The sequence below is a fragment of the Actinomadura hibisca NBRC 15177 genome, assembly GCF_001552635.1.
GTDB lineage: Bacteria > Actinomycetota > Actinomycetes > Streptosporangiales > Streptosporangiaceae > Spirillospora > Spirillospora hibisca.
Window position 1 is genome coordinate 1 of the sequence record NZ_BCRO01000022.1, and the last position, 112,385, is coordinate 112,385.

Here is a 112,385-nt window from a genome sequence, read left to right on the forward strand (position 1 = left end):
GCGACGGCGCGGCCGAGCCCGCAGCCGGGCCGGACGCGACGCCCGCGGCCCGTCCGGCGCGCCGCACCCGGGCCGCCAAGAACGAGCGCCGCCGCCTCGGCAAGCGCGGCGGCGGCACCCGGTGAACGGCGTCAGATGAGCTGTGTCAGATGAGCTGTGTCAGTTCTCCAGCGGCAGCGGCGGCAGCTCGCCGGTGTGCTCGTAGCCGCTGAGCATCTTGATCCGGCGGGTGTGCCGCGGCTCCTTGGAGTAGGCGGTCTCCAGGAACAGCTCGACGAAGCGCGTCGCGGTGTCCTGGTCGTACTGCCGGGCGCCGAGGCTGATGACGTTGGCGTCGTTGTGCTCGCGGGCCAGGCGGGCGGTGTCCTCGCTGAACACCAGCGCGGCGCGCACCCCCTTGACCTTGTTGGCGGCGATGGCCTCGCCGTTGCCCGAGCCGCCGATCACGATGCCCAGCGAGCCCGGGTCGGCGGCGACCTTCTCGGCCGCCCGCAGCACGAACGGCGGGTAGTCGTCCACCGCGTCGTAGACGAAGGCCCCGCAGTCCACGGGCTCGTGGCCGTGGGCCTTCAGCCAGCCGACCAGGTGCTCTTTGAGCTCGTAACCGGCATGGTCGCATCCAAGAAACACGCGCATGGGCTGATTCTCGCAGGTCCGTGCGGCGGGCCGGGCGGCCGGGTCAGCGGGGAGGCGCCAGGCCCTCGTCACGGCCCTCGCGGCCGGGGTCGGCGGGCTCGCCGTCCGCCGGGCGGTCGGGGGCGTCCGCGGTCGTCGCGTCGGCGTCGTCGTCGGCCTTGCGGGGCTCGTCCGTCTTGCGGGGCTCGTCCGCCTTGCGGAGTTCGACGGCCGCCGGGGCGTCCTGGGGCGCGTCGTCCTCGGGCTCGTCGCGCGGCGGCTCCGCCTGGGCGGGCTTCGGCGGGACGTACGGCATCGCGGCGGGGTGGTCAGGCGGCAGCACGTTCCCCTGCTGGGCAGGCGGCCCGAACGGCTGCTGCGGCTGGACGGGCTGCTGCCCGGACTGCTGGACCGGTCGCCCGGCGTGCGGCTGCGGCATGGGCGGCGGCAACGACGGCCCGCCCTGCCGCGCCCCCTGCGGCAGCGGCGGGACGGCCCGGTTCCCCCGCGTGAGCAGGAACGCCACCACCGCGCCGAGCCCCGCCAGCCAGCCGTAGGCCAGCCCGAACCCCAATCCCTGGAGGATGGTGTTCCACATCAGCTGCTCGCGCAGGCCGCCCGACAGGTCCAGCGTCGCTCCCATCAGGTAGACGCGCGGCACCGCCGCCAGGCCGGCCGCCACCATCACCGCCCACCAGCCCGCCACCAGCGCGCCGACCGCGCCGCGCACCGGGTCCAGGGCGCGCGCGGCCACGAACACCAGCGCCCCCACGACCGCGAAGAACAGCAGCAGGACGAAGTCCGTCCCCAGGACGTAGCCGAACGAGTCCCGGTACCCCCGCGGCGTGACCAGCCAGCTCGGGTACTGGAGCCAGCGCAGCAGCGTGCCCACCGCCCCCTGGCGGTCGATGTCGCTCTTGATGAGCGCCTCGGCGACCCACTGGTTGCCGAACAGGAGGGCGAGCAGGACCACCGGCCCCAGCGCGCCCAGGACCGTGCCGAAGATCCGCCGCGTCGTCATGGCGCGCAGCGTAATGACCCTCGCGGCGGGGCGGTAGCCCCCGTCTCACCCCGCGTAGGCGACCGGGAAGCGGAAGTCGGGGTCCACCTGGGCCGCCAGGTCCTCGCCGGTGGCGCGGTTGGCCCAGCTGCGGGCGTTCTTGAGGTGGAACTCCACGGCCTGGCGGCGGAACTTCTCCCAGTCCTTGGCGCGGGCGTCCACGGCGGCCAGCATGGTGTCCAGCGCGGCGGTGTTGGCGTCCTCCAGCGCGACGCCCTCGCGGCCCTGCTCGACGGCGCGCACGGCGGCGGACTGGCCGAGCCAGGTCAGCAGGTCGTCGCCGACGTGCTCGCGCAGGTAGGCCAGGTCGGCGTCGCCCTGCACCTTGTTGCCGACGACGGCGATCGCCACGTCGTAGTCGCGGGCGTACTCGGTGTACTGGCGGTAGACGCCGACGCCCTTGCGGGTGGGCTCGGCCACCAGGAACATCAGGTCGAAGCGGGTGAACAGCCCCGAGGCGAAGGTGTCGGCCCCGGCGGTCATGTCCACGACCACGTACTCGCCGGGCCCGTCCACCAGGTGGTTCAGGTACAGCTCCACCGCGCCGGTCTTGGAGTGGTAGCAGGCCACGCCGAGGTCGTCGTCGTTGAACGGGCCGGTGGCCAGCAGCGTCGCGCCGCCGACGTCCTGGCCGAGGGCGTGCACGGGGTCGTCGCCGCCGACGCGCAGCAGCCGCGAGCCCGCGCCGGGCGGGGTCGTCTTGACCATGGCCGAGGTCGAGGAGACGCGGGGGTTGTCGCCGCGCAGCCAGTCCTTGATCTCGGGGAGGCGCTCGCCCATGGCCGGGACCTTGGCGGCGCGGTCCTCGTCCAGGCCGAGCGCCACGCCCATGTGCTGGTTGATGTCGGCGTCGATGGCCACCACCGGCAGCCCGCGCGCGGCCAGGTGCCGGGTGAACAGCGAGGACAGGGTGGTCTTGCCGCTGCCGCCCTTGCCGACGAACGCAACCTTCATGACGAAAGCCCCATTTCGAATATGAAAACCGTTGCCACTTTCAGGGCGCGAGTCTGGCCGAGCCGGGGCGGGGACGCAAGCAGAATCCCCGGATCGTCCTGGGGATTCGCAGAGAGGGAGGGTCAGCGGCGGCGGGCGGCGGCGGCCGGGTCGAACCCGAAGGGCAACTCCAGCCGGTGCGCGCGCAGCAGGTCGTCGTCGGCCAGCAGCTCCAGCGTGGGCGCGTCGGCGGCGATCACCCCGCCCGACAACACCACCGAGCGCGGGCACAGCTCGGCCGCGTACGGCAGGTCGTGGGTGACCATCAGCACGGTCACCTCCAGGCCGCGCAGGATCTCGGCCAGCTCGCGCCGCCCGGCCGGGTCGAGGTTGGACGACGGCTCGTCCAGCACCAGGATCTCCGGCTCCATCGCCAGCACGGTCGCGACCGCGACGCGGCGGCGCTGCCCGAAGCTGAGGTGTTGCGGCGGCCGGCCGGCGACCTCCAGCATCCCGACGCGGGCGAGCGCGCCGGTCACCCGCGCCTCCAGCTCCGCGCCGCGCAGGCCGAGGTTGGCCGGGCCGAACGCCACGTCCTCGCGGACGGTCGGCATGAACAGCTGGTCGTCGGGGTCCTGGAAGACCACGCCGACGCGGCGGCGGATCTCGCGCAGGGCCTTCTTGTCGGCCGGGTCCACGCGCAGGCCGCCGACCCGCACCTCGCCCGCGCCGCCCTGCAGGATGCCGTTCAGGTGCAGGATCAGGGTGGTCTTGCCCGCGCCGTTGGGTCCGAGCAGCGCGACGCGCTGGCCGCGCTCGACGGTCAGGTCCACGCCGAACAGCGCCTGCGTGCCGTCGGGGTAGGCGTAGGCGAGGCCGCGCACTTCCAGCGAAGGGGTCACGGTGCCATCCAAGCAGCCGCCGCGACCAGCGCCGCCGTCAGTGGCAGCGCCGCCGCCGACGCCCACTGCGCGCCGGTCGCGCCGACGTCGTGGAGCAGGGGCATCCGGCCGTCGTAGCCGCGGCTGAGCATGGCGAGGTGCACGCGCTCGCCGCGTTCGTAGGAGCGCAGGAACAGCGCGCCGACCGACCGGGCGAGCACGACGGTGGCGCGCAGGTCGCGGGCCTCGAAGCCGCGCGCGGCGCGGGCGACCTTCATGCGGCCCAGTTCGGCGGCGACCACGTCGCCGTAGCGCAGCATGAACGTGGCGATCTGCGTGATGAGCTGCGGCATCCGCAGCCGCTCGATGCCGAGCAGCAGCGCGCGGGGCTCGGTGGTGGCGGCGAGCAGGATCGAGGCGACCACGCCGAGGGTGCCCTTGGCGAGGATGTTCCACGCGCCCCACAGGCCGTCCTCGCTGAGGCGCAGGCCCAGCACGGCGACCTTCTCGCCGGTCGCGAAGAACGGCATCAGGAACGCGAACGCCACGAACGGCACCTCGATGACCACGCGCCGCGCCACCGTCGCCAGCGGCACGCGCGCGACGAGCGCGACGGCGGCCAGCAGCAGCGCGAACCCGGCGAACGCCCACACGCGCTCGCGCGGGGTCGCCACCACCAGCAGCACGAACCCCAGCACCGCCACCAGCTTGCACTGCGGCGGCAGCCGGTGCACCGGCGAGGAGCCGGGCAGGTACAGCGCGTGCGCGTGGCCCGCGCCCACCGTCAGGCGTCCTGGGACGCGGTGGACGGAGCGGGCGCAGCGGGGGCGGACGAGCCGCGCCGCCGCACCACCCAGAACAGGCCGCCGCCCGCCAGCAGCACCACGCCGACGCCGATCACGCCGGACAGCCCGCCCGACAGCCGCGCGTCGCCGACGCCCTTGACGCCGTAGTCGGCCAGCGGCGAGTCCTTCATCGAATGGTCGCGCTCCTTGGCGTTGAAGCCCTTGTCCTCGGCGACCTTCTCCAGGCCGTCGGGGTGCGCGCTGGCGTAGAAGCTGACGATCCCGGCCAGCACCAGGGAGACCAGCAGGAAGGCGGCGAAGAAACGTTTGGTGGTCATCGTCGTTCTCCTCAGGCGCTCGCGCCGGAGGCGCTGGCGGACTCGGTCGGGGGCGTGGTGCGCAACTCCAGCTGCCGGACCAGGCCGCGCGCGCCGTAGACCAGGTCGGGACGGACCGCCAGCACGCTGGACACCGTGACGGCGGTGATCAGCGCCTCGCCGACGCCGATCAGCACGTGCACGCCGACCATCGCGGCGGCGACCTTGCCCAGCGGCACCTCGGTGGTGCCGCCGACCGCGTAGATCGCGGTGAACACCAGCGCCGAGCCGGGCACCGACACCACCGCCGCCGCGAACGACGCCCCGGCCACCGACGCGCGGGTGCGGGGCAACACGCGCAGCAGGCCGCGGAACACCCCGTACCCGACCAGGACCGTCACCAGGCCCATCACCGTGATGTTGACGCCGAGCGCGGTCAGGCCGCCGTCGGCGAACAGCAGCGCCTGCACCAGCAGCACCACCGCCACGCACAACACGCCCGTGTAGGGCCCGACGAGGATGGCCGCGAGCGCGCCGCCGAGCAGGTGCCCGCTGGTCCCGGAGGCGACCGGGAAGTTCAGCATCTGCGCGGCGAACACGAAGGCGGCCACCAGCCCGGCGAGCGGCGCGGTGCGGTCGTCCAGCTCGCGCCGGGCGCCGCGCAGCGCCACCGCGACGCCCGCCACGGCCACGGCCCCGGCCGCCAGGGAGACCGGGGCGTTGATGAATCCGTCCGGCACGTGCACGTCGGTCACCGTCCTGACTCAAGGAAATGTCAGGTTCAGTGTGATAGCAGCCCTGTTGCAGGTGCAAGAGGGTCGCAACTAGGCCGGTAGACGGACAGGCTCAGTCGAAGATCGGGTCGCGGGTCCGGGTGCGCTTGAGCTCGAAGAACCCGTCGGTCTCGGCGACCGCGCGGACGCCGTCCCACAACTTGGCCGCGGCCTCGCCGCGCGGGATCGGGGTGACGACCGGGCCGAAGAACGCGCTGCCGGCGACCTCGATCACCGGGGTGCCCACCTCCTCGCCGACGCGGTCGATGCCGTCCTTGTGCGAGGCGCGCAGGGCCTCGTCGAAGTCGGTGGAGTCGGCGGCGGCCGCAAGCGCGGGGTCGAGCCCTGCGGCGGTCAGAGCGGCCTCGAACAGCTCCTTGCCGAAGTCCTGGCGCTCGTTGTGGCGGCGCGTGCCCAGCTCGGTGTAGAGCCGTCCGAGCGCGTCGGGGCCGTACTTCTGCTCGGCGGCGATGCAGATGCGCACCGGGCCCCAGCCCTCGTCCATCATCTGCTTGTACTTCTCCGGGACGTCCTTGCCCTCGTTCAGGACCGACAGGCTCATCACGTGCCAGCGCACCTCGATCGGGCGCGACTTCTCGACCTCCAGGATCCACCGCGAGGTGATCCACGCCCACGGGCACAGGGGGTCGAACCAGAAGTCCACCGGCGTACGGACGTCATCGGCCACGGTAAGTCTCCTTCAGGCTGATCAGCACTTAGCAGCGGCAACCCCCGGGATCACGCGCCCATTCCCCCATCGCGACCCGAAGTCGCGCCGCGGCGACCTGACGGGGCCTCCGGTTGGTAGACATGAGGGAACACAGCACTGATCGACCTAGGAGTACATGTGGCAGGCAACCTCACGCGCGACGAGGCGCGGGAACGGGCCCGGCTGCTCACCGTCGAGTCCTACACGGTGGAGCTGGACCTCACCACGGGCCCGGAGCGGTTCGGCTCGACGACGGTGGTGAGGTTCGGCTGCGCCGAGCCCGGCGTCGGCACCTTCGTCGACCTGCACGGCGGCGTCGTGCACGAGGTGACGCTGAACGGGACCGCGCTGAACCCGGCCTCCTACGACGCCGACAAGGGCCGCATTCCGCTGCCGTCGCTGGCCGCCGACAACGAGCTGCGGGTGGTGGCCGAGGCGACCTACTCCCGCTCCGGCGAGGGCCTGCACCGGTTCGTGGACCCGGTCGACCAGAGCGTCTACCTGTACTCGCAGTTCGAGACGGCCGACGCGCACCGGATGTACACCTGCTTCGACCAGCCGGACCTGAAGGCGACCTTCGAGCTGTCGGTCAAGGCCCCCGAGGACTGGCAGGTCGTCACCAACGAGGCGGCCGTCCAGGAGGGCGGCGGGGCCTGGCGGTTCGCGCCCACCCCGAGGATCTCCACCTACATCACCGCGCTGGTCGCGGGCCCCTACCACGTGGTGCGCGACGAGTACCGGCGCCCGGACGGGTCGGTCATCCCCCTGGGGGTGTTCTGCCGCGCGTCGCTGGCCGAGCACCTGGACGCCGACGCGATCGTGGACGTGACCCGGCAGGGCTTCGCGTTCTTCGAGCGGGTCTTCGACCAGCCCTACCCGTTCGCCAAGTACGACCAGCTGTTCGTGCCGGAGTTCAACGCGGGCGCGATGGAGAACGCGGGCTGCGTGACGTTCCTGGAGGACTACGTCTTCCGGTCGCGCGTCACCGACGCGGCCTACGAGCGCCGCGCCGAGACGATCCTGCACGAGATGGCGCACATGTGGTTCGGCGACCTGGTCACCATGCGCTGGTGGGACGACCTGTGGCTGAACGAGTCGTTCGCCACCTACATGAGCGTGTTGTGCCAGGCCGAGGCCACCAAGTGGAAGAGCGCCTGGACGACCTTCGCCAACCTGGAGAAGGCGTGGGCCTACCGGCAGGACCAGCTGCCGTCCACGCACCCGATCGCCGCCGACATCCCCGACATCCGCGCGGTGGAGGTGAACTTCGACGGCATCACCTACGCCAAGGGCGCCAGCGTCCTGAAGCAGCTGGTCGCCTACGTCGGGCTGGAGAACTTCCTGGAGGGCGTGCGGCGCTACTTCCAGCGGCACGCGTGGGGCAACACCGTCCTCGCCGACCTGCTGGACGCGCTGGAGGAGACCTCCGGGCGCGGCGACCTGGCCAACTGGTCCAAGGAGTGGCTGGAGACGGCCGAGGTCAACACGCTGCGCCCCGTCTACGAGGTGGACGGCGAGGGCAACTTCACGTCGTTCGTCGTGCAGCAGGAGGCCAAGCCGGACTACCCGACGCTGCGTTCGCACCGCGTCGCGATCGGCCTGTACGACCGCACCGGCGAGGGCATCGTGCGGCGCAAGCGCGTCGAGCTGGATGTGGTCGGCGCCCGCACCGAGGTGCCCGAACTGGTCGGCGAGAAGCGCCCGGACCTGGTGCTGGTCAACGACGACGACCTCACCTACGCCAAGGTGCGCCTGGACGACCACTCGCTGAAGACGCTGGTCGAGGGCATCGGCGACATCCGGGAGAGCCTGCCGCGCGCCCTGTGCTGGTCGGCGGCGTGGGACATGACCCGCGACGCCGAGATGGCCACCCGCGACTACGTGAAGCTGGTGGTCAGCGGCATCCGGGGCGTGACCGACATCGCGGTGACCCAGACGCTGCTGCGCCAGGCGCGCACCGCCGTCCAGCAGTACGCCGACCCGGCGTGGCGCTCGACCGGCCTGACGCTGATGGCCGACGCGCTGTACGACCTGGCGCGCGAGGCGGAGGCGGGCTCGGACTTCCAGCTGGCCTACGTGCAGGCGTTCACGGCGTCGGCGGCCTCCGACGAGCACCTGGGCTTCGTGCGGGGCCTGCTGGACGGCTCGCAGACCCTTGCGGGCCTGACGGTGGACACCGACCTGCGCTGGGCGCTGCTGCGCCGCCTGGTGGTGACCGGCAAGGCGGACCTGGCCGAGATCGAGGCCGAGCTGAAGCGCGATCCGACCGCCGCCGGCGAGCGGCACGCGGCGGCCTGCCGCGCGGCGATCCCGACCGCACAGGCCAAGGCCGCGGCGTGGGCGGGCGTGATCAGCGGCGAGCTGCCGAACGCGGTGTTCCGCGCGACGCTGGGCGGCTTCGTGGAGCCCGACCAGGCCGAGCTGCTGGTCCCGTACGTGGACAAGTACTTCGGCGAGGTGGGCCGGATCTGGAAGGAGTGGTCCAGCGACATGTCCCAGACGTTCGCCGAGGTGGCCTACCCCTTCCTGGTGATCGAGCAGTCCACGATCGACCGGACCGAGTCCTACATCGCCGAGGAGAACCCGCCGTCGGCGCTGCTGCGCCTGCTGTCGGAGGGCCGCGACGGCGTGGCCCGCGCCCTGCGCGCCCGCGCCAAGGACGCCACCGCGTCCTGATGTAGCGCACGACCACCGTGGCCGTCCCGCTCTCCAGCGGGGCGGCCACGCCGCTTTGGTCCGCCCCTCGCGGGTATCGCACACGTAAGGCACACTGACAGTAGTCGAGTTTCGCAAACGCAAAGCACTCGGACGGTCACGCTGCGACACTAACGGGCATGTCGACCGAAGGCGGTGAGGGGCGGTGCAAACCGCAGTGGCGCAGACCCTGGTCCTTTCCAACCGGCCCTACACGATCCACGACCTGCTCGAACTCAACGTGGAACGCTGGCCGCGCTTCGAGGTGCTGGGCGGAACGCTCATGATGAGCCCCGCCCCGGCGCCCAAGCACCAGCTCATCTGCGACAACCTGCAGTCCCTGCTGGCCTTCACCTCGCCGCACGGGAGCGTGTTCTCGGGTTCCCACCTGCGCCTCGGCGAGGACGAGACGGGCATGGTGCCGGACATCATGGTCCTGCACCCCGATGTGGACATCGAGCGCACGTACTTCGAGGCAGAGGACGTGCTCGCGGTCGTTGAGGTCGTCTCGCCGGGCAACCGAAAGAACGACCGGATCGTCAAAACGGTCGCCTATGCCGAGGCGGGCATCCCGTTCTACTGGCGCGTCGAACTTCTCCCCTTCCGAGGGCAGGGCGAGGCGCAACTCCCCGTGGTCCTGGTGCAGGAGAACGCGGGAGACGGTTACCGCGAGGTCGAGCGCCTGGCGGCGGGCGAGGTCGGCACCGTCACCCGGCCGTTCCCGGTGACGTTCGACCCCGCCGACCTGCTCGACCTGCGCTGGCACCAGAAACGCTTCCGAGAAGACTGACGACGTGGCAGCCCTCTCACCTGCGAACCTGCCCGGCAGGCCCTACACGATCCACGACATCATCGAGCTCAACCAGGATCGCTGGCCCCGGTACGAGGTGCTGGGCGGAACCCTCGTCGTGAGCCCCGCCCCCATGTCCGACCACCAGATCTTCGGCGACAACCTCCAGACCCTGCTGGTGCTGAACGCCCCCGACCGTGAGATCACGCTCTCCGGGCCGAACCTCCGCCTGGGCAGGGACGAGAACGGCGTGATCCCCGATCTGGTGGTGTTCCACCCGGAGACCGACACCGCCAGGCGCACCTGGTTCGAGGCCGACGAGGCGCTGGCGGTCGTCGAGATCGTGTCCCCCGGCAACCGCCTCAACGACCGGGTCACCAAGCCCGTCGTGTACGCCGAGTCGGGCATCCCCTTCTACGTGCGGGTCGAGCTCGCGCCCTTCCCCGGGCAGGGCGAGGGGCGGCTGCCAATCGTTCTGGTGCACGAACTCCGCCTGGGCGCCTACCAGGAAATCGAGCGGCTGACCGCCGGTGCGCCCGGCACGCTGGAGCATCCCTTCCCCATGAGCTTCGATCCTGCGGACTTGCTGGACCCGCACCTTCAGCAGTCCCTCTTCCGTCCCCGGTAGGCCGCCGGAACGCGGGCCCGTGCCGAATCGTTGCCGGAACGATCGGACGATCACGGGGTCGCGGGTGGGAAGGTTCAGGGGTGGAGACCGCACGGGATGTTCTGACGGCGCTCGCGCGGCGGCGCGCGTTCGGGGACCTGGAGGCGCTGGTCGCCGACGGCACGCTGCTGGGCGGGCGCACCGCCCGGGTCGCGGGGCTGTGCGCGTTCGGGCAGCGTGTCCTGGACCTGGACGCCGAGGACTTCGGCATGCCCGAGGAGTCCGGCGAGGTGCCCAAGGACCTGCTGGACCGGGCCCGCGCCAGCCGGATGCCGCAGGCTCCGCGCGAGCGGCCGCGCGGCGCGCTGGCCAGCCTGCGCCCCGCGTACGCGCTGCTGCTGGAGGCCATCGCGATCCGCTGGGAGCGGCGCGAGATGGCCGCGCTGGTCGCGGCGGTGCACATCGCCAGCGAGTACCTGGCGCTGCTGGCCTGGGAGCCGGTGCTCGGCCACGCCGGTGATCCGGCGCTGATCGGGCGGTCGGTGACGGGGCCGGGCAGCCGGTTCGGCGTGCCGGTCGAGCCGGGCGCCGAGCGCCTGTGCGACCACACCCGGCCCGAGCGCTCGGCGTGCGAGCGCACGCTGCGCGTCGCGAAGGAGCCGCCGCCGGGCTGGCGCGCCTACCTGGACCGGCAGCACAGCCAGGTCGCCCAGGCGCTGGGCGACTGCGCGGCGCGCTGCCGCACGCCCTGCACGGTGATGTCGCGGCTGGACGAGGACGTGCGCGCCGACCTGGTCGAGCGCTGCAAGCTGGCGGTGGACTTCAGCGACACCGCGCTGGTGCGGCTGCGGCACGCCGCGCCGGTCGGGCACGGCTTCGGGGTGCCCTCGCCCGAGGAGGTGCAGACGGCGTGGGCGCGGGCGCGCGCCTCGCTGCGGCACCAGCCGCTGGGCCGGGCGGCGCTGGAAGGGGCCGAGAACGACCCCTATCCGCTGCCGGGCTTCCCGGCGCTGGTCTCCGCGATCGCCACCACCGAGATCAAGCCGGACAACCTGCTGAACGAGGTCTCCGTTCGTCTGGTCGACGTGCTGGGTTAGTGGCGTGTCGGGTCCGCTACGGGGGCCAGGGCGGCTCGTACGCGTGGGTCGGTGTACAGGTCGTCCAGCGGTACCGAGCGGCCGTCCGGGCCTCCCAGTGGGATCCGCCAGTTCGGGTACTCGTCCACGGTGCCCGGCTGGTTCTGGGTACGGCGCTCCCCCACTGCGTCGGCCAGCGAGATCCCGATGAGCTGCGCCGGGGTGCGCAGCAGGAACGCGTGCAGGGCTGCGGTCACCTCGGCGTCGTGGTCGTCCTGGCCGCGCTTCAGGGCCGCCAGGATCGTGGCGGGTGGGGTGTTCAGCAAGCCTTCGGCCGACAGTAGTTCCAGCCAGTCGCCCAGCCGCCGGTGGTGGTCGGCCAGTTCCTCGGCGGGCGGGCGCGTGAACAGGCCCAGGCGGTCGCGCAGTTCGATGTGGTCGCCGTGCAGGAACCCGGCGATCGGCGGCATGTCGTGGGTGCCGACGGTGGCCAGCGACAGTTCGCGCCACTTTTGCGGTGGTTTGGGGTGGTCCTGACCGTCGCGCTCGAACCACAGCAGCGACGTGCCGAGCACACCGCGCTCGGCCAGGCCGTCGCGCACCTCGGCCTCGACGGTGCCGAGGTCCTCGCCCACCACGACCCCGCCCGACCGCGCCGCCTCCCACGTCAGGCAGGCCAGCAGCACGTCGCGGTCGTAGCGCACGTAGGTGCCCTCGGCCGGGGAGCCGCCGTCCGGCACCCACCACAGGCGCGACACCTGCATGGCGTGGTCCAGCCGCAGCCCGCCGCCGTGCCGCAGCGCCGACTCCAGCATCCCCCGGTACGGCAGGTAGGCGGCCTCGGCGAGGCGGCCGGGGTGCCAGGGCGGCTGGCCCCAGTCCTGGCCGCGCTGGTTGAACTCGTCGGGCGGCGCGCCCACGCTCATGCCGGGCGCGAACATCGCCCGGTAGATCCAGGCGTCGGCGCTGCCGTGCGCCACGCCCACCGCGAGGTCGTGCACGATGCCCAGTGGCATCCCGGCGTCGCGGGCGGCGCGCTGGGCGGCGGTCAACTGCTCGTCCAGCAGCCACTGGAGCCAGGCGTGGAAGTCCACGCGCTCGGCCAGGCGCTTGGCGGCCAGCGCGACGGCGGGGCCGTCGGCGTCCTGGAGTTCGGCGGGCCAGGTGCGCCAGTCGGGGCCCTGCTCCTCGGTGAGCGCGCACCAGGTCGCGAACGCGCTGAGCGCCGCGCCCTCGCGTTCGCGGAACGCGGCGTAGGCGGGATGCCCAGCGCTGCCGCCCGACCAGCGGTACAGCAGTTCCAGGGCGTGCCGCTTGGCGGTCCAGACGGCGTCGCGGTCCAGGACGTCCATGCTGTCGGCGCGGCCCCGTAGGGGCGCGGCCAGCAGGTCCACGCGCTCGCGCTCCTCGGGCGGCAGCGTGGCGTACTCGGGGACGTCCTCGACCCGCAGGTACAGCGGGCTGCCGAAGCGGCGGCTCATCGGCGAGTAGGGCGACGGCCCGACCGGCGGCGTCGGCTCGGCGGCGTGCAGCGGGTTGACCAGCACGAACCCCGCGCCGAGGTCGCCGCCGCTCCAGGCCGCGAGATCGGCGAGGTCACGAAGGTCGCCGGTGCCCCAGGACGCGCGCGACCGCACCGAGTAGAGCTGCGCCGTGAGGCCCCAGGTGCGCGGTACGGGCGCCAGTCTGGCCGGGGCCACCAGCAGGGGCGCGCTCTGCTCGGCGGCGCCCTGACGGACGCGCAGGCGGTGCCAGCCGAGCGGCGTCTCCTCGGGGAGGGCGAGCAGCCAGTGATCATCGCCGCGGACGTAGACGGGTTCGGGCGACGGCGCGTTCATCGTGCGGCCGTCGGCCAGCTCGACGACGGCCTCGACGTCGCCCCCGCGCATGGGGACGCGGATCGTGTCGGGCCGCAGCGCGGGCTCCCCGGACGGCCTGCGGCGCCGGTCGGCGCGCACGCCCCCGGCCCGGTAGGACACCACGTCCGGCAGCAGCCGGGCGCGTTCGGCCTCGGCGAGCCGCTCCACCTCCGCCCGCACGGCCGCCGGGGTCGACACGTCCGCCCCCAGGGACGTCAGCACCGCCCTGAGGGTGTCCGGGGAGACCTCGGCCTCCCGCCCCAGCCAGTCGGTGTAGCGCGTCGCGACGCGATGCGCGCGGGCCAGCCTGCTCAGCTCGTCGTCCACCACGCCTGCGTCATGCCCCCGGAAAGCCCGCCCAAAATCGTGGCGGCCGGATGTTCCGCCGGCCGCCACGACCGATCACCTGATCAGGCGTCCCAGATGTCCGGCTTGCGGGCGATCCACGGACGGGCCTGCTCCAGCTGCGCCGACAGCGAGATCAGCGTGCCCTCGCCGCCGAGCCGCCCGGCCAGCATGACGCCGATCGGCAGGCCCTCGTCGGTCCAGTGCAGGGGGACGCTCACGGCGGGCTGGCCGGAGATGTTGTAGGCGGAGGTGAAGGGGGTGAACATCTTCTGCCGCCGGAAGTTCTCCTCCGGCTCCTGGTCGTGGAAGTGACCGACGGGGACCGGGGGCTGCGCCAGCGTGGGGTGCAGGATCGCGTCGTACTCGTTCATCACCGGGAACGCGGCGCGCAGCGCGCCCTGAAGCGCGGCGTGCGCCTGGAACAGCTGCGGGGCGGACGTGGCGTTGCCGCGCTCGCGCAACCAGCGGGTCAACGGCTGGAGCATGTCCTCGCGCGCGGGGTCCACCGGCGTCAGCGTGGCCATCACGCCCCACAGCAGCTCGAAGTGCGGCACCATCTCCGGCCCCATCACCGGCGGCAGGTCCACCACCTCGTGGCCCAACTCTTCCAGCAGCCTGCTGGCGTCCTCGTAGGCGGCCAGGACGTCGGGGTGCACCTCGGCCCCAGGCACGATCGGGTCGGCGCTGCGCGCGATGCGCAGCCTGCCGGGCGGGCGCTCGGCGTAGCCGAGGAAGGTCCGCTCGACGGGCGGGGCCGCGTACAGGTCGCCGGGCATGCTCCCCGACATCACGTCCAGCAGCAGCGCGGCGTCGCGGACGGTGCGGGCGATCGGGCCGTTGGTGGACAGGCCGAACAGGTCGGGGATGACCGGGCCCTGCGAGACCCGGCCCCGGGTCGGCTTGATCCCGAACAGGCCGCAGGCGCTGGCGGGGATGCGGATGGAGCCGCCGCCGTCGCTGCCCTGCGCGACCGGGGCGAGGCCCGCCGCGACCGCCGCCGCCGCGCCGCCGCTGGAGCCGCCCGCCGACCGGGTCAGGTCCCAGGGGGTGCGGGCGGGCGGCGCCACGCCGCCCTCGGTGTAGCAGGGCAGCCCGAACTCGGGGGTGGTGGTCTTGCCGGTGAGGACAGAACCCGCTTCCCGCAGCAGCACCACGACGTTGTCGTCGGCGAAGCCGGTCAGGTCGTGGAAGGTGCGCGAGCCGAAGGTCATCGGCACCCCGGCGACCATGTTCAGGTCCTTGATCGGGATCGGGACGCCCAGCAGCGGCGGCAGTTCGGCCGGATCGGCGGTGCCGGTCACGAGTTTCTCGGCGGCCCGCGCCTGCTCGCGCGCCAGCTCGGCGGTCACGGTGACGAACGCGCCGACCTGCGGATTTACTCGCTCGATGCGATCCAGGTAGTGATCGACGATCTCAACGGGGGAAAGCTCGCGGGTACGGACGGCCGCCGCGAGCCGCATAGCGGTCAGGTCATGGGTAGGTGCCATAGGGCCGAACGGTAGACGCCGGGTGGCCGAGCATCAAAGATGGCAACGGCGGTCGTCCCCGGGGAAAGAGGGATGAATACCGACCTACCCGTTCACCCGCCGGTGAACCACGCAGGGAGGGCGACAAAACTATTAACCCGGCATGGCTAGTCGTCGAACGCGGAAAATGATTACTCTGCGCACGGAGGATCATGCTTCCGAACCGAAAGGAACACGGAGCGTCACTCATGGCCATCATGGAGCGGGGCAACGCACACCAGAAGGCACGGGGGCAGCCGGAGCAGGACACGCAGCAGGACCCGCCGCAGGATCCTGACCAGGGGCTCGACGCCGGGCCGCCGGAGCAGGAGGAGGTGGCGGCCGAGCCCGGAACCTACGGGCAGCTGCTCGGTGATCCGCAGATCCAGCGGTGGATCCGGCGGGTGGCCGTGGCGATCGTGGTCGGAGTCGTGGTCGCGATCGTCCTCGGTGTCCGCCTGGGCGTCACCGCCGCGATCGTCGCGGTCATCGTGGACGTGGTCCGCCAGTCCCGCCGCAGCTCCAGCGTGGCGGCCTGGCAGAAGTCCTCGGCGGCCGAGCGCCGCACCGAGAAGCAGCTGAAGTCCCTGGAGCGCAAGGGCTACCGCGTGCTGCACGCGCGCGCGGTCCCGCGCGACGACGAGGGCGTCAGCGACGGCCGGATCGACCACCTGGTCATCGGCCCGAGCGGCGTCTACGCGATCGACTCCGAGAAGTGGGACAAGCGGCTGCCGGTGCGCACGCTGTCGCACCGCAAGCTCTTCCACGGCCCCTTCAACAAGAAGGACCGGCTGGACGAGGCGCGCTGGGAGGCCGAGCAGGCCAGCCGGATCATCGGCGGGCAGGTCGGCTTCGAGGTGCCGGTGCAGCCGTCGGTGGCGATCTACGGGCCGTCCATCCCGTGGAAGGTCATGCGGGTCCGCGACGTGGACGTCTACTCGGGCAACCAGGCGCGGGGCTACCTGCGCCGCCGCCCGAAGATCCTCACCGACACCGACGTCCAGCGGATCTACCAGGCCGCCGAGCAGTCCCTGCCGCCGAAGTACAGCGAGTAGCAGGTCCGGGCGGTCCGCTCCGGGCCGCCCACCCCAGGCTCAACGACGAGCCCCCTGTGACCGGCCCCCGCGGGGCCGGTGCCGGAGGGGCACCTCGTCCGCCACGGCGGCGACGGGGTGCCGCTCCCTTTCCCGGGTCACTGACGCTCAGCCGTTCGGCGGGTAACCCGCCAGCTGCTCGCTGAGGAATCTGTCGAGACGGGCGCCGTCGGTGTACCGGTGCGCCCTCATGCCGAGCGTGGCGGCGGTCTGGACATTGCTGTCGCCGTCGTCGATGAACAGGCATTGTCCGGCGGTCGCGCCGAGCCCTTCCAGGACGGTGCGGAAAAGGCCCGGTGACGATTTCGTGGCGCCCAGGTCGCAACTGAAATACAGGTCCTCGAAGGCCGCCAGGGCCGGTGAGCGGCGCAGGATCGCGGCGAGGTCGGGCGGGCAGTCCGAGAACAGGACCGTCCGCAGGCCGAGGCGCGCCACGCGGCGGGCCGCGCGCAGCACCGGCACGTTGGCCAGCAGATTGGACCGCATGTCCAGGGCCCACAGCTCGTGGTGCTGCTCGGGGGTCCAGCGGGCGCCGGTGGCGCGCTGGACGCCGGTCCAGAACGTCGGGGCGTCGCCGGTGGTGTTGTAGCGCGGGCGCTCGGCCCAGAAGGCGTCCCAGAACGCCTCCGGCTCGACGCCCGCGACGTGTTCGAGGCGGCGCTTCTCCTCCTCGGGCGGGGGCAGCGCCAGCGTGCCGGCGTAGTCGAAGATCACGGTGGTGATCGGTGCGGGAGCCGGTGTCATCGGGGCCTCCTGGGACTGCCGGATGGTCACGGGGCGGGGCGGACGGCGGTCAGCTCGCGGACGCGCCGCAGGGCGTCGGGGGCGGCGACGGCGCGGTCCAGGCCCGCGTCCTCCCACTCCACCGAGATGGGCCCGTCGTAGGAGATGTGGTTGAGGGCGCGCATGATGGCCTGGAAGTCGACGTCCCCGTGCCCGACGGACACGAAGTCCCAGCCGCGCCGCTCGTCGCCCCAGGGCAGGTGCGAGCCGAGCCGGCCGTTGCGGCCGTCCAACCGCGTGCGAGTGTCCTTGAAGTCGACGTGGTAGATGCGGTCGGCGAAGTCGCGGACGAAGCCGGCGGGGTCGACGTCCTGCCACAGCAGGTGGCTGGGGTCGAGGTTGAAGCCGAAGGCCGCGCGGCGGCCGATCGCCCGGAGGGCGCGGTCGGCGGTCCAGTAGTCGTAGGCGATCTCGGTGGGGTGCACCTCCAGGGCGAACCGCACCCCGCGCTGGTCGAAGACGTCCAGGATGGGGTGCCAGGCGTCGGCGAAGTCGGCGTAGCCGCGCTCGACCTCCTCGGGCTCGATGGGCGGGAACAGGGTGAACGCCTGCCAGATCGGCGAGCCGGTGAACCCGACGACGGTGCCGGCGCCCAGCTCGGCGGCGACGCGGGCGACGTGCCCCATCTCGGCGGCGGCGCGCCGGCGCACGCCCGCGGCGTCGCCGTCGCCCCACAGGCGGTCGGGGAGCAGGCGGCGGTGCCGGGGGCCGATGGGGTCGCAGACCGCCTGGCCGACCATGTGCGCGGCGACGGCGTGCACGGCGAGGCCGTGGTCCTCCAGCGTGCGGCGCACCTCGGGCACGTAGTGCGGTTCGGTGACGGCCCGGTGCACGTCCAGGTGCCGCTCGACGCAGGCGAGCTCCAGGCCGTCGTAGCCCCAGTCGGCCGCCATGCGGCACAGGTCGGGGAGCGGGACGTCGCCCCACTGCAGGGTGAGGAGCGTGACGGGATGCGGCATTGCCTTCCCTTCTGCTAGTGGCCCGCAGAATTCAGCAATTCTCGGGCAGGGTTGATTCTGGCAATGATTAATGGATGCCAGAACCGATGCGATCGGCTTGTTAGAGATTCCTCGCGGCTATCCCTTCATCGCTTTCCGGCCATTTTGTGCGACGCATTTCCGGGTATTTCGTCGGCCAGGTCCGAATGAAGGGAAGAACAATGGTGAAACCTCCCTCCGTCGCGCTCGCGGAGGACTGCCTGCGCCGCGTCCGGGACGAGGTCCACGCGAGCCTCCGGCGCGCCGACCCGGAGGCGGCCGCGCGGCTGGTCGACGAGATCCGGGCCGCCCGCACGGTGTTCGTCGCCGGCGCGGGCCGGTCGGGGATGATGGCCTCCGCGCTGGCGATGCGGCTGGTGCATCTCGGGTTCGACGCCCACGTGGTGGGCGAGAGCACGACGCCCGCCCTGGCGCGCGGCGACCTGCTCGTCGCGTGCAGCGGTTCGGGGGACACGGCGACCGTGTTGTCGATCGCCGACGTCGCCCGCGCGACCGGCGGGCGGGTCGCCGCGGTGACGGCCGCCGCCGGAGCCCCCCTCACGGACCGGGCCGACCTGGTGCTGCTCCTGCCCGAGGGAGAGCGCGGGTACGACGCCGAGGAGACCGCGCAGTTCATGGGGACGCTGTTCGAGCAGTCGTCGCTGCTGTACTTCGACGCCATCGTGCTGGCGCTGGAGCAGGGCTCGCCGGTCACGCAGGCGCAGATGCGCGACCGGCACACCAACCTGGAATGACGCCCGGTGGCGGGCGCGCGGGAAACGCGCCAGGGCCACCGTGGGCCATCTCTCGACGCAGACCGCGCGCAAGAGGCGCGCCCGGACCACCTTGGGCCGCCCCTCGGCGCGGACCGCGCGCGGGGAGCGCGCCCGGACCGCCGCGTCCGCCCCTCGGCGCGGAACGCGCGCGAGGCGCGGCGGCTGAGGGAACACGGGGGCGGAAGGGCGGTCCGGACGCGTCGTGACGGCATGGCGGCGGCGGGCTCGGCGGTCAGGCCGCCGCGCGGGAACCGAGGTGGGCCTGGCGGCCCGCCCGCACCGCCGCCGCCAGCGCGGCGGCCGCGGCGGGCCGGTCGGCCGCCTCGAAGACCACCTTGGCCGAGGCCACGGCGGCGCAGCCCAGCTCCATGGCCTCGAAGGCGTCGGCGTGCCGGCCGATCCCCGCGCCGATCACGACGGGGATGCCGAGCCGCTCCACCATCAGCCGGAACTTCAGCGGCGCGATCAGCCCCTGCCCCGAGCCCACCGGCGATCCTTGGGGGAAGACGCCCGCGCAGCCCGCCCGTTCCAGGTCGGCGGCGTACCCCGGGTCGTCGGAGGCGTTGGGGAAGACCTGGAACCCGCGGTCCACCAGCTCGCGCGCGGCGCGGTACATCTCCACGGGCTCGGGGATCTGGTGGTCGCCGTCGTTGGTGAGGATGAGCTTGACCCAGCGGATGCCGGACAGTTCCGCGCCGTGCTCGGCGGCGCGGACGGCCTCGTCCGCGTTGGCGCAGCCGGCGGTGTTGGGCAACATCAGCACGTCGTGCCGGCGGAGGGTCTCGGCGATGAGGTCGTGCCGTCCCGGCTCCACCGGGGCGGTCCGGAGGGTGGCCACGCCCGCGCCGGACGCCTCCAGCACCGCGTCCAGGTCGCCGGTGTCGGCTTCCTCGGGGATGGCCAGGACGAGCCGGGAGGACAGTTCTTTGTCGCCGAGCCGCCAGGTGTCGTGCCCGGTCGTCGGAGCGGTCATCTCAACCTCCCTGGGTGAGGGTGACGATCTCGATGCGGTCGCCGTCCGCGGGGCGGCGGTGGTCCCAATCGTCCTCGGGCACGACGGCCCCGCCGACCGAGACCGAGACGTCGCCTGCGGGCAGGTCGAGCCGCCGCACCAGGTCGCGCAGCGTGTCGGAGGCGGCGACGCGGACGGGGTCGTCGTTGACGTTGACGGTGATGCTGTCGGTCATTCCTTGCTCCCTTCCACCAGGTCGCTGGGCAGGCCGGCCGCCTCGAACGCCGCCTGGAGGCCGGTGCTGCCGGTGAGTTGCAGGTGCAGGCCGTGCACCTGCCATTCGGCGACGCCGTGCCGGACCAGCGGGTCGCCGCGCAGCAACTTCTGCACGTCGTCCAGGTCGGTGTGCGGGGTGACGACGAAGCCCCCGGTGCGCGGTTCGCGGCGGCCGCCGAACAGCAGGTCGCCGCGCTCGAAGGCGGCCTCGACCCAGGCGCGGTGCTCGGGCAGCAGCTCGTCGATCCGTTCCAGGGGCGCGGTGTAGGTGTTCACCAGGAAGAACATGGGTCTCCTTGAACGGGGTGCGGCGGGCCCGTGCGGTCCGCCGCCGGGGGGCGGGCTCAGCTGGGGGTGTGCACGAGGACCTCGTCGGCGATGCGGGCGCGCTGGTCGGCGTCCAGGGCGGCATGGCCGAGCGCGACGCCGTCCAGCGGCGCGTGCGGCACCATCGCCCGGTAGGTGCCGGGCTCGACGGCACCTCCGTAGAGCAGCCGGGCGGGGCCGCTCCGCTCGTCGCAGAGCCGCCGGAGGGCGCCGGTGACGGTCGCGACGTGGGCGGCGTCGGCGGGGGCGTCGGCGCCGATGGTCCAGGCGGGTTCGTAGAGCACGATGAGGGGGGCGTCGTCGGGCATGCGGTCCAGCGCCGGCGCGAGCTGGCCCACGGCGGTGGTGGCGGCCCTCGGGGGCGTGATCTGTTCGGTCTCGCCGACGCAGACGACGGGGATCAGCGCCGCCTCGGCGGCCGCCGCCGCCTTGGCCGCGACCGTGGCGTCGTCCTCGCCGAAGACCCGCCGCCTCTCGGCGTGGCCGACCATGACGTGGGTGCAGCCGAAGTCGGCGAGCGTCCGCGGCGCGACCTCGCCGGTGCAGTCCCGGCCGTCGTGCCAGAGGTTCTGGGCCCCGTAGGCGACGCCGGTTCCGGCGAGGGCGCGTCCGGCCCCCTCCAGGGCGGTGTAGGGCAGCAGGGCGACGAATCCCGCGGCGCTCAGGCGTCCGGCGTCCCGGCGCACGCCTGCGAGCCAGGCGTCCAGGTCGCGTCGGCCGAGCTGCTGCTTGGTGTTGGTCAGGGTCAGCGGGCGGGGCGGGACGGGGAAGCTCATGGGACCTCTTCGGAAGAAGCTGCGGGGGCCGCCGGGCGGAGGTCCCAGGTGTGGTCGCGGCCGGGTTCCAGCAGGTGGCGGCGGCCTCGCACCACGACGGGCACGGGGCCCTCCGTCCGGGAGACCCGGATCAGCAGGCGCTCTCCGGACACGGCGACGGTGACGGCGGCACCGGCGGCGTCGCGCACGGTGACCTCGCAGCACGGCAGGCCGGGCAGCGGAGCGGGGTCGACGGCGAGGACGTCGCCGCGGCGGGTGACACCGAGCAGGCGACGCTGGACGAAGTCGGCGGTCCCGGCCAGCACGCCGAGGTGCACGCCCTCCTCGGTCGCGTTGCCCGGCCGCCCGGCGATGTCGGTCCGCAGCGCCTCCAGCAGGCGGTCGCGGACGCCCGGCATCCGCCACCGGTGCAGCACCCAGGCCATGACGATGGCGCTCAGCGACGAGCCGTCGGTGCAGCGCTCCTGGTAGTGGCGGACGGTGGCGCGCCAGACGTCCTCGTCCATGGCGTAGCCCAGCCGGTGGAACTGGGCGTCGAGAGCACGCGGGGAGTACAGGTAGCCGAGCATCAGGGTGTCGGGCTGCTTGCAGACCCGGTAGCGGTTGGTGGAGTCCCCCCGCTCTTCCAGGATCTCGTCCAGGCGGCCCAGCGACCCGTACCGGTCCCGGTACTCCTCCCAGGGGAGCTCCGGCAGGTCGGCCCAGCCGTCGAACTGGCTGACCACGCCGTCGTGGAAGGGCACGGCCAGCCGGTGGGCGACGTCGCGCCACCGGTCGAGCTCGGCCGGTTCGAGGGCGAGCGCGTCCTGGAGGGCCCGCCGGTCGCGGTCCGGCAGGGCGTTGAGGGCGCGTGCGGCGGTGTGCAGCGCCCAGGACGCGGTGACGTTGGTGTAGGCGTTGTCGTTCACCCCGGCGGTGGTCGAGCCGGGGTAGGCGTCGTGGAACTCGTCAGGGCCCATCAGCCCGTAGAGGTGGTAGCGGTCGTCGGCGGGGTCGTGGACGGCGGCGCTGTTCCACATGCGGGCGATCTCGACGAGCATCTCCGCGCCCTGGTCGCGCAGGAACCCGGCGTCGCCGGTGGTCCGGTAGTGCCGCCAGACGGTGTGGGCGACCGCGGAGCCGATGTGGCGCTGCAACCGCGTGTGGTCGGGGGTGAAGCGGCCGGAGCGGGGATTGAACCAGACCTCGTCGGCGACCTCGGTGCCGTCGGAGGCGCTCCGCCAGGGGTACAGGGCGCCGCGCAGGCCGGCGCGCTCGGCGTTGCGGCGGGCGGCGTCCAGCCGGGCGTGGCGGTAGTCCAGGTGGACGCGGGAGAGTTCGGGCAGGCGCAGGTCCAGGTAGGGCAGCACGGTCAGCCCGTCCCAGAAGATGTGCCCGTGGTAGCCCTCGCCGTGCAGCCCCCGGGCCGGGATGCCGGAGCCGGTCTCCGATGAGGGCGGCAGCGACTGGAGCACGTGGAACAGGTTCAGGCGCAGGGCGCGCCCCATGTCGTCCTCGGCCCGCAGGTCGGCGCGCGCCCACAACTTCCGCCATGCCTCGGCGTGTTCGGCGATGAGCGCCCGGGGGCCGGGCACGGCGGCCATGCGCTCCTCGCATTCGCGGACGGCGTCGGCCGGGTCCTCCTCGCACCTGGTCCGCAGCAGCACCGTCTTCTCCACGCGCACCGTCTGTCCCGCCGACAGCGGAACGGTCAGCAGATGGCCCACGCGCAGTCGGTCCCGCACCGGACGCTCAGCCGCGTGCCTTGGACGGGCGTCCGGTCCCGTGACGAGGCGGGTCCGCGCGGCCAACGCCGTGCCGAGCCCCGTTCCCGTGCAGCGGCAGGTGAGCCAGGACAGCCCGCCGGAGCCGGTGCCGAGGCGCACGTCTTGCAGATGGCATCCGTGCAGCGGCTCGTACTCCGCCGTGCCCTCGTTCGCGACGTCGGCGTCCAGGGCCGATTCCACGTGCAGCACGCCCGACCAGCCCTCGGGGCGGAACTCGGTCACCAGCAGGGCCAGGTCGCGACGTGCCATCGACACCAGGCGGGTCTGGGCGACGGTGAGCGTGCGCTGCCGGTCGTCGTGGGCTTCGAGCGTGCGCAGGAGCAGTCCACGGCGCAGGTCGAGCGTCTGCCGGTAGGTTCCGAGGCCGTTCGCGTCGGGAGACCACCAGGTGCCGCCGCGCGTCTCCCCCGCGCAGAGCCCGCAGGCGTCCTCGCCGTCGTGGGCGTGGAAGGCGAACCGCGTCGCGAGCCAGTTGGGCTGGTTGACCAACTCCTCGTGCTTCATCGGCCGTCCGTGCACGTGCGTGGTCAGCGAGCCGTAGTGTCCGGCGACCAGGGTCGTGGGGTAGTGGTACCGGCTCGCGGCGCATTCGGGGACGCTGCCGCGCGTGGCGAACACGCCGTTGCCCAGGGTGCAGAGGGTCTCGCGGTGCCGTTCGGCGGCCGGGTCGTATCCCTCGAAGCGCCAGGTCCAGTCGGCGGCGGCCTCGGCCGCGAGTTCCTGGCCCATCGTCTTCTGGTCGTGCCTCTCCAGTTCGTGCGTCACGTGGCCGTGCCCTCGTCGTGGGCGGCCAGCAGCAGATCGCTCAGGTCGGCGACGACGAGGTGGGCGCCCGCTCTGCGCATCCGGGCGCGCGACTCGGGCTCGTCACGCCGGTCCACGCCGATGACCAGCCCGAACCCGGCCCGGACCCCGGCCTCGATCCCCGCCTCGGCGTCCTCGACCATCACCGCGTGGCGGGGCGGGACCGCCAGCCGCCGGGCGGCCTCGGCGAACAGGTCGGGCTCCGGTTTGCCCGCGAGGTCCAGGCGCGCGGCCTCCTGCCCGTCGACCACGTGGGCGAAGCAGCCGAGCAACCCGGCCGACTCCAGCACCTCGCGGGCGTGGCGGGACGAGGAGACGACCGCCAGGGCGACGCCGGCGCGTTGCAGGGCGCCGACGAGCCGCACGCTGCCGGTCCACGACGACGCGCCCTGCTCGCGCAGCCGTTCGGTGAAGGCGCGGTCCTTGGCGGCGGCCACCGCCCAGACGCTGTCGGTGCCGGGCTCGTCGTCGGGCGTCCCGTCGGGGAGATCGACGCCGCGTGCGCGCAGGAAGGCGGCCGCGCCGTCGTGGCGTTCCCTGCCGTCGACGTGGCGGCGGTAGTCGTCGTGGCCGAAGGGCTCGTCGTCGCCGTGTTCCCGCAGGCAGGCGTCGAACGCCCGCCGCCACGCCGCCTCCTGCAGGTCAGCGGTGTCGACGAGCACGCCGTCGTTGTCGAAGACGACGGCCCGGCAGGTGCGCAGGACCGGAGCGAGATCCTCGGGCCGGAGAACCTCGGTGATCAGTGGCACGGTTTCTTCCCTCTCCTTACGCGGCGCGCTGTTCGACTGGCGGGTGATATCGGTTTTCGACGGACTGACGGGCGGGACGCCATTCCGATAAATGGTCGGAGCCGCATCGTGGCCCGAGCCGGCCGACGGAGCCGGTCAGCACATCAAGATCCATAAACCCGTGGCCAGCACCTCGCTGTCACCACCGACCCCGGGTGGCCGGTTCATAACCTACGGTAATGTCCGACTTTTGAGCGACAAGGTCCATCGGGGTAAGTTCGCCGTCACTTTTGCGGAAACGACTTTACAACCAGTAAGCGTTGTTGTTGAAAATGCCGCCGAGGGAAGGATGGAGCGCAAGGAACGGTCGGATCCGCGAAACGGCAGAGGGAGCGAATCGAATGGCCAACCGCAATACCGGGCGCCTGGCCGAGCGCGGGGTCTCGCTCTACCTGGACGACCTGGGCCGGGACCGGCTGGAGTCGGGACGGCTGGCCGAGCTGATCGCGGACTACCACGTCACCGGCGTCACGACCAATCCGTCGATCTTCAACGCGGCGCTGACCTCGGGCGACGACTACCAGGACCGGTTGCGGCTGCTGGCCGGCGTCGGGGCGACCACCGCCGACGCCGTGCGGATGCTGACCGCCATCGACGTGCGCGAGGCGGCCGACCTGCTGGAACCGGTCCACCGCCGCACCGGCGGCCGCGACGGCTGGGTCTCGCTGGAGGTCGACCCCCGCTACGCCCGCGACACCGCCCGCACCGTCGCCGAGGCCCGGCTGCTGCACTGGCTGGTCGGCCGGCCCAACGTGATGTTGAAGGTCCCCGCGACCGCCGAGGGCCTGCCAGCCATCACCGAACTCGTCGCCCGCGGCATCAGCGTCAACGCCACCGTGATCATCTCGCTGGACCGGTACGAGCAGGTCGTGGACGCCTACCTGGGCGGCCTGGAGCGCGCCGTCGCCGCCGGGATCGACGCCTCCCAGGTCGCCTCGGTCGCTTCTTTCTACATCTCGCGCCTGGACGGCCTGGTCGACGACTTCCTCGACGGCGCGGACGAGCGCAAGGCCGAACGGCTGCGCGGCCAGGCCGCCATCGCCAACGCCCGCCTCGGCCACCAGATCCACCGGCGGTCCCTGGACGCCCCGCGCTGGCGGGCCCTCGCCGACCGTGGCGCGCGCCCCCAGCGTCTGCTGTGGGCCTCCACCGCCACCAAGGACGACCGCTACCCCGACACCCGCTACGTCACCGACCTGGCGATCCCCGGCACCATCAACACCATGCCCGCCGCCACGCTGGAGGCGGTCGCCGACCACTGCGGCCCGCTCAGCGGGCCGGTGGACGAGGAGTACGCCGCCGCGCACGACCTCTTCCGGGAGCTGGCCGAACTCGGCTTCTCCTATGACAAGGCCGTGCGCGACCTCCAGGACCAGGGCATCGAAGGCTTCGTCGACGACTGGCAGGAACTGCACCGAACGGTGGGCGAAACGCTGTAGCGCCCACGACCCTGCGCACGGGAGGGCCCGCATTGCACGTACTGGGCGTCGTGTTCGACTGCGACGGAACCCTCGTGGACACCGAGCCCATCTGGGCGAGGGCCCGCCGGAAGCTCTACCAGGACCTGACGAGCCGACACCGCCCGGAGACGCCGATCGACGAGGGCCTCCTGAAGGAGATGACCGGCCTCAACCACCGCGACTCCGCCGCGAAGCTGACCGGACATCTCGGCCTGCCCGAACTCGCCGACCAGTCCGCCGCCCGGCTCAAGGACTCGGTGCTCGGACGGCTCGACGCGCTGGACCCCATGCCCGGCGTCACGGACGTCCTGGACCGGCTGCGCGGCAAGGTGCCGCTGGCGGTGGCCACCTCGGCTCCGCGCGAGGTCACCGAACGTTCGCTGGATCTGGCCGGACTGGCGGCGTCCTTCGGCGCCGTGGTCTGCGCGGGCGATCCGCTCGACCGCCTGGGCCGCTCCCGCAACGGCGACGTCCGGACCATCCGTTCCAAGCCCTGCCCCGACACCTACCTGGCGGCGTGCGCGCGCATCGGCGTCCGCCCCGAACGGTGCCTGGCGGTGGAGGACTCCGACAGCGGCCTGCGCTCGGCCCAGGCCGCCGGACTCACCGTCCTGCACGTCCACGCGGAAGCGCTCCGGCAGAAACGGTGCGACCACAGGGCCACGTCGATGGACGCCCCGGCGGCGCGCCGGTTCTTCGACCGCGCCCTGAGCTGAGACCGGCCGCCCCAACGAAACCGACGCCCCAGGAGGTGCGATGAAGCCAGGTACGATCCCGGCCGAGGACGTGGAGGCGGTACTGCGCTGGACGGGCGCGCGCATGCCCCTCGTCCAGGCCATCGCGGCGCGCTGGGCCCGGGAACGGCCCCTGGAGGGATGGCGCGTGTCGGCCTGCGTCCACCTCATCGCCACCACCGCGTCCACGCTGGTGGCGTTGCGCGAGGCCGGAGCCGACCTGGTCGTCTGCGGCACCCGCCCCGCCGCCACCGACCCCGCCGTCGCCGGGTGGCTCAGCCGCCAGGGGATCCGTGTGCTCGCCGAGGGCGCTCCCGGCGCGACGGACCCGGCGGAGGCGCGGCACGCGGCGCTGGAGCACGGCCCGCACCTGATCATCGACGAGGCCGACGGCCTGCTGGGCCCGCTGCACAGCGACCACCGCGACAGGCTGCCCGGCGTCCGGGCGGCGTCCGTGCACACCCTCACCGGCGTGCGGCGCATGCGCAGCTTCGCGGCCCGGGGCCGGTTGCGGTTCCCCGTCATGGCCGACGACGGCACGCCGCTCAAGCAGATCTTCGACAACCGCTTCGGCACCGGCCAGAGCACCCTGGACGCCGTCATGCGCACCGCGAACGTGGCGCTGCCCGGGGCCTGCGTGGTGGTCGTCGGCTACGGGCACTGCGGCCGCGGGGTGGCCGAACGGGCCCGCGCCCTCGGCGCGGACGTGGTGGTGACCGAGGTCGATCCCCTGCGCGCGCTGGAGGCGGCCCTGTCGGGGTACCGCGTCATGCCGATGGCCGACGCGGCGGGCGTCGGCGACGTCTTCGTCACCGCCACGGGCACGGTACGCGCCGTCACCCGGGAGCACCTGGCGCGGATGAAGGACGGCGTCTACCTCGCCAACGCCGGGCACTCCGACCAGGAGTTCGACGTCGCCGAACTCGCCGCGACGGCGTCGGGCCCGCACCGGCTCGCCCCGATGATCGAGGAGTACCGCGACCCGGCGGCGGGCCGCCGCTACCTCATGGCGGGCGGCGGCGCGGTCAACACCTCGGCCGCCGCGGGCCATCCGCCGGAGCTGATGGACCTCAGCTTCGCCCTCCAGCTCACCGGCGTGCAGTACCTGGTCCGGCACGCCGCGAGCCTCGGCCCCGGCGTCCACACGCTGCCCGCCGAGCTGGAGCGGCGCATCACCGCGGACAAGCTGGCGGCCATGGGGATCGGCATCGATCATGCCACCGCCGAGCAGGAACGCTACGTCAGGCAGGTGAGCGGCGAATCCGACGAGGAGTACGACCGCACCGCCCGGCGGGCCGGGAACCCCTGAGAACCGCGCCCCACCGGCCCCTTTCCCGCCCCGCCGGGCGTCGCGCCCGGCGGTCCTTTGCGCCCGTTGGTAGCATCGGAGCACGCCGCCGGCCCCCGGCACGACCTCTGCGAGCCGGCCGCAGCGCCGCGCGACCCGCCGCTGCACATGATCAACAAGTGCGATCGCCTGACCGCCCCGACCGGTGCGGCCGCGGTCATACGATCGACGACACAGCACGTCACAGGTTGGAGAGGTCACAATGCCCCCGCTCAGGTCACGGACGGTCACCCACGGCAGGAACATGGCCGGCGCCCGCGCGCTCATGCGCGCCAGCGGCGTCGCGCGGGAGGACTTCGGCAAGCCGATCGTGGCGGTGGCCAACAGCTTCACCCAGTTCGTGCCCGGCCACGTGCACCTGCGCGAGGTCGGCGACGTCGTCGCGGCCGCGGTGAAGGAGGCCGGCGGCGTCCCCCGCGAGTTCAACACGATCGCGGTGGACGACGGCATCGCCATGGGCCACGAGGGCATGCTCTACTCGCTGCCCTCCCGCGAGCTGATCGCCGACGCCGTCGAGTACATGGTCAACGCCCACCAGGCCGACGCCCTGGTCTGCGTCTCCAACTGCGACAAGATCACGCCGGGCATGTTGCTGGCCGCGCTGCGCCTCAACATCCCCACCGTCTTCGTCTCCGGCGGCCCGATGGAGGCGGGCAAGCCCGTCGAGGGCGTCATGAACGGCCACAAGCTCGACCTGATCGACCCGATGATCGCCTCGGCCGACGACTCGGTCAGCGACGCCAAGCTGCTGGAGATGGAGGAGAGCGCCTGCCCGACCTGCGGGTCGTGCTCGGGCATGTTCACCGCCAACTCCATGAACTGCCTCACCGAGGCGATCGGCCTGGCCCTGCCCGGCAACGGCACCGTGCTCGCCACCCACACCGCGCGCCGCAAGCTGTACGAGGACGCGGGCCGCACCGTCCTGGACATCGCGCGCCGCTACTACGAGCAGGACGACGACTCGGTCCTGCCGCTCAACATCGCCACCAAGGACGCGTTCGAGAACGCCATGGTCCTGGACATCGCGATGGGCGGCTCCACCAACACGATCCTGCACCTGCTGGCGGCGGCCGTGGAGGGCGGCGTCGACTTCGGCCTGGACGAGATCGACGCCCTGTCGCGGCGCGTCCCGTGCGTCTGCAAGCTGGCCCCGGCCACCGCCAAGTACCACGTCGAGGACTGCCACCGCGCGGGCGGCATCCCGGCCCTGCTGGGCGAGCTGAACCGCGCCGGGCTGCTGCACTCGGCGGCGCACTCGATCCACTCGGCCTCGCTGGACGAGCTGGTCGACCGCTGGGACCCGACCTCCCCCAACGTGCTGCCCGAGGCCCTGGAGATGTGGCACGCCGCGCCCGGCGGCGTCCGCTCCACCTCGGCGTTCAGCCAGTCGGCCCGCTGGGAGGAGCTGGACCTCGACCGCGAGAACGGCTGCATCCGCTCGGCCGAGCACGCCTACACCGCCGACGGCGGCCTGGCGGTGCTGCGCGGCAACATCGCCCCCGACGGCGCGATCGTGAAGACCGCGGGCGTCGAGGAGGAGCTGTGGACCTTCTCCGGCCCCGCCGTGGTCTTCGAGAGCCAGGACGACGCGGTCGAGGGCATCCTGGGCGGCAAGGTCAAGGCCGGTGACGTGGTCGTCATCCGCTACGAGGGCCCCCGGGGCGGCCCCGGCATGCAGGAGATGCTCTACCCGACCAGCTTCCTGAAGGGCCGCGGCCTCGGCAAGGCGTGCGCCCTGATCACCGACGGCCGCTTCTCCGGCGGCACCTCGGGCCTGTCGATCGGCCACGCCTCCCCCGAGGCGGCCGGCGGCGGCGTCATCGCGCTGGTCGAGAACGGCGACCCGATCGTGATCGACATCCCGAACCGCGTGCTGGAGCTGGACGTCCCGGCCGACGAGCTGGAGATCCGCCGCGAGAAGCTGCTGGCCGACCTCGGCGGCTACCGCCCGCGCGACCGGCACCGCCCGGTGAGCGCGGCGCTGCGCGCCTACGCGGCGATGGCGACCTCGGCCTCCACCGGCGCCGCCCGCGACGTCGGCCAGATCGACGGGCTGTGAGGTGGGGGCGGGCGGTTACCCCTCGGGTAATGGCCCGCCTTCCCCGCCGGGTCATAGCTTCTTACCTGTCGGACGGAAAACCCCGTCTCAACCAGGAGGAACCGATGACCGCCTACGCCATGGCCCACCTTCGTCCCACCGCGCTGCCCAACGACGAGGTCCTGGACTACATCGAGCGCATCCAGGCCACCATGGATCCCTTCGGCGGCCGGTTCCTGGTGCACGGCAGCGAGGTCGAGGACGTGGAGGGCGAGTTCGAGGGCGCCCTGGTCATGCTTGAGTTCCCTGACAAGGCAGCCGTCCGCGCCTGGTACGCCTCGGACGCCTACCAGGAGATCCTCCCGCTGCGCACCCGCAACATTCCCGGCACCCTCTGGATCTGCGAGGGCGTCGGGGACGGCTACGACCCCCGCGCGACGGCGGCGAGGATGCGGGCGATGCGGGACGCCTAGCCGCAGCAGCCGCCCCCGCAGCAGCCCCCGCCCCCACCCGACGGCGGCGGGGCCGGGGCGCCGCCGCGGGCCGAGCCCGTCACGGCGACCGTGGACAGCAGCTTGACGGTGTCGGCGTGCCCCTCGGGGCAGGCGGCGGGCGCGGACGCCTCGCTCATCGGGCGGGACACCTCGAACGTCGATCCGCAGGCGCGGCAGCGGTAGTCATAGCGTGGCACCCGCCCAGGATAGGTCCCCGGCGGCGGGCCCGTCAGGCGGCCGGCTCGGTCACGTAGGGGGCCCACTGCGGGTCGCCGTCGTGCACGATGCCGATCAGCCGCCAGTGCGCGCCGCGCGGCACGCCCGGGGTGATCTCCAGCGTCCAGCCCAGCTCCTCCAGCAGCCGGTCGGCCTTGCGGTGGTTGCAGGTGGTGCAGGAGGCGACGCAGTTCTCCCAGACGTGCTGGCCGCCGCGGCTGCGCGGCAGCACGTGGTCGATGGTCTCGGCGCGGCGGCCGCAGTAGACGCAGCGGTGGTTGTCGCGGCGCATCAGCGCGGTCCGGGTCAGCGGCACCCGGGTGCGGAAGGGGATCTTGACGTAGCGGCGGAGCCGGATCACCGAGGGGACCTCGACCGCCATGGTCGCCGAGTGCAGCACCGCACCGGCCGAGTCGTAGTGGACGATCTCCGCCTTCTCGCGCAGCACCAGGCAGACCGCGCGGCGCAGGGACAGGGTCGTCAGGGGTTCGTACGTGGCGTTGAGGAGGAGGACCTGGCGCATCAGGCGGCCTCCGCCGGGCTGCGTCCTGCGTTGGCCTCGGCGGGCGCGCTCGGGCGCGCCTCCAGCCGAGGCCCGATTATTGTCTCCGGCACCTGTGCACCCACCATGAGGACCTCCCCAGGGGCGAAGCGACCCGGAATAATAGTGACCTCTGGGGAGGGTCGTTCGCTACCCCATTCGTCCCCACAAGCGGTGCGGATCGAACGTGCCGGGCCCCCGGAGACCGTGCGCCCGCGTGCCGCCGGGGGCCCGCCGGATCAGTCGTCGGCGTCCGCGGCGTCCGCCCGCTGCCAGGTGACCCGCCCGGTGATCTGCACGCTGCCCGAGGTCGTGGCCGGGATCGCGGCGACCAGCGTGCCCTTCTTGCGGCCCGCCGTCGCCAGCCTGCCGTAGTCGCAGCGGACGGAGGTCGCCAGCACCTTGCACGGCGCGCTGACCGAGGTGACCTTCAGCTGCGGCGTCAGCCGGTGAACCAGCACGACCTTGTCGACGGCCTCGCCGCCGCTGTTGCGGACCGTCCAGTCCCAGGTGACGCTGTCGCCCTCGGCGGAGATCTCCGGCGCCGAGTAGAGGAAATCGACCTTGGCGGCCGCGTGCGCCGGCAGCGCCGTCGCCGACAGCGGCGCGGCGAGCGCCACCGCGCCGGCGAGCAGGCGCGCGCGCCCGGTGAGGATGCTCTTCATACTTCAACCCCCGTTTGGAAGAGCCGGATGACCATGCCCTTCTACCGAACAACCCCGGCGCGTTCATCTCGCCACACGTGACAACCGGGCAGGCATGCCACACGTCTGTGTTCCGATGACCCTTCGGTCACGAACTCCCCCCGAGACAGAGAAAGTTGCCCAGTGCGCACCATCACCACCCTTACGGCCGCCTGCGCGCTCGCCGTGTCATTGTCGGCCTGCGGCCCGGAGGCCGAGGACGCCGGCGGCAAGGCCGGGAAGGGCTCCGCCCCGGCCTCCCCGTCCCCCGCCCGGACGCTGACGCTGGCCGAGGTCAGCGGCGCGGTCGCCAAGCAACTCGCCGCCGACAAGACCGTCAGGGTCACCGGCGGCGGTGTCTCGCGCGGCGAGAAGGTGCAGATCAACATGGTCATCGGCACCGCCGCCGGGCGGCCCGAGTACGACATGACCGTGGACGCCCCCGCCAAGGACGGCAAGACCGGGCGCGTGCAGATGCTCCTGCTCAAGGACGCCTTCTACCTGCGGATCGACGGTGACGAGATCGAGCCGGGCAAGCCCTGGGCCCGCGTCGGCGCCGACTCCAAGAACCCGCTCGCCAAGATCTTCATGGTGATGGGCTCGACGATGAAGAACTCCGTCGACCCCCAACAGCAGCAGCTCACCGCCGACGCCGGCGGCCGCCTCACCGGCGCCCGGCCGGAGAAGGTCGGCGGCGTGGACGCCACCCGCTACACCGTCGCCGTCGACATGACCCGGGCCATCCAGAAGGTGGACCTGCGCAAGTACCTGGCCGACACCGCCGGGCAGCTCGCCCAGGTCCCCGGCCTGGACGCCGCCACCAAGGCGAAGGCCGACAAGGCCGCCAACCTGAGCGACGCCGACCTGGAGAAGCTGCGCGCCAACATGCTCAAGGCGGTGCGGGGCTCCACCGCCACCACCGACTTCTGGCTGGACGGCTCGGGCCGCCCGCTGAAGCAGGCCACCGAGGTGGTGGGCGGGGCGCAGGCGCAGAAGATGGAGCTGACCTACTCCGACTGGGGCAAGGCGGCCCTCACCGTGCCGCCGCCGGGCCAGGTCACCGAGATGCCGGACATGCCGAAGATGCCGTGACGCCCGTCGTGGCGGTCCCGCGGGTGGGCGCGGGGGCTGAATAGGGTTCAGCACATGAACCGACCGTCGTACCCGCCCGCCCCGCGCGAGGACATCACCGAGGACCTGCACGGCCACCCGACCGACGACCCCTACCGGTGGCTGGAGAACCGCGACGACCCGGGCACCCGCGTCTGGCTGGCCGCCGAGGACGACCTGTTCCACGAGGTCGTGGACGCGCTGCCGGGCCGCGAGCGGCTGCGCAAGCGGCTGGGCGAGCTGCTGGCGGCGGGCAGCGTCGGCACGCCGGTCTGGCGCGGCGGGCGGCGGTTCTTCACCCGCCGCTCGGCCGACCAGGAGCACCCGGTGCTGTACACCGTGGATCCGGACGGCGGCGAGCGGGCGCTGCTCGACCCGGTGGCCCTGGACCCCGAGGGCACCACCACGCTGGACGCCTGGTACCCCGACAAGGAGGGGCGGCGGCTGGCCTACAAGGTGTCGCACGGCGGCGACGAGGAGGCGCTGCTGTACGTCCTGGACGTGGCGTCCGGCGAGCGCGTCGAGGGGCCGATCGACCGCAGCCGCGAGTCGTCGGTGGCGTGGCTGCCCGGCGGTGAGGCGTACTACTACGCCCGCCGCCTGCCCGCCGACCAGGTGCCCGAGGGCGAGTCGCAGTACCACCGGCGCGTGTTCCTGCACCGCGTCGGCACCGACCCCGACGCCGACGACGTGCTGGTGTTCGGCGAGGGCCGCGACAAGACCGACTACTACGGCGCCGGGGTGAGCCGCGACGGCCGCTGGCTCACCATCACCGCCTCCCAGGGCACCGCGCCCCGCAACGACCTGTGGATCGCCGACCTCGCGGCGTCCTCCCCCGAGCGGCCCGAACTGAAGGCCGTGCAGGTGGGCGTGGACGCCTCCACCGGCCTGTACGTGGGCCGCGACGGCCGCGCCTACGTCTTCACCGACCGCGACGCGCCCCGCTCGCGGCTCTGCGTGGCCGACCCGGCCGACCCCGCCGAGTGGCGCGACCTGATCCCCGAGGACCCCGAGGCCGTGTTGTCGGACTTCGCGATCCTGGACGACCTGGACCGCCCCGTCCTGCTGGCCGGCTGGACCCGGCACGCGATCAGCGAGATCACCGTGCACGACCTGGCGACCGGCGAGCGGATCGGCGAGGTCCCGGTGCCGGGCCTCGGCTCGATCGGCGGCCTGGTGGAGCGCCCCGAGGGCGGCCACGAGGCGTGGTTCGGCTACACCGACAACACCACGCCGTCGTCGGTGCTGCGCTACGACGCGCGCACCGGCGAGACCAGCGTGTGGGCGCAGGCGCCCGGCACCGTCGAGGTCCCCGACCTCGACGCCCGCCAGGTCGCCTACACCTCCTACGACGGCACCACCGTGCGGATGCTGGTGATCTCCCGTCCCGGCTCCACCGGCCCGCGCCCGGCGATCCTGTACGGCTACGGCGGCTTCAACATCTCGCTCACCCCCGCCTACTCGGCGGGCATCCTCGCCTGGGTCGAGGCGGGCGGCGTCTACGCGATCGCCAACCTGCGCGGCGGCTCGGAAGAGGGCGAGGACTGGCACCGCGCGGGCATGCGCGAGCGCAAGCAGAACGTCTTCGACGACTTCCACTCCGCCGCCGAGAAGCTCATCGCCGACGGCCTGACCACCAGCGACCGGCTCGCCATCTCCGGCGGCTCCAACGGCGGCCTGCTGGTGGGCGCGGCCCTGACGCAGCGGCCCGACCTGTACAAGGCGGTGATCTGCTCGGCGCCGCTGCTGGACATGCTGCGCTACGAGCACTTCGGCCTGGGCCAGGTGTGGACCGACGAGTACGGCACGGTGACCGACGCGGAGGAGTTCGAGTGGCTGCGCGCCTACTCGCCCTACCACCACGTCGAGCTGGGCGTGGCCTACCCGGCGACGCTGTTCACCATCTTCGACAGCGACTCGCGGGTGGACCCGCTGCACGCCCGCAAGATGTGCGCGGCGCTCCAGTACGCGACGTCGTCGGACGCGCCGATCCTGCTGCGCAACGAGACGGAGGTGGGGCACTCGTCACGCTCGGTGTCGCGCTCGGTGAACCTGATGACCGACACACTGTCCTTCCTCGCCGCACAGACCGGCCTGCCCCTGGAGTAGGCGTGCCCTCGGTCACACCGGGCCCGAGCGGGCCGCGAACCGTATTGACGAATGGTCGAATAGAGGGGTGAGCGCCATGACGCGGCCTGACCGCCTGACCGGGCTGCTGCGGCGGCCGCCCCGCGACGCCGACCGCCCGTCCGGCTACCTCGACCTGCTCGGGCCCACGGCCGAACCGGCTCCCACGCTCGCCCAGCACGCGATGCGCTCCACCCTGCTGCCGCAGATCTACGAGCGCGTGTGGCGGCCGGTCGGCTTCAACCTCGCCAAGGGCTGGCCGTTCGGCCCCGACACCGCCGCCGAGCAGGCGCTCGCCCGCGAGTGGCTGGGCCTCGCCGCGCCCGGCGACGCCGACAAGCCCGCCGCGACCGTGCTGGACGTGGCGTGCGGCCCCGGCAACGTGACGCGCGCCCTGGCGGCCGGGGTCTCCGACGACGGCCTGGTCGTCGGGCTGGACGCCTCGGCCACCATGCTCGCGCGCGCCGTCGCCGACACCGCCGAGCCCACCGTCGAGTACGTGCGCGGCGACGCGGTGGACCTGCCCTTCAGGGACGGGGTCTTCGACGCGGTGTGCTGCTTCGGCGCCCTCTACCTGTTCGACGACCCGTGGGCGGCGGTGGACTCGATGGCCCGCGTCCTGCGCCCCGGCGGGCAGCTGATGATCCTCACCACCCGCCGCCCTCGGCTGCCGGTCTCCCGGCTGGCCACCGAGGCGTTCGGCCGTGTCGCGGGGGTCACGATGTTCGGCGACCGCGAGGTCACCGCCGCCCTGCGCGACCGCGGGTTCACGCGGGTGCGGCACCGGCGCTTCCCGCTGATGCAGGTCACCGCCGCGCAGCGCTGAACCCCGCCCGTCACCACCGCGCAGCGCTGGACTCCACCCGTGCCCGGCCCCCGACGAGCGGACGGGCACGGATGGGGCTCAGCGTTCGACGCCCGCCGGTCGTCCGGCCGGTCCTCCGCCTCGCGGCTCGGGGACCGGCCGGACGACCGGTTCAGCACAGGCGTTTCTCGATGTAGATGTTGACGATGCCGCCGATCGGTTCGCGCCGGATCTCGCGCCAGCCGAACGAGCGGTACAGCGCCAGCGCCGGGCCCTGGAACTCAGTGGTGTCGCCGCGCAGCACGCGGTAGCCGAACTCCCTGGCACGTTCCTCCAGGGCCTGCACGATGCCCGCGCCGTAGCCGCGGCGCTGCACGTCGGGGCGGACCCTCAGCCGCACCATCTCGGCCACCTCCAGCCGCTGGTCGCCGGGCGTGTAGCCACCGAAGGCCCTGGCGCGGCCTCCGGGGACCAGGTCGGCGCGGCGCAGGCCGCCCATGGCGACGATCTCGCCGCCGAGCTCGCCGACGAGGAACTCGCCGTCGTTGCGGAGATAGATCTCCTCCATCCGGAAGAAGTCGTGGTCGTAGTAGACGCCGTCGCCGGGGCGCAGCCCCACCTGGGCGAGCCCCTCCTGGTGGAGGGCGAGGACGGTGGCGTGGTCGGGGGTGCGGTAGCGCCGCAGCCGCAGGTCGCCCAGGGCCCAGGCGGGGGGTTCCCGCTGGAGCCGGACGGGCGAGGGCCGGCCGTGGGCCTGGGGCGTTCGGGCAGGGGGCGTCTGCCCCTCGGGGTGCCGGGGGGCGCCGTCACGGGGGTCCATCGGGCCGTCAGACCTGCTCGGCCGGGGGGATCGACGGCCGGGGCACCGGTGGTGGTGAGGTGGGGCTCTGCACGTGCGGCCCCGCCAGCGCCTCGTAGAACTCCTTCAGGCCGGGGATCTCGCCGTGCTTGGTCTTGACCGCCGCGCCGATCTGCCGCGCCCGGTGCACCAGGATGTCGGAGCGGTGCTCGGGGGGCAGCTCCAGGATGGCCTCCTGGCCGACGTCGAGCGCGGACTGGGGGTGCCCGGCGTGCAACCGGCAGAACGCGCGGTCGAGCCGGACCAGGGTGAGGTCCACCCGGTCGGTCGGGGCGTAGAGGGTGAGCGCCTGGCTCAGCACCTCGTCGCCGTGCTGGTGGTCGCCCAGGTTGGTGAAGGTGTCGCCCTCATAGAAGGTCATCTGCCGGTCGGTGAACCCGAAGGCCAGGTCACCGGTCTCGTCCTTGGACAGCTGGTCGAACACCGACCTGCCGCGCACCAGGGCGCGGCGGGCGCTGGGCGCGGCGTCGCCGCGGCCGCGCATCGCCAGCAGGCCGAGCGCGCGCGCCTCCACCGCCGGGGCCATCGCGGCCGCCACGCTGGGGGTGCGGCCGGCCAGGTCCTGGGCCTTGCGGGCCAGGTGCAGCGCCTCGCGCGGGTCGCCGTAGTACATGGGCACCAGCGCCTCGCGCACCGTCACCCACGCCCGCAGCTTGCGGTCGGCCGTCTCGTCGGCGGCCGTGCGCGCGGTGCGGAAGAACGACCGGGCCAGCCGGTGGTCGCCCAGGTTGATCATGATCAGGCCGGACAGCCCGGACAGCTGGGCCGCGATCCGGCACAACCGTTCCTGGAGCTCGACCGGCTGCCGCTTGTCGCACATGCGGCGCACCTCGCTGAAGTCCAGCAGCACGTCGCACAACATCCGGAGCGACGGGGTCGCCTGGTACTGCTGGCCGTAGCCGAGCGTCGTCTCCTCCCACTGGTCGAGCATGGTCGGCGAGACGGTCGCGCTGACCAGCGTGTCGTCCATCTTGCGCCGAAGGTTGTCCACGGCCCCCAGGAACTGACCGTCGAGCGCCACGCCCGCTCCGGCCAGCAGTTGCAGAAGGGTCCTACGAAGCACGATGTCCTCCTCTCCCACATCCATGGAAAGGGGGCCGTCGGCGCGGTCAAGCCCCCGTGATTCACTGACGGTGATCAAACGCCGGTCGTCCATGGCGGGGACGACCGCCCCGACGAGCGCGTCGGGTTCCTCGTGCGCGTGCCGCGCCGGCCCGCCCCGCGGGGAGGTCGTGCCGGCGCCCGGGGGGACCGCGTGCCCGCGGCCGCAGATGCAGGGGCTCTGGTACCCGAGCTCGTCGGGCTCCACCCGGTAGACGGCGCAGAGGTAGTGCAGGTACTCCGGCCCGGGACGCTTGTAGCCGCTCTCGTAGGCCGACAACAACGTCTCGCCGAGCTTGGGGGCCGGCTTGCCGTCGACCTCGAACAGGGCCCGGACCTGGGCCACGATGTCGGACAGCGCGACACCGTGCGACAGGCGGTGCGCCTTGACCCGGCTGGTGCCGAAGAGCGGCCCGCACTGATCGTGGATCTCGGCCGCGATCTCCGCGGGGCAACGCCCTCGCGCCAGGCCATGCGCACGTATCCGGCGCGCGATGTCCGTTTCCTTACGAGGGGGGTCCGACATCGTTTCCGGCCTCCTCACCGCCGGTCCGGACGACCCCTCCCCTATCATCGGGGCAGGTCGTCGCGGCCGCGGCGACCGGTTTCCTGGTTGGCCACGACAAATAATCTCTCGCGCACAGAGCGTAACGCTCCTTTCGGGGGCACGGCCAGACTTTCCCGCGAAAGGCGGGCGCACCGGGTGCATCCTCCTGCACTCGGGTAGAGATTTATCCTCCGCGGGAGAAGGAGCCTCTTCCGGGGTGGGGAAAACCCGTACCGGGCCCCGCCGGGCCCCCTTGACCCCTCACCCTAAGAGTTGCAACTCTCACGGTGTGTCCGCTCCCGCCCGCCGCGGGTCACCGCGAGCGACCGGACCGTTCCGCACAGTTCGATCTTGGACGGCGGGCCGGCGCGCACACCCCGCCGCACGGCGGGCGCACGGGAGCCCCGCCCGCGGGCGGGGGGACGCACGGGAGAACGTCGGTAACGGTCCTCGGAGCACGAACGACGGAGGGGGTGCGCAGGTGGTCAGCGACAGACGCGTCGGCTACCTCGAGGAGCTGGAGCACGAACTCGACACCCGCGGGCTGGTGGCCCGCGTGGTGCGGACGCGGTCGGGCCCGGCCTTCCTCCGGGTGGTCAACCCGGAGGCCGCGAGCCTGGCCGAGGACGTGACGTGCGCACCGGCGCCCGAGACGCACGATCACTACTACTGGTGGTCCTGGGGGGAGCGCATGCATCGGGTGGACGATCCGGGCGGCGCCGCGGTGAAACTGGCGCACGTCCTGCAGCCGCTCCGGCGGGAGCAGTGCTGCGAGACGCGCGCCACCGCGGCGGTGGGCGTCGAGGCGCAGGGCCTCGGCGCCGGTGGCCCGCGACCGGTCCCCGAGTGGCCGCCCGGCCGCTCCTAGAACCGGGCGCGTCCCGCGGGCCCGCGGCCGGACACGGCGCGGCGGCCGCGGAACCGGCGGGACGCGTTCGTCCGCCCGATGCGTGCACGGGCGGCCCGGTGCGCGTACGAACCTCGGTTCGTGCGCGCACCGGGCCGGAGCACGACGGGCGATCACGGAGCATTCCGGGCGAGCACGCAGGGTGACCGGAGCGATCGTCACCGCGACCGGATCGAGGCGGCCAGCGCAGGCCGCCGCCGGGGCGGGCCCGTGGGCAGCGGGCCCCGCCCGGCACGACGCCAGACCAGTCCCTCCCCGGCCGGGTTCCGCCACACCGCCCGGCGCAGTACGAACCGGTCGTCACCGTCCCCTACGATCGGGCTCGTAGCGCCGCAGGTCCACGGCGATGTGACGAGACACCACAACCGGCCGGGGAGGGTCTGCCCCTATGTCAGCGATCGTCGAGACGCTGGGCTTCTGGTCCCAGCAGGGATCGGCCGAGGAGTTCTGCAAGCCGGACGAGCCGAGCATCGCCTGCCGGCTGGCGTGGAACATCTCGCACAGCGCCGACTTCACCCGGTTCTTCCGGACCTGGCTGGACGGGCCGCTTAACACCACGTTGTGGATCGTCATCACGTTCGTGATCGCGCTGGTGCTGCGCAACGTCGCGCACCGGATGATCACCAAGGTGACGTTGCGGATGGCCGAGGGCACCATGTCCGAGCGGGTCCGCGAGCGCAGCCGCACCGTCTTCGACGGCAGCCCGGCGCTGCTCAACCAGCGGCGCGCCCAGCGCGCCCGCACGCTGGGCTCGGTGCTCAACAGCATCGCCTCCATCGTGATCATGGGCACGGCGGCGTTCAGCATCCTGGGCTCGCTGGGCCTGAACCTGGCCCCCATCCTGGCCAGCGCCAGCGTGATCGGCGTCGCGGTCGGCTTCGGCGCGCAGAACATCGTCAAGGACTTCCTGGCCGGGCTGTTCATGCTGCTGGAGGACCAGTACGGGGTGGGCGACTTCATCGACGTCGGCACCGCCAAGGGCACCGTGGAGGCGGTCACGCTGCGGGTCACCCGGATGCGCGACGTCGACGGCGTGGTCTGGTACGTGCCCAACGGCGAGATCAAGAAGGTCGGCAACGAGTCCCAGAACTGGGGCCGCGCGGTGCTGGACATCCCGGTCGACATCGGCGAGGACGTGGAGAAGGTCAAGGAGATCCTCAAGGTGGCCGCCGACGGGCTGGCCGCCGACCCCAAGTGGGACGAGGTGATCCTGGAGGAGCCGTCGGTGTGGGGCGTGCAGTCGCTGGCCGCCGAGGCGCTGGTGATCCGGGTGGTGCTCAAGACCGCGCCGGGCCGGCAGGGCGACGTGGCGCGCGAGCTGCGCGAGCGGGTGAAGCGGGCCTTCGACGAGGCGGGCGTCTCGGTCGCGACCCCCGCTACCGCCTGACCGTCCGGGCCGCACCGAGAAGATCGCTTGCCCGCTTCGCTGCGGGGCCGCGTCCGGGTCACGTAGGGTGGAGATCGTTATGGCGCAACAGGAACAGGTCACCTTCTACGAGGCGGTCGGCGGCGAGGAGACCTTCCGCCGCCTGGTGCACCGCTTCTACCAGGGCGTCGCGGACGACCCCCTGCTCCGTCCCCTCTATCCGGAGGAGGACCTCGGCCCCGCCGAGGACCGGCTGCGGCTGTTCCTCATCCAGTACTGGGGCGGCCCCAACACCTACAGCCGGGAGCGCGGCCACCCCCGGCTGCGCATGCGGCACGCGCCGTTCGTGGTCGACGAGGCCGGGCGCGACGCCTGGCTGAAGCACATGCGCGACGCGCTGGACGAGATCGCGCTGCCCGAGCAGCTCGACAAGATGATGTGGGACTACTTCACCATGGCCGCGCGCAGCATGGTGAACACGCCCTCCTCCTAGGTGACCCGCCCGCCTCAGCGGGTAGATCGCCCGGTATGACGCGAACCCCCTCCCCCTGGTGGCGCAATGCCGTGGTCTACGAGGTCTACGTCCGCAGTTTCGCCGACTCCGACGGGGACGGCGACGGCGATCTGAAGGGCATCACCGCACGGCTGGGCCACCTGCGCGACCTCGGGGTCGACGCGCTGTGGCTGACGCCGTTCTACCGCTCGCCGCTGGCCGACGGCGGCTACGACGTGGCCGACTACCGCGACGTCGACCCGCGCTTCGGCACGCTGGACGACTTCGACGCGCTGGTCGCCGCCGCGCACGAGCAGGGCCTGCGGCTGATCGTGGACATCGTCCCCAACCACACCTCCGACCAGCACGCCTGGTTCCAGGAGGCGCTGGCCTCCCCGCCGGGCTCGCCCGCGCGCGAGCGCTACATCTTCCGCGACTCCCCCGGCGACCGGCCGCCCAACGACTGGCCGTCGGCGTTCGGCGGTCCGGCCTGGACGCGGTTGCCGGACGGGCAGTGGTACCTGCACCTGTACGCGTCCGAGCAGCCCGACCTGAACTGGCGCAACCCCGAGGTTCGCGCGGAGTTCGAGTCCATCGTGCGGTTCTGGCTGGACCGCGGCGTGGACGGGTTCCGCATCGACGTGGCGGCGGGCCTGTTCAAGGACGAGTCGTTCACCGACCTCGGCGACCGGGGCCGGCGGGTGGTGAACGGCCCGATCTACTCGCGGCCCGAGGTGCACGAGGTGTACCGCGACTGGCGGCGCATCCTGGACTCCTACCCCGGCGACCGGATGGCGATCGGCGAGGTGTGGACCGACGGCCCCGAGGAGCTGGCCCAGTACCTGCGGCCCGACGAGCTGCACCAGGTGTTCCAGTTCGACCTCCAGCTCGCGCCGTGGTCGGCCCCGGCGTTCCGGGACGTGGTGACGGCGGCGCTGGCGGCCGTCGCGCCGACCGGGTCCGCGCCGACGTGGGTGTTGTCCAGCCACGACTCGGTGCGGCACCTGACCCGGTACGAGCAGTCCGGCGACCTGCCGGGCGTCGGCTACGCGCGGGCGCGCGCGGCGCTGCTGTTCCTGCTGGCGCTGCCGGGGTCGGCGTACCTGTACCAGGGCGAGGAGCTGGGGTTGCCGGAGGTGACCGACCTGCCCGACGACGCGCGGCGCGACCCGGTCTGGTTCCGCAGCGAGGGCGCGGAGAAGGGCCGGGACGGGTGCCGGGTGCCGCTGCCGTGGTCGGGCAAGAGCGAGCCGTACGGGTTCGGACGCGAGGGGACGCGGCCGTGGTTGCCCCAGCCGGAGCGCTGGGCCTCCCTGTCGGTGGAGGAACAGAAGTCCGACCCGACGTCGATGTTGTCGTTCTACCGGATGGCCCTGGAACTGCGGCGCGAGCTGCTCCCGGAGCTGCCCGACGAGCTGGAGTGGCTGGAGTCGTCGGGGACGATGGTGGTGTACGGGCGCGGTGACCTGGTCTGCGCGGTGAACTTCGGGGAGAACCCGGTCCGGCTGCCGAAGGGACGGCCGCTGCTGACGAGCGTCCCGCTGTACGGGGACCTGCTGCCCGGCAACGCGGCGGTCTGGCTGAAGGTCTGACCGGCGCGAACGCGACGTGCGCCCGCCCCCTGCCGGGGACGGGCGCACGTTCCGTGGGAGGGACTACAGCGGGCGGCGGCCCTGGAGCAGCAGCGGGTCGTCGGCCTGGGGCACGTCCGACGCCGCGCGCACGCCCGGAGCGACGTTCGCCCAGCGCAGCAGGTCGGCGGTCGCCTTGGCGCGCTCGGCGTCCGGCAGCTTGGCGATCAGGCGGCCGCTGTGGTTCTGGCCGGGGGCGACGTAGACGGCCGAGTCACGGCTGCCCCGCCCGAGGCGGAACGGCTCGGCGCGCCACGGGTCGTTGCCGCCGTAGACGAACAACATCCGGCTGCCGTGGTTGCGCACCCAGCTGTCGACGTCGCGCATCGCCTTGCCGCCGTCCCAGCGCACCGGGATGGAGCGCGGCAGGTAGGCGCGGGCGTTGTTGTAGGTGTGCTCGTACCGCACGTACGGGCGCAGGTTCCTGAACTGGGGGTTCGGGGCGCCGAGCTGGTACCCCGCCTGGTAGTAGTACGGGATGTACGGCGAGAGGCCCTGGTCGGTGTAGAACGACAGGCCGGCGACGTCGTTGAGGCTCTTGTAGAGCACGTCGTCGGAGTCCTTCACCGACGGGACGGTGTCGCAGCTGCTCTGCAGGTTGTACTGCCAGAAGCCCCACTCGTAGTCCATGACCGAGTTCTCGAACGCGCGGTCGATGTTCCTCAGGAGCTTGAACGTCCAGCCGTTGGCGGTGGCCTCGGTCTGGAAGCGCTTGAGCATGGCCGGGCGGCGCTTGAGGAACTCGCGGGCGACGCTCTTGAGCTGCGCGCGGCACTTGGGGTCGGTGCCGACGGTCGCGAAGAAGCGGTCGTAGGCGCTGTCCTCGCGGTCGTCGACGTTGTTGGGGGCGACGTAGGCGACGGTGCCGTCCACGTCACTCGGGTAGAAGCGCTTGTGGTAGACGGCGGTCATGCCGCCCTTGCTCGCGCCGGTGGAGATCCACTTCTTGCCGTAGATCTGCTTCAGCCGGCCGATCAGGCGGTGCTCGTCGGTGGCCGCCTGCCAGATGGTGTCCTTGGTCCAGTCGGTGGGCACCGGGCGGGACGGGGTGAAGTAGCGGTACTCGACCGAGATCTGGTTGGCGTCCAGCAGGGCGGTCGGCTCCGAGGTGAACATCGTCTCGGGGGTGTCGTAGCCGCTGGTGTAGAGCACCATCGGCTTGGCCGCGTCCTTGTGCTGGAGCATCACGCGCTGCTCGAACCACTGGCCGCGGGGGTTTCGGTGGTCCACGGGCTGCTTGTAGGTGAGCCAGAACCAGCGCTGGCCGGGCAGCGTGGAGGGCTTCTCCTCCACCTTCATGCCGGGGATCGCCTTCAGCCGGGCCGCGATGTCGGTGGACGGCGCGGGGGCGGCGTGGGCGGGGGCGGTGAGGGCGCCGCCGGCCAGGCCGGCGGTCAGGAGCAGGGCGGCCGTTCCTTGTGAGAAGCGCGGCATGGAGCCCCTTTCAGCGTGCGGAGATTCGTGATCAGCAGCCGCACCATAAAGGGAATATCGGGTCGAAAGCGGATCTCGGACACGCTTGTTATGGACCCGTGACGGCCCGGCGACCGCCGCGCGCCGCCGTCCGGGCCGTCCGGACGGCACCGTGAGGCGGTTCGTCGGGCAGCGCCGCCGGACCGGGCGTCAGACGGCGCCGCCGGTCGCCAGGTGGGCGACCAGCCAGGCCAGGCCGAGCCCCAGGGCGAGGCGGCGCAACTGCCAGCCGACCGGCTTGCCGCGCACGGCGAAGACGCGCCAGACCAGTTCGGAGAGGGTGTCGCCGGGTCGCCGGTTGACGACAGCGGGCAGCTCGATGGCGAGGAACATCAGGATCCAGAAGATCCATGCGGCGAGATAGGGGGACATGATCGACCTCGGAGGGGAGAAGTTCTTACTGGAAACTTCCCGTAACAAATGATCGTTACCCCTGGTCGTGCCGATTCGCCGCGCCGGACCGGCGGCGACTCTTACTCCTTCGGGGCCAGGTACCGCCCGATGAACTCGCGCTCGTGCGGCGTGAAGCGCCGCAGCCGGTTGTTCTCCACGTCGAAGGCCACCAGCGTCGAGGTCGCGGTCGCGAACACCTGCTCGTCGTCGCGCACCTCGTAGGCCAGCTTGAACGACGCGGCGCGCGCCTCGGTCACCCAGGTCTCCACCCGGATCGGGTAGACGGTGGGCAGCAGCGGCCGCCTGTAGTCGATCTCGTGCCGGGCGATCACCATGCCGCGCACCGGCTGCTCCCCCTTGCGCACCGGGTCGCCGTGCAGCATCTCCAGCCGCGCGTCCTCCAGGTAGCCGAGGAACTTGACGTTGTTCACGTGGCCCTGCGAGTCGATGTCGCCGAAGCGGATGCTGAACTCGTAGACGTGCCGGAAGTCGGCCGGGGGAAGCTCGTTCTGCTGCATGTCCTCGCCTGGGGATCGGTGGCGTGCGCGCGGGGTCGGGCCGATGCTACCCGCCGAAGATCCGGGGGCCGCCGCCCGCCTCGGCCTTCACCGGCCCGCCCCCCGGCGTGGGACGGCGGCAGGCCCCGTGCACACGGCGACGCCGCGTCCCCGGCGGGGACGCGGCGTCGCTCGGTGTCTCGCGGTGCGGGCGTCAGTCGCGGGTGAGGCGACGGTGGGTGACGCGGTGCGGGCGCGCCGCGTCGGCCCCCAGGCGCTCGATCTTGTTCTTCTCGTAGTCGGCGAAGTTGCCCTCGAACCAGAACCAGTTCGAGCCCTCCTCCCACGCCAGGATGTGGGTGGCGATGCGGTCCAGGAACCACCGGTCGTGCGAGGTGATCACGGCGCAGCCGGGGAACTCCAGCAGCGCGTTCTCCAGGCTGGACAGGGTCTCGGTGTCCAGGTCGTTGGTGGGCTCGTCCAGCAGCAGCACGTTGCCGCCCTGCTTGAGGGTCATCGCGAGGTTCAGCCGGTTGCGCTCGCCGCCCGACAACACGCCCGCGGCCTTCTGCTGGTCGGGGCCCTTGAAGCCGAACGCCGCGATGTAGGCGCGCGAGGGCATCTCGACCTGGCCGACCTTGATGTGGTCCAGCCCGTCGGAGACGACCTCCCACACGTTCTTCTTCGGGTCGATGTTGCCGCGGCCCTGGTCGACGTAGGAGATCTGCACGGTCTCGCCGATGCGCAGCGCGCCGGAGTCCGGCGTCTCCTCACCGACGATCATGCGGAACAGCGTGGTCTTGCCGACGCCGTTGGGGCCGATGACGCCGACGATGCCGTTGGGCGGCAGGTTGAACGACAGGTCGTCCATCAGCAGCCGGTCGCCGAAGCCCTTGGTGAGGTGGTCGGCCACGATCACCGTGTTGCCCAGGCGCGGGCCCGGCGGGATCTGGATCTCCTCGAAGTCGAGCTTGCGGGTCTTGGCCGCCTCGGCCGCCATCTCCTCGTAGCGCTGGAGGCGGGCCTTGGACTTGGTCTGGCGGGCCTTGGGGTTGGAACGGACCCACTCCAGCTCGTCCTCCAGGCGCTTCTTGCGCTTGGCGTCCTTGTTGCCCTCGACCTTCAGGCGCTCGGCCTTCTTCTCCAGGTAGGTGGAGTAGTTGCCCTCGTAGGGGTGGCAACGGCCGCGGTCCAGCTCCAGGATCCAGGTCGCCACGTTGTCCAGGAAGTACCGGTCGTGGGTGACGGCGAGGACGGTGCCCTCGTACTTGGCGAGGAACTGCTCCAGCCACTGCACGCTCTCGGCGTCCAGGTGGTTGGTGGGCTCGTCCAGCAGCAGCAGGTCGGGCGCCTCCAGCAGCAGCTTGCACAGCGCGACGCGGCGGCGCTCGCCACCCGACAGCTTGGTCACGTCGGCGTCCGGCGGCGGGCAGCGCAGCGCGTCCATGGCCTGTTCGAGCTGGCTGTCGAGGTCCCAGGCGTTGCGGTGGTCGAGCTGCTCCTGCAGCTTGCCCATCTCCGCCATGAGCTCGTCGGTGTAGTCGGTCGCCATCTCCTCGGCGATGGCGTTGAACCGGTCGAGCATCGCCTTGGTCTCGGCGACGCCCTCCTCCACGTTGCCGAGGACGGTCTTGTCCTCGTTCAGCGGGGGCTCCTGCTGCAACATGCCGACCGTGAAGCCCGGCATCAGCCGCGCGTCGCCGTTGGACGGCTGCTCAAGACCGGCCATCATGCGCAGCAGCGTGGACTTGCCAGTCCCGTTGGGGCCCAGAACGCCGATCTTCGCTCCGGGCAGGAAGTGCAAGGTGACGTCGTCGAGGACGACCTTGTCGCCATGTGCCTTGCGCACACGCTGCATCGTGTAGATGTACTCGGCCATGGAGTCAAGCCTAGGGGGTGTCGGGCAGTAGTTCGCCGTCCTTTCCGGCGGCCCGCCGACCGGGTGATCGGCCGGGTGGCCGGCCGGCCCGCCGGCTAGCCGGTCTTCTCGATGGCCGGGAGGCAGACGCGGTCGCGGCCGGACTGCTTGGCCCGGTACAGCGCCAGGTCGGCGGCGGCCAGCAGTTCGATCAGGTCCTCCCCGTGCATCCGGAACAACGAGACGCCGACCGAGATCGTCACCCCGACCGAGCCCTCCTCGGTGGGCACCGCCAGCCGGCGCACCCGGCCGCGCAGGCGCTCGGCGACCCGGCACGCCTCCACGGTGTCGGCGCCCGGCAGCAGCACCACGAACTCCTCGCCGCCGAACCGGCCGACCACGTCGTAGTCGCGCAGCTGGCCGCAGAGCGTGCTGGCCACCCCGACCAGCACCTGGTCGCCCACCAGGTGCCCGTAGGTGTCGTTGACCTTCTTGAAGTGGTCGATGTCGATCAGCAGCACGGCCAGCGGGTCGTGGGTGCGCTGGGAGCGCGACAGCTCGGTGTCGGCCTCGCGCTGCCAGGCGGCGGCGTTCAGCAGGCCGGTCTTGGCGTCGGTGCGGGCGGCGGCCTGGAGCTGCTGGTGCATCAGGCTGCGCTGGAGCAGCACCACCGGGGGCAGCGCCAGCAACAGCAGGGCGGGCGACAGCGCGCAGGTGATCGCCACCAGCATGCCGACGCACAGCTCCACCACGTCCAGCAGCAGGCTCTCGCGGTTCCACAACACCGCGCGCCAGCGGGCGTCGGGGTCGGCGGCGTGCGCGGCGACCGCGACCAGCACCATGTTGATCACGGTGAACAGCGCCGCGCAGCCGACCGCGACCGGGATGCCCGGGTAGCCGTCCACCACCCAGGCGGGCGTGCCCGCCAGCGGCTCGGGCACCACCAGGTGGAACACCGCCGAGGTGGCGGCCCCGGCCAGGCCGAGCGCCGAGGTCACCACCACCCGCCGGTAGAGCAGGGTGCGGCGGACGCGGAACTGCAGGAGCAGTTGCAGCGGGATCGGGATCAGCAGCGCGTACAGCGGCGGCAGCAGCAGCGCGGCGGGCAGCCACCAGGCCGACAGCAGGTCGCGCGCCACCCCCGGCGGCATGCCGAGCCGCCGCGAAGCTTCAATGCAGACCGCGCCACACGCCACCAGCGCGGCAAAAATGAGTAGATCATTCAGCCGGAACTCGGTGCGCACCAGGCCCGCGAGCGTCAGGATCAGGTGCAGTCCGGCGACCGCCGGCACGTAGACCGCCAGGAGTGACGGACGTCCACGAGCCGTGCTGTGCCGGGGCTCCGGAGCCAGTTCCCCGCCCCGGTCCTCGGCGGACGACTGCACTGCCGTCATCCTTCCCCCCTATGTTTCACGTTGTGTAACACGATAGTTGCAACGTGTGCGGAGCGGGCCGGAAACCGGTACCTTCGATAACGCACGGTGGGTGGTCGAACCGGCCATCCGCACCAGGACCTGCGAAATCGCGGTCCGCAGCACAACCGAGGGGGAAGACACCATGCGCGGCGTTTCTTGGGCCTGACGCGGCCGCAACCCCGACGGCGCGGGGGCGTCGTCCGGTAGCACGAGCCGTCGGCCCGTCGTTGCCGTCGGCGCCTCCCACCCGTGAGACCCGGGGCGGATCAGGATCGGGAGGGCCGCTGCCCGTCCATGACCTTGGCGGGCAGTGCACGGGCCTCCCGGTCGAGGGTCTCCGCCCGGGTCTCCGCCCGGGTCTCCACCCGCTGCGGACGCTCGCCCGGCCCGGCGGACCGGCGCGTGGACTCGGTCCGCACCACCTGGAGATGCGCGCGCATCTCGACGCGCAGCGACTCGGCGGTGCCGTCGATCCGCTCGCGCAGCCACTCGGTGGCGGCCTGGACCTGCTCCCGGTGCGCTTGGGCGTTGATTCCGACCTGCTCGCGCAGCGACTCGGCGTTGGCCTGGACCTGCTCGCGCAACACCTCCACATCAGCGCGGACCTGCCCGCGCAACCCGTCGCCACCGTCCCGGAACTGCTCGCGCAACCCGTCGAGACGGGCCAGGGCTTCACGGCGCTGCCCCTCGGCGTCGGCCTGGACCTCGCGGCGCAGCCCGTCGGCACTGGCGTGCAGTTCGGCACGTACCCCGCCGAGCCCGGCCTTCATCTCCGCCCGGAACCCCTCGTAGGCCGCGTTGCCCTCCGCGCGCAGCCCGTCGACGGCGGCCGCCGTCTCCCCGCGCAGCCCGGCCACCTCCGCCTTGATCATCCGAACGGCGAAGGTCACGGTCACGAGGATCGCGGCCGAGAAGAGGGTGATGGTGACCCAATCTTGGTTCATGACTACTGAGAGTACGCTCGTTTTTACTCTCCGAACAGACCCGACGTGCTCCCGTTGGGTCAGCGATCCCTGTCCCCACCCTCCCCTTTCCGCTTCCGCTCCGCCCCATACCCAGCTTCAAGGGCATTTCTCCCCCACCCCCGCCAGCTCACCAGCCCGTACGGCCAGAATGCTCGGTCCCGCCGTTAGGACAGCCGGGCCGGGCGTCAGGCTGCTCGGCCTTGTTTGGGAGGGGTCGGCTTGGGGCGCTTCGCCACGGGCGGCGGTTCAACGGGGACAAGGGATGGCTGGGAATCCGCTTCGGGGGGCGGGGATGGGACGAGGGAGCGGGATGCTTTCGCGGGCTGATCATCGAGTTGTTCTCCGAGATGCCCGCTCGGAGACTCGACGGACTGGTCACCGGGTCGGCCGTTCGAGGGCGAGAACTCGACGGACTGGTTGCCAAGGCGGTCGTCCAGGCGGTCGTCCAGCCAGCTACCCGGGCGCGCATGCAGGGGCTCGACGGGGCGTTCTGCGGGGTGGTCGTCCGGGGGATCTCCTGGTTGGGCGGCCGTTTTCACCGAGGCCAGGGCCCACTGGTCCGTCGCCGCGCGCACCTCTCGGCGGTCGGCGTCCATCACCGCGGCGCGCTGCGCCGGGCGGAAGGCGGTGGTGCCGCGGGTCAGGTCGTGGCCCACCGTCGTCGCCTCCACCTCGGCCGAGAAGCGCCACTGGCCGTCCTTCTCGTACTGGCGTATTCGCAGGCGGCCCGTCACCACCACCGGGTGGCCGCGGCGGAACTCCGAGGCGTTGATGTTGTCGGCCAGCGCCCGCCAGCAGTTCACCGTCAGGAAGATGGTGTCTTGGTCGTGCCACTGGCCGGTCCGCCGGTCGAAGCGGCGCGGCGTGCAGCCCACCCGCACCGTCAGGAACGGGGTGCCGTTCGCGGTGATGGTGTAGAAGGGCTCGGCCGCGACCCAGCCGGTCACGGTGATCTGCGCTTCGTTCATGGTGTCCTCCACGGTGGGCGGGGCGATGACCTCCACCGTGCAGGAGCGGGCGGGGAGATCGGAAGGCTTCTCCCCCGCCTGTGGATAACTTCTACGAGCGGGCGACCAGCTCCACGTCCGCGCGGAAGCCCGCGTAGGTCTTCAGCTCGGCGCTCACCGGGCTCAGCACCTTCTCCTCCGCGACCCGCTCGATGCGGTCGCGCATGTGGCCCTCCATCCGGTCGCCGAGCCGGGCCGACGACAGCGCGACCAGGTTGCGGCACGCCGACGCCGTCAGCCAGCCCATCCCCAGCGTGCACACCACCAGGATCGACACGTACGGGATCAGGCCCGCCTCGCTGACCAGGGCCGGGGCGTCCTCGCCGCCCGCGTCGAAGACGCCGTAGGCGACCAGCAGGCCGATCCACGCCACGCCCAGCACGGTGACCAGCACCAGGAAGTACTGCCAGGTCTTCACCAGCCACCACCAGCGCGGCACCTGGTTGAAGGTCGGCAGCGCGTCCTTGAGCGAGACGCCGAGGGCCTCGGGCAGCTCGGCCGCGTGCGAGCGGGCCGCCGCGCGGACCGCGCGCGCCCAGGCGGGCGGCAGGTCGGCCGTCACGCCGTCGGTCACGCCGCTCAGCGCGTTGTCCACATCGCCCTGCTGCGCCCCGATCGGGCCGGTGAACGCGCCGCGCAGCTCCTCGCGCAGCTCGGTGAGGCGCATCCGGCGCAGCGGGTCGGACCGCAGCCGCGCGACCATGGAGCTGACGGGCCAGCCCACGAAGTCGGCGGCGCGCAGCTCGTAGGCGCTCTCCATCGCCTCCGCCACGGCGGGCGCGCCCGCCGCGTCGGTGAGGTTCTGGACCAGCTCGGCGCGGTGCTCGGGGTCGAGGTGGGCGGGCGGTTCGGCCTCGCCGTGGTACTCGGCGAACCGCTCGGCGATCCGGCCGACGTCGGTGGCCAGCCGGTCGCTGCGGGCGCGCCGCGCGGCCACGGTGTCCACCAGCACCTCGCGGAAGCCGCGCACGCCGTCCTCGGCGGTCGCCGAGGTGGTGATGATCCGCGGGTGGCGCAGGCCCTCGGCCTCCAGCAGGCGGCGCAGGTCGGTGACGCACTCCTCGACCTCGCCGGGCTGGAGCCGGTCCACCTGGTTCAGCACGATCAGCGTGACGCCCGCGTACTCGGCGAACGGCACGATGTAGTTGCGGTGCAGGGCCGCGTCGGCGTACTTCTGCGGGTCGACCACCCACACCAGCAGGTCGGCGATGTGCACGAACCGGTCGACCTCGGCGCGGTGCATCGCCTGGATCGAGTCGTGGTCGGGCAGGTCCAGCAGCACCAGGCCCTGGAGGGAGCTGTCGGTGCGGGCGGCGTCCAGCGCGCTGGCGCGGGCGTAGCGGTGCCGCTTGTCGACGTCGAGCCAGTCCAGCAGCGGGCCCGCGCCGTCCAGGCCCCACACGCAGGCGTGCGCCTTGGAGGTCATCGGGCGGCGCATCCCGGTGGGCGACAGCTCCAGCCCGCAGATGGCGTTGAACAGCGACGACTTGCCGCTGCCGGTGCCGCCGGCGAGGGCGACGACGGTGTGCTCGCCCGACAGCCGCAGCCGCTGCCCGGCGCGGTCCAGCAGCACCTCGGCGTCGTCCAGCAGCCGCTGGTCCAGGCGGCCGGACCCGGCGCGGAACAGGCGCTCCAGGGCGTCGAGGCGTTCGGGCAGGCCGGGCGCGGGGGCCGCCGCGGGCCCGGCCTGCGGATCGGCCGACGGTTTCGCGGGCAGGGCCGAGGTGGTCATCGTGCGACCTCAAGGTTGTAAGTGGCCTGGTAGAGCTGGACGGGGACGTTCTGGTCGGGGATGCCGGCCGCGTCCAGGGCCTGCCCGAACCGGATCGCCTCCTCGTCGAACAACATCCCGATGCGGCTGCGCAGGTCGGCGCGGGCCTTGGCGCCCATGCCGCGCAACGACTCGGCGCCGAACAGCGCCTTCAGCAGCCGCTGCGGGACGGCGCTGGTGCCGCCCTCGACGTTGACGTCGGCGGTGCCGTAGCCGAGCAGCCCGATCATCAGCACCAGCGACAGCGCCTCGGAGTCGAACGACACCAGCTTGGCGACCGAGCGCTTGGTGACGCCCTCGGTGCGGATCAGCTCCTGGACGTGGTCCTGCCAGGAGCTGACGGCGCGGGTCACCCGGCGCGACAGCTCGGGGGACACCCGTTCGGCGGCGCGGTGCGGCGCGGCGGCCGGGGCGTCCAGCACGTGCCCGCCCGCCGGGTGCTCGCGCCAGCTCGCCAGGACCTGGTCGGCGGCGTGCTCGGCGGAGGACAGGATCAGCGACTCCAGGCCGCTGCGCAGCGCCGCCTTCAGCGCGCGGACGCGGGCCGGGCTGCGGTGCCGCCGCGTGGTGGTGCGGCGCGGGCCGCGGCCGCGCCGCACGTGCAGGGAGCGCAGCAGGTCGCCGGTGCCCGCGAAGTCCTGCCAGCGGGCCAGCACCTCGCCGCGCAGCAGCGACCCGTTGCGGGTGGCCTCGTCCAGCTCGGCGAGCGCGGTGGCGTAGGCGGACTCGACGGCGCGGGCCAGCTCGGCGCGCTGCTCGACCTGCGCCTCGACCTGCTTGGCCAGCTCGGGGACGCGGGTGCGGAAGCTGTCGAGCACGCCGCCGAGGGTGTCGCCGATGACGACCTCGCGGTCGACGCTGCTGTCGGCGACGCCGACCAGCCAGGACCGGATGTCCGCCACCGTCTCCTCGGGCAGGCGGCTGCCCTCGACGCGCGTCTCGGGGATGGTGAAGCGGTGCGCGTCGCCGACGCCCTGCTCGGTGAGCATCTCGCCGAAGTGCTCGACGACCTCCGAGCCCCCGCCGTCGGGCACGCGCGACAGCACGACGCCGATGGTGGCGCCGTTGTCCCGGGCGCGCTGGAGCATCTGCCACACCTGCGCGTCGGCGTACCGGGCGGCGGTGGTGACGCAGAGCCAGAGGTCGGCGGCGGCCATCAGCTTGGTGGCGAACTCGTAGTGGTCCTCGAAGACCGAGTCGAAGTCGGGGCTGTCCAGCAGCGCCAGGCCGGGCGGCAGGGCGTCGCTGGCGATGATGACGAGCTGGTCGCCGGCGATGGCGTCGGGCGCGGGGCCGCGCACCCGGCCCATGCCCGGCAACATCGGCCCTTCCAGGAACCAGTCGGCGTGGTCGGGGTGGCACACCAGGATGGGGCTGCTGGTGGTGGGGCGCAGCACTCCGGTGGCGCTGACGCGCGCGCCCACCAGGGTGTTGACCAGGGTGGACTTGCCCGCGCCGGTGGAGCCGCCGAGCACCACGAGCATGGGCTTGCCCGCCGCCTGGACGCGCGGCAGGACGTAGTCCTCCAGCTGGTTGCGGATCTCGGTGCGGGCCTCGCGCGCCTCGGCGACGCCGGGGACGTCGAGCACGAAGTCGAAGGCGTTGAGCTGGTCGCGCAGCGCGGTGAGGGCGCGCGTGAGCGCGCCCTTGCGCGCGGTCGCGGCGGCGACGGCACCGGGCTCGGGGAAGGGGGCGAGGGGGTCCTCGGTCTTGGCGGGCGTGCGGGCGGGGGTGCTGGGAGCGGGAGGGGTGCTGGAGGCAGTGGCGGCCGCGGCGTGGGCGGCGCTGCCGGACTCGGCCACGTCGGCGGCGGCGACCGCAGCGTCGGCGGTGCCGGACTTGGCCGCGCCGGTGCCGGTGGTGCCGGACTTGGCCGCGCCGGTGGCTGCGGAGTCGGCGGCGGCGCCTTCCTTGAGCACTTCGGCGCTGCCAGAGCCGGCCACGCCGGCGGGACCGGACTTGGCCACGCCACTGGCCCCGGCTGCCGCGTCGGCGCTGCCTGACCTGGCCACGCCGTCGGCCTCGGACGTCTCGGTGGCGGTGCCGGGCTTGGCCATGCCGCCGGTCCCGGTCGCCGCGTCCGCGGGGCCGGGGCTGGTCACGCCGTCGGGCTTGGCCGTGGGTTCGGGCGGCACGGGCTGTTCGCCTTCCGCCGTCGGTTCCGGGGCCTTCGCGTGCTTGCCGGGGGGCTGGTCGCCGGCGGGACCGGGCGAGGTCACCGGGCTCCGGTCCGGGGCGCCGCCGGTGTCCTCGTCGTGGACCGCGCTCTGTTCTGCCGGGGGTGTCACGGATCCCGTCCCATGTCCGCTCGTCGAATCATGTCGATCTCTCGTGCCACGGTCACCACGTCGCCCACGACCACGATCGCCGGCGGCCGGACCCCGGCGGCCGCCATCTCGTCGGCGACCGTGGCCAGCGTGGCGGTCAGCGCCCGCTGTCCGGGGAGGGTGCCGTCCTGGACCACCGCGACCGGCGTGTCGGACGACCGACCATAGCGCATGAGGGCCGCGGCGATGAGGGCCATGCGCTCCACCGCCATCAGCAGCACGAGGGTGCCGTTGGCGCGGGCCAGGGCGGCCCAGTCGACGGTGGATTCGGGGTGTCCGGGGGCGACGTGCGCGGAGACCACGTGGAACTCCTGGGACACGCCGCGGTGGGTGACCGGGATGCCCGCCGCCGAGGGGACGGCGACGGCGCTGGTGATGCCGGGCACCACCGTCACCGGGACGCCGTGCCGCGCGCAGTGCAGGGCCTCCTCGCCGCCGCGCCCGAACACGAACGGGTCGCCGCCCTTGAGCCGCACCACGAACTTGCCCTGCTGCGCGTGCTCGACGAGGTAGGCGTTGATGCGGTCCTGGGTGACGGTGCGGCCGTAGGGGATCTTGGCGGCGTCGATCACCTCGACGTCGGCGGCCAGCTCGTCCAGCAGCTCGCGCGGCGCGAGGCGGTCGGTGACCACCACGTCGGCCTGGGCCAGCAGCTGGCGGCCGCGCACGGTGATCAGGCCGGGGTCGCCGGGGCCGCCGCCGACCAGCGCGACGCCGACCGGCTTGTGCCGCGAGTGCCGCGACTCCAGCCGTCCCTCGCGCAGGTCCTCCACGACCGAGTCGCGGATCCCGGCGGCGCGGCGCGGGTCGCCGCCCGACAACACGCCCACCGTGGTCTCGCCGACCTGGCCGGAGGCGGGGGTCCAGCCCGGGGAGGCGTCGGCGTCGTCGGCGCGCACCGACCAGATCCGGGCCTCCTCGGCCTCGGCGACGACGTCGGCGTTGACCTTGCCGTCGTCGGTGACCGCCTGCACCAGCCAGGCCCCGGCGCAGTCGCCGGGGCGGTAGGGCCGGGCGTGCCAGGTGACGCGGCCGTCGTTGATCAGGTCGTCCAGCGAGGGCGTGACCTCGGGCGACACCAGCACCACCTCGGCGCCGGCGGCCAGCAGCGCGGGCACGCGGCGCTGGGCGACCCGGCCCCCGCCGACGACGAGGACGCGTCGCCCGCCGAGACGGAGGCCGAGCAGGTACGGGGGCACGTCGGTGTTCTCTCGATCGGCGCGCGGCGGTGGATGCCGGACGCGGGTGACGGACATGTGGCTTTGTGGACCAAAGGTACTCGGAGCGACAAGGTCATGGAGAGGGTCCCCGCCCAGTCGATAGCAGGTGGTGCCTCATACCGTGATCATGTCGTTACGCCCGGGGGTGTTTATCGCTCACCCCCGCCGAGTCGAAGGTGGCGACCTCGTGGAGGACCCGGACGGCGCCCTGCACGAGCGGCAGCGCCAGCAGCGCGCCGGTCCCCTCGCCCAGGCGTAGTTCCAGGTCCACCAGCGGGCGGAGCCCCAGGTGGGAAACGGTAGCGGAATGTCCGGGCTCGGCCGAACGGTGCCCCGCCACGCACGCGCCGAGCGCGTCCGGGCACAACGCGGCGGCGACGAGGGCGGCGGCCCCGGCGATCACGCCGTCGAGCACCACCGGCACGCGCAGCGCGGCCGCGCCGAGGACGAATCCGGCGAGCGCGGCGTGCTCCAGGCCGCCCACGGCCGCCAGCACGTCCAAGGGGTCGCGCCCGGCCGCGCCGTCCGGTCCGGCGAGGCCGTGGCGCTCCAGGGCGGCCTCGATGACGGTGATCTTGTGCGCGTGGGTCGCGTCGTCGATGCCGGTGCCGCGCCCGGTCACCTGCGCGGGCGGCAGGCCCGTGAACGCCGCGATCAGCGCCGCCGACGCCGTGGTGTTCGCGATCCCCATGTCCCCGGTGACCAGGCAGCGCGACCCGGCCGACACCAGGTCGCGGGCCACCTCGATGCCGGTCTCCACGGCCTGCCGCGCCTGTTCGGGCGTCATCGCGGGCCCCCGCGTCATGTCGGCGGTGCCGGGCGCGACCTTGCGCGGCAGCAGGCCCGGCGCGGCGTCCAGGTCGGCGGCGACGCCCACGTCCACGACGGTGACCTCGGCCCCGACCTGCCCGGCGAAGGCGTTGACGACCGCTCCCCCGGCCAGGAAGTTGCCGACCATCTGCGCGGTGACCTCCTGCGGCCACGGCGTGACGCCCTGGGCGTGCACGCCGTGGTCGGCGGCGAACACCGCGACGGCGGCGGGCTCGGGCAGCGGCGGCGGGCACTGCCCGGCCAGGCCCGCGAGCCGCACCGACACCTCCTCCAGCACGCCGAGCGAGCCCGGCGGCTTGGTCAGGCGGTCCTGGAGGTCGCGGGCGTCGCGCATGGCGGCCTCGTCCGGGGGGCGGATGGCGGCGACGGTCTCGTCAATCAGGTTCACGGCGTCCTCTCCGGGCAGCCCGCGCCGCCCGTACTCCTCGTTGTGCACCGCCCACGCCAGCGGGCGGCGGAACGCCCAGCCGCTCAGGGCGAGCTGCGGGGCGGGCGGGAACTGCGCCACGCGGCCGACGCACAGGTAGGCGACGACCTCCAGGTGGGCGGGCAGGCCCAGCTCGGCGGCCAGTTCCCGTTCGTCGAAGAAGCTGACCCAGCCGACGCCGAGGTCCTCGGCGCGGGCGGCCAGCCACAGGTTCTGCACGGCGCAGGCGACCGAGTAGGGCGCGGTCCGCGGCTGCGCGTGGCGGCCGAGCGGGTTGCGGCCGCCGCGCGTCGGGTCGCAGGTCACGGCGATGTTGATCGGGGCCTCGCGGATCGCCTCGACCTTCATGCCGTCGAAGCGGGCGGCGCGCGCGGGCACCAGCGAGGCGGCGTAGGCGCGGCGCTGGCGTTCGGCCAGGTCGCGGACGCGTTCGCGGCGTTCGGCGGACCGGATGACCACGAAGTCCCAGGGCTGGGTGAGCCCGACCGACGGCGCGCGGTGCGCCGCCTCCAGGACGCGGGTGAGCGCGGCGTCGTCCACCGGGTCGGGCAGGAAGCCGTCGCGGATGTCGCGGCGCTCGGCGATCACCTGGTGGACGGCGTCAGATGCCCAGCTCACCGAGCACCTCCAGCAGCCGGTCGTTGGTGGCGCGGTCGCGGACGGCCACGCGCAGCCAGTCGGTGCCGAGGCCGGGGAAGGTGTCGCCGCGCCGCACCGCGTAGCCGCGCTGGCGCAGCAGGGCCCGGACGCCCAGCGCGTCGGGCGCGCGCAGGCACAGGAACGAGGCGCGCGGCTCGGGCACGACGTACAGGCCGCGCGCGCTGAACTCGGCGGCGAACCGGTCGCGCTCGGCGGCCAGGTCGGCGGCCCACGCGTCGGCCTCGGCGACGGCCTCGGGCTCGCAGCACGCCTCGATCGCCACGAGCGCGGGCGTGGACACCGCCCACAGCGGTTGCGCCTCGGCGAGCCGGGCGATCAGGCGCGGGTCGGCCAGGACGTAACCGGCGCGCAGCCCGGCGAGGCCCCAGGTCTTGGTGAGGCTGCGCAGCACGACCACGCCGGAGGGCAGGCGGCCGGTGAGGGTCTCGGGCTCGCCGGGCACGCAGTCCATGAACGCCTCGTCCACCACGACGGTGCGGCCGGGCCGGGCCAGCGCGGCGATCGCGGCGGCGGGGTGCAGGACCGAGGTGGGGTTGGTCGGGTTGCCGATCATCACCAGGTCGGCGGCGGCGGGCACGTCGGCCGGGTCGAGGGTGAAGTCCTTGCCGAGCACGACGCGCTCGACGGTGTGCCCGGCGGCGCGCAGCGCGGCCTCCGGCTCGGTGAACTGCGGGTGCACCACGACGGCGTGCCGGGGCTCCAGCACCCGCGCCAGCAGCACGAACGCCTCGGCAGCCCCGGCGGTCAGCAGCACCTCGTCGGCGGCGCGGCCGTGCCGCCGCGCGACGGCGTGCCGGGCACTGGTGGGGTCGGGATAGGCGGCCAGGTCGGCGACCGAGGCGCGGATGCGCTCGGCCAGCCAGTCCGGGGGCGTGCCGGTGCGGACGTTGACCGCGAAGTCCAGCAGGCCGCCGCCGACCTCGGCGTCACCGTGGTGGCGCAGGTCCACCTCGTCGGGGAAGGTCACTGCCCCTCCTCGTGGTAGAGCAGGGCGTTGACGGCGGCCGCGGCGACGGCCGAGCCGCCCTTCTCCGACACGTTGCTGAGCTGCGGCAGGCCGCTGGCGCGCAGCGCCTCCTTGGCCTCGGCCGCGCCGACGAACCCGACCGGCAGGCCGATGACCAGCGCGGGCCGCACCTGGCGCGCGATGATCTCGAAGATGGCCGACGGGGAGGAACCCACCACCCACACCGCGCCGGGGCCGACCTCGGAGTAGGACAGCCGGACGGCGGCGGCCTCCCGGGTGATCCCGGCGGCGCGGGCCATCCGGGCGGCGGCGGGCTCGCCGATGTGGCACAACGCCCGGCGGGCGGTGATCCCGGCGGTGACCATGCCCTCGTCGGCGACGACGGGCGCGCCGCCGCGCAGCGCGGCCAGCCCCCGGGCCAGGTGCTCCTCGCGGGTGACCAGGTCCACCGCGTACTCCAGGTCGGCGCTGACGTGGATGACGCGCTCGGCGACCGCCCGCCACAGCGGCGGCATCGGGGACAGGTCGACCCGCGCGCGCAGGATCTCGTACGACCGGACCTCGATGGGGTGGGGCTGGCGGACCGTGGTCACCGTTCCTCCTTGGTCGTCATGACGGCTTCCGGCTGACCAGGGTGGCACGCGCGCGGAGCGGTTGCCCCATCGGTGGTGATTCCTAACACTTTGCCACTATTCATCCCATCGCCGGTGACCTGGGGCACAGCGGCGACGGCGGTGGTGACCTGCGCGGACTTGCGCTTCTGGACGACGAGCCGGGCGGGGCCGCCCAGCTCGCGGGCGGCGTGCAGGGCGGCGGCCTCGGCGACGCTGGGGGTGCCGACGCCGCTGCGGGCGGCCTCGGAGGGGTTGGGCACGGCGACGGCGGCGAGCGTGGCGGCGGGGTAGCCGAGCAGGGGCCAGCCGCGCTGATCAGCGACTTTCCGGATGCCGGGCTCGTGGATCTTGGAGTCGACGGTCGCCATCGCGCGCACGGCACGCGGGGACAGCGCGGCGGCGGCCAGGACGGCATCGATCAGCGTCCCGACCTCGGCCGCCTCAGCCCCCGCGCACGTGCCGACCCCGATCACGAGCAGGAGACCGCCGCTCGTAGACCCGGCTCCCGGCGTAGCAACGTGATCGTCTTCGGTGGTGGCGACACGGGGCGGGTCGCCGGTCATGCGGAGGGCTCTTCCGGGAGGGGGGTGATCGTTTGGGGGCGGCGAGCGCGGGTGCGGCGCGGGCGTTCGGTGGCGGGTGCGGTGCGCTCGCCGGTGATGACGAAGGTCGGGGTGGTCTCTGGAGCGTCGAACGGCGTTGCCTGTAGCCGGACGGCCTGCGCGGTGAACTTCTCGGCCTGTAGTGCGTTCAGGATGGGGCGCACGGCCTGTTCGTCGGTGGTCGTGGCCACTATGCACCGCAGGACTCTGGATGCTGCCGCTCGAACTACGGCTGGAGTGGGGTCGCCTAGGAAAACCGCGTCCGGGACGGGTAGGTGCTCGAAGACCGTCGGGGGCTCGCCGCGCGACACCGCCACCTTCACGCCGTGTTCCCGGATGTCGCCCCGGATCGTCTCACACACCTGCGGATCGCGGGCCACGGCTACGGCCGCCGCCCCGGCTCGCGCGCACGCGATGGCCACCGTGCCGTCGCCGTCCACGTCCCACACCAGGTCACCTACGCGCGGGGCGAGCCTGGCCAGCACTACCGCCGCTATCTCGCTCGTGGGTATTTCCGGGAACGGGCGCGGACCCGACGTCCAGCCCACGACACCGGTCGCGTCCGTCGCATCTAGGACCAGCACCACTTCCGGCTGATTCCACGGACGCGTCGTCGCCTCCGCCGGACGCACGTGCACCACCCGTTCGGCCGGGCCTCCCAGGTCCTCGCACACCACGAACGCGCGCGGCGACTGTGGGAACAGCGCGCGGGCCAGCTCCGCCGGGCCCGCGTCCGGGGCGGTCAGCACCGCCACCTTCGGGTGCGCGCGGCACGCGTTCACCGCGCGCCTCAGGCCGCCCTCTCCCGCTGACACCACCAGCGCGTCGTCCCAGGGGAAACCCGCTCGCGCAAATGCCCGCGCTACTACGGAAACGGCGGGCAGCACGCGTGGGCGGTGGCCGCGTTCGCGCAGGGTCCGCACGACGCCGAAGAAGCCAGGGTCTCCGGCGGCCAGTACGACCGTCTCCGCGTCGGGGTCGATGTCCTCCAGCGCCCCTACGCGCGCGCCCGAGGGCAGGTCCACCGCCGCCAGCACGCGCGCGTCGCCCGTCACCAGGTCGGCCGCCGCCAGCAACCGCCGCGCCTCCTCCGGCAGCGGCGCGCCGTCGTACCCGACCACCGTGATCATGCGCTCACCCCGAACGGGCCATCCGCCCGTACATGCCGACCATGCGCGCCGCCGCGCCGTCCATCAGCACCACCTGCACCGCCAGCGGGCTCGTCTCGGTCCCGGCGACGGCGGCGGCCACGCCCTCCAGCTGGTCGGCGACCGACCGGCTCAGCTCGCGCCCGCACTGCCCGAGCAGCCCGGCCGCCTCCCACAGCTCGTACGCGCGGGCCGCGTCCCCGGCGGCGGCGACGTCGGCGGCCTGCTGCGGCGAGCCGCCCATCACGGTGGTGATGCCCGCGAGCAGCGCCGGGCCGCCCGCCAGCGCGCACAGCGGCCGGATCGTCCCCACCACGATGAGCTGGGACAGGCCGTGCAGGACGGCCGCGCGCACGGCGGGCTCCACGTTCTCCGACGCCTCGCCCGCGTCGACGAAGCACTCCTCCGGCAGCTTGGGAAGCATCCCCCGCGCGCCCGCGCGGGCCTGCTCGCCGGTGTACAGGACGAGCGTCTTCTCGCCCGCCGCCGCGATCGCGGCGATGTTCTGGTCCTGGGTCATGGCCGAAGAGCCTGACGAAGGCCGGAGCGGGACGCCGCCGCGCCGCGCCGGAGGAACCGCAACCGCGTCCGAGTCGAGACCCGCCAGATCAGGGGCGATCAGCCCGAACACGTACTGGTCCTCGTTGCGGCCGTCCACGCGCTCGGCTCCGCGCGCGACGCCTTCGCGCAGGAAACCGCCCTTCTCCGCCACCCGGATCGACGCCTGGTTCGCCACCCGCGCCCGCAACTCCACCCGGTGCAGGCCGCAGTCGCGCAGCGCCCACGACGCCACCAGCCGCAGCGCCTCGGTCGCGTACCCGCGCCCGCGCGTCGCGGGGCGCATCCCGTAGCCGACCTCGCAGGTGAGCTGGCCCCAGTCCACCCGGAACAGCCCGATCGTGCCCGCCAGGCGGCCGGTCCCCCGGTCGACGACGGCCAGGTGCACGCCCAGCGCGTACCGGTGCGGCTGGTGCACACCCGTCTTGAACCACCAGGTCAGCGCCTCGGTGTCCAGCTCGGTCGGGAAGTTGGGCGGCAACCAGTCCTCGCGCGCCCGGACGATCTCGATGTAGTCGGCGGCGTCGTCCAGCTCGAACGGCCGCACCAGGACTTTTTCGCCCGTCAGCCGGATCGGGCCCTTGAACTCGTCCTGGCTCATCGGGCGGCCTCCACCAGCCGTCGCGCGAAGTGCGGCGCACCGGCCCAGTGCAGATGCAGGTAGGACGCCAGCAGCCGCCCGCGCACGAATCCCTCCGGGCCGTCGGTGGACCACTGCCAGGCGGGGGTCGTGCCATGGCCGGGCTCGGTGACGGTGCGGTGGAACTCGTGACCGTGCACGCGCTCGCCCGCGCGCGCGACGACCGAGTCCGCGACGGCGACGGCCGCGCGGTAACCGAGCGTCAGGCGCGGGGCCATGGTCGCGGTGACGTCGTCCAGCACTCCGCACATCGGAGCGCCGTCCAGCTCGCGCGCGAGGTAAAGCAGTCCGGCGCACTCGGCGTAGACCGCGCCGTCGAACGCCGCCACGGCCTTGCGCAACGGCTCGTTGGCCGACAGTTCGGCCGCGTACACCTCGGGGAACCCGCCGCCGATCACCAGGCCGCGCGTGCCCTCGGGCAGCGCGGTGTCGCGCAGCGGGTCGAAGCGCACGACCTCCGCGCCCGCCGCCGTCAGCAGTTCCTCGTTCTCGGCGTACCCGAAGGTGAACGCCGGGCCGCCCGCCACCGCCACGCGCGGCCGTCCCGGCACCGGCTCGCCGGTCTCGGGCGTCCACGCGGGGGCGGTCAGCGGCGGCGCGCTGCGGGCCAGTTCCAGCAGCGCGTCCAGGTCGCACGAGGCGGCGACCAGCTCGCCCAGCCGTTCCACCGTCGCGAGGGCGTCGGCGTGCCGTTCGGCGGCGGGCACCAGGCCGAGGTGCCGCGACGGCTTGGCCACCGCGTCGTGGCGGCGCAGCGCGCCCAGCACCGGCAGGCCCAGCTCCTCGATGGCCGCGCGGCACATCGCCTCGTGCCCGTCGGAGCCGAGCCGGTTGAGGATCACCCCGCCCAGCCGGACGCCGCCGAACGTGCGGAACCCGTGCACCAGCGCCGCCACCGACCGTCCGGCCGCCGCCGACGCGTCCACCACCAGCACCACCGGCGCCTCGATCAGCGCCGCGACGTGCGCGGTGGAGGCGTAGTCGCCGCCCGACACCGCGTCCTGCCCGGCCTTGGCCGCGCCGTCGAACAGCCCCATCACGCCCTCGACCACCGCCACGTCGGCCCCGGCCGCGCCGTGCCGCAGCAGCGGGACCACCAGGTCCGGCGAGGTCAGCCACGGGTCCAGGTTGCGGCCCGGCCGCCCGGTGGCCAGCGCGTGGTAGCCGGGGTCGATGTAGTCGGGGCCGACCTTGTGCGGCGAGACCGCGAGGCCCCGCGCGGCCAGTGCCGCCATCAGCCCCGTGGCCACGGTCGTCTTGCCGCTGCCCGAGGACGGGGCGGCGACGACCAGGCGCGGCAGATCTACCACTCGATGCCCTTCTGTCCCTTCTGCCCCCGGTCCATCGGGTGCTTGACCTTCGCCATCTCGGTGACCAGGTCGGCGAACTCCAGCAGGCGCGGGTCGGCGTCGCGGCCGGTGATGATCACGTGCTGGTTGCCGGGCCGGTCCTTCAGCGCGGCGATGACGTCCTCGACGTCCACCCAGCCCCACTTCATCGGGTAGGTGAACTCGTCCAGCACGTACAGCCGGTAGGTCTCGGCGGCCAGGTCGCGCTTGATCTGCTCCCAGCCCTCGCGGGCGTCGGCGGCGTGGTCCTCCTCGCTGCCGGGCCGCTGGATCCACGACCAGCCCTCGCCCATCTTGTTCCACGCGACGGTGCCGCCCTCGCCGCTCTCGCCGAGCACCCGCAGCGCGGTCTCCTCGCCGATGCGCCACTTGGCGGACTTCACAAACTGGAACACCCCGATCGGCCAGCCCTGGTTCCAGGCGCGCAGCGCCAGCCCGAACGCGGCCGTGGACTTGCCCTTGCCCGGACCGGTGTGCACCATCACCAGCGGCTGGTTGCGGCGCGCGCGGGTGGTCAGCCCGTCGTCGGGCACGTACTCCGGCTTCCCCTGCGGCATCCCTACGCCACCTTCCTGACGTCCCGAACCACCCCGGCCAGCCCGTCGGCGGCCAGCTCCTCCAGGCGGACGACCTGCGCGCCCAGCCGGGTGCCCAGCGCGGCGGCCAGGCCGAGCCTCACCGGGCCGCTCTCGCAGTCCACCACGACCGAGGCGACCCCCGACAGCAGCCCCGCGGCGGCGGCCGGGTCCGGCCCGTGGGTGGCGCGGCCGTCGGTGACCAGCACCAGCAGCGGGCGGCGCGCCGGATCGCGCAGCCGCTCGACGCGCAGCACCTCGGCGGCGCGCAGCAGCCCGGCGCTCAGCGGGGTGCGGCCGCCGGTCGGCAGCCGCTCCAGCCGCCGCGCCCCGGCCTCCACCGACGAGGTCGGCGGCAGCGCGAGGTCGGCGTCACGGCCCCGGAAGGTGATCAGCCCGACCTTGTCGCGCCGCTGGTAGGCGTCCAGCAGCAGGCTCAGCACCGCGCCCTTGACCGCGCGCATCCGCTTGCGGGCGGCCATCGAGCCGCTGGCGTCCACGACGAACAGCACGAGGTTGCCCTCGCGGCCGTCGCGCACCGGTTCGCGCAGGTCCTCGGGCGCGACCAGCAGGCCGGGGCCGGTGCGGCCGCGCGCCCGCTGGTGCGGGGCGGCGGCGCGCAGGGTCGCGCTGAGGTGCACGCCGTGGGAGCCGGGACGGTCGCCGGACACGCGGCCGTGCGGGCTGCGCGCCTTGGAGCGGCGGCCGGGCGCGCCCGCGCCCATGCCGGGCACGGTGAACAGGCGGGGCTTGTAGGCGGCGTCGGCGGGGGCGGGTTCCTGATCGCCGCCGCCCTGCTTTTCAGGGCCGCTGTTCTGCTGCTCGTCGGAGGGGGCGGAGCCGTTGCCGGACGGTTCGGGCGCGTCCTGCGGCCCGTCACCGCCGCCTGGTCCATCCGGTCCGTCGGGGCCCTCGCCGGGGCCGTCGCCGTCAGGCTGGGGCGGCTCGGGGTCGCTGTGCTCGTCGAGGATCTGGTCCAGCTTGTCGCGGTCCAGGCCCGGCGCGTCGAACGGGTCGCGCCGCCGCCGGTGCGGCAGCGCGAGGCGCGCGGCGGTCCGCACGTCGTCCTCGTTGACGCTGTCGCGGCCGTCCCAGGCGGCCAGCGCGATCGCGGCGCGGGCCGTCACCAGGTCGGCGCGCAGGCCGTCCACCTCGAACGCCGCGCACACCGCCGTGATCTGCCGCAGCGCCGCGTCGGTCAGCTCGACGCCGGGCAACCGCGCCTGCGCGGCGGCGATACGGGCGGCGAGACCGGCCTCCGCCGCCGCGAACCCGGCGGCGAAGCCCTCGGGGTCGGCCTCGAAGCGCAACCGCCGCCGCACCACCTCGGCGCGCTCGGCGGGGTCGCGCGTGGCGGCGACCTCGACGGTCAGCCCGAACCGGTCCAGCAGCTGCGGGCGCAGCTCCCCCTCCTCGGGGTTCATGGTGCCCACCAGCAGGAACCGGGCCGCGTGCCGCACCGACACGCCCTCGCGCTCGACGTGGGACTCGCCCATCGCGGCGGCGTCCAGCAGCAGGTCCACCAGGTGGTCGTGCAAGAGGTTGACCTCGTCCACGTAGAGCACGCCCCGGTGCGCGGCGGCCAGCAGGCCCGGCTCGAACGCCTTGACGCCCTCGGTCAGCGCCCGCTCGATGTCCAGCGAGCCGGTCAGCCGGTCCTCCGACGCGCCGACCGGCAGCTCCACCAGCCGCGCGGGCCGGTCGGCGGCCTGCTCCCCAGCCGGGTGCGGGCCGTCGGGGCAGGCCGGATCGGGGTCGCGCGGGTCGCAGGAGAAGCGGCAGCCGTCCACCACGCGCAGGCCCGGCAGCAGGTCGGCCAGCGCCCGCACGATCGTGGACTTGGCGGTGCCCTTCTCGCCCCGCACCAGCACCCCGCCGACGCCGGGGGAAACCGCGTTGACCAGCAGCGCGAGCTTCAGGTCGTCCATCCCCACCACCGCGGAGAAGGGGTAGCGCGCCGTGCGCGCGCGGCTCATGAGCCCATCAGAGGGGGCATGCCTCATCGTTCCTTCCGTCGGGTGTCCACGCCCGTGGCGGCCAGCGTCCGACGGCCGGAGTTCCTGGCTCCCGGCTCCCCCTCGGCCCTCCGGCGTCACCGCCGCGCACGATGGAGGGGGACTCCCCGGTCACAGTTGCGGGACAGCCCCGGAATTGGCCGTCGATCGTCTGGCGCTCGCGCACTGATCGGCTGGGCCGCACCGGGTTCCTCCGCGTCCGTCGCCCGCCCAGGATGACATACCGCCTGTTACGCCCCAAGCCACGACCGGTGCGGAGCTTATTGGCAATGCGCCAACAACGTGTTCCACTGGGGCCATGGACACCACCGCCTCCCGGCTGCCCTTCCGTCCCGGCGACGTCTCCTGGACGGTGACGCGCGAACCGGTGCTCGGCCTCGGCGCGGCCCCCACGCTGCTGCTCCAGGTGACCCACCCGCTCGTCGCCGCGGGCGTCGACCAGCACTCCGACTTCGAGCGCGACCCGTTCGCGCGGTTGTGGCGGACGGCCGACATCATGCTCAAGCTGTCGTTCGCCGACGCCGAGACGTCGGCGCGGCAGTCCCGCGTGCTGCGCGCCATGCACAAGCGCGTGGAGGGGGTCTCCGACGAGGGCACGCCTTACCGCGCGCTGGACCCCGACCTGCTGACGTGGGTGTGGGCGACGCTGGTGCACAACGCGCTCGACCTGTACCAGCGCACGTTCGGGCCGCTATCGGACGCCGACCGCGAGCGCTTCTACCAGGAGCAGAAGCTCATCGCCCACGCGTGCGGTGTACCGGAGGGCCACTGCCCGGAGGGGTACGCCGAGTTCCGCGCCTACTTCGCGCGCGTCGTGCGCGAGGAGCTGCGCCCCACCGCGACCTCGGCCAAGCTGCTGGACATGGATCGGCGGCTGCCCCTGCCCGCCCCGCTCGGCTCCGCCTACCTGCACCTCAACCTGCTGGCCGCCGGGGCGTTGCTACCGCCGGACCTGCGCCGCACGCTGGGTATCCCGTGGAACGCGCGGCGCGCGGCGGCGTTCAACGCGCTGCTGCGCGCCAACCGGGCCGGGGCCAGGGTCGTCCCGGCGCGGGTGCGGCACCGGCCGACCGACTACCTGGTGGCGCGCGACAAGCCGTTGCGCCTGTTCAGCACCAGGCGGGCCCGGCCCGGCGCGACGCGCGCGGCATAGGCTGGCGGGGTGGCACCGTCCAAAGCGCGCTACCAGCGGCTCCCCCACGACGAGCGGCGCGACCAGATCCTCGCGGTGGCGCGGCGCATGTTCACCGAGCTGCCCTACGCCGAGGTCTCCACCACCGCCATCGCCGACCGGGCCGGGGTGCGCCGCGGGCTGATCCACTACTACTTCGGCACCAAGCGGGACCTGTTCCTGGAGGTGGTGCGCGGGCTGGCGGCGGGCGCGGCCCTCCAGGCCCCGCCGCCGGACGCCGCCCTGCCGCTGCCCGAGACGGCCGAACTGTGCGTGGACCTGTACCTGGACGCCGCCGAGGCGAGCGGCGTGACGTGGTTCGCGGCGGTGGACGCCGAGGGCTTCGGCCAGGACCCCGAGCTGCTGCGGATCATCAACCGGGCGCGGGACCTGACGGTGGACCACCTGCTGACGGTGCTGGGCGTGCCCGATCCCGGCACCGCGCTGCGGGCGGTGCTGCACACCTACTCGGGGCTGGCCGAGTCGGCGACGCGGCAGTGGTTGCAGGAGAAGACGCTGACGCGGGCGCAGGTGCACACGCTGCTGTCACGGTCGTTGCTGGCGCTGGTCACCGAGATCGGCCCGGCGGTCGAACGCGCCGGATGACGCGACGCGTCCCCCTTATGAGCACGCCTCGCAGCGCGGCTCAAAGCATGCCTCGCAACACGCGTCGGAGCACGCCTCGCAGCGCGGCTCAGAGGGTCGCGGGGGCGGGCGCCGGGACCGCGAACCACACCGCCTTCCCCGGCACGCGCGCGCCGAGCCGGGAGGTGGAGCGCAGCGTCCCCCACCGGCCCTTCGACAGCTCGCGCACGATGCTGAGGCCGCGCCCGCAGTCGCCCGACGTCCACGAGTAGCCGGGCAGCCGCGCCTCGGCGTGCGCGTCGAAGACGGCGCAGCGGACCTCCACCTGGGGCCCGGCGTCGCCCCCGTCGATCGGCTCGCCGAGGTACAGCCACAACTCGTGCGGGCCGTGCTCCCCGGCGTGCTGGTAGGCGTTGGTGGCCAGCTCGCTGACCATGAGCTTGGCGTCGCCGACGACGTCGGGCGGCACGCCGAGCCCGGCGAGCGCCCCGGCCAGCGCGCGGCGGGCGTGCGAGGCGCAGCCGGGGCCGCGCGGCAGCGCCCAGACCCGGCCGGGACGGCCGCACGCGCCGGTCACGGTGACACCGCCCTCCCCGGCCCCGGCGGCGGCCCCGAGGACCGCGCCGGCGTCGCACGCGCCGAGGGCCCAGGCGTCGGGGCCGTCGGCGTCCGGCGCGCCGGGCCCGGCACCGCCGCCCCGCCCTCGCCCGTCCACCGGCGGAGGTTCGGCGTCGGCCGCCAGGTCGTCCGGCGACGCCGGCGCGAGGCCGGGCATCGTGGCCGGCGCGTCGGCGGTGATCTCAGGCGAGGTGTTCACGGGTTCCTCCCGTGGGCGCAGGCGCTCGGGGGCGGGCGGCACCCGTACGACGCGTCCCGTCTCGTCACAATCGGTTTCCGTCTCGTCACGATTCAGCGTGTCGTGAGATTCTCAGTCCCGCAACCGTCTCGCCAAGATTGCTCTGGCGTTCCCCTTCGACGGTTTTCGTCATTCCCCTGTCCGGAGGGTCCCCGGCGGAGCACACTCCGGAGGCATGACCTATAGCCCAACCGTGCGCGGACGGCGGCTCGCCAGGGAACTGCGCAGCCTGCGCGAGGAACTCGGCCTCACCCTCCAGGAGGTCGCCGACCGGCTCGACTGGTCGCGCGCCACGGTGTCCAGGCTGGAGACCGGCCAGACCCGGCCAAAGCCCGACGACATCGCCGGCCTGCTCGACCTGTACGGCGTGCCGAGCCCCGACCGCGACGCGCTGATCCGGCTGGCCCGCGAGGCGGGGCAGCGCGGCTGGTGGACCGCCTACGCCGACGTGTTCGCCGGCAGCTACGCGGCGCTGGAGGACGAGGCGTCGCGCATCCGCACCTGGGACCCGCAGCTCGTGCACGGCCTGCTCCAGACCGAGGACTACGCGCGCGCCGTCATCACCGCCGGGCGGATGTTGCCGACCAGCTACGAGATCGAGCGGCGTATCACCGCCCGCAAGATCCGCCAGCAGGTGCTGGACCGGCCCACCGCCCCGCAGTTCCAGATGATCATCGACGAGGCGGTGCTGCACCGCCAGATCGGCGGTCCCGGGGTGATGGCGGCCCAGCTCACCGCGCTGGCGGAGGCGTCGGCGCGGCCCAACGTCACCGTGCAGGTGGTGCCGTACGCGGCGCGCGAGCACGCGGGGCTGGACGGCCGGTTCACGATCCTGTCGTTCACCAACCCCGCCGACCCCGATATCGCCTACGTAGAGGGCACCATGGGTGACGTTTATCTCGAAAGCACCAAGGAAATAGCCAAACACGGGGACCGCTTCGACCGCATCGAGGCGGCGGCCCTGCCCCCGGAGGATTCCGCGCAGCTCATCTCCGAAGCGGTGACAAGGAGCGGCAAGTGAACCAACTCCAGCGCGAACTCACCCGTGAAATGTCCGGCGCCGCCTGGCGCACCTCGTCGCACAGCGGTAGCGGCGACCAGTGCGTCGAGGTGGCGTCCCTGACCGGCGCGCGGCACGCCGTGCGCGACTCCAAGGACCGGCGCGGCCCCGCGTTCGTCCTGACCGCCGACGCCTGGCACGACCTGCTGGACGTGGCGCGCGGGTCCTAGCGGCCCGCCGTCCGGAGAAGAGCCGCGGCCGCCGACGCGGCTCTTCGCGCCCCCTGCTCCCTCCCCGAACGTCCCCCGCCCCTTCCCCCCAAACTAGAACCCGTTCTAGTATCGCCCTGCGTCTCGACGACCGGAGGGCGATCACGTGACCGCGGATCTCAAGCTCGGCATCAACGTCGGCTACTGGCAGCGCGACCCCGACGACCAGACCGACACGGTGCTGGCCGCCGAGCGCCTGGGCTACCACGCGGTCTTCACCGCCGAGGCGTACGGCTCGGACGCGTTCACGCCGCTGGCCTGGTACGCCGCCCGCACCTCCACGATCAAGCTGGGCACCGCCGTGACGCAGATGTCGGCGCGCACCCCCGCCGCGACCGCGATGCACGCGCTGACGCTCGACGCGCTGTCGGGCGGCCGGATGATCCTCGGCCTGGGCGCGTCCGGCCCGCAGGTGGTGGAGGGCTGGTACGGGCAGCCGTTCCCCAAGCCGCTGGCGCGCACCCGCGAGTACCTCGACATCGTGCGCCAGGTGTGGCGGCGCGAGGAACCGGTGAGCAGCGACGGGCCGCACTACCCGCTGCCGTACCCGGGCGGCGCGGGCCTCGGCAAGCCGCTGAAGTCGATCGTGCATCCGCTGCGCCCGGAGATCCCCGTCTACCTCGGCGCGGAGGGGCCGAAGAACGTCGCGCTGGCCGCCGAGATCACCCAGGGCTGGTTGCCGCTGTTCGTGGACCCGTCGCAGATCGAGCCGGTGTTCGGCGGCTCGCTGGCGGGCCGCGCGCCCGGCTTCGAGATCGCCGCGACCGTCACCACGATCGTGACCGACGACCTGGCGTCCGCCCTGGAGTTCGCCAAGATCCCGCTGGCGTTCTACATCGGCGGCATGGGCGCCAAGGACCGCAACTTCCACCTCGACATGATCGGCCGCCTGGGCTACGCCGAGCAGGCGTCGCGCGTGCAGGAGCTGTTCCTGTCCGGCGACCGCGCGGCCGCGGTGAAGGCCGTCCCGGACGAGCTGGCCGACTCGATCTCGCTGCTGGGGCCGATCGGGCGGATCAGGGAGCGGCTGCAACTGTGGCGCGACAGCCCGGTGACGACGCTGCTGCTGGCGGGCGTGCGCGACGAGCCGACGCTGCGCGAGCTGCGCGACGCCGTCCTCGGCTGATCATGTGAGGCGTGCCACCCGGCCCGGCGGAATGCCATCCAGGGCCCGGACGCTGCACGGGGTGTCCGGACCTCACCCCCACCGCGACCGGAAAAAGGACACGTCATGTCTGTGCCGTCCACCTCCCAAGCCGACGCCGCACGCCTGCTCGTCCGCACCCTGGAGGCCGAGGGCGTCGAGTACGTCTTCGGCATCCCGGGCGAGGAGAACATCCACTTCGTGGACGCGCTGAACGACTCCTCGATCCGGTACGTGCTGGTGCGCCACGAGCAGGGCGCGGCGTTCATGGCCGAGATCTACGGGCGGCTCACCGGCAAGGCCGGGGTCGCCTCCGCCACGCTCGGGCCGGGCGCGATCAACCTCCAGCTCGGCGTCGCCGACGCCACCACCAACTCCACGCCGGTGGTCGCCATCTCCGCGCAGGTCGGGCTGGACCGCATCTACAAGGAGTCGCACCAGATCGTGGACCTGGTGTCGTTGTTCCGGCCGATCACCAAGTGGGCCGAGCTGGCGCCGACCGCCGAGGCGCTGCCGGAGATGGTGCGCAAGGCGTTCAAGACGGCGCAGACCGAGCGGCCCGGCGCGGTGTACCTGGCGATCCCCGAGGACGTGGAGGCCGCGCCGGTCTCCCCCGACCTGAAGCCGCTGCCGCGCAACGTCGTGCGGCCGCAGGAGCCGTCGCCCGCGCAGATCGCGCGCGCCGCCGACGTGCTGGCGCTCGCGCGGCAGCCGATCGTGCTGGCCGGGCACGGCGCGACGCGGGCCGGGGCGAGCGAGGCGCTGGTGCACTTCGCCGAGAAGCTGGGCCTGCCGGTCGCCACGACCTTCAACGGCAAGGGCGTGTTCCCCGACGACCACCGCAACGCGCTCGGCGCGGTCGGGTTCATGCGGCACGATTACGTGAACTTCGGGTTCGACGAGGCCGACGTGCTGATCGCGGTCGGCTACGAGCTCCAGGAGTTCGACCCCGTCAAGATCAACCCGCACGCCGACAAGAAGATCATCCACATCCACCAGTTCCCCGCCGAGGTGGACGACCACTACCCGGTCGAGGTGGGCGTGCAGGGCGACATCTCCCGCTCGTTGCGCCAGCTCGCCGACGCGGTGCACCGGCGCTTCGACACCGCGCACGGCGAGAAGATCCGCCGCCTGATCCAGCAGGACCTGGCCGAGGGCCGCACCGACGACGGGTTCCCGCTGTCGCCGCGCCGCGTCGTCGCCGACATCCGCGAGGCGATGGACCGCTCGGACATCGTGCTGGCCGACACCGGCGCCGTCAAAATGTGGATGGCGCGCATGTACCCGACCTACGAGCCGAACACGCTGCTGGTGTCCAACGGCCTGTCCTCGATGGGCTTCGCGGTCCCGGGCGCGCTGGCGGCCAAGCTCGCCCGGCCCGATCGCAAGGTGCTGGCGGCGACCGGCGACGGCGCGTTCCTGATGAACTCGCAGGAGCTGGAGACCGCCGTCCGCGAGAACATCCCGATCACGGTGCTGGTGTGGCAGGACGACGCCTACGGCCTGATCGAGTGGAAGATGCAGATGGAGCTGGGCCGCAGCTCGCACGTGAAGTTCGGCGGCATCGACTTCGTGAAGTACGCCGAGAGCCTGGGCGCGCACGGCCACCGGGTGACCTCGGCCGACGAGCTGCTGCCGACGCTGCACAAGGCGCTGGCCGAGAACGGCGTCTCGGTGGTGGCGGTGCCGGTGGACTACTCCCACAACCTGCGCCTCACCGACCGCCTGGGCGAACTGACCGGCCCGTTCTGAGCACGACACTGACAGGTTGACCGCCTCCCGGCGTGTGACGATCCTGCGGGGATGAGCCAGTCGTTTCCGCCCTACCGCGACTATCTGGATGAGGCAGAACGGGGCACCGCTCCGGAAGTCGTGCCGGTAGGCGAGCCCACCCCTGGACGCGGCACCGTCTTCGTGCAGAAGTTCTCTGACGGGACCTGGCACGGGTCCTGGCAGGAGAACTACGAGGTCCCTCGCGAAGACGGTGCCGTGGCCGGCGTAGCGGACTGCGAAGGAACCGAGGGGGAAGTGTTGCGCTGGGCGCGCTCGCGGCCTGCCGCCCGATTCCTGATCTTCTCTGTTCCGGACGGCGATTACGTTCCGCTGGCCGGCGTTGAGGACGACTGAGTCCACAACACCTAAGGGCGCGTCAGCGGTCGTCCAGGCGGTCGATCGCCGTGCCGAACGCCGCGTCCGCGCTGTCGATGAAGTCGGCCGGGAAGCCCCGCTCGAAGCCGGTCGCCGCGTCCAGGCGCTGCACCGCCTCCGCCGGGAGCGCCAGGTCGAGCGCGCCCAGATTTTCGGTGATCTGCTCGGCGCGGCTGCTGCCCAGGATCGGCAGGACGGCGCGGGACCGCCCGCGCAGCCAGGCGATCGCCACCTGCGCCTGGCTGGTCCCGGTCTGCTCGGCGATCTCCGCCAGCACGCCGACGACCTTGGCCTGCCGCTCGTCCAGCGGGTGTCCGGCCTTGCCCGCCAGGACGCCGTGGGCGAGCGGGCTCCAGGCGGCCACGCTCAGGCCCAGGTGCTCGGCCATGGGGAGCAGTTCGCGCTCGATGTCGCGTTCGAGGGGGTTGTAGGGCACCTGGAGGGCGGCGAACGGCGTCCAGTCGCGCCACTCGGCCAGGGTGTTGGCACGGGCGACCACCCAGGCGGGCGCGTCCGAGATGCCGACGTAGAGGATCTTGCCCGCGCGGACGGCGTCGTCCAGCGCGCGCATCATCTCCTCGATCGGGGTGCGGCGGTCCCAGATGTGCGCCCAGTAGAGGTCGATGTAGTCGGTACCGAGGCGGCGCAGGCTGGCGTCCAGCGCGCGGGCCAGGTTCTTGCGGTGGTTGCCCGCCGCGTTCAGGTCGGCGGCGTCGCGGGTGCAGGTGTACTTGGTGGCGAGGACGAAGCGGTCGCGCCGCCCTTTGAGGGCGGCTCCCACCAGCTCCTCACTGCGTCCGTCGCCGTACATGTCGGCGGTGTCGATGACGTTGCCGCCGGCCTCGTCGTAGACGTCGATGATGCTGCGGGCCTGCTCTTCTTCGCCGAAGCGCATCGCGCCGAGGAACACCTCGGAGACGCGCAGGCCGGTGTTTCCCAGCAGTCGGTAACGCAAGGGGGCTCCTCTTATCGGGCGTGGCCGTACAGGAAGGTGTGCACTCCGGCGACGACGGCGGCGTCGGTCTCCTCCGGCGTCGCGCCCGAGGGCAGCGAGGGGTTGACGACGCTGACGAGCATCATCAGCTGCAGAGCCGAGCGTTCGGCGTCATCGACGGTCAGCAGTCCCTCGTCGGCCATGCGCCGCAGGTGCGCGGCCATCTCGCGGCGCACCCGGAGCGGCCCGTCGCGCTGCCAGCTCGCGACGACGTCGGCCGGGATGTGCGCGATCTCGGTGTTGACCTGCCGCACCAGGGCGGTGTGCTCGGCGAACTGGGGCATCGGGCGCACCCAGTCACGGCCGAACGCGACCAGGTCCCGTTCCAGATCCACGATCTTGTGGAGGTGACGGTCGATGACGGCGATCTGCGCCTCGGCGACACGGGCGGTGCTGGCCTCGATGGCGGCCTGGAAGAGGGCGGCCTTGTCGGCGAAGTGGTTGTAGATGGTGCGGGTGGAGACGCCTGCTTCGGCGGCGATGGCGTCGATCCCGGCGCGGGTGTAGCCGTCGCGCGCGAACACCGCGAGCGCCCCGGCCAGGATCGCCGCACGCTTGTCGCCACGTGGGGGCATCGGTCTCCTCGTGCCATCGGCGTTGCACTTTTTACAACGTCCGTTGTACTTTAGCCCGTTCCCGCCAGATCAGTCGAGCAGGCGCGCCTCCACCTCCGGGTCGAGGCCGACGGCCGGGCGGTCGGAGCGTTGCGGGGCCGTGCCGCCGATGCCCTGCAACCAGGTCCAGGTGTCGGCGACGGTCTCCTGGACGGGACGGCAGCGCAGGCCGCTGGCCAGGGCTTTCGCGACGTTCGCCTGGTGCATGAAGTCGTGGTCCTCGCCCGGCGGGAGCCAGACGGGGAGGTCGATCCACGGCTGGACGCCCGCCGCGAGGATCTTCTCGGCGTCGGTCCAGCACAGCTCGGCGTCCCCGCCGGTGACGGCGACGCACGCTTCCAGCAGCGTTTCCATGGTGGCGTGGCCGGACGGGCTGACGAGGTCGTAGGGACCGTCGAGGCCCTGCTCGATGGCGTCCAAAGTCCAGACGGCCAGGTCGCGCGCGTCGATGTACTGCAGGGCCAGATCGCGCGGGCCGGGAGCCAGAACCTCGCCGCCGCGCGCCATCCGGTTGAGCCACCAAGGCAGGCGGCCGATGTTCTCGTAGGGGCCGAGGATGAGCCCGGCGCGCACGAGGAGCGTCCGGTCGCCGAACACCTCCAACGCCGCGAGTTCTCCGCCGCGCTTGTCCTCGGCGTAACCACCGGACCCGGCCTCCACGACCGGGGCGTCCTCGGCCAGTTCGGGGGCGGCCGGGTAGGCGTAGACCGAGCGGCTGGAGATGTAGGCGTACCGTCCCACGCGGCCGTCCAGGAAGCGGGCCGCGCCCGCGACCACCTGGGGATCAGCCGACCAGGTGTCGACGACGGCGTCCCACTCGCCCTCCTTGAGGGCCGCCAGGCCGCCTTCCTCGGTGCGCTGGCCCAGCAGCGAGGCCGTGCCGGCGGGAGGTTCGTTGCGCCCGCGATGGAAGACTGTCACCTCCCAGCCACGTGCCACGGCGTCTTCGGCGACGGCCCGCCCGACGAACTCGGTACCACCCAAGATCAGAAGTCTCATACCGCCGACTCTGCCCGCCGCCGTCCCGGACCGGCACCCCCGCACGCTGACAGCGGAATCGTCAGGCGCGGCAGACGATCTCGCCGTGCAGGACGGAGAACCAGCCGTCGTCGGCCGCCGCCCACGCCTTCCAGCCCGCGTAGCAGCGCTCCAGGTCCGCGCGCGTCGCGTGGCCGCCGGACACGGCGTGCTCGGCGACCGACGAGCGGACCAGCCGGCCGCCCCACGACTCGCTCCACCATTCGCGCTCCTCGGGCGTGCTGTAACACCAGACGGACGCCGACGACGTGACGTCGGAGAACCCGGCCGCGCGCGCCCAGGAGGACAACCGCCGCCCGGCGTCGGGCTCGCCGCCGTTACCGCGCGCCACGTTGTAGTAGATGGGCCGCCAGTCATCCATACCGGGCGGGCTGGGGTACCAGACCATGCCGCCGAAGTCGGCCTCGCGCGCGGCGACGACACCGCCGGGCTTGCAGACGCGGCGCATCTCGCGCAGGGCCTGGACGGGATCGGCGACGTGTTGCAGGACCTGGTGGGCGTGGACGATGTCGAAGGCGGCGTCGGGAAAGTCCAAGGCGTGGACGTCGGCGGTGGCGAAGGTGACGTTGTCCAGGTGGGCGGTGGCCTTGGCGGCTTCGGCCAGGACGGATTCGGCGGCGTCCACGGCGGTGACGGGGCCGGGCGCGACGCGTTCGGCCAGCCCGGCGGTGATGGTGCCGGGTCCGCAACCGACGTCCAGGACGGCGGCGCCGGGTTGCAGATAGGGAATCAGGTAGGCGGCGGAGTTCTCGACGGTGCGCCACTGGTGGGAGCTCAGGACGGTCTGGTGGTGGCCGTGAGTGTAGGAGGACATCGGGATCACCTCTCGGTTGAGGGGGATGGTGCCGTGCTCCCGACCCTAGACCGCTTTCTCATAGATTGAGAAGTGAATCTTGCTATATGAGACAAGCGTTGTTGTGCACGACCTGCGCACCGGCGAGACCCGCATGTCGGGCGGGACGCTGGAGGTGGCGGCGGCCAGCACCGTCAAGGTGGACATCCTCGTCGCACTCCTGCGCGCCGGGCCGCTCTCCCCCGCCGAACAGGACGCGGCCGCACGCATGATCCAGACCAGCGACAACGAGGCGGCCACGACCTTCTGGACCAAACTCGGCGGTGCACCGGGCCTGGCCCGCGCCCTAAAGGAACTGGACCTGCGGGAGACGACCCCGAACCCGGCCTGGGGAAAGACGACGACAACAGCCGCCGACCGGATACGCCTGCTGCAAGCACTGGCCTCACCCGACCTGCCGGAAGAACACCGGTCGTACGTGTGGACACTGATGTCGCAAGTGCGGCCCGACCAACATTGGGGCATCAGCGCAGCCGCCGAACCGGGCGATGCCGTTGCGCTCAAGAACGGCTGGATGCCCCGCGACGCCGAGAAAGGCGCGTGGACGGTCAACAGCTTCGGCCGCGTCACGGGCCCGGACCAAGATGTGTTGATCGCAGCGGTCTCGCGCGGCCACCGCACATTGGCCGACGGCATCGCCGCGCTGGAAAAAGCCGTGCGGAACGCAAAAGCCCGTAGGGAAGCATGGCTTCCCCACGGGCGTTGAAAACTGCGTCAGGCCGCGAGCGCGACCCGGGAACCCGTCACCGCCAGCGGGACGCTCATGGTGTCCACGCCGGTGAGGGCGCCGGGGGCCGGGTGCGGCTCGTCGGTGTAGGCGTTGAGGGCCAGGCCGGTCAGCTCGCCGATCCAGGGCTGGACCAGGGTGCGCTCGGCGGGGCCGTGCAGGTTCGGGTGGGTGAGGTGGAACGTGGCGTGCATTGGCCGCTCCCCTTTCGTCATCCGGCAGTCCGGTCGCGCCGGCCGGACGTACCCGGTGGTACGCATCGAACAAGCTCCCCGGTTCGACGCGTATTTCGTGACGTCTCCCACGTCACGAGAACAACGTATGCACCGCCTCTGACATTTTCCGGCGTCAGAGCAGGCGGTACATGATGTGCAGTCCGATATAGCCGTGGACGGGGTGCCGAAACCCCTCGGGGAGGGTGGCGACGATCTCCATGCCGAGCGAGCGCCACAGGTGGACCGCCCGCTCGTTGGTCTCCACGACCGCGTTGAACTGCATCGCGCGGTAGCCGTCGGCGCGCGCCTGCTGGAAGATGTGCTCGCCCAGGGCGCGCCCCACGCCGCGTCCGGCGTGCGCCGGGTCGACCATGAAGCTCGCGCTGGCGATGTGCGAGGCGGGCCCCATGTGGTTGGCGACGAGGTTGGCGGTACCGAGGACAGTGCCGTCATCGTCCACGGCGACGACGGTGCGCCCGGGAGGCGGCACCATCCAGAATTGCCTGGCCTGCTCTTCACTGACGTCGCGCGGCCAGGAGAAGGTCTCCCCGGCGGCGACGATCTCGCGCTGGAACGGCCAGATGGCGGCCCAATCGGCCGCGGTGGCCGTTCTGATCTTCATGCCGCCCAGCATGGCGTGGTCCGCGCGGGAAGCGCGACCGGTTTTCCGTCCGCCCCTCAGAGGGCCGACAAGGAAGACTGAACGATGAACGGGGCGGCGTGCACACCGTCGGGCCAGAGCCAGAGGGCACCCGGTGCGACTTCCTCGGTCAGGTAGGCGAGGAGCGGGTCGCGGCGAGGCTTGAAGTGGTGCTCGGCGAGTCGGGCGACGGCGTCCTCGAAGGGGACCCACGCGGCTTCGAGCACCAGCCCGTCGGGATCGGCGACGTCGATCCGTCCCACGGGAGGCCCGGCCGCGAAGGCGAAGACCGTCCACTCGCCGTCCCAGCCGGGTTCACCGGTGATGGTGTACTGGGCGACGAACGCGAGCTCGGTGGGGGCAGCGACGATCAGCCCGGTCTCCTCGCGCACTTCCCGGACGAACGCCTGGTGGACGAGCTCGCCGCGCTCGGAGAGCCCGCCGGGCAGCACCCACTGCGGAGGGTGGCCGGGATGCTGCTCGCGGACCATCAGCAGATGACCGTCCTGCTCGACGATCGCGGACACGATGATTCCGGACGTCATCCGCATGGAAGTAGCTCGCCCTCCTGTCGCCGGGGTCTGGTCACTTTCCAGACTCCACCGCGCCATCATCGACCATCCCGCCCCAACCGCACATCCCACCCACGGATCCGCAGGTGCCGACGTCATCCAGCCGAACGCCGAAGACCCCCACCGAGGCGGGGGCCGTACGGGTGACTCAAAGGTCGTACTTGGCGGCTTTGATGTCGGAGAGGACAGCCGCCAGCCTCGCCCGACGCAGAAGGATGTGCCCCTGGCCGGGCTGTTTGCTGTCCCTGACACCGATGCCATCAGCAAGGCTGGCGATCTCGACGCACTCGTTGCCGTGCGCGTCGCTGTAGCTGCTCTTGCGCCACCCTGCTCTCACTTCATGCACTCCACAGCGTCGACTATCAGGTCTCGTGAGGCCCCCACCGGAAGGGCCAGGTCACCGATCTGTTCGTACCGGATCGCAAAACCACGCACTTCCGCACGATCTACCGCCAGTCTGCCACCGGCGCACGCCTCCAGATATGCCACGTCCCCCTCCTCCACGGTGGTGAGGATGAATGGCCCTTCCAGTCCGAGATGACCACCTGCCGACAGGGGGACCACCCGAATACTGACGTTGTCCAATTCCGCAGCCTGTAGCAGGTGGACGAGCTGGCCGCGCATCACGTCCACACCGCCCAGCGGACGGATCAAGAGCGCCTCGTCCAGCAGGAAGCGGAGCAGCGGCGGGTGTTGCGCCGTCAGGATCTTCTGGCGTCCCAGCCGTACGGCGAGCGCGGCCTCGACGTCGATCGCGCCGATTCCGCAACGCAACCAGGCTCGGGCGTAAGCCTCGGTCTGCAACAGGCCGGGCACGACCATCCCGGAGTACTGCCGGATCACCCGCGCCCGCTCTTCGTATCCCACGTGGTGCTTGAACCAGTCGGGGTCGTGCCCCGCGCGCGCATAACGCAGCAACCGCTGGAAGTGGCCGTTCAGATCCCAGAGCCGGTCGAGGGCCGCCGCCTGCTCGTCGTCCAGCCGGTAGCCGGGCCGCCCGGCCTCGATGTTCGAGACAGTTTGCCGCGCGCAGTTGAGGACGCGCCCCAACTGCGCGCACGAGAGGCCGTGCTTGACCCGATAAAAGTGCAGGTCAACGGCGATCCAGTGCCACATGGAGGAGTCGGGGTCGAGCGATTCGCGGAGGGACATCGCGCACTCCAAGCGTCTTGGATGACTTGCAATACGCGGCAGGCTAATTCCAGAGCGTGACGCTTGTCTTGAGAAGCCGCAACCCTAGAAACGGCGGGTGATCGACATGAGCGAGCGCGACACACGGGCAACGCAGTGGCAAGACAGGCAAGACAGCTTGCCGGGGCGGTGGCGGGAGCCCTATCGCTCCGGCGACTCGATGTGGCGTGTCGAGCTGCGCCGCAAGCTCACGCCCTGGGAGCAGGAAGCCGGCCTGCTGCGTGTCCTCATCGCTCCCACCGAGGATGAGCTGATGGCCATGCAGATCCGCCAGGACGAACTGGCCGCCAAGGTCGCCTCCCCGCTGCCCGTCCGCCCCTCGCACCGAAGCCGGTGATGGACTGGCCGTCCGCAGTGCAGGCGATGACGGCGCTGACCTTCTTCGTCCTCGGCCTGTCCCTGGGCATCGCGCTGATGACGCTGGTGCGTGCTCTACGGCAAGAAGCCCACGGCCGTCATGCAGCGGGCGGTCCCCGTGCTCGGAAACTTCCTCGTGGCTAGGGATTCTTCGGAAACTCAGCCGGGCGGGCGCTGCTCACCATAACTCCCGGCCCCGCAGCAGGGAGCGCAGGCCCAGGTCACGCCTTTCCTGGCCCTCGGTGGCGTCAACGATCGCCACCGCGCCCACCCATACGGCGTTCCCCGCCTCCACCAGGCGGCGTGCGGTCTGGGCCGTTGCCGCCGTTTCCACCCAGTCGTCCACGAACAGCACCCTCTGGCCCGTCCGCAGATTCCGGCGGCGGACGCTCCAGCGCAACGTCCGGTTGTTGTAGTCCGGCGGCGTGTTGCGCACCAGGACCTGATCAGCGATCTGGTCCTCCGGCATGTCCTTCCGCATCTGGACGAAGCCCGTCCCCGTCGCGATCGCCACCAACGGCCCTAACAGGAACCCCATCGACTCCGGCCCCATCACCGTGGTCGGGCGCTCGCCCTGATGTAATCCGGCCAAGGCGGGGCCCAGATCCGACAGGACGTCGGCGCGTCCCCACCAGCCCGTCATGTCCGCGACCCGCTTTTCGCCGTACGACTCGTACGACGCCAGCAGTCGGCCCCGCATTCGATCGGTTACATTTTCCTTCCGCATGAAGGGATCATGCTGTGCGGTTCCGATGCAGGCGACTGAATTTCTCGGCCGTGGCCTTGTTTGGGCGGGGTTTCGGTTTCAGCGGGGGTTTTCGGTGCGCCACTTCACGTAGTCGGCGACCGCTGCGGAGACGTCGAAGTTCGGGGTGAAGCCGGTGTCGCTGGTGAGGCGTGTGATGTCCAGGTGTGGGTCCTCGCCGGGGCCGTTCTTCCGGCCAGGTAGGAGGTTGAGGCGCAGGTCGGGGGTGATCGCTTCTAGGGCGTCCGCGAACTCCTGGTTGGTGAACGGGCGGCCGCTGGACACGTTGTAGGTGTCGTGCCGCAGCGTCCCCGTGTCCATCAGCAGCGCGATCGCCCGTCCCGCGTCGGGCGCGTAGCACTGGTCCCCGCCGTCGTCGGCGTGCAGCGGTTGCGGTTCCTCGCCGCGCAGCACGGCGCTGATGTACGGCGGCACATAGAAGAACGGCGATTCCGGATCGACCAGCGGCCCCCAGATGGTCCCGATCCGCAACACGACCGGCTGCACGCCGCTGCCTTGCAGACTGTGCGTCGTCAGCGGTTCGACGGCCTTCTTGAACGCGACGATCAGGTGCGGCAGGTCCGCGGTGGGTAGCGGGAGTTCCTCGTGCCAAGGGATTTCGGTCCGGCCTATGTACACCCCGAGGCTGCTCGCGACGGCGAACCTGCGGACACCCCACGTGCGGGCCGCGTCGAGCGCGTTGAGCAGGCCCGCCGTGTCCGTCCGGAAGTAGCGGACCGGGTCCTCGCCGGGGATGCTGCCCGCCAGGTGCACGATGTCGCTGATCTCGTGGCGGTCGGCGAGGGCCAGGAACGCGTCCCGGTCGGTGACGTCGAGCCGCTCCACCGTCACCCGCCCGGCGAGGAACGACGGCACCTCGGCCCGGTGGTACGCGGTCACCACGACCTCATGTCCCAGGTCGACCAGCGCGCGGGCCGTGTGGGCGCCGATCATGCCCAGCCCTCCGGTCACGAGGATCATCGGACCACCTCGTAGCGCAGGTGGATCACGCCCGGCGCCGGGACGGCCTCCAGCAGCCGCAGGCGCACGTGTTCCGGCAACTCCCGGAAGAAGTTGTGACCACCGCCCAGCAGCACGGGCACCTGGTGCAGGATCACCTCGTCCACCAGGCCCGCCGCCAGCGCCGAGGTCAGCACGCCGCCGCCCATCAGCGCGACGTCCTTGTCCCCGGCCACCTTCCGCGCCGCCGCGATCGCGTCCTCCACGCCCGTGGTGATGAGCGTCTGCGTCTCGCTGATCTCGGGCGCGGGCCGGTGGCTGAGGACGAACAGCGGCGCGGTCGGGTGCGGGGCTCCCCCTCCCCAGTGGCCCGAGTGCTCGTAGGTCGTGCGCCCCGAGATCGTCGCGCCCACCCGCGCGGCGGCGGTGTCGAAGAACCGGGCGCTCGGCTCGCTCAGCTTGAACCCGTCGAACAGCCGGCTCGGCGTGTCCCCGTCCATGTACCAGTCGAACAACATGGGCGCGTCGCCCAGACCGCGCCCGAACTCCTCGCCCCCGTCCGGTGTCCGCCCGCTGATATAGCCGTCGACCGAGACGGCGTGGGCGCTGAAGACCTTGCTCATGGCTCTCCTCCGCGGTTGGCCGGGAAGTCGAACCTATGAGCGCCGCGCCGCCGGTTCTTGAACGAATCGAGCAAGATCAGTCTTGCGGTTCCGGCCCGCGAGGAACGGCCTGTAGGACGCCGAGTGGTCGTGGCCGCAGGTGCACCGGTCGACGCTGCCGCCCAGGAGACCGCGCGGAGTGAGCCCGGTCAGGCGCAGGCACTCCCGGCTGAGATGCGCCTGGTCGGCGTACCCCGTGTCGATCGCCAGTCCCGCCGTGCCGCGCCGCCCTTTCGCCCCGGCCTGCGCCAACGCGAGGAAACCCTGGAAACGCAACGTCCGCTGGAGGACCTTGGGGCTCACACCGACCGCGTGCAGGCAGCGGCGACGCAGCTGGCTCGCAGAAAGGGCCAGGTGGGCGGCCAGAGCGTCGATGTTGACCGGATGCCAGGGCATCAGCGCACTCACCGCCTCACTCACCAGCTGATCTACACGCCCCGCGCTCCGGAACTCCTGGAGAAGGTGACCCTGCAAGAACATGAGCGCCCGCTCGGGCGTCCCGGCCAAGGCCAGCGCCTCCACGAGGCGGTCCGCCCGGCTCCCCCACAGTTCCGTCAGGTCAAGGCGCTGGTCCACCAGATCGTTGAGCCCCGTCGGGAGGCGCGGCGGCGTTCCCGGCCAGAACCGCACGCCCACGACGGTGGTGCGCGCCGGAATGACCTCGATCTCCGGCCCGGTCAACGGCCCGAGCAACTGGGCACGGCCGCCAAGCGGGAAGTGGATCTCGACCCCGCCCGTGGGCAGGTGCCGCTGCACGTACGCCGCCGCGCCGGTGCGCTGGATCCAGACCGTCCGCACCGCCCCGCCAGCTCCGGCAACGGCGAACGCTCGACGTAAGACTCCATGGCGGCGGCCCCTTACGCCGATCCGTGGAGCGGCACGTCGGACATCGCCACCCGCAGCTCAACGGGAAACTCCGGATCGGCCTGCCCGACGGACAGCGCCACCCATCGCCCGCCCGTCGGCGGCCACCAGACCAGCATCACGCTGCTGAGCTGGCACAACTCCGCCATCGGCTCGGGTGCCGGTTCCTCGCCCCACAGGTACGGATCGAGATCGACGCGCTCGGGCGCTCCCCACCGCGCCGTCAGGACGTCCGCCAGCGCCTGGAGGGACGCGTCGATCTGCTCCTCGGCGGCCTCGACGGCCTCGGGGCTCCGGTCGTCCCAGAAGTCCTGGGTGGCCTGGAGAACCCTGACGTGGTGGCCGAATCCGTCGCCCTCGGCGAGGGGAAGCGCGAGCAACCCGTCCACGATCGCCAGGTGCCCTTCAACGGCCATGCCCAAAACCTAGCGATCCCTCCAACGCCGCACGAAGCTCGCGTTCCCCTCCCCCCCTGACGGCACGGCCGCCCGAAAGCAGCAGGAACGAACTTGACCTGCGCAAACGCATGGGAGCAAAAGAACCAGGGCAGGCCACGCAAGGAAGGCTCATCAGACAACGCCTGATTGGAGCGGTATGACCACGCCCGAAGAGAGCGCCCCCAAGACCCACGACACCGACCAGGTCCTGGCCGACTCCACCCCGGCCGATCCGAAGAAGAAGCCGGACAACCGGACCCAGATGGCGCAGGAGCTGGAAGAGGCCATGTCGGAGGCCGGGGTCAGCCGCGAGGACCTGACGTCCGAATGACGCGCGCCGGGACACGGCCGGGCCGCCACGAAGATGCCGGGCCGATCGTGCGCTGAGCGCACGACGGCCTCGGGGGAGGCCGCTCCGGCGGCCGGATGAGGAGAAGGCTTTGTCAGCTAAGCAGCGGGCGGCGAAGGCGGCCGCGCAGGACCGTGACTCCCTGGCACTTCTCCAGGGCGTCTTCAACATGGTGGGCGGGGCCTGGCCCATCGTCAGCAGGCGCAGTTTCGAGTGGTTCTTCGGCCCCAAGCGCGAACACTGGATGCAGCAAACCGTCGGCGGTCTGATGATCATGTCCGGGTGGTCGCAGGTGCGGGCCGTCGGCACGCCGGAGGGACGCGACCACGCCCGCCGCGTCGGCCTGGGCGTCGCGGCGACGCTGCTGACCATCGATCTGATCCACGCCCCGCGCGGCCGCATCCGCTGGACCTACCTGCTGGACGGCGTCGCCGAGGCCGCCTTCATCGCCGCCTGGTGTCGCGCGGAGAAGGGCGGGGCGAAGTGATCACGGTGCAGGACGTCGAGCGGCTGCTGGCCGCCGAGGGTTCCGGGGCCGCGCTGGTCGTCGTCGGCGGCCGGGCCGAGGTCGTGCCGGAGGGCGCGGACCCGGGCGGTCTGGTGGTCGCCGACCGGCAGGAGGTGCTGGACCGGCTCGGTGGCGGCCGTCCCTCGCCGGACGACCTGGCGCGGGTCGCCCAGGCCCTGGACACGGCGGTGACGGAGATGGGCGGCTGACACCGGCCCACCACCGCGCCACCCGGAAGATCCCGAAAGCGTATGATCTGCCTCCCCGCCCCGAGAACCGGGCGGGGAACGGCGCTGATCTGGGGATTCCACGTGGAGTACTTCTTCTACTGCCGCGACCGGCCGGGCACCTGGCCGCTGCGGGTCGAGTTCAACGACGACCACTGGGCGTTCATGGACCGGTACGACGAGGTGCTGATCGCGCGCGGCCCCACGCTGAACCCGGACGAGACGACGACCGGCAGCATGCACGTCGCCGACCTGCCGGACGCCGAGGCCGCGCGCGTCTTCGCGTTCGAGGAGCCGAACTACCGGCGCGGCATCTACGACGAGGTGCTCGTCCGCCGCTGGAGCGGCCTGACCGACCGCACGATGTGGGACTTCACCGGCGCGGTCGCCGAGTACGAGCGCTTCCTCCTCCTCGGCCACGGCAAGCCCGGGACGGCCACTGTGGACCCGACCCTGGACGCCGAGCAGCGCGCCTACCTGCTCGAAGGCGACTACCGCGACCGCCTCATCGTCGGCGGCTCGCTGCTGTCCGAAGACGGCACCGACTGGACGGGCACCGCCCTGACGATCGAGCTGCCCGACCGCGCCGCCGCCGAGGCCGTGCTGCCGAACAGCCCCTTCGGCAAGGCCGGGATGTACGAGAACGTCGAAGTCCTCCCCTGGCGCTTCGGCGGCCGCACGGACGACGACTAAGCGGTCGCGAGGGCCCCGCGTCCGGCGCGGGGCCTGATCGGGATCGTCCTCCGGGCCGGTTACTGCAACCCGTTCCACGCGAGCAGGCGCGCCCCGTCAGGGTTGTGCAGCGCCTCCATCGCGTACCGGCGCAGTTGCTCGGGCAGCGGCGTCCCCGGCGGCACCAGCTCGCGCTGCCGCGCGCGACGGCCGGTCGCTCATGGAGACGGTCGCCGCCTACGAGCGCGTCATGCTCCCGCGCGGCTTCGACACCGTGGACGCGTCGTCGCGGATGGCCGACCAGCTCTTCGGCACGACCGACTGACGGATCTGGCAAGGAGCCACAACACCCGCGCCGCCCTACGTGAGCTGGTCGACCGCTACGCCGCAGGAGCCGACCGGCGGCGCACCACATCTACGACACCCCCGACGGCCCCCGCATGTACGTGATGGCGATCCGCTACCTCGACGCCTTCGCCCGGCAGGACGGCCGGTGGCTCTTCGCGTCCCGGGACCTGCACGTCGACTGGACCGAGGACCGGCCGATGAGCCCCGACGCCGCACCGTCGCTCCCCGCCTGAGCCCGGCGTCAGGACCGCTGCCCGACCCGGCCCGCCGCGCGGGTGGCGAGCCGGGTGGCCGCCACGGCGCTGTTGATGGAGATCTCGCCGCGCATCCCCGGGGCCGCGACCATGTCCCCGACCAGGTAGACGCCGTCGCCGCGGTCGATGGCCGGACGGTCCCGCCAGGTCTGGCCCGGCAGGTCGAGCGCGCCGGTCCGTCCCTTGGCGACGGCGGTGCGCTGGAAGGTGACGCGGTCCGTCCAGCCGGGCAGCAGCAGGTCGGCGAAGGCGCTGAGACGCTGGTGCGCCTGGGCGTGGGGCTCGCCGCTGCGGACGGGCATCTGGAGCTGGTAGAGCGACTCGCCCGCAGGCGCGATCGAGTCGTCCTGCATGGTGTAGCTCTCGTGGAAGCCGCCCTCGTCGAGGTCGAAGACCACCGTCCGGTCCCCGCGCCGGGAGCGGACGGCGATGTCGAGCAGGGCGCAGTGCCCGCTGGTCCAGCTCAGGTCGTCGACGCCCAGCAGCCTGCCCGCCGAGGCCAGGTCGGTGGCGACGATGACGGGGCCGTTCTCGGGCAGCGCGTCGACGCGCGCGCCGGTCTCGATCCGCACGCCCAGCTCGGCCGCGCGGGCGGCCATGCGGTCCAGGACGGTCTGCCAGCCGCCGCGCACCCAGCGCACGGCGGGCGGACGCAGCCCGAACACCCGCTGGCACAGGTCCCACACGAACGCGGCGGACAGCCGTCCGGTGTCGGCGTCGTAGGTGACCACGCTGATGGCGTTGGCCATGTGCCGCGCGGTGGCCTCGCCCCAGCGGCCGGACGCCCAGGTGTGGAAGTCCTGGTCCACGGGGGCGGTCAGCCGGAAGCGGGCCTGGGCGCGCAACATCCCGATGGGCGGCAGGCGGCGCACCCGCCCGCCGACGCGGAACCCCAGGCCCGCGAGCGCGGCCGGCGCGGGCCAGCCCAACCCCTTGACGAACCCGCGCTCGGCCAGCCAGCGGTAGTCAGGACCGTCCGCGTAGAACACGTGCGCGCCGTCGTGGGCGACGTAGGGCGGGGGCGTAGCCCGTCCGCGTCCGCCGAGCGTGCGGTGGGCCTCGTGGAGGGTGACGGGCGCGCCGGTCTCGGCGGCGGCGATGGCGGCGGTGAGCCCGGCCAGGCCGCCCCCGACGACGGTGATCGAAGCAGAAGAGTTCGTCATGTCAGCAAGGACGGATGACCCCTGCCGCCTTGTGACATGGGCCCGCGACCTTTCGTGGGCGCGGCCCGTCAGCCTGCGCTTTCGGACTCTGGTTGCGCTGCTCGCGACAGCCAGGCGGTCAAGGCAGGCACCTGGCCTCCGGACGCGCAAGGGCCGGGCGGCGGCTTCCGCCGCGCCCGGCCCTGGTGAACGCCGTGTCCTCTCCGTCTAGTCGGGGCGGGGCGCCGGGTCGGCGGTCACCGCGCGCAGGAGCGGGCGGCTCAGCGCGCTCGCGCCCATGATCCCGGCGAAGCCCAGCACCACGAAGGCCAGCAGCGTCACCGCGCCCGCCGCGCCGAACCCCGCCGCGAACGGCAGCGCGAAGAACAGGCCCGTCAGCACCGAGCCGCCGCCCATCACCGCCAGCGGGATCAGCACCTCCTGCCGCCGCGCCCGGTCCAGCACCCCCAGCGGCGTCCCGGCCAGCCGCAACATCGCGTAGGTCTGGCGGCGGTCCAGCACCGCCGACGCGCCGGTGACGCCCGCGCTGGTCACCGCGATCAGGAACGACACCGCCAGCACGATCATCGCGCCGGTGCGGAGGTCGGCCATGAGGTACCCGGCGGCGATGTCGGCGTCGGCCGGGGTGGTCGCGACCTTGCCGGGAACGACGCCGGTCAGCGCCGTCCGCGCCTTGTCCACGGCGGCCTCGCCACCCGGCACGGTGGCCGTCACGGCGTCGTTCCGCTCGCGGCCACCCGTCTCGCTGATCTTGATGGTGGCGGGGAGGCCCGCCAGACGTTTCACCTGCTCGGCCACGGCGGCGGACCGGGCGTGCGGGACGACCAACTCCAGCCGGTCGGCGGGACGCTCCTGCGACATCGCCGACGGGTTCAGCAACGACAGGAACCCCGCCACGAACCCCGTCAGCGCCACCCCGGCCACCGTCCGCCACGCCGCGCGCGGGTCGTCCAGCAGCCGCCGCCCGGCCAGCAGCCGGGCCGGTTTCCGTGCCGTTCCGGCGGCGATCCGGCCGATCAGCGCCACCACCCACGGGCCGACCAGGTTGATGCCGAGGAACGCCAGCGCCAGGAACGCCAGCAGCACGACCAGGCCCACTTCCCGGAGCCCGCCGAGACTGCCGCCGACCAGGCCGAACGCGACGACGATCGCCACGAACACCAGCAGCCGCACCGCCTTCATGCCCGGCGGCGTCTGCCGCCGCGCCACGCCGAGCGGGCTCACCACCACGCGCCGCAACCCCACGACCGCGCTCACGCCGACCAGCAGCGGCACCGCCGCCAGCACCCCGGCGAGCCACGGCAGCGGCGGCCACAGGTCGGCGGCGAACCAGCCGCCCCCGCCGATCGTGATCCGCGCCAGGGCGGGCACGGCCGGCGCGTACAGCAGCGCCCCGGCGACGGCCCCGGCCAGCGCGGTCAGCACGGCCTCCACCACGGTGATCATGACGACCTGGCCGGGCGTCGCGCCCACCAGCCGCAGCGCGGCCAGCCGCCGGTCGCGGCGCGCCACCGTCAGCCGGGCCGCCGCGCCGCCGAACACCAGCAGCGGCACCACCATCAGCACCGACGCGATGGCGGCCAGCGCCTGGTAGATCTGCGGGACCGAGGAGACGTTCCCGGTCGCATAAGAGTTGATCTTGGTGGGGGTGGCGGACACGTCCGCGAGGTCGGCGCTGCGGGCCGCCGTCACCGCCGGGTCGTCCGCCGAACGGCCCACCACGGCGACCAGCTCGTCCGGATGGACGAGGGCGTCGTCGGCCAGCGTCCCGGCGGGCTTTCCGCCCGGGAAGCGGTTCGCCAGCTGGTCGGCGGGCAGCGCGCGCATCAGGTCCGCCAGCGCGGGCGACACCCAGGTCTCACCCGGCTTGGGGAAGCGCGCCATGCCGGGCGGCACCGGAGCCTTGGCGTCCAGCGCGGCCAGGTCCACCACCGTGAGCTGCCTGCCGCGCACGTAGTCGGTGGACAGCGCCTCCACGGCCGTCGCCGCGCCCTTCGCGGCGGACGGGTGCCGCCACGCGTCGGCGTCGGCGCGCTGCATGAACGCGTGATTGCCGCCCACCGCGAACAGCAGCAGCCCCGTGGACACCGCCACAGCCGCCATCGTCAGCAGCGAGCCCAGCAGCCCCCGGCGACCGCCGCCGCGCAGCAGCCGCCAGGCCAGCTCGAACGTCGTGCGCATCACGCCGCTCCGGAGGGCGCCAGCAGGCGGCCGTCGCGGACCTCCACGGTCCGGTCGCACCACGCCGCCACGTTGGGATCGTGGGTGACCACCACCAGCGACGCGTCGTTGTGCCGGGTCGCCTCCACCAGCAGCCTCATCGTGTCGTGCCCGGTCTGCTGGTCGAGCGCGCCGGTCGGCTCGTCGGCGAACACGACGGCGGGCCGCGTCGCCAGGGCGCGGGCGATCGCCACCCGCTGCGCCTGGCCGCCCGACAACTCGCCGGGCCGCCGCCCCTCCATCCCGGCCAGGCCGAGCGGCCCGAACCAGGTGCGCGCCGCCGCGACGGCCGCGCGGCGGGCGGTGCCGCCCAGCATCAGCGGCAGCGCGACGTTCTCCTCGGCGGGCAGCTCGGGCAGCAGCTCGCCGTGCTGGAACACGAACCCGAACCGGGTGCGGCGCAGCGCGCTGCGCCGCCGCTCGCCCAGGTCGTCGATGCGCTGCCCCAGCAGGTGCACCGCGCCCGCGTCGGGCCGGACGATCCCGGCCAGGCAGTGCAGCAGCGTGGACTTGCCCGACCCGCTCGGCCCCATGATCGCGACGGTCTCGGCGCGGCCCACCGCGAGGTCCACCCCGTTCAGGGCGACGGTGGGCCCGAACCGCTTGACCAGCCCGGACCCGGCCAGGACGATCTCGCTCACGCGGCGACCCGCTCGCGCTCCTCGTCGCGGGCGGGGAACTCGACGACGTCTCCGTCGTCACGGTCGTGGGCATCGCCGCGCAGCGACTCGGTGATCTCCTTGGCGGGCATGACCAGCCCGGCATAGGCGACGAAGACCACAAAGAAGACGGCGACCGGGACGTAGATGAGATACATGGCGTTCATGTCTTCATCGTCTGCGAACCGACCGTCTCGCCACATCGGACACAGGTTCGGTCCCGGAACCTCCCGGATCGGCCGAATGGTCGATCCCGCCATCGGCTGCGGGTCGTAGCCTCCCTGGATTGACATCCCCCCGTCCCTAACGGACGGGGATTCCACTCTGACCCGCTCCGGAAGGGAGGCGACCAGGATGGGGTTCGCGGTGCGTCGGCCTACTGGTGCGTGGCCCTTCCCGCGCAGGCACGGCATGCCCTGCCGCGCAAGCTCTTGCCATCTGCTGGATGTTGCGGGCGGCGTTCACATCCGCGTGCCCGGTGTGGGAGCAGGACCGGCAGGCGAAGACGGCTTGGCTCTCGCGCGCCCTCGCATCCCGGATCCCGCACGCCGAGCAACGCTGGGAGGTGTACGCCGGGTCGACCTTGACCACCCGGCCGGGGGCCTTGTGCTCCAGCCGGGTGGCCAACTGCCCCCAGCCCGAGGCCAGGATCGCCCGGTTCAGCCCGGCCTTGGCCGCCACCCCACGACCCGGCTCGGCCCGAGTGCCGCGCGCCGAGGCCGTCATGGACTTGATCTTGAGGTCTTCCAGCCCGATCACATCGAACCCCGCCGCCAGCGCGGTGGTGGTCTTCTCGATCCAGTCCTTGCGGCGGTCGGTCAGGCGCGCCCGCAGCCGATTCAGCGCCCGCTTCACAGCCGCACGGCGGCGGGACCCTTTGCGGGCACGGGCGAGCTTGCGTTCCAGCAACCGGAACCGGCGCGCCTCGGCCGCGGTGAGACCGGGAATATGCAGCAACTCGCCGGTGGACAGCGCCGCCGACACCACCACCCCGCGATCGACCCCCGCCGCCCGACCGTTTCCGGGCGCCGGCACCGGACCAGGAATATGCGCGAACGCGATGTGCCACCGGCCAGAGGCGTCCCTGGTGACCCGGTAAGACCTAACGCCGTCGGGCACCGGCCGGGTCAGGCGGAACCGCACCCACCCGGCTTTGGGCACCCATACCTGCGCCCACCGTCGCGACACCTTGCGCACATGACCGGGCTTGAGGCCGACCTGCCGGAAACCTTCGTGCCGTCCGGCCTTACGCCAGGTGGGACGCCAATGCGTCCCGGCGAAGAAGCCGGCCATCGCCTGGGCGAAGTCACGCAATGCCTGCTGCTGTACCGTCACCGACCCCGCCGCCAACCACGCGAACTCCCGCCGCGCCTCAGTGAGCTGCCGCGCCTGCTCCACATACCCGGGAGCCGTCCTACGCCCTAGTCGCCAGCATGCCTGCTGCTCGACCGCCAGGTTCCACACGAACCGCGCATGCGCGCAGTGCCCCACCAGCACGGTCTCCTGTTCAACAGTGGGGGCAAGTCGGTAACGGGGCATACGCAAAAAGTAATGCGCTGTTGCATCGGCCTGCATGAAAACGCAGGAATCCACCCTGTTCTCATCTGTTCGAGTGCGGGGTTTTCACAGCTAAGGAAGGTTGATGAACGAATCGGGGGGTCCGCTGGACCGCGTCCACTCGGTGGGGGGTTGCCTGGTCAAGGGCGTCGGGTGGTCGCTGGCCGGGCTGTACCTGCTGCTGTCGGCGGTGCAGACGATCGGGACGCCGTTCGACGTGGGCCTGCACGTGGTGGCCGCCGCCGCGGCGGTCGGGGCGCTGATCCGGCGCGGGATGGAGCGCTGGGCGGTCGGGACGGCGGCGGCGTCGTTGCTGATGACCGTGCTGATCGCCGTGGCCGAGCCGACGCTGCGCAGCCCCGCCGTCGCGGTGGAGGCGACCGGGCTGCTGGTGCTGACCGCCCGGGTGGTGTGGCAGGTGCCGCGCAGCCGACTGGTCCCGGTGGCGGTGCTGGTCGGCGGCGCGGTGGTGGCCATGCCCTTCCGCGCCTCGCCGGTGTCGGCGCTGCTGTTCTCCGCGCCGATGGCCGTGCTGGTGGCGATCGCCGTCGGCGCGGGCCTCTACCTGCGGGCCCTGGACGCGCGGCGGGCCCGCGCGCTGGCCGGGGCGCGCCGGGACGAGCGGCTGGAGCTGGCCCGCGACCTGCACGACTTCGTCGCCCACCACGTGACCGGCATCGTGGTGCAGGCGCAGGCGGCCCGGTTCGCCGCGCAGTCGGGGGCGGGGCAGAGCCCCGAGCAGCTCGACACGATGTTCGCCGGGATCGAGAGCGCCGGAACCGAGGCGCTGACGTCGATGCGCCGCATCGTCGGCCTGCTGCGCGAGGCCCAGGAACCGGGCGGCCGGTCCGGGGACGGGGCCGCCACCCGGCCGGTCGCCGATCTCGCCCAGGTGCAGGAGCTGATCGAGCGGTTCACCGACCCGCCCGCCACGCTCGCGCTGGACCCCGGGCTCGGCGCGCTGCCGCCGGAGGTCGCGACGTCGGTGCACCGGGTGGTGCAGGAGGCGCTCACCAACGTCCGCAAGCACGCCGCCGACGCGTCGGTGGTGCGGGTCGCGGTCGGGCGGCTGCCCGGCGGCGACGTCGAGGTGACCGTCCGCGACGACGGGCAGGGCCGGGGGCGGCGGCTGCCGTCCAGCGGGTTCGGGCTGGCCGGGCTGGACGAGCGGGTCGAGGCGCTCGGCGGCGCGCTGCGCGCCGGGCCGCGCCCGGAGGGCGGCTGGGAGGTGGTGGCGGTGCTGCCGGTGGCCGCGAGCCTGCGACAATCGTCGGCGTGACCATCCGCGTGCTGATCGCCGACGACCAGGAGATGGTCCGGACCGGGTTCCGGATGATCATCGATTCGCAGGCCGACATGGCGGTGGTGGGCGAGGCCCGCGACGGCGCGGAGGCCGTCGAGCTGGCCCGCCGCCTGCGGCCGGACGTGTGCCTGTTCGACATCCGGATGCCCCGCATGGACGGGGTGGAGGCGACCCGGCTGCTGGCCGGTCCCGGGGTGCCCGACCCGCTGCGGATCGTGATCGTCACCACCTTCGACATGGACGAGTACGTCTACGGCGCGCTGCGCGGCGGCGCGGCCGGGTTCCTGCTCAAGGACAGCGGCCCGGCGCTGCTGGTGGAGGCGGTGCGGGCGGCCTACAACGGCGAGGCGCTGGTGTCGCCGTCGATCACCGTCCGGCTGCTGGCCAACCTCGCCGAGCCCGCCGCCGCGCCGCGCCCGCCGCGTGAGCAGCTCACCGACCGGGAGCTGGACGTGGTGAAGCTGGTGGCGCGGGGGCGCACCAACGAGGAGATCGCGGGCGAGCTGTTCGTGTCGTTGTCCACCGTCAAGACGCACCTCGGCAGCGTGCAGCGCAAGCTGGCGGCCCGGAACCGGGGCGAGGTCGCCGCGTGGGCCTGGGAATCGGGCCTGATGCGGTGACGGCCGCGCTCGTGCCCGTTCCCGAGTCGCTGGGCGGGCTCCCGGCCGGTGCGGTGGCCGTCTGGACGCTGGCGGGGCTGGGCTGGCTGGTCCTGGTGGTCACGCTGCGGCGGGGCGTGCGCGGGGACGCGCGCGGGCCGGTGCTTTTCGGGCACGTGCTGACGCTGCCCGCGCTGCTGGCGACGTTCGCGATCCTCGGTTACGGCTCGCTTCCCGGGCTGATCGCGCTGACCGCCGAGTGGTGGGCGCTGCTGGCGGTCACCGGGTTCCGGCCCGAACGGCTGCTGGTGACGGGCGGGATGGTCCGGCTGGCGGCGTGGCTGGTGTTGGCCGCCGCCGCTGCCGTCGTCGGGACACGCCTGGTGTTGTGAGCGCTCAAAGCCTGGTCAGGGGGACGGCCGCCGTCCAGTGGTAGTCCTCCGGCTGGAGGATCTTCTTCAGGCGGGTGCGGCCCTTGCGGAAGGCGCTGAGGGCGCCGGTGACGGCCGCCGGGAGGTCGGCCAGGTCGTCGGGGAGCGGGACGGTCAGCAGCAGGTGCTGCTTGTCGTGGACCAGCAGCAGGTCGCCGGACGCGTCGCAACCGCGGAGCTTGAAGTGGGCGAGCGGCTTGTACTCCTTCTCGGCGACCGGCAGCTCGGCGAGGCGCGCGCCGTCCTCGTCGAAGACGTACAGGCCGGTCGTGTTGAGGTGCACGATCCGGCGGTGCCGCGGGTCGACGGCCAGGTCGTAGCGGTGGCCGCGGCCGGGGCCCTCGCGGTGGGCGGCGAGATCGAGGTGGCCGCGCAGCGCGCCCGCGCCGTCCATCAGCGCGAACACGAAATGGGCGCCGCGCTGGCCGCTCCACTTCTTCCGGCCCAGGGCCGCGACCGCGTACAGGTCGTCGCGGACCGGCACCGCGCCCCACAACCAGTCCAGCCAGTACGCCTCCCGCTCCAGGTCGGGGACGGCCTCCACCAGCCCGCGCAGCTCGGTGGGCGGGCCGTCGCCGGTGAGGGGGAAGGCGGGCAGGACGGGGCGCTGGACGGCGTGCCGCCGCCGGGGCATCAGCAGGGTGATCGGGTCCAGCGGGGGCAGGGCGTCGCCGTCCATGGGCTCCCGGGTGATCGCCACGCCCGTCTCCTCCACCAGGCACAGCAGCCGCCCGGAGGGGGTCGGGCGGGCGTCAAAGGTCCCGTCGGCAGAGATCAGCTTGGCCGAGGTGAGGGCGGCGTCGAGCAGGTACAGCTCGCCGATGTTGCCGGAGTAGCCCTTGCCGGACACCAGGAGCCGGCCGTCCGCCAGCACGCTCATCGCGGCCTGCGGGATGCCGCTCCACAGCGCGGTGGCGGCGGGCAGGCTGTCGAAGGCGGCCTGCGCGAGGGGCTTGCCGTCGGGGTCGTAGCGGGTCACCAGGTGGGTGCCGGTGCCCGCCAGGCCCTTGGGGTTGGGGACGTCGCGAGGGTGGAAGAGCCGCGCCAGCGTGTGGCGGCCGCCGTCCGGGCCGGTGCAGACGGCCAGGGTCTCGACGTCGAGCGGCTGCCGGAGGTCGATCGCCCGGTCGGCGAGCAGCGCTTCGGCCAGGACGAGCGGTTCCATACGGCTCACGGGGCTCCTCCGTCGTTCCCTAAGTGATCAGTTCGCGATCCTAGGGCGCGGTCCGGACGAATCGGACGCGTTCCCGGTGAACCCGGCGGACGCGGCAGCGGTCAAAGGTACGTAGTATCCGAGTCAGGGGAGCGCAAAGCCGCCGGAGGTGAACCCATGCCGTGTGCGCTGTGCGGCGACATCGTCCCGACCGAGGTGGCCCGTTGCCCCGGCTGCGGCGCGTGGTCGCGGCGGCGAGACTTCCGCGCGCTGGGCGTCGCGGTGTTCATGCTGCTGGGCTTCAACGCCTTCATCGCGCTGGGCTCGGGCATCAGCCTGCTGCGGTTGTTGCGGCCGCTGCACGGGGCCACCTCCGACACCTTCGACGCCGCCGCGACCGAACGCGCGCTCGGCCCCTACGCCGACGTGTTCGTGATCAGCGCGGTGCTGGCGGGCGCGACGGGCCTGCTCTACCTAGTGTGGTTGTGGCGCGCCTACGGCCAGTCGCCCGGCCCGCACCGGTACCACCGGGCGTGGGTGGTGCTGGGGTGGGTCACGCCGGTGGTCAACCTGTGGTTGCCACCGCGCATGGTGCACGAGATCTGGGTCAACAGCGGCCGGTACCGGATCGCCGAGCGGCAGACGGCCGGGCTGCTGGTGGCGGCGTGGTGGTTCTGCGCGCTGCTGGGGGCGGTGCTGGCCCGCGCGTTCTCGGTGGGGTCGGCGCAGACGCTGGCGGAGGCGCGGTTCGCGGTGCACGTGGGGGTCGCGGCGGCGGCCTGCCAGGCGCTGGCGGCGGCGCTGTGCATGGCGGGCGTGTTCGAGATCACACGCTTGCAGGTGGCGCGCGAGCCCGTCGCGGACTGAGCGCCCCATCGGCCAGCGCCAGCACGTCCACGCCCAGCCCGGCCGCCCGCCGTGCCGACGCCGCCGGAGGCGACATGCGGCCTCAGTCCCACACCCGCGACAACGTCCAGGCCCCGGTGGCGGCGTCGTACCGCAGCTCGTACACGCCGATCTCCCGCTCCGGGGTGGCCTCCACCCGCCAGTACTCCCGCTCCCCCACGGCGTCGGGCAGGTCCTGCTCGTCCGGGAGCTGCTCGCGCCACCAGTCGCGGGTGGCGACCCAGTGCTCCAGCACCCGCCGCACGGTGTAGAGCCGCCCCCGCCAGGCGAACCGGACCGGACGCCCCTGCGCCGACCAGACCTGGACCGGATCGCCGAACACGCGCGTCATCTGCCTCCCCCGCCCTGTGCGTGGTGCGTTTCACCGCACGGGGGAAGGCATGCGGCCCTGGCTCGAACATACGTTCGCAACCGAGTCTAGGGAAGCCCCCGTGCGGGCCGCAAGGTGGGGCGATCTTTGTCCGGAAACCCCCTTTTGCGAGGTCGCGGGGTCAGCCCAGCATGCGCTGGATCTGGTCGGCGACGTCGGTCACCTGGGACACGTCCGCCATGCCGCCGCCCGGCCACAGGTACGACCAGCCGCCGCCCACCGGCGTCGCGACCACCATCACCTGCCGCCGCGAGTACGGGCCCACCAGGCTCAGCACCGACTCCTCCGGGCCCGCCAGCCGCCAGCGCAGGCCGCGCGCCTCGGCCTCGTGGGCCAGCAGGGCCAGGTGGTGCCGCCGCACCTCGGAGATCTCCCGCGCACCCACAACAGACACCGCGATCAGCCGCCTCAACCGGAACAGGGCCGCCGTCCGTCCGGTGACCTGCAGCGCCCGAACGACGACAATTGGTAACTACTCCCCAGGATGGCCCGGAACAAATGATCAGCGCAGCCAATCGGGGAGAGTGGGCCGACCTATTTCCCGCACCCGGCCGCGCGCCGGATACCGACCCCGCGACGGGCCATACTTAGGTACGCCCGGTCCCCCGGGAGGCCGCCGGACGCGACCACCGAAGGAGAACGCCGATGACCGCCCCCTCCGGGCACGAGGGCACCGGGCTGCGCGAGCAGAAGAAGCGCCTCACCCGGCTGGCGCTCATCGACGCCGCGCTGGAGCTGTTCCTGGCGCAGGGCTACGAGGCCACCACCATCGACGAGATCGTCGCGGCCGTCGAGGTGTCCCAGCGCACCTTCTTCCGCTACTTCGCCGCCAAGGAGGACGTGGTCACCGGCCTGTTCGCCGAGTACGACGCGGTGATGGCGCGCGCGCTGGCCGCGCGCCCGCCCGGCGAGCCGCCGTTCACCGCCCTGTTCGAGGCGCTGCGGGTGATGCTGCGCGCCCTCGCCGACGGCGCCCCGGAGAACATCGACCGTTTCCGCCGCGCCCGCATGGTGATCGAGAGCACACCCGCGCTGATCGCCGCGCAGATGGCCCGGCACGGCGCCGTCGCCAAGACGCTGGCCGCCGAGATCGCCCGCCGCCAGGGCGTGGACCCCGAGACCGACCTGCGCCCGCAGATCGTGGTGGCCTTCCACACCGGCGCCACCCGCGTCGCCTTCGAGGACTGCGCCCGCCACGACATCTGGGACCCGGCGATCGTCGCGGCGCGGGTGGAGAAGTGCGTGGCGCTCGCCCGCGAGACGATGCGCGACTGGATGTCAGATTGACCAGGCAGCGGACTGCCGGGCTTGCTGCTGAGCGCTCCACCGGCTGTGGAGCCGCCCGCCGCGTCTGAACCTTCCCGCTAGTGCGGGGCGGTTGGGACGCCTGACGAACGCCCCGCGTTCCACGCGATCTCGCCGAGGGCGGCGATGTTGCGGGAAGCGTTGAGGTCTGCGTGGCAGGCGAGCCCACAACTCCGACACACGAACCGGGCCTGCGCCACCCGGTTGCGCTTGTCCATGTATCCGCACGCTCGGTCTTGACTGGGCGTTGCGGCGACGTCGGCCGCGCAGGCGGCCGGTGCGGATGTGGGCGGCCAAGGCGGCGTAGGCGTCACAGACCTTCTTGATGACGTGCTGTGCCGCTTGGGCTCCCAGGCCCTGCTCCTTCAAGGCCGCGTAGGTGAGTTTGCGCAGCGCGTACTCACGCTTGACGCCGGTGGCGAAAGCTGTCTCGGACACCCAGTTCGCGGCCTGGTTCGTCGCATGCAAGGTCGCCGCCAGCACCGCCGCCTGCTCGGGCGTCGGCTCCAACTTCACCTGCACCACTAACTTCATCTCGAACACACTGGCGACTACCATACGTGCGCGCAGGGGAACAGCACGTATCCCTGTCCTGCCATCGGATTCGGCGAACAGGACCAGGTACCCGCGAGGCCAAGAGACGTGATTCCGGCCAGGGAGCTTTACTGACCCGTCGGGCGTGTCTGGCAGTCTGTAGGGTTTCAGGCACATCGGCCCCCCGACCCTCCAGGACCACGATGACCACGCACTCAGGAGACAACGACGCCCTCCGGCCGGAGGACCCCCGGGAGCTGGGACCGTACCGGCTGCTGTCCCGGCTCGGCCGCGGCGGCATGGGCACGGTGTTCCTGGCCCGGGACTCCGGCGGCCGTCAGGTGGCGGTGAAGGTGATCAACCGGGAGCTGGCCGGCGAGGCCGCGTTCCGCGACCGGTTCGAGCGCGAGGTGACCGCCGCGCGGCAGGTGCGCCGGTTCTGCACCGCGCCGGTGCTGGACGCCGAGCTGGAGAACGAGCCGCTGTACGTGGTCACCGAGTACATCGAGGGGCCGAGCCTGGAGCGCGCGGTGGCCGAACGTGGCCCGCTGCCCGGCTCGGACCTGGAGGGCCTGGCGGTCGGCGTGGCGACGGCGCTGGCGGCCATCCACGGCGCGGGGATCGTGCACCGCGACCTCAAGCCCGCCAACGTGCTGCTGTCGGCGACCGGCCCGCGCGTGATCGACTTCGGGATCGCCCGCGCGCTGGACGCCGCCGAGGGCCCCACCCGCACCGGGCAGCTGGTCGGCACCCCCAACTACCTGCCGCCCGAGCTGCTGCGCGGCGAGCCGATCACCCCGGCCTCCGACGTGTTCTCCTGGGGCTGCGTGGTCGGCTACGCGGGGACGGGGCGCGCGCCATTCGCGGGCAACACCGTCCCGGAGATCTTCTACCGGGTGGCGCACGAGCCGCCGAAGCTGGACGACCTGGACCCGTCGCTGCGCGCGTTGGTCGGCGCGGCGCTGGACAAGGACCCGCGCAACCGGCCGTCGGTGCAGGAGCTGCTGGCCCGGCTGGTGGGGACGGCCGAGCCGAACCCGGCGCAGCTCGCCGAGACCGTCCAGGCGCAGTGGCACGGCCCGGCGAACGGCGCGCCGCAGTCCGCGTGGCAGCCGCCCGCCGAGGCGCAGGCCCCCGCCTGGCAGCCGCCGCAGACGCCGCCGCCGTCGCAGCGCCCCGCCGCCACGGCGCTGCTGGGCGACGGCCCGACCCGGCAGGACGCGGCCGCCGCGCCGCCCGCCGGGGGCGGCGACCTGCCCCGCAAGCCACTGCTGATCGGCGCGGCGGCCGTCGCCGGGGTGCTGGTGGTCGGGTTCGGCCTGTACTCGCTGCTGGGCGGCGGGCCGCCGGACAACACCGCCAGCATCTTCAACGACGACTTCTCCACCACCAACTCCGGCTGGGAGGGCGGCGAGTTCAACCCCAGCAGCAGCGAGTCGGGCTACATCGGCAACAAGTACCGGCTCCAGACGCAGGGCGCCAACGCCCCGCTGCGCTGGCGGTACGCGCCGGTCAAGTCCGAGCTGCCCAAGCGGGCGCTGATCACCGCCACCGTCACCCCGACGCAGGTCGCGCCGGACGGCCAGTACGGGTTGTTGTGCATGGCCACCGACGACTCCGACGACAAGAAGGAGCGCGCCTACGTCTTCCTGGTGCGCAACGACGGCAAGGGCGCGGCGCTGCGCAGGTGGTCGGGCGAGCAGGGCACCAAGGAGATCGCGGTGCCCGACTCGGTGCCCGGGTTCAAGGCCAACAAGCCCAACAAGCTCCAGATCGCCTGCGAGTCGGAGGACGGCGGCAAGGCGGCGCGGCTCCGGTTGTGGGTCAACGGTGACCAGGTGCTCGACGAGACCGACAAGGACGGCGCGCTGACCGGCTCGTCGGTGGGCCTGCTGGTGAACCGGGGCGGCAACGCCGCGCAGGAAGTCGTCGCCGACTTCGACGACTACGGCGTCGCGAAGATCAACGATTAGGCGGGCAGGTAGCCGCGCGTCCAGCGGTCCAGTTCGGCGAACACCCGGTCGCGGGCGGGCGCGGCCGACAACACCAGGTCGTGCAGCCCGCCCTCGATCCGCACCAGCGTGACGGCGCGGCCGAGGCGCGGCGCCCAGCGGGCCATGTGCTCGACGTCCAGGACGGCGTCGCCGCCGGAGACGTCCAGCACGCCCGCTTTGGGCTTGACGGTGCGGTCCGACGACATCACCAGCACCGGCACGTCGATGTCGAGCCCGGCGTGCACGCGCCGCTGCCCGCGCCGGACGGCCGCCAGCCACGCGGCGCGCACCGGGAAGCCCTCGATCGGCTTCCAGGCCAGGTCGAAGTCCCACTCGCCGTCGTGGTCGCGGTGCAGGGAGCGCGGGTACGCCTCCGAGACGGCGGCGGGCAGCGTCGCCTTGGGGAACCGGCCGCGCAGCGCGCCCGCCACGACCGCGCCGACCTTGCGGGTGACCAGGGGCGCGTTGATGTCCAGGAACGGGCTGTTGAGGAACAGCCCGTCGACCAGGCCCCGGCCCTGCACGCGGTCGGCCCACAGCGCGGCGACCAGGCCGCCGGTGGAGTGGCCGTTCAGCAGCACGACGTCGTGGCCGTCCTCCTCGCGGACGATCCGCACGGCCTCGTCGATCTCGGGGAAGTAGTCGGTGAGGCTGCCGACGAAGTTGGGCGTCTGGTGCGGGCGGAGCGAGCGGCCGTACTTGCGCAGGTCCAGGGCGTAGAAGTCGAAGCCCCGGTCCAGGTAGTGGTCGGCGAGGTGCTTCTGGAAGAAGTAGTCGATGAAGCCGTGCACGTACAGCACGGCGCGGCGACCGGGGTCGGTGGCGCGGCGGCGCACCAGGGTCGCGACGACGGGCCCCTCGGCGTCCTCGCCCAGCGGCAGCTCGATCGCCTCGTACTCCGGCCCCAGCACGTCCACGCTCACGTCCATGGGGCCAGCGTAGGGCCTCCCGGCGCCATGATCCCAAAAATCGGACAACCGACGATCCGACCGACCGAAAAGCGGCCATCCTCGGTACGAGCGTAAGCATCACCGCAGGCCATCTAGGGTAAAGCCCTGCCCAGAACGCGCGCTCAGCAGAAGGTCGAGGATGTCCGAAAACCAGCAGAACGGCTTGCAGGCGGGGCTGCGCCGCCGCCACATGACCATGCTCGCCATCGGCGGCGCGGTCGGCGCGGGCCTGTTCGTCGGCAGCGGCAACGTGATCCGGACGGCGGGCCCGGCCGCGATCGTGTCGTACGCGGCGGCGGGCCTGCTCGTGTTGTGCGTGTTGCGCGCGCTCGGCGAGATGGTGGTGGCCCGCCCGGTGGCCGGGTCGCTGGCCGAGTACGCCCGGATGGCGCTGGGCCCGGTGGCCGGGTTCACGATCGGCTGGCTCTACTGGTACCTGTACGTGATCCTGGTCGGCGCCGAGGCGGTGGCCGGGGCGGCGATCCTGGCGGCCTGGATCGACCTGCCGCAGTGGGTGCTGGCGGCGGCGCTGCTGGTGGTGATGACGGCCGTCAACCTGGTGTCGGTGAAGTCGTTCGGCGAGTTCGAGTTCTGGTTCGCCTCGATCAAGGTCGCCGCGATCCTGGTCTTCGCCGTGCTCGGCATCCTGTACGTGCTCGGCCTGTGGCCCGACGCGCCAGGCGGGCTGGGCAACCTCACCGCGCACGGCGGGCTGGTGCCCAACGGCGTCACCTCGATCTTCACCGCGATCGTGGCGGTGATGTTCGCCTTCGGCGGCACCGAGATCGTCACCATCGCCGCCGCCGAGAGTTCCGAGCCCGGCCGCGCGGTGGCCCGCGCCACCAGCAACGTGTTGTGGCGGGTCGGCCTGTTCTACGTGCTGTCGATCTTCCTGGTGGTGGCGATCCTGCCGTGGAACGACGCCGAGGTGCTGACCAGCCCGTTCGTCAGCGCGCTGGAGCGGATCGGCGTCCCGGCGGCCGGGACCGTGATGCAGGCGGTCATCCTCACCGCGGTGTTGTCGGTGCTGAACTCGGCGATCTACGTCTCGTCCCGGATGTTGTACGTCCTCACCCGCGACGGCGACGCCCCGGCGGGCCTGGTGAAGCTGAACCGCAACGGCGTGCCGGTGCGCGCGATCCTGCTGGGCACCGTCGCCGCCTGGGGCGCGGTGATCGCCTCCTACGTCTCCCCCGACGCGGTGTTCAAGTTCCTGATGAACTCGATCGGCGTCATCCTGGCCTTCGTCTACCTGGCCATCATGTTCTCCCAGCTCCGCCTGCGCGCCCGCCTGGAACACGAGGACCCGGCGAGCCTCACCTACCGGATGTGGGGCTACCCGTACCTGTCCTGGCTGGTGGTCGTCGCCCTGGGCGCGGTGCTGGTGTCGATGGCGGTGATGCCGGACCTGCGCTCCCAGCTCGTCGCGTCCCTGGTGAGCCTGCTGGCGGTGGCGGCGGCCTACCCGCTGCGCAAACGCTTCGGCCGCAAGCCGCCGGTGACCCACGTCGAGGTGCTCCCCCAGGACCGGTAGCGGCGGGCACCCGCACCGCCCCGGTGCCGTCCCGGCTCCAAAACGGGCACAAGAGTTGTGGATCTTCTGGCAAACGGCGGCGGTCCGGGGCTGAACGCGGCCTAACGTGCGCTTATGCCGGTCAACTCGTCCCTGGTCCTGCGCGTGTCCGCCGTCGCCTGCGCCACCGTCGTGGCGCTGGGGGCCTGCGGGGACGGCGACTCGTCCTCGTCCTCCGCGTCCCCGAGCGCCGCCGCCAGCACCAGCGCCGCCGCCACGCCGTCCGCGTCCGGTGTCACGCTCACCGCTCCCGCGCCGCCCGACCAGGCCAGCCTGGAGCGCGCCGCCAAGGCCGCCCTCGCCAAGGTGCCCGGCAGCACGGTCATCTCCATCGAGACCGAGGACAACGAGTCTCGCTGGGAAGTCCAGACCGTCACCAGCGACGGCACCGAGCACGAGGTCGTGGTGGACGCCGCCGACGGCAAGGTCCTCAGCGACACCCCCAAGCAGGAGGGCGCCGCCGACAAGACCAAGCACCGGGACCGCGTCAAGGCCGCCAAGCTCGACTACAAGGCCGCCGCCGACAAGGTCCTCCAGATCGCGGGCGGCGGCCACGTCACCGAACTGAACCTCGACGGCCACCAGGGCCGCACCGTCTGGGAGGCCGACGTCCAGACGACCGACGGCGGCAAGCGCTCCATCAGCATCGACGCCGGGTCGGGCGACAAGGTCTCCGACACCACCGGCTGACCCGGAAGGCTCAGTCCTTGCGGCCCGTGGCGGCCACGGTGACACCCAGCCCGATCATCATCATCCCGCCCGTCCCGCCCACGGCCGACAACCGGCGCGGCGACCGGGCGAACCACTCGCGCGCCGTCCCCGCCGCCACGCCCCACATGCTGTCGCACAGCAGCGCGATCGCGCAGAAGACCAGCCCGAACACCATCATCTGCACCGGCACGCGCCCCTGCTCCGGCACCACGAACTGCGGCAGCACGGCCGCGAAGAACACCGTCGTCTTCGGGTTGGTGAGCCCGACGACGAAGCCCTGCCGCAGCGCCCGCCCGCGCCGCTCCACCGGCGCGCCCAGCGCCTCCCGCAACGACCGCCGGTGCCGGAACGCCTGCACGCCCAGGTAGATCAGGTAGGCCGCGCCCACCAGCTTCACGGCGACGAACACCGGCGCCGAGCGCGCCACGACCGAGCCGACGCCCAGCGCCACCGCCGTGCTGAGCGTCAGCGCGCCCAGGGTGTTGCCGACCACGCTGGTCAGCGCGGCGCGGCGGCCCTGGGCGAGCGCCCGGCCGACCACGAACAGGATCGTGGGGCCGGGGACGAGGATGATGGCGACCGCCATCGCGGAGAAGGCGAGCAACTGCCCGAGCGAGATCATGGATCCGCACACTACGCAGCGCCCCGCGGGCGCCGACACCGATTTACCGGCCGCTACCGCACCGCCAACACCGCGCTCCAGAACGCGCTGGACGAGGCCGCCGCGCAGCCCGACATGAAGGCGCTGGTGGACGCGCTGGAGACGCTGTCCCTCAAGGTGTGAGCGAGGGCGTGGTCAGGGCGCGCCCAGCACGCGGCGGTCCGGGCCGGGCCAGCCGCCGGCCGGGCGCTCCCCCACGTTCAGCTCCCGCAGCCGGGCCAGCACGACGGGGTCCTGCGCGTCCAGCCAGTCCACCAGCGTGCGGAACGACACGCACCGCACCTCGGACCTGGTGCACACCGCGCGCATGACGTCGGCGACGGCCTCCATGTAGGAGCCGCCCCGCCACTGCTCGAAGTGGTTGCCGACGATCAGCGGGGCGCGGTTGCCGTGGTAGGCGCGGTCGAAGCCCTTCATCAGGCTCGCGCGCATCGCCGCGCCGCCCGCGCCGTTGGCCATGTAGTTGTAGTCCATCGCCAGGACCTCGCTGCCGCGGCCGGGCAACGGCACCTGCTGGAGCGGGATGTCCCACAACCCGTCGCGCCGCTTGGGCCAGACCTGCATGCCGTTGCCGCTGGAGTCGTAGCGGAAGCCGAGGCCGCGGGCGGCCTTGCGCAGGTTGGCGCGGCCCTCCAGGCAGGGCGTGCGGCCGCCGATCAGCTCCTTGTCGTAGTCGAACGGCAGCGGCGGCCGGTCCGTCCAGCCGGTCGTGGTCTTCCAGTTCTTGACGAACCACTTGGCCTGGGTGATCTCCGAGCGCCACTGCGCGGGCGTCCAGGAGTTCACGCCGGTGGGGCCGCAGAAGTGGCCGTTGAAGTGGGTGCCGATCTCGTTGCCGCTCTTCCAGGCGCGGCCGATCTCGCCCACCGTGCGGCGCACCGCGTCGTCGGACAGGTAGCTGATCGCCGACGCGCCGCGCGGGTGGCCCGGCGGCCGGTAGCGCATCCGCTCGGACTCGGGCAGCACGTAGAGGCCGCTGAGGAAGAAGGTCTGCGTCGCGCCCAGCTCCGCGCCCAGCTCGCGGAAGCGCGAGAACAGCCGGTTGGAGTCCTCGCCCGCGCCGTCCCAGGAGAACACCACGAACTGCGGGGGCCGCTGGCCGGGCCGCATCCGCTCGGCGCGGACCGCGCCGGGCTGGCTCCCGGTGAACGAGGTGGAGCCGTCGCCGATGAGGGCGGGCCGCCGCTCGGCCGCCTCGGCGGCGCCGGCCTCCGGGGCCGCGTCGTGGGACGGCAGGGCCCGGGGGACGGTCTCCGCGCCCCACAACCCGCAGCCGCGCACCACGCCCGCCACCAGCACCGCTCCGACCGTCGCGCCCACGGTCGCCTTCGCCACGCCCACCGCACACCCCGTCCCTGGACCGAACCGCCGGGATCTCCAACGTCGCAGGTGAGAGGGGGTGAGGGCGGGGGCGGCGGACGCGTCCTGCCGGACGATCACCGCGTTATTGCACTCCGGTTGCCATCGCGGGCGTCGCGGCCAGCAGCGCGCGGGTCTCGGGGTGCCGGGCACCCGCCAGCGCCGTGACGGGCAGTTCTTCGGCGATCCGCCCGGCGGCCAGCACCACCGCGCGGTCGGCGATCCGCCGCGCCACCCGCAGGTCGTGGGTGACGAACACGATCGCGAGGCCGGTGTCGCGGCGCAGCTCCGCCAGCAGCGCCAGGACGCGTTCCTGGGCCAGGACGTCCAGGCCGGTGGTGGGCTCGTCGGCGATCAGGACGCGCGGCCCGGCGGCCAGCGCGCGGGCGAGCGCGACGCGCTGGCGCTCGCCGCCCGACAACGACGCCGGGCGGCGGTCCGCCATCGCCGGATCGAGGCCGACGCGTTCCAGCAGCTCGCCGACGTCCGTCCCCTTGGACGCGCGGCGGCCCAGCGCCTCCGCGACGACCTTGCCGACGGTGTAGCGGGGGTCGAAGGAGGCCAGCGCGTCCTGGAACACCAGCCCCGAGCCGCGCCGCAGCTCGCGCCGCTCGCGGTCGCGCAGCCCCCACACGTCGCGCCCGGCGGCCACGACCTGCCCGGCGTCGGGCCGGTCCAGCGCGGCCAGCACGCCGACCAGGGTGGACTTGCCCGAGCCGCTGCGGCCCACGACCGCGACCGACTCGCCGGGGCGGACGGCGAAGTCCACGCCGTCCAGCGCCCGGGTGACACGGCCCTTACCTCGGAGCACGCGCCGCACGTCCCGCGTCTCCAGCAGCGGCCCGCCATCAGGGACTTCGGCGGGAGCTTCCAGCGCGGTGTCCAGGCGGGCGGCGGCGACCAGCTCGCGGGTGAACGCGGCGCGCGGCGCGGCCAGCACCTCCGCGCTCGGCCCCTGCTCGACGATCCGGCCGCCCGACAACACCGCGACCTCGTCGGCCCAGCGGCCCGCCACGGCCAGGTCATGCGTGATCAGCAGCACCGCGCGGCCCCGCTCGGCGGCCTGCGCCCGGACGGTGTCCAGCACCTCGGCCTGGGTGACCGGGTCCAGCGCGGTGGTGACCTCGTCGGCGATCAGCAGGTCCGGCTCCAGGACGGTGGCCAGCGCCAGCGCGACGCGCTGCGCCTGCCCGCCCGACAGCTCGTAGGGGCGCGCGTCCCACACCTGCCCCGCTTCCAGCCCGCACCGCTGCAACGCCGCCGCGCCCAGCTCACGCGGGTCGCCCGCGTCGTGCGCGCGGACGGTCTCGGTGAAGTGGCGGCCGACGGTGACGGTCGGGTTGAGGCTGGCGGCGGCGTCCTGGAACGCGTAGCCGACGCGGCGGCCCCGCACCTCGCGCAGCGCTCGCCGTCCCAGGGCCAGCACGTCGGTGCCGCCGATCAAGATGCGGCCGGTGACGGTCACGCGGTGCTCGGGGTCGTGCAGCCGGAGCACCGAACGGGCGGTGAGGCTCTTGCCGCTGCCGCTCGGCCCGACCAGCGCCACGACCCGGCCGGGCGCGACCGCCAGCGACAGGCCGTCCACGACGGTGCGGCCGGGGACCGCGACGGTCAGGTCCTCGATCTTCAGGGCGTCGCTCACCAGGCCCGCCCCTCGCCGCTCGCGACCGCCGACGCCAGCACGTTGACCGCCAGGATCGTCACCACGATGCAGGCGGCCGGGAACGCCACGGTGTACCACTCGCCGGTCAGCAGGTGGGCCTGGGCCTCGGTGAGCAGATTGCCCCAGCTCGGCCGGTTCGGCGGGATGCCGAGGCCGAAGAAGCTCAGCGTGGACTCGGTCAGGATCGCGTGCCCGACCTCGAACGCGGCGATCGACGCGATCGGCGGCAGCGCGCCCGGCAGCAGGTGCCGGACCAGCACCTGGCCGCGCGACAGGCCGAGGGCGTGGGCGGCGCGCACGTAGAGCCGCTCGCGCTGGCTGATCAGCTCGGCGCGGGCGACCAGGGCGACGGGCATCCAGCTCGTCACCGCCACCGCGAGCACGACCGTGCCCAGCGAGCGGCCGAGCAGGGCGGCCAGCGCCGTCACCACGATCAGCATCGGCAACGACAGCAGCACGTCGGCGACCCGCGCGACCAGGCCGTCCAGCCAGCGCGGCCCGGCGGCGGCGAGCCCGCCCAGCAACACCCCGGCCAGCACGGTGATCACGGCGGCGATCAGGCCGACCAGCAACGAGGTGCGCGCGCCGTACAACAACCGCGCCAGCAGGTCGTGGCCCAGCAGGTCGGTGCCCAGGGGGTGGCCGGGCGAGCCGGGCGGCAGGCCGGTGGCGTCGGTGTTGGTGGCGAGCGGGTCGTAGGGGGTGAGCAGCGGCGCGCAGAGCGCCGCGAGCGCGAGCAGCGCGAGCACGGCCGCGACGGCCCACACGCCGGGCCGCCGCACGGGCAGCCGCAGCGCGTAGAAGCCGGGCCGCGCGCCCGCGACGGTCTTGCCCGGCGCCCCGTCCCCCGAGGCCGGGGCGCCGGTGTCTGTGGTGGGTGATGTGGTCAGGCGGTCAGTGGAGGGCATCGGCGGCCTTCCCAGAAGAGACGGGCCCAGACGGCGTCGCCGCAGTCTCAGGCACCCCGCCGCCAGGCGGCGACCCGGGCGTCCCGCCGGGCGGCGACCCCGGGGCCGCGCCGCTCAAGCGGACGCGCGGGTCCAGCCACGCCACCGCCAGGTCGCCCAGCAGGTTCGCCGCGACCACGACCACCCCGGCGACCAGCACCAGCGCCGCCAGCACCGGGTAGTCCTCCTTCTGCGCGGCCAGGATCGTCTGCCGTCCCACCCCCGGCCAGGAGAAGATCATCTCGGTGGCGTAGGCCCCGGCGATCAGGCCGCCCACCCCCACGCCGAGCCGCGCCGCGAACGGCACCAGGCCCGGCCGCAGCAGGTGCCGCGCCGTCACCGTCCGGCGGGCCAGCCCGCGCGCCCGCGCGTTCGCCACGTGCGGCGCGCCGCGCAACCGCCCGACGCCGGTCTGCACGAGCCGCGCGTAGGTCCCGAAGTGGTGCCCGAACGACAACGCCAGGGCGGGCAGGATCAGGTGCGGGATCAGGACCCCGGCCGTGATCGGCTCGCCCGGCCGGTTCAGCCCGCCCGACGGCAGGACCTGGAGCCACGCCGCGAAGATCCACAACAGCAGCAGCGCCGTCACGAAGCCCGGCATCCCGCCGAGCGCGAACAGCGCCGTCTCGATCGCCCGCCGCGCCCACGCGCGCCGCGTCAGCGCCGCCGCCAGCCCGACGGCGATCGCCCCGGCCACGCTGAACACCATCGCGACGGCGGTCAACAGCGCGGTCCACGGCGCGGTCTCGGCGATGATCTCGCTGACCGGGCGGCCGCTGCCGTAGGAGACGCCGAAGTCGCCCCGCACGGCGTCCGCGACCCAGCGCCCGTACCGGACGGGCAACGGGTCGTCCAACCCCATCTCGCGCTCCAGCCGCGCCACGTCGGCGGCGCTCGGCGGGCGGCCGCCGCTGCGCGCCTCCAGGACGCTGGCGGCAGGGCTGCCCGGCGCCAGGTCCAGCAGCGCGAAGCAGAGCGCCGACAGGGCGACGACGACCGCGAGGGCCGTCGCCGCCCGGCGGACCAGGAAGCGCTTCAACGGACTAGGACCAGGCCCACTTCTCGGCGTTCCAGAAGAAGCCGTAGCCGTGGTGGCCCAGCGTCCGCTTGGCGGGGCCGGTCAGGTTCTTCGGCACCGCGTTGTTGGTGTCGAGGTAGGCGATCCACACGAACGGCGGGTCCTCGGCCAGCGCCTTCTGGAAGTCGGCGTAGGCGGCCTTGCGCTCGCCCTCGTCCATGGTGTCGCGGCCCGCCTCCAGGGCCTTGTCCACCTGCGGGTTGTTGTAGGTGCCGTAGTTGGAGCCGCCCTTGTCGAGCGCCTGCGAGGAGTGGAACGGCCCGAACACCGAGGAGTCGGCGTCGTAGGGGGTGCCCCAGCCGACGACGAACGCCTCCAGGTCGCCCCAGTGCTTGCGCACCCAGTCCTTGGGGCGCGGGTTCGGGACGATGTCGAAGCCCTGCTGCTTGAGCTGGGTCGCCGCCACGTTGAGGATCGCCACGCGGGCCGAGTCCTCGGCGAAGGTGGACAGCTCGAACCGGACGGTCTTGCCGCCCTTCTCCCACAGGCCCTGGCCGTTCTTGGCGTATCCGGCGCCCTTCATCAGCTCCTCGACCTTCGCCGGGTCGAACGTGAAGGGGGCGGCGTCGCTCTTGTACGGGCTCTGGTCGAGCGGGCCGGTCGCCGGGGAGCCCTGTCCGGCCAGCACGCTCTTGACGATCGCGTCGCGGTCGACGGCGTAGTTCATCGCCTGCCGGATCGCCTTGTCGGCGAAGACGGGCCGCTTGAAGTTGAACATGAGCGCGCGGTAGTCGGCGGTCGGGTAGGTCTCCAGCCGGACCTTCCCGTCGTCCTTCACCTTGGCGACCTGCTGCGGCTGGACGTGCGCGCCGTCCACCTCGCCGTTCTTGAGCTGGATCAGCCGCGCGGTGTCGTCCGGCACGTACTTGATCACGATCTTGGGCAGCTTGGGCTTGCCCTCGTAGTAGCCGCCGAACGACTCCAGCTCGGCGTACTGGCCGGGCTTGAAGGTCGTCAGCTTGAACGGGCCGCTGCCGACCGGGCTCTGCCCGAATCCGGCGTCGGTCAGCTTCTTCCCGGCCAGCGCGTGCTCGGGCAGCAGGCCCATCGACACCGCGTCCAACAGCGGCGCGAACGGCTTGCTCAGCACGAACCTCACCGTGCTCTGGTCGGGCGTCTCCACGGCCTTGACGGCGGCGAAGTTGCGCGACAGCGGCGCGTCGGCGGCGGCCTGCTTGACCGCGTCCACGGTGAACTTGACGTCCTTGGACGTGATCGGCTTGCCGTCGTGCCAGGTCAGGCCGGAGCGCAGCTTGAAGGTGTATTCCGTGCCGCCCTTGCCGACCTGCCAGGACTCGGCCAGGCCCGGCACCACCTTGTTGGCGGCGTCGTGCCTGGTCAGGCCGCAGAACACCAGCTCGGTGACCGGGTCGGTGTGCTCGTCCTGGAGCGCCGGGTTGAGCGTCTCCGGCTCGTCGCCGATCGCGTAGGTGAAGGTGCCGCCGGACTTGCCCGACCCGGCGTCGCCGCCGGAGCCGCAGCCGGTGGCCAGCAGACCGGTCGCGGCGGCGACGGTCCCGATGACGAGGGCGGACTTGCGCATGAGACTCCTTGTTGCAACCGATTCGCAACAAGCGACTATAGCCGCAAACGTCCCCTGCGCCCGATTCGGCACCCCGTCAACGATCACGACCCAGCGCGCTGCGCCTGATCTTGCCGGTGGCGGTGCGCGGCAGCTCGGCCAGGAACGTCACCGACTGCGGCACCTCGTGCGCCGGGAGCCGCTCGCGCGCGAACGCCAGCAGGTCCTCCGCCAGGTCCGGCAGCGGCAGCGCCCGCTCCTCCCGCACCGCGCACTCCTCCAGCACCGCGAACGCCCGCAGCACGCCCTCCGCCCCCGGCACGTCCCCCGGGCCGGGCACCACCACGACCTCCACCACCGCCGGGTGCTGGCCGAGCACGCGCTCCACCTTCAGCGGCGTCACCCGGTGCCCCGCCAGCGTGACCTGGTCCAGCAGCCGCCCGTGGTGGTGGACGAAGCCCTCCTCGTCCACGTGCACCAGGTCGCCCGTGCGCAACCAGCCGTCCGGCGAGAGCACCTCGGCGGTTTGCTCGGGCCTGCCGAGGTACTCGCGCATCACCGACGGGCCCCGCACGTACAACACGCCGGTCTCGCCGGTGCGGGCCGGAACGGGCGGGCCCCCGCCCTGCCCGTGCTCGACCCGCACCGCGATCTCGAAGGGGTCCAGCACCGTCCCCAGCGTCCCCCGCCTGCGGCGGGTGACGGTGTTGGAGACGAACGTGTGCCCCACCTCCGTGCTGCCCAGCCCGTCCAGCACCGGGCAGCCCAGCACCTCCTCGATGCGGTCGGCCAGCGACGGCAGCAGCGGCTCGCCCGCCGACAGCGCCGCGCGCAGCGAGGAGAACGCGGCGCGCACCGGCGCCGCGGCGTCGGGCGCGCCCACCAGGCGCGCGTACCAGGTCGGCACCGTGAACAGCAGCGTCGGCCGGTGCCGCCGGGCCTGCTCGACGGCCCCCGCCACGCTCGGCTGCCGCTCCCACAACACCGCCGAGCACCCGGCCAGCATCGGGAAGAACACCGACGCCCCCAGCCCGAACGGGTAGCACGCCTTGGACAGCGAGAAGACGACGTCGTCGGACCGCACCCCCAGCGCGCCGATCCCCAGCGCGCGCAGGTACACCAGCGGGTCGGAGTGCCGGTGCACCACGCCCTTCGGCGGGCCGGTGGTGCCGGAGGTGTACTGCACGTACGCGGGCGCGCCGGGCTCCACCGCGACGGGCTCGGGCACCATGGCGGGCTCGTCGGTCAGGTCCTCGCCGGTGACCGCGTGCACGGCGGGAAACC

At 72.9% G+C, this 112,385-nt stretch carries 114 protein-coding genes and 1 riboswitch (1 of these 115 running past the window's edge); of the genes, 40 read left to right on the top strand and 74 right to left on the bottom strand.

Going from position 1 to position 112,385, the window contains the following annotated elements; translation table 11 throughout:
- Positions 1-159 precede the first annotated feature (159 nt).
- The 8 genes from AH6_RS10555 to AH6_RS10590 all read right to left on the bottom strand — a co-directional run bounded on the left by AH6_RS10555 (position 160) and on the right by AH6_RS10590 (position 6,052).
- Positions 160-636 carry a ribose-5-phosphate isomerase gene (locus AH6_RS10555; RefSeq protein ID WP_067477595.1) on the bottom strand — a complete coding sequence of 159 codons (477 nt, stop codon included), beginning with the start codon at positions 634-636 and terminating at the stop codon, positions 160-162.
- A gap of 43 nt (positions 637-679) precedes the next feature.
- Positions 680-1,636, bottom strand: a complete 957-nt coding sequence (locus tag AH6_RS10560; RefSeq protein WP_067477598.1) for a hypothetical protein — start codon at positions 1,634-1,636, stop codon at positions 680-682.
- A gap of 45 nt (positions 1,637-1,681) precedes the next feature.
- On the bottom strand, positions 1,682-2,629 hold the full coding sequence (locus tag AH6_RS10565; RefSeq protein WP_067477601.1) for an ATP-binding protein: 948 nt from the start codon (positions 2,627-2,629) through the stop codon (positions 1,682-1,684).
- Between the two features lie 122 nt (positions 2,630-2,751).
- Entirely contained in the window at positions 2,752-3,510 is a 759-nt protein-coding gene (locus AH6_RS10570; protein ID WP_067477603.1) for an energy-coupling factor ABC transporter ATP-binding protein, read from the bottom strand.
- The gene (gene cbiQ, locus AH6_RS10575; RefSeq protein WP_067477606.1) at positions 3,507-4,271 is read right to left on the bottom strand and encodes a cobalt ECF transporter T component CbiQ; all 765 of its coding nucleotides are present in this window, start codon (positions 4,269-4,271) and stop codon (positions 3,507-3,509) included. The genes AH6_RS10570 and cbiQ overlap by 4 nt, the downstream gene beginning before the upstream one ends.
- Positions 4,272-4,273: 2 nt before the next feature.
- Entirely contained in the window at positions 4,274-4,612 is a 339-nt protein-coding gene (locus AH6_RS45275; RefSeq protein WP_067477609.1) for a PDGLE domain-containing protein, read from the bottom strand.
- Positions 4,613-4,623: 11 nt separating this feature from the next.
- Positions 4,624-5,346: an energy-coupling factor ABC transporter permease gene (locus AH6_RS10585; protein WP_067477612.1), complete on the bottom strand. Its 723-nt coding sequence runs from the start codon at positions 5,344-5,346 to the stop codon at positions 4,624-4,626.
- Positions 5,347-5,437: 91 nt separating this feature from the next.
- Positions 5,438-6,052, bottom strand: a complete 615-nt coding sequence (locus AH6_RS10590) for a DsbA family protein (protein WP_067477615.1) — start codon at positions 6,050-6,052, stop codon at positions 5,438-5,440.
- A 159-nt stretch (positions 6,053-6,211) separates the two neighbouring features.
- Between AH6_RS10590 and pepN the strand changes: the two genes are divergently transcribed.
- From pepN to AH6_RS10610, 4 genes are all read left to right on the top strand, one after another.
- On the top strand, positions 6,212-8,749 hold the full coding sequence (pepN, locus tag AH6_RS10595) for an aminopeptidase N (protein WP_067477618.1): 2,538 nt from the start codon (positions 6,212-6,214) through the stop codon (positions 8,747-8,749).
- 184 nt (positions 8,750-8,933) lie between these two features.
- Entirely contained in the window at positions 8,934-9,557 is a 624-nt protein-coding gene (locus tag AH6_RS10600) for a Uma2 family endonuclease (protein ID WP_083982579.1), read from the top strand.
- A gap of 4 nt (positions 9,558-9,561) precedes the next feature.
- On the top strand, positions 9,562-10,185 hold the full coding sequence (locus tag AH6_RS10605) for a Uma2 family endonuclease (protein ID WP_067477624.1): 624 nt from the start codon (positions 9,562-9,564) through the stop codon (positions 10,183-10,185).
- A gap of 80 nt (positions 10,186-10,265) precedes the next feature.
- Positions 10,266-11,261, top strand: a complete 996-nt coding sequence (locus AH6_RS10610; RefSeq protein ID WP_067477627.1) for a hypothetical protein — start codon at positions 10,266-10,268, stop codon at positions 11,259-11,261.
- On the opposite strand, the gene malQ is transcribed toward AH6_RS10610, so the two are convergent.
- Both malQ and AH6_RS10620 read right to left on the bottom strand, forming a co-directional pair.
- Complete coding sequence (gene malQ, locus AH6_RS10615) at positions 11,258-13,429, bottom strand: 4-alpha-glucanotransferase (RefSeq protein WP_067477630.1); 2,172 nt, start codon at positions 13,427-13,429, stop codon at positions 11,258-11,260. The two genes, AH6_RS10610 and malQ, sit on opposite strands and share 4 nt — an antisense overlap.
- 80 nt (positions 13,430-13,509) lie before the next feature.
- Entirely contained in the window at positions 13,510-14,934 is a 1,425-nt protein-coding gene (locus AH6_RS10620; protein WP_067477633.1) for an amidase, read from the bottom strand.
- Between the two features lie 227 nt (positions 14,935-15,161).
- On the opposite strand from AH6_RS10620, the gene AH6_RS10625 reads away from it, so the two are divergent.
- On the top strand, positions 15,162-16,007 hold the full coding sequence (locus AH6_RS10625; protein ID WP_067477636.1) for a nuclease-related domain-containing protein: 846 nt from the start codon (positions 15,162-15,164) through the stop codon (positions 16,005-16,007).
- 147 nt (positions 16,008-16,154) lie between these two features.
- Here AH6_RS10625 and AH6_RS10630 read toward each other — a convergent pair whose 3' ends face one another.
- Entirely contained in the window at positions 16,155-16,790 is a 636-nt protein-coding gene (locus tag AH6_RS10630; protein ID WP_067477639.1) for an HAD-IA family hydrolase, read from the bottom strand.
- Positions 16,791-16,816: 26 nt separating this feature from the next.
- Complete coding sequence (locus tag AH6_RS10635) at positions 16,817-17,788, bottom strand: sugar phosphate isomerase/epimerase family protein (protein WP_067477642.1); 972 nt, start codon at positions 17,786-17,788, stop codon at positions 16,817-16,819.
- Between the two features lie 200 nt (positions 17,789-17,988).
- Between AH6_RS10635 and hxlB the strand changes: the two genes are divergently transcribed.
- Complete coding sequence (hxlB, locus tag AH6_RS10640) at positions 17,989-18,561, top strand: 6-phospho-3-hexuloisomerase (protein WP_067477645.1); 573 nt, start codon at positions 17,989-17,991, stop codon at positions 18,559-18,561.
- Positions 18,562-18,814: 253 nt separating this feature from the next.
- Here the strand turns inward: hxlB and AH6_RS10645 are convergent, their stop codons facing one another.
- Genes AH6_RS10645 through AH6_RS10670 form a run of 6 tightly spaced genes read right to left on the bottom strand, consistent with a single transcriptional unit; the run spans position 18,815 to position 24,232 of the window.
- Positions 18,815-19,555: a beta/alpha barrel domain-containing protein gene (locus AH6_RS10645; RefSeq protein WP_067477648.1), complete on the bottom strand. Its 741-nt coding sequence runs from the start codon at positions 19,553-19,555 to the stop codon at positions 18,815-18,817.
- Between the two features lies 1 nt (position 19,556).
- Positions 19,557-19,769: a sulfur carrier protein ThiS gene (gene thiS / locus AH6_RS10650; RefSeq protein ID WP_067477651.1), complete on the bottom strand. Its 213-nt coding sequence runs from the start codon at positions 19,767-19,769 to the stop codon at positions 19,557-19,559.
- Positions 19,766-20,098, bottom strand: a complete 333-nt coding sequence (locus AH6_RS10655; RefSeq protein ID WP_067477654.1) for a YciI family protein — start codon at positions 20,096-20,098, stop codon at positions 19,766-19,768. Before AH6_RS10655 ends, thiS begins: the two co-directional genes overlap by 4 nt.
- 56 nt (positions 20,099-20,154) lie before the next feature.
- A complete protein-coding gene (locus AH6_RS10660) occupies positions 20,155-20,913 on the bottom strand; it encodes a triose-phosphate isomerase (protein WP_067477657.1) in 759 nt (252 codons plus the stop codon).
- Positions 20,910-23,444, bottom strand: coding sequence for a glycoside hydrolase family 65 protein (locus tag AH6_RS10665; protein ID WP_218005775.1), 2,535 nt, complete (start codon positions 23,442-23,444; stop codon positions 20,910-20,912). The genes AH6_RS10660 and AH6_RS10665 overlap by 4 nt, the downstream gene beginning before the upstream one ends.
- Positions 23,441-24,232 carry an HAD family hydrolase gene (locus AH6_RS10670; RefSeq protein WP_245679259.1) on the bottom strand — a complete coding sequence of 264 codons (792 nt, stop codon included), beginning with the start codon at positions 24,230-24,232 and terminating at the stop codon, positions 23,441-23,443. The genes AH6_RS10665 and AH6_RS10670 overlap by 4 nt, the downstream gene beginning before the upstream one ends.
- A 380-nt stretch (positions 24,233-24,612) precedes the next feature.
- On the opposite strand from AH6_RS10670, the gene tal reads away from it, so the two are divergent.
- From tal to AH6_RS10695, 5 genes are all read left to right on the top strand, one after another.
- The gene (gene tal, locus AH6_RS10675) at positions 24,613-25,710 is read left to right on the top strand and encodes a transaldolase (protein WP_067477659.1); all 1,098 of its coding nucleotides are present in this window, start codon (positions 24,613-24,615) and stop codon (positions 25,708-25,710) included.
- Between the two features lie 32 nt (positions 25,711-25,742).
- Complete coding sequence (locus tag AH6_RS10680; protein WP_067477662.1) at positions 25,743-26,447, top strand: HAD family hydrolase; 705 nt, start codon at positions 25,743-25,745, stop codon at positions 26,445-26,447.
- Between the two features lie 40 nt (positions 26,448-26,487).
- Positions 26,488-27,774: an adenosylhomocysteinase gene (locus AH6_RS10685; protein ID WP_067477665.1), complete on the top strand. Its 1,287-nt coding sequence runs from the start codon at positions 26,488-26,490 to the stop codon at positions 27,772-27,774.
- A 241-nt stretch (positions 27,775-28,015) separates the two neighbouring features.
- Entirely contained in the window at positions 28,016-29,872 is a 1,857-nt protein-coding gene (gene ilvD, locus AH6_RS10690; RefSeq protein ID WP_067477668.1) for a dihydroxy-acid dehydratase, read from the top strand.
- A 104-nt stretch (positions 29,873-29,976) separates the two neighbouring features.
- On the top strand, positions 29,977-30,324 hold the full coding sequence (locus AH6_RS10695; protein WP_067477671.1) for a DUF1330 domain-containing protein: 348 nt from the start codon (positions 29,977-29,979) through the stop codon (positions 30,322-30,324).
- On the opposite strand, the gene AH6_RS10700 is transcribed toward AH6_RS10695, so the two are convergent.
- The 3 genes from AH6_RS10700 to AH6_RS10710 form a co-directional block, all read right to left on the bottom strand.
- A complete protein-coding gene (locus AH6_RS10700) occupies positions 30,321-30,542 on the bottom strand; it encodes an FmdB family zinc ribbon protein (RefSeq protein WP_067477674.1) in 222 nt (73 codons plus the stop codon). The two genes, AH6_RS10695 and AH6_RS10700, sit on opposite strands and share 4 nt — an antisense overlap.
- Positions 30,543-30,574: 32 nt before the next feature.
- On the bottom strand, positions 30,575-31,084 hold the full coding sequence (locus AH6_RS10705; protein WP_067477677.1) for an HNH endonuclease: 510 nt from the start codon (positions 31,082-31,084) through the stop codon (positions 30,575-30,577).
- Between the two features lie 257 nt (positions 31,085-31,341).
- Positions 31,342-31,767 carry a DUF11 domain-containing protein gene (locus AH6_RS10710; RefSeq protein WP_067477679.1) on the bottom strand — a complete coding sequence of 142 codons (426 nt, stop codon included), beginning with the start codon at positions 31,765-31,767 and terminating at the stop codon, positions 31,342-31,344.
- 162 nt (positions 31,768-31,929) lie between these two features.
- On the opposite strand from AH6_RS10710, the gene AH6_RS10715 reads away from it, so the two are divergent.
- From AH6_RS10715 to AH6_RS10725, 3 genes are all read left to right on the top strand, one after another.
- Positions 31,930-32,877, top strand: a complete 948-nt coding sequence (locus AH6_RS10715; RefSeq protein WP_067477682.1) for an SCO4651 family lipoprotein — start codon at positions 31,930-31,932, stop codon at positions 32,875-32,877.
- A gap of 54 nt (positions 32,878-32,931) precedes the next feature.
- Complete coding sequence (locus AH6_RS10720; protein ID WP_067477685.1) at positions 32,932-35,004, top strand: prolyl oligopeptidase family serine peptidase; 2,073 nt, start codon at positions 32,932-32,934, stop codon at positions 35,002-35,004.
- 76 nt (positions 35,005-35,080) lie between these two features.
- On the top strand, positions 35,081-35,848 hold the full coding sequence (locus tag AH6_RS10725) for a class I SAM-dependent methyltransferase (RefSeq protein ID WP_067477688.1): 768 nt from the start codon (positions 35,081-35,083) through the stop codon (positions 35,846-35,848).
- Between the two features lie 151 nt (positions 35,849-35,999).
- Here AH6_RS10725 and AH6_RS10730 read toward each other — a convergent pair whose 3' ends face one another.
- Complete coding sequence (locus AH6_RS10730) at positions 36,000-36,647, bottom strand: GNAT family N-acetyltransferase (protein WP_083982585.1); 648 nt, start codon at positions 36,645-36,647, stop codon at positions 36,000-36,002.
- A gap of 7 nt (positions 36,648-36,654) precedes the next feature.
- Positions 36,655-38,313: an NsdA family TPR-like regulatory protein gene (locus tag AH6_RS10735; protein ID WP_169807831.1), complete on the bottom strand. Its 1,659-nt coding sequence runs from the start codon at positions 38,311-38,313 to the stop codon at positions 36,655-36,657.
- 502 nt (positions 38,314-38,815) lie between these two features.
- Here AH6_RS10735 and AH6_RS10740 point away from each other — a divergent pair.
- The 4 genes from AH6_RS10740 to AH6_RS10755 all read left to right on the top strand — a co-directional run bounded on the left by AH6_RS10740 (position 38,816) and on the right by AH6_RS10755 (position 42,692).
- On the top strand, positions 38,816-39,202 hold the full coding sequence (locus AH6_RS10740) for a hypothetical protein (RefSeq protein WP_245679260.1): 387 nt from the start codon (positions 38,816-38,818) through the stop codon (positions 39,200-39,202).
- A gap of 427 nt (positions 39,203-39,629) precedes the next feature.
- A complete protein-coding gene (locus tag AH6_RS10745) occupies positions 39,630-40,628 on the top strand; it encodes a mechanosensitive ion channel family protein (protein ID WP_067477691.1) in 999 nt (332 codons plus the stop codon).
- Positions 40,629-40,707: 79 nt separating this feature from the next.
- Positions 40,708-41,100 carry a globin gene (locus tag AH6_RS10750; protein WP_067477694.1) on the top strand — a complete coding sequence of 131 codons (393 nt, stop codon included), beginning with the start codon at positions 40,708-40,710 and terminating at the stop codon, positions 41,098-41,100.
- A 35-nt stretch (positions 41,101-41,135) separates the two neighbouring features.
- The gene (locus AH6_RS10755) at positions 41,136-42,692 is read left to right on the top strand and encodes a glycoside hydrolase family 13 protein (protein WP_067477697.1); all 1,557 of its coding nucleotides are present in this window, start codon (positions 41,136-41,138) and stop codon (positions 42,690-42,692) included.
- Between the two features lie 63 nt (positions 42,693-42,755).
- Here AH6_RS10755 and AH6_RS10760 read toward each other — a convergent pair whose 3' ends face one another.
- The 19 genes from AH6_RS10760 to AH6_RS10850 form a co-directional block, all read right to left on the bottom strand.
- Positions 42,756-44,165 carry a S28 family serine protease gene (locus tag AH6_RS10760; RefSeq protein ID WP_067477700.1) on the bottom strand — a complete coding sequence of 470 codons (1,410 nt, stop codon included), beginning with the start codon at positions 44,163-44,165 and terminating at the stop codon, positions 42,756-42,758.
- A gap of 189 nt (positions 44,166-44,354) precedes the next feature.
- On the bottom strand, positions 44,355-44,576 hold the full coding sequence (locus tag AH6_RS10765; protein ID WP_067477703.1) for a hypothetical protein: 222 nt from the start codon (positions 44,574-44,576) through the stop codon (positions 44,355-44,357).
- Positions 44,577-44,677: 101 nt separating this feature from the next.
- On the bottom strand, positions 44,678-45,115 hold the full coding sequence (locus tag AH6_RS10770; protein WP_067477706.1) for an acyl-CoA thioesterase: 438 nt from the start codon (positions 45,113-45,115) through the stop codon (positions 44,678-44,680).
- Positions 45,116-45,308: 193 nt separating this feature from the next.
- Positions 45,309-46,973, bottom strand: a complete 1,665-nt coding sequence (ettA, locus tag AH6_RS10775) for an energy-dependent translational throttle protein EttA (protein ID WP_067477709.1) — start codon at positions 46,971-46,973, stop codon at positions 45,309-45,311.
- Between the two features lie 95 nt (positions 46,974-47,068).
- A complete protein-coding gene (locus tag AH6_RS10780) occupies positions 47,069-48,346 on the bottom strand; it encodes a sensor domain-containing diguanylate cyclase (RefSeq protein WP_067477712.1) in 1,278 nt (425 codons plus the stop codon).
- 287 nt (positions 48,347-48,633) lie between these two features.
- Entirely contained in the window at positions 48,634-49,311 is a 678-nt protein-coding gene (locus tag AH6_RS10785) for a hypothetical protein (protein WP_067477715.1), read from the bottom strand.
- A 206-nt stretch (positions 49,312-49,517) separates the two neighbouring features.
- Entirely contained in the window at positions 49,518-50,336 is an 819-nt protein-coding gene (locus tag AH6_RS10790; RefSeq protein ID WP_067477718.1) for a single-stranded DNA-binding protein, read from the bottom strand.
- 55 nt (positions 50,337-50,391) lie between these two features.
- Positions 50,392-52,071 (bottom strand): GTPase family protein, encoded by a 1,680-nt coding sequence (locus AH6_RS10795; RefSeq protein ID WP_067477721.1) that lies wholly within the window; start codon positions 52,069-52,071, stop codon positions 50,392-50,394.
- Complete coding sequence (locus tag AH6_RS10800) at positions 52,068-54,398, bottom strand: AAA family ATPase (protein ID WP_245679261.1); 2,331 nt, start codon at positions 54,396-54,398, stop codon at positions 52,068-52,070. Before AH6_RS10800 ends, AH6_RS10795 begins: the two co-directional genes overlap by 4 nt.
- Positions 54,395-55,693 (bottom strand): uroporphyrinogen-III C-methyltransferase, encoded by a 1,299-nt coding sequence (cobA, locus tag AH6_RS10805; RefSeq protein ID WP_083982587.1) that lies wholly within the window; start codon positions 55,691-55,693, stop codon positions 54,395-54,397. Before cobA ends, AH6_RS10800 begins: the two co-directional genes overlap by 4 nt.
- 97 nt (positions 55,694-55,790) lie before the next feature.
- Positions 55,791-57,533, bottom strand: coding sequence for a nicotinate-nucleotide--dimethylbenzimidazole phosphoribosyltransferase (cobT, locus tag AH6_RS10810; RefSeq protein WP_067477724.1), 1,743 nt, complete (start codon positions 57,531-57,533; stop codon positions 55,791-55,793).
- Positions 57,517-58,542, bottom strand: a complete 1,026-nt coding sequence (gene cobC / locus AH6_RS10815) for an Rv2231c family histidinol phosphate aminotransferase CobC (protein WP_067477727.1) — start codon at positions 58,540-58,542, stop codon at positions 57,517-57,519. The genes cobT and cobC overlap by 17 nt, the downstream gene beginning before the upstream one ends.
- Positions 58,539-59,135 (bottom strand): precorrin-8X methylmutase, encoded by a 597-nt coding sequence (locus tag AH6_RS10820; protein WP_067477730.1) that lies wholly within the window; start codon positions 59,133-59,135, stop codon positions 58,539-58,541. The genes cobC and AH6_RS10820 overlap by 4 nt, the downstream gene beginning before the upstream one ends.
- Positions 59,132-59,719, bottom strand: a complete 588-nt coding sequence (locus AH6_RS10825) for a cobalamin biosynthesis protein (RefSeq protein WP_067477733.1) — start codon at positions 59,717-59,719, stop codon at positions 59,132-59,134. The genes AH6_RS10820 and AH6_RS10825 overlap by 4 nt, the downstream gene beginning before the upstream one ends.
- The gene (cbiE, locus tag AH6_RS10830; protein WP_067477736.1) at positions 59,716-60,888 is read right to left on the bottom strand and encodes a precorrin-6y C5,15-methyltransferase (decarboxylating) subunit CbiE; all 1,173 of its coding nucleotides are present in this window, start codon (positions 60,886-60,888) and stop codon (positions 59,716-59,718) included. The genes AH6_RS10825 and cbiE overlap by 4 nt, the downstream gene beginning before the upstream one ends.
- 4 nt (positions 60,889-60,892) lie before the next feature.
- Positions 60,893-62,065, bottom strand: a complete 1,173-nt coding sequence (locus AH6_RS45130) for a GNAT family N-acetyltransferase (protein WP_083982589.1) — start codon at positions 62,063-62,065, stop codon at positions 60,893-60,895.
- Positions 62,062-63,414 (bottom strand): cobyrinic acid a,c-diamide synthase CobB, encoded by a 1,353-nt coding sequence (locus AH6_RS10840; protein ID WP_245679262.1) that lies wholly within the window; start codon positions 63,412-63,414, stop codon positions 62,062-62,064. The genes AH6_RS45130 and AH6_RS10840 overlap by 4 nt, the downstream gene beginning before the upstream one ends.
- Positions 63,408-64,010, bottom strand: a complete 603-nt coding sequence (gene cobO, locus AH6_RS10845; protein ID WP_067477741.1) for a cob(I)yrinic acid a,c-diamide adenosyltransferase — start codon at positions 64,008-64,010, stop codon at positions 63,408-63,410. Before cobO ends, AH6_RS10840 begins: the two co-directional genes overlap by 7 nt.
- Before the next feature lie 2 nt (positions 64,011-64,012).
- Entirely contained in the window at positions 64,013-66,004 is a 1,992-nt protein-coding gene (locus AH6_RS10850) for a putative cobaltochelatase (protein WP_067477745.1), read from the bottom strand.
- A gap of 79 nt (positions 66,005-66,083) precedes the next feature.
- Positions 66,084-66,236, bottom strand: a riboswitch (cobalamin riboswitch).
- 105 nt (positions 66,237-66,341) lie between these two features.
- Here AH6_RS10850 and AH6_RS10855 point away from each other — a divergent pair.
- Both AH6_RS10855 and AH6_RS10860 read left to right on the top strand, forming a co-directional pair.
- Positions 66,342-67,196 carry an oxygenase MpaB family protein gene (locus tag AH6_RS10855; protein ID WP_067477748.1) on the top strand — a complete coding sequence of 285 codons (855 nt, stop codon included), beginning with the start codon at positions 66,342-66,344 and terminating at the stop codon, positions 67,194-67,196.
- A 9-nt stretch (positions 67,197-67,205) separates the two neighbouring features.
- Entirely contained in the window at positions 67,206-67,820 is a 615-nt protein-coding gene (locus AH6_RS10860; RefSeq protein WP_067477751.1) for a TetR/AcrR family transcriptional regulator, read from the top strand.
- Between the two features lie 88 nt (positions 67,821-67,908).
- Here AH6_RS10860 and AH6_RS10865 read toward each other — a convergent pair whose 3' ends face one another.
- A complete protein-coding gene (locus tag AH6_RS10865; RefSeq protein WP_157431398.1) occupies positions 67,909-68,616 on the bottom strand; it encodes an ATP-binding protein in 708 nt (235 codons plus the stop codon).
- Positions 68,617-68,830: 214 nt separating this feature from the next.
- Here AH6_RS10865 and AH6_RS10870 point away from each other — a divergent pair, with 214 nt between their 5' ends.
- The 5 genes from AH6_RS10870 (at position 68,831) to AH6_RS10890 (ending at position 73,195) form a co-directional block, all read left to right on the top strand.
- Positions 68,831-69,676, top strand: coding sequence for a helix-turn-helix domain-containing protein (locus tag AH6_RS10870; protein WP_067477754.1), 846 nt, complete (start codon positions 68,831-68,833; stop codon positions 69,674-69,676).
- Entirely contained in the window at positions 69,673-69,885 is a 213-nt protein-coding gene (locus AH6_RS10875; RefSeq protein WP_245679263.1) for a DUF397 domain-containing protein, read from the top strand. Before AH6_RS10870 ends, AH6_RS10875 begins: the two co-directional genes overlap by 4 nt.
- Positions 69,886-70,030: 145 nt before the next feature.
- Positions 70,031-71,050, top strand: coding sequence for an LLM class F420-dependent oxidoreductase (locus tag AH6_RS10880; RefSeq protein WP_067477756.1), 1,020 nt, complete (start codon positions 70,031-70,033; stop codon positions 71,048-71,050).
- Positions 71,051-71,155: 105 nt separating this feature from the next.
- Positions 71,156-72,820: an acetolactate synthase large subunit gene (locus tag AH6_RS10885; RefSeq protein WP_067477759.1), complete on the top strand. Its 1,665-nt coding sequence runs from the start codon at positions 71,156-71,158 to the stop codon at positions 72,818-72,820.
- Between the two features lie 51 nt (positions 72,821-72,871).
- A complete protein-coding gene (locus AH6_RS10890; RefSeq protein WP_067477762.1) occupies positions 72,872-73,195 on the top strand; it encodes a hypothetical protein in 324 nt (107 codons plus the stop codon).
- Positions 73,196-73,217: 22 nt separating this feature from the next.
- Here the strand turns inward: AH6_RS10890 and AH6_RS10895 are convergent, their stop codons facing one another.
- The 4 genes from AH6_RS10895 to AH6_RS10910 form a co-directional block, all read right to left on the bottom strand.
- Positions 73,218-74,171, bottom strand: a complete 954-nt coding sequence (locus tag AH6_RS10895; RefSeq protein ID WP_067477764.1) for an aldo/keto reductase — start codon at positions 74,169-74,171, stop codon at positions 73,218-73,220.
- 11 nt (positions 74,172-74,182) lie between these two features.
- Positions 74,183-74,785, bottom strand: a complete 603-nt coding sequence (locus AH6_RS10900) for a TetR/AcrR family transcriptional regulator (RefSeq protein ID WP_067477767.1) — start codon at positions 74,783-74,785, stop codon at positions 74,183-74,185.
- Positions 74,786-74,854: 69 nt separating this feature from the next.
- Positions 74,855-75,823, bottom strand: a complete 969-nt coding sequence (locus AH6_RS10905) for an NAD-dependent epimerase/dehydratase family protein (RefSeq protein ID WP_067477770.1) — start codon at positions 75,821-75,823, stop codon at positions 74,855-74,857.
- Positions 75,824-75,884: 61 nt separating this feature from the next.
- A complete protein-coding gene (locus tag AH6_RS10910) occupies positions 75,885-76,676 on the bottom strand; it encodes a methyltransferase domain-containing protein (RefSeq protein WP_067477773.1) in 792 nt (263 codons plus the stop codon).
- A gap of 103 nt (positions 76,677-76,779) precedes the next feature.
- Between AH6_RS10910 and AH6_RS10915 the strand changes: the two genes are divergently transcribed.
- Complete coding sequence (locus AH6_RS10915) at positions 76,780-77,421, top strand: serine hydrolase (RefSeq protein ID WP_083982591.1); 642 nt, start codon at positions 76,780-76,782, stop codon at positions 77,419-77,421.
- Positions 77,422-77,429: 8 nt separating this feature from the next.
- Here AH6_RS10915 and AH6_RS10920 read toward each other — a convergent pair whose 3' ends face one another.
- The 5 genes from AH6_RS10920 to AH6_RS10940 all read right to left on the bottom strand — a co-directional run bounded on the left by AH6_RS10920 (position 77,430) and on the right by AH6_RS10940 (position 80,021).
- A complete protein-coding gene (locus tag AH6_RS10920; RefSeq protein WP_067477777.1) occupies positions 77,430-77,636 on the bottom strand; it encodes a hypothetical protein in 207 nt (68 codons plus the stop codon).
- A gap of 154 nt (positions 77,637-77,790) precedes the next feature.
- Entirely contained in the window at positions 77,791-78,279 is a 489-nt protein-coding gene (locus AH6_RS10925) for a GNAT family N-acetyltransferase (RefSeq protein WP_218005776.1), read from the bottom strand.
- Between the two features lie 56 nt (positions 78,280-78,335).
- A complete protein-coding gene (locus AH6_RS44620) occupies positions 78,336-78,842 on the bottom strand; it encodes an NUDIX hydrolase (RefSeq protein ID WP_169807832.1) in 507 nt (168 codons plus the stop codon).
- Between the two features lie 175 nt (positions 78,843-79,017).
- Complete coding sequence (locus AH6_RS10935; protein ID WP_157431405.1) at positions 79,018-79,206, bottom strand: DUF397 domain-containing protein; 189 nt, start codon at positions 79,204-79,206, stop codon at positions 79,018-79,020.
- Positions 79,203-80,021: a Scr1 family TA system antitoxin-like transcriptional regulator gene (locus AH6_RS10940; protein WP_067477789.1), complete on the bottom strand. Its 819-nt coding sequence runs from the start codon at positions 80,019-80,021 to the stop codon at positions 79,203-79,205. Before AH6_RS10940 ends, AH6_RS10935 begins: the two co-directional genes overlap by 4 nt.
- Positions 80,022-80,118: 97 nt before the next feature.
- Here AH6_RS10940 and AH6_RS10945 point away from each other — a divergent pair, with 97 nt between their 5' ends.
- The gene (locus AH6_RS10945) at positions 80,119-80,397 is read left to right on the top strand and encodes a hypothetical protein (RefSeq protein WP_067477792.1); all 279 of its coding nucleotides are present in this window, start codon (positions 80,119-80,121) and stop codon (positions 80,395-80,397) included.
- Positions 80,398-80,595: 198 nt separating this feature from the next.
- Here AH6_RS10945 and AH6_RS10950 read toward each other — a convergent pair whose 3' ends face one another.
- From AH6_RS10950 to AH6_RS10970, 5 genes are all read right to left on the bottom strand, one after another.
- Positions 80,596-81,117 (bottom strand): phosphoribosyltransferase family protein, encoded by a 522-nt coding sequence (locus AH6_RS10950; protein WP_067477795.1) that lies wholly within the window; start codon positions 81,115-81,117, stop codon positions 80,596-80,598.
- 105 nt (positions 81,118-81,222) lie between these two features.
- Complete coding sequence (locus AH6_RS10955; RefSeq protein ID WP_067477798.1) at positions 81,223-82,143, bottom strand: NAD-dependent epimerase/dehydratase family protein; 921 nt, start codon at positions 82,141-82,143, stop codon at positions 81,223-81,225.
- The gene (locus tag AH6_RS10960; RefSeq protein WP_067477801.1) at positions 82,140-82,745 is read right to left on the bottom strand and encodes a dihydrofolate reductase family protein; all 606 of its coding nucleotides are present in this window, start codon (positions 82,743-82,745) and stop codon (positions 82,140-82,142) included. Before AH6_RS10960 ends, AH6_RS10955 begins: the two co-directional genes overlap by 4 nt.
- Before the next feature lie 33 nt (positions 82,746-82,778).
- The gene (locus tag AH6_RS10965; RefSeq protein ID WP_218005777.1) at positions 82,779-83,582 is read right to left on the bottom strand and encodes a helix-turn-helix domain-containing protein; all 804 of its coding nucleotides are present in this window, start codon (positions 83,580-83,582) and stop codon (positions 82,779-82,781) included.
- A 59-nt stretch (positions 83,583-83,641) separates the two neighbouring features.
- On the bottom strand, positions 83,642-84,064 hold the full coding sequence (locus AH6_RS10970; RefSeq protein ID WP_067477804.1) for a hypothetical protein: 423 nt from the start codon (positions 84,062-84,064) through the stop codon (positions 83,642-83,644).
- 178 nt (positions 84,065-84,242) lie between these two features.
- Here AH6_RS10970 and AH6_RS44625 point away from each other — a divergent pair, with 178 nt between their 5' ends.
- From AH6_RS44625 to AH6_RS46570, 5 genes are all read left to right on the top strand, one after another.
- Positions 84,243-84,416: a hypothetical protein gene (locus tag AH6_RS44625; RefSeq protein ID WP_169807833.1), complete on the top strand. Its 174-nt coding sequence runs from the start codon at positions 84,243-84,245 to the stop codon at positions 84,414-84,416.
- A gap of 109 nt (positions 84,417-84,525) precedes the next feature.
- On the top strand, positions 84,526-84,921 hold the full coding sequence (locus AH6_RS10975; RefSeq protein WP_083982595.1) for a hypothetical protein: 396 nt from the start codon (positions 84,526-84,528) through the stop codon (positions 84,919-84,921).
- Complete coding sequence (locus AH6_RS10980; RefSeq protein ID WP_067477807.1) at positions 84,918-85,151, top strand: hypothetical protein; 234 nt, start codon at positions 84,918-84,920, stop codon at positions 85,149-85,151. The genes AH6_RS10975 and AH6_RS10980 overlap by 4 nt, the downstream gene beginning before the upstream one ends.
- 102 nt (positions 85,152-85,253) lie before the next feature.
- Positions 85,254-85,862, top strand: coding sequence for a YciI family protein (locus AH6_RS10985; RefSeq protein ID WP_067477810.1), 609 nt, complete (start codon positions 85,254-85,256; stop codon positions 85,860-85,862).
- A 428-nt stretch (positions 85,863-86,290) separates the two neighbouring features.
- The gene (locus tag AH6_RS46570) at positions 86,291-86,422 is read left to right on the top strand and encodes a hypothetical protein (protein WP_281180217.1); all 132 of its coding nucleotides are present in this window, start codon (positions 86,291-86,293) and stop codon (positions 86,420-86,422) included.
- A gap of 8 nt (positions 86,423-86,430) precedes the next feature.
- On the opposite strand, the gene AH6_RS10990 is transcribed toward AH6_RS46570, so the two are convergent.
- The 5 genes from AH6_RS10990 to AH6_RS11010 form a co-directional block, all read right to left on the bottom strand.
- Positions 86,431-87,606 (bottom strand): NAD(P)-binding protein, encoded by a 1,176-nt coding sequence (locus AH6_RS10990; RefSeq protein ID WP_067477812.1) that lies wholly within the window; start codon positions 87,604-87,606, stop codon positions 86,431-86,433.
- A gap of 207 nt (positions 87,607-87,813) precedes the next feature.
- Positions 87,814-89,787 (bottom strand): FtsX-like permease family protein, encoded by a 1,974-nt coding sequence (locus AH6_RS10995; RefSeq protein ID WP_067477816.1) that lies wholly within the window; start codon positions 89,785-89,787, stop codon positions 87,814-87,816.
- On the bottom strand, positions 89,787-90,467 hold the full coding sequence (locus AH6_RS11000; protein WP_067477819.1) for an ABC transporter ATP-binding protein: 681 nt from the start codon (positions 90,465-90,467) through the stop codon (positions 89,787-89,789). Before AH6_RS11000 ends, AH6_RS10995 begins: the two co-directional genes overlap by 1 nt.
- Positions 90,464-90,652, bottom strand: coding sequence for a hypothetical protein (locus AH6_RS11005; protein WP_067477822.1), 189 nt, complete (start codon positions 90,650-90,652; stop codon positions 90,464-90,466). Before AH6_RS11005 ends, AH6_RS11000 begins: the two co-directional genes overlap by 4 nt.
- Positions 90,653-90,788: 136 nt before the next feature.
- Complete coding sequence (locus tag AH6_RS11010) at positions 90,789-92,078, bottom strand: RNA-guided endonuclease InsQ/TnpB family protein (protein WP_245679264.1); 1,290 nt, start codon at positions 92,076-92,078, stop codon at positions 90,789-90,791.
- Positions 92,079-92,127: 49 nt separating this feature from the next.
- On the opposite strand from AH6_RS11010, the gene AH6_RS11015 reads away from it, so the two are divergent.
- From AH6_RS11015 to AH6_RS11025, 3 genes are read left to right on the top strand one after another with little or no spacing between them, the layout of a single operon-like run.
- Positions 92,128-93,321 (top strand): sensor histidine kinase, encoded by a 1,194-nt coding sequence (locus tag AH6_RS11015; protein WP_067477825.1) that lies wholly within the window; start codon positions 92,128-92,130, stop codon positions 93,319-93,321.
- Positions 93,318-93,965 (top strand): response regulator, encoded by a 648-nt coding sequence (locus tag AH6_RS11020; RefSeq protein ID WP_083982597.1) that lies wholly within the window; start codon positions 93,318-93,320, stop codon positions 93,963-93,965. Before AH6_RS11015 ends, AH6_RS11020 begins: the two co-directional genes overlap by 4 nt.
- Positions 93,935-94,336 (top strand): hypothetical protein, encoded by a 402-nt coding sequence (locus AH6_RS11025; RefSeq protein ID WP_245679265.1) that lies wholly within the window; start codon positions 93,935-93,937, stop codon positions 94,334-94,336. The genes AH6_RS11020 and AH6_RS11025 overlap by 31 nt, the downstream gene beginning before the upstream one ends.
- Before the next feature lie 4 nt (positions 94,337-94,340).
- On the opposite strand, the gene AH6_RS11030 is transcribed toward AH6_RS11025, so the two are convergent.
- Positions 94,341-95,549: a hypothetical protein gene (locus AH6_RS11030; RefSeq protein ID WP_157431399.1), complete on the bottom strand. Its 1,209-nt coding sequence runs from the start codon at positions 95,547-95,549 to the stop codon at positions 94,341-94,343.
- A 156-nt stretch (positions 95,550-95,705) separates the two neighbouring features.
- Here AH6_RS11030 and AH6_RS11035 point away from each other — a divergent pair, with 156 nt between their 5' ends.
- Positions 95,706-96,395, top strand: a complete 690-nt coding sequence (locus tag AH6_RS11035) for a DUF4328 domain-containing protein (RefSeq protein ID WP_067477832.1) — start codon at positions 95,706-95,708, stop codon at positions 96,393-96,395.
- A gap of 82 nt (positions 96,396-96,477) precedes the next feature.
- Here the strand turns inward: AH6_RS11035 and AH6_RS11040 are convergent, their stop codons facing one another.
- Positions 96,478-96,765: a DUF6504 family protein gene (locus AH6_RS11040; protein ID WP_067477835.1), complete on the bottom strand. Its 288-nt coding sequence runs from the start codon at positions 96,763-96,765 to the stop codon at positions 96,478-96,480.
- A gap of 160 nt (positions 96,766-96,925) precedes the next feature.
- Positions 96,926-97,198: a hypothetical protein gene (locus AH6_RS11045; RefSeq protein ID WP_067477965.1), complete on the bottom strand. Its 273-nt coding sequence runs from the start codon at positions 97,196-97,198 to the stop codon at positions 96,926-96,928.
- Positions 97,199-97,449: 251 nt separating this feature from the next.
- Here AH6_RS11045 and AH6_RS11050 point away from each other — a divergent pair, with 251 nt between their 5' ends.
- A complete protein-coding gene (locus AH6_RS11050; RefSeq protein ID WP_067477838.1) occupies positions 97,450-98,091 on the top strand; it encodes a TetR family transcriptional regulator in 642 nt (213 codons plus the stop codon).
- Here AH6_RS11050 and AH6_RS47195 read toward each other — a convergent pair.
- Positions 98,083-98,652: a hypothetical protein gene (locus AH6_RS47195; protein WP_245679266.1), complete on the bottom strand. Its 570-nt coding sequence runs from the start codon at positions 98,650-98,652 to the stop codon at positions 98,083-98,085. The two genes, AH6_RS11050 and AH6_RS47195, sit on opposite strands and share 9 nt — an antisense overlap.
- Positions 98,653-98,846: 194 nt before the next feature.
- On the opposite strand from AH6_RS47195, the gene AH6_RS11055 reads away from it, so the two are divergent.
- Positions 98,847-100,616: a serine/threonine-protein kinase gene (locus AH6_RS11055; protein WP_067477841.1), complete on the top strand. Its 1,770-nt coding sequence runs from the start codon at positions 98,847-98,849 to the stop codon at positions 100,614-100,616.
- Here AH6_RS11055 and AH6_RS11060 read toward each other — a convergent pair.
- Positions 100,613-101,566 carry an alpha/beta hydrolase gene (locus AH6_RS11060; RefSeq protein WP_067477844.1) on the bottom strand — a complete coding sequence of 318 codons (954 nt, stop codon included), beginning with the start codon at positions 101,564-101,566 and terminating at the stop codon, positions 100,613-100,615. The genes AH6_RS11055 and AH6_RS11060 overlap by 4 nt on opposite strands.
- A gap of 160 nt (positions 101,567-101,726) precedes the next feature.
- Between AH6_RS11060 and AH6_RS11065 the strand changes: the two genes are divergently transcribed.
- Positions 101,727-103,121, top strand: a complete 1,395-nt coding sequence (locus tag AH6_RS11065; protein WP_245679267.1) for an amino acid permease — start codon at positions 101,727-101,729, stop codon at positions 103,119-103,121.
- Positions 103,122-103,235: 114 nt separating this feature from the next.
- Positions 103,236-103,850, top strand: a complete 615-nt coding sequence (locus AH6_RS11070; protein ID WP_067477847.1) for a PepSY domain-containing protein — start codon at positions 103,236-103,238, stop codon at positions 103,848-103,850.
- A 10-nt stretch (positions 103,851-103,860) separates the two neighbouring features.
- On the opposite strand, the gene AH6_RS11075 is transcribed toward AH6_RS11070, so the two are convergent.
- The 7 genes from AH6_RS11075 to AH6_RS11105 form a co-directional block, all read right to left on the bottom strand.
- Entirely contained in the window at positions 103,861-104,493 is a 633-nt protein-coding gene (locus AH6_RS11075; protein WP_067477850.1) for a LysE family translocator, read from the bottom strand.
- 174 nt (positions 104,494-104,667) lie between these two features.
- On the bottom strand, positions 104,668-105,867 hold the full coding sequence (locus AH6_RS11080) for a polysaccharide deacetylase family protein (protein WP_067477973.1): 1,200 nt from the start codon (positions 105,865-105,867) through the stop codon (positions 104,668-104,670).
- Positions 105,868-105,976: 109 nt separating this feature from the next.
- The gene (locus AH6_RS11085) at positions 105,977-107,533 is read right to left on the bottom strand and encodes an ABC transporter ATP-binding protein (protein WP_169807834.1); all 1,557 of its coding nucleotides are present in this window, start codon (positions 107,531-107,533) and stop codon (positions 105,977-105,979) included.
- Positions 107,530-108,462: an ABC transporter permease gene (locus AH6_RS11090; protein WP_083982605.1), complete on the bottom strand. Its 933-nt coding sequence runs from the start codon at positions 108,460-108,462 to the stop codon at positions 107,530-107,532. Before AH6_RS11090 ends, AH6_RS11085 begins: the two co-directional genes overlap by 4 nt.
- Positions 108,449-109,540 (bottom strand): ABC transporter permease, encoded by a 1,092-nt coding sequence (locus AH6_RS11095; RefSeq protein ID WP_245679268.1) that lies wholly within the window; start codon positions 109,538-109,540, stop codon positions 108,449-108,451. The genes AH6_RS11090 and AH6_RS11095 overlap by 14 nt, the downstream gene beginning before the upstream one ends.
- Positions 109,541-109,544: 4 nt before the next feature.
- Positions 109,545-111,122 carry an ABC transporter substrate-binding protein gene (locus AH6_RS11100; RefSeq protein WP_067477853.1) on the bottom strand — a complete coding sequence of 526 codons (1,578 nt, stop codon included), beginning with the start codon at positions 111,120-111,122 and terminating at the stop codon, positions 109,545-109,547.
- A gap of 76 nt (positions 111,123-111,198) precedes the next feature.
- A protein-coding gene (locus AH6_RS11105) for a class I adenylate-forming enzyme family protein (protein WP_067477856.1) crosses the window boundary here: on the bottom strand, positions 111,199-112,385 show its 3' portion. It continues 343 nt past the right edge of the window; the window shows 1,187 of its 1,530 coding nt (coding positions 344-1,530); the start codon falls outside the window, past its right edge; it ends in the stop codon at positions 111,199-111,201.

Bases quoted from the DNA above. Each gene is read 5' to 3' on its own strand.
- AH6_RS10940 (WP_067477789.1), bottom strand. From the start codon at position 80,021: ATGTCCCTCCGCGAATCGCTCGACCCCGACTCCTCCATGTGGCACTGG.
- AH6_RS11065 (WP_245679267.1), top strand. From the start codon at position 101,727: ATGTCCGAAAACCAGCAGAACGGCTTGCAGGCGGGGCTGCGCCGCCGC.
- AH6_RS10685 (WP_067477665.1), top strand. From the start codon at position 26,488: ATGAAGCCAGGTACGATCCCGGCCGAGGACGTGGAGGCGGTACTGCGC.
- AH6_RS10560 (WP_067477598.1), bottom strand. From the start codon at position 1,636: ATGACGACGCGGCGGATCTTCGGCACGGTCCTGGGCGCGCTGGGGCCG.
- AH6_RS10990 (WP_067477812.1), bottom strand. From the start codon at position 87,606: ATGACGAACTCTTCTGCTTCGATCACCGTCGTCGGGGGCGGCCTGGCC.
- AH6_RS10780 (WP_067477712.1), bottom strand. From the start codon at position 48,346: ATGACGGCAGTGCAGTCGTCCGCCGAGGACCGGGGCGGGGAACTGGCT.
- AH6_RS10695 (WP_067477671.1), top strand. From the start codon at position 29,977: ATGACCGCCTACGCCATGGCCCACCTTCGTCCCACCGCGCTGCCCAAC.
- AH6_RS10630 (WP_067477639.1), bottom strand. From the start codon at position 16,790: ATGACACCGGCTCCCGCACCGATCACCACCGTGATCTTCGACTACGCC.
- cobO (WP_067477741.1), bottom strand. From the start codon at position 64,010: ATGCCGCAGGGGAAGCCGGAGTACGTGCCCGACGACGGGCTGACCACC.
- AH6_RS44625 (WP_169807833.1), top strand. From the start codon at position 84,243: ATGACCACGCCCGAAGAGAGCGCCCCCAAGACCCACGACACCGACCAG.
- hxlB (WP_067477645.1), top strand. From the start codon at position 17,989: ATGGTGAAACCTCCCTCCGTCGCGCTCGCGGAGGACTGCCTGCGCCGC.
- AH6_RS10925 (WP_218005776.1), bottom strand. From the start codon at position 78,279: ATGAAGATCAGAACGGCCACCGCGGCCGATTGGGCCGCCATCTGGCCG.
- AH6_RS10625 (WP_067477636.1), top strand. From the start codon at position 15,162: ATGGCCATCATGGAGCGGGGCAACGCACACCAGAAGGCACGGGGGCAG.
- cbiE (WP_067477736.1), bottom strand. From the start codon at position 60,888: ATGATCACGGTGGTCGGGTACGACGGCGCGCCGCTGCCGGAGGAGGCG.
- AH6_RS10620 (WP_067477633.1), bottom strand. From the start codon at position 14,934: ATGGCACCTACCCATGACCTGACCGCTATGCGGCTCGCGGCGGCCGTC.
- AH6_RS44620 (WP_169807832.1), bottom strand. From the start codon at position 78,842: ATGACGTCCGGAATCATCGTGTCCGCGATCGTCGAGCAGGACGGTCAT.
- AH6_RS10955 (WP_067477798.1), bottom strand. From the start codon at position 82,143: ATGATCCTCGTGACCGGAGGGCTGGGCATGATCGGCGCCCACACGGCC.
- AH6_RS10890 (WP_067477762.1), top strand. From the start codon at position 72,872: ATGAGCCAGTCGTTTCCGCCCTACCGCGACTATCTGGATGAGGCAGAA.
- AH6_RS10900 (WP_067477767.1), bottom strand. From the start codon at position 74,785: ATGCCCCCACGTGGCGACAAGCGTGCGGCGATCCTGGCCGGGGCGCTC.
- AH6_RS10755 (WP_067477697.1), top strand. From the start codon at position 41,136: ATGACGCGAACCCCCTCCCCCTGGTGGCGCAATGCCGTGGTCTACGAG.
- AH6_RS10710 (WP_067477679.1), bottom strand. From the start codon at position 31,767: ATGAAGAGCATCCTCACCGGGCGCGCGCGCCTGCTCGCCGGCGCGGTG.
- tal (WP_067477659.1), top strand. From the start codon at position 24,613: ATGGCCAACCGCAATACCGGGCGCCTGGCCGAGCGCGGGGTCTCGCTC.
- AH6_RS10825 (WP_067477733.1), bottom strand. From the start codon at position 59,719: ATGACCGGCGACCCGCCCCGTGTCGCCACCACCGAAGACGATCACGTT.
- AH6_RS10705 (WP_067477677.1), bottom strand. From the start codon at position 31,084: ATGCGCCAGGTCCTCCTCCTCAACGCCACGTACGAACCCCTGACGACC.
- AH6_RS10885 (WP_067477759.1), top strand. From the start codon at position 71,156: ATGTCTGTGCCGTCCACCTCCCAAGCCGACGCCGCACGCCTGCTCGTC.
- AH6_RS10870 (WP_067477754.1), top strand. From the start codon at position 68,831: ATGACCTATAGCCCAACCGTGCGCGGACGGCGGCTCGCCAGGGAACTG.
- AH6_RS10785 (WP_067477715.1), bottom strand. From the start codon at position 49,311: ATGAACCAAGATTGGGTCACCATCACCCTCTTCTCGGCCGCGATCCTC.
- AH6_RS10745 (WP_067477691.1), top strand. From the start codon at position 39,630: ATGTCAGCGATCGTCGAGACGCTGGGCTTCTGGTCCCAGCAGGGATCG.
- AH6_RS10970 (WP_067477804.1), bottom strand. From the start codon at position 84,064: ATGGCCGTTGAAGGGCACCTGGCGATCGTGGACGGGTTGCTCGCGCTT.
- AH6_RS10795 (WP_067477721.1), bottom strand. From the start codon at position 52,071: ATGACCACCTCGGCCCTGCCCGCGAAACCGTCGGCCGATCCGCAGGCC.
- AH6_RS11060 (WP_067477844.1), bottom strand. From the start codon at position 101,566: ATGGACGTGAGCGTGGACGTGCTGGGGCCGGAGTACGAGGCGATCGAG.
- AH6_RS10655 (WP_067477654.1), bottom strand. From the start codon at position 20,098: ATGTTCTTCCTGGTGAACACCTACACCGCGCCCCTGGAACGGATCGAC.
- cobA (WP_083982587.1), bottom strand. From the start codon at position 55,693: ATGTCCGTCACCCGCGTCCGGCATCCACCGCCGCGCGCCGATCGAGAG.
- AH6_RS11075 (WP_067477850.1), bottom strand. From the start codon at position 104,493: ATGATCTCGCTCGGGCAGTTGCTCGCCTTCTCCGCGATGGCGGTCGCC.
- AH6_RS45130 (WP_083982589.1), bottom strand. From the start codon at position 62,065: ATGAGCCAGGACGAGTTCAAGGGCCCGATCCGGCTGACGGGCGAAAAA.
- AH6_RS10730 (WP_083982585.1), bottom strand. From the start codon at position 36,647: ATGGACCCCCGTGACGGCGCCCCCCGGCACCCCGAGGGGCAGACGCCC.
- AH6_RS11005 (WP_067477822.1), bottom strand. From the start codon at position 90,652: ATGAACGCCATGTATCTCATCTACGTCCCGGTCGCCGTCTTCTTTGTG.
- AH6_RS10765 (WP_067477703.1), bottom strand. From the start codon at position 44,576: ATGTCCCCCTATCTCGCCGCATGGATCTTCTGGATCCTGATGTTCCTC.
- AH6_RS45275 (WP_067477609.1), bottom strand. From the start codon at position 4,612: ATGACCACCAAACGTTTCTTCGCCGCCTTCCTGCTGGTCTCCCTGGTG.
- AH6_RS11015 (WP_067477825.1), top strand. From the start codon at position 92,128: ATGAACGAATCGGGGGGTCCGCTGGACCGCGTCCACTCGGTGGGGGGT.
- AH6_RS10720 (WP_067477685.1), top strand. From the start codon at position 32,932: ATGAACCGACCGTCGTACCCGCCCGCCCCGCGCGAGGACATCACCGAG.
- AH6_RS10850 (WP_067477745.1), bottom strand. From the start codon at position 66,004: ATGAGCCGCGCGCGCACGGCGCGCTACCCCTTCTCCGCGGTGGTGGGG.
- AH6_RS10950 (WP_067477795.1), bottom strand. From the start codon at position 81,117: ATGCGGGGCCGACTGCTGGCGTCGTACGAGTCGTACGGCGAAAAGCGG.
- AH6_RS10920 (WP_067477777.1), bottom strand. From the start codon at position 77,636: ATGCACGCCACGTTCCACCTCACCCACCCGAACCTGCACGGCCCCGCC.
- AH6_RS10555 (WP_067477595.1), bottom strand. From the start codon at position 636: ATGCGCGTGTTTCTTGGATGCGACCATGCCGGTTACGAGCTCAAAGAG.
- AH6_RS10760 (WP_067477700.1), bottom strand. From the start codon at position 44,165: ATGCCGCGCTTCTCACAAGGAACGGCCGCCCTGCTCCTGACCGCCGGC.
- AH6_RS10995 (WP_067477816.1), bottom strand. From the start codon at position 89,787: ATGCGCACGACGTTCGAGCTGGCCTGGCGGCTGCTGCGCGGCGGCGGT.
- AH6_RS46570 (WP_281180217.1), top strand. From the start codon at position 86,291: ATGGCGATCCGCTACCTCGACGCCTTCGCCCGGCAGGACGGCCGGTGG.
- AH6_RS11070 (WP_067477847.1), top strand. From the start codon at position 103,236: ATGCCGGTCAACTCGTCCCTGGTCCTGCGCGTGTCCGCCGTCGCCTGC.
- AH6_RS11100 (WP_067477853.1), bottom strand. From the start codon at position 111,122: ATGCGCAAGTCCGCCCTCGTCATCGGGACCGTCGCCGCCGCGACCGGT.
- AH6_RS11055 (WP_067477841.1), top strand. From the start codon at position 98,847: ATGACCACGCACTCAGGAGACAACGACGCCCTCCGGCCGGAGGACCCC.
- AH6_RS10905 (WP_067477770.1), bottom strand. From the start codon at position 75,823: ATGAGACTTCTGATCTTGGGTGGTACCGAGTTCGTCGGGCGGGCCGTC.
- AH6_RS10660 (WP_067477657.1), bottom strand. From the start codon at position 20,913: ATGAGCTTCCCCGTCCCGCCCCGCCCGCTGACCCTGACCAACACCAAG.
- AH6_RS10565 (WP_067477601.1), bottom strand. From the start codon at position 2,629: ATGAAGGTTGCGTTCGTCGGCAAGGGCGGCAGCGGCAAGACCACCCTG.
- AH6_RS11035 (WP_067477832.1), top strand. From the start codon at position 95,706: ATGCCGTGTGCGCTGTGCGGCGACATCGTCCCGACCGAGGTGGCCCGT.
- AH6_RS10735 (WP_169807831.1), bottom strand. From the start codon at position 38,313: ATGTCGGACCCCCCTCGTAAGGAAACGGACATCGCGCGCCGGATACGT.
- AH6_RS10770 (WP_067477706.1), bottom strand. From the start codon at position 45,115: ATGCAGCAGAACGAGCTTCCCCCGGCCGACTTCCGGCACGTCTACGAG.
- AH6_RS11050 (WP_067477838.1), top strand. From the start codon at position 97,450: ATGACCGCCCCCTCCGGGCACGAGGGCACCGGGCTGCGCGAGCAGAAG.
- AH6_RS10750 (WP_067477694.1), top strand. From the start codon at position 40,708: ATGGCGCAACAGGAACAGGTCACCTTCTACGAGGCGGTCGGCGGCGAG.
- AH6_RS11040 (WP_067477835.1), bottom strand. From the start codon at position 96,765: ATGACGCGCGTGTTCGGCGATCCGGTCCAGGTCTGGTCGGCGCAGGGG.
- AH6_RS10910 (WP_067477773.1), bottom strand. From the start codon at position 76,676: ATGTCCTCCTACACTCACGGCCACCACCAGACCGTCCTGAGCTCCCAC.
- AH6_RS10855 (WP_067477748.1), top strand. From the start codon at position 66,342: ATGGACACCACCGCCTCCCGGCTGCCCTTCCGTCCCGGCGACGTCTCC.
- AH6_RS10960 (WP_067477801.1), bottom strand. From the start codon at position 82,745: ATGAGCAAGGTCTTCAGCGCCCACGCCGTCTCGGTCGACGGCTATATC.
- ilvD (WP_067477668.1), top strand. From the start codon at position 28,016: ATGCCCCCGCTCAGGTCACGGACGGTCACCCACGGCAGGAACATGGCC.
- ettA (WP_067477709.1), bottom strand. From the start codon at position 46,973: ATGGCCGAGTACATCTACACGATGCAGCGTGTGCGCAAGGCACATGGC.
- AH6_RS10645 (WP_067477648.1), bottom strand. From the start codon at position 19,555: ATGACCGCTCCGACGACCGGGCACGACACCTGGCGGCTCGGCGACAAA.
- AH6_RS11090 (WP_083982605.1), bottom strand. From the start codon at position 108,462: ATGCCCTCCACTGACCGCCTGACCACATCACCCACCACAGACACCGGC.
- AH6_RS10635 (WP_067477642.1), bottom strand. From the start codon at position 17,788: ATGCCGCATCCCGTCACGCTCCTCACCCTGCAGTGGGGCGACGTCCCG.
- AH6_RS10725 (WP_067477688.1), top strand. From the start codon at position 35,081: ATGACGCGGCCTGACCGCCTGACCGGGCTGCTGCGGCGGCCGCCCCGC.
- thiS (WP_067477651.1), bottom strand. From the start codon at position 19,769: ATGACCGACAGCATCACCGTCAACGTCAACGACGACCCCGTCCGCGTC.